This window comes from Psychrobacter sp. L7, assembly GCF_002810365.1.
Classification (GTDB): domain Bacteria; phylum Pseudomonadota; class Gammaproteobacteria; order Pseudomonadales; family Moraxellaceae; genus Psychrobacter; species Psychrobacter celer.
The window spans coordinates 57,672-173,014 of record NZ_NEXR01000006.1; the positions used below are offsets into that span (position 1 = coordinate 57,672).

Below are 115,343 nucleotides of genomic sequence, written 5' to 3' on the forward strand. Positions count from 1 at the left end.
ACACTGGTCTGAAGTAGGGCAAACAGTCCTAGAAACCCTGAGATGCACCACACCACACTCATGACTACCATGATGCCTTTTATGCGGCCATCAATCTTACCGAGCACCCCTGCCAGCGCACCGTTACTATCAATACGTGAGGCGCGGCGGTGCAGTTTTTGGATAGGCGTGCCATCTTCGCTTTGCAGCTTTTCGGTGATAAGTAGCGGGTCGGTTGCAAAGACATGCTGCTGCGTCTCAAGCGTGCGCACCAGCTCAGTCAGTTGGTCTTGGGGTGATAGCATAAGATATCCGTATAAAAGCGTTGGTCAACAATCATCATTTTGATTGTGTGAATGATTATTGTAGCTTATATCGTATGGCGGTGACTTCGGTTATTTTTAGCGTTTTTTCATAGTAAATGTAAAATAAATGCGCCAAAATAAATAATGAAGATAAGCAGCATCCTATAATACAGATAACCATAAGGCCGATATTATGAAACAAAAAAATTATTTGGTCATTGGCGGCACCGGTGGTATCGGTCAGGCGATTGTGAAAGAGCTATTACAACGGACTGCTAATGAACAAAGTGATGGAAATATAGGAAATACAAGGGTATATGCCACTTATCACAAAAGTCAGCCTGACTTTGCCGCAGACCACTTGTCGTGGCTGTCCATGGATGTCAGCGATGAGCTGAGTATTGAGCGCGCCATTGCTGATATTAAGCAACAAGCCACTCATATCGACTGGGTGATTAACTGTGCCGGCTTATTACATACGCCGCACAATCAGCCAGAAAAGGCGCTACGACAACTGGAGACGGACTTTTTTTTGCAGAGCATGCAGATAAATGCCTTAGCCAGTCTACTGATTGCCAAGCATATCAAGCCATTACTCGCAAAATCTAAACGTAGTGCGGATAAGCCTGCTATTTTTGCGACCATATCGGCGCGAGTGGGCAGCATCAGTGATAATAGGCTTGGCGGTTGGTACAGCTACCGTATGAGTAAAGCGGCACTGAATATGGGTATGAAGAATTTGAGCATTGAATGGAGTCGGTCGCTAAAGTATGTCTGCGTGGTCGTCATGCAGCCAGGTACGGTTGATACCCAGTTATCTTCACCGTTTCAAGGTAATGTGGCGGACGAAAAGCTGTTCTCGCCAGCCTATAGCGCCGAGCGTTTACTGGAAGTGCTCGATAGTATGAGCGCTGCCCAATCTGGCAGTTTTGTCGATTGGGCAGGTGAGTCGATACCTTGGTAAAAGATAGGTAAAACGGGTGGTTGATAAAATCGTCAAATCATTAATTGGCGACAAATAAATCCATAAATTCATTGACCGGTGTTTGCTCTAAGCGGCTTTGGTCATCACATAGCGCAAAGATATCGGCACAGCGACTGTCAATAAAACGTGTGGCCAAACTGGCGCGAAACTTGGCTTTTAGTACTGGAATGCCTTCTTTGCGGCGACGTTTATGGCCGATAGGATACTCAACGGCGACTTTTTCAGTGTGACTGCCGTCTTTAAAAAACACCTGAATGGCATTGGCAATCGAGCGCTTACTAGGGTCATGATAGTCCGCTGAATATTGTGCATCTTCTACGACCACCATTTTGCTACGCAGCTCATCGATAGACAGATGCTGCTCGTGATAGTCGTCTTCGTAGTTTTCTGCCATCAAGTCGCCCGTCAATAGAGGCACCGCGACCATGTACTGTAAGCAGTGATCGCGATCGGCGGGATTATCCAGTGCACCTTCTTTAGAGATAATGCGAATGGCTGAATCATGAGTGGTTAGGACGATTTTTTCGATATCATCGATGTTGTCTTTGACATGAGGGTGTAGTATCACGGCCGCCTCGCACGCGGTCTGGGCATGGAACTCGGCAGGGAAGCTTATCTTAAACAAGATGTTTTCCATCACATAGCTGCCAAACTCGCGCTGAAAGGTAAACCGTCGATCGCCTGTAGGCTTGAGTGCCAAGTCTTTATTGGTATGGCTAAACAGCACATCATAAAATCCCCATTGCGGCGCGGTTAGAGCGCTTGGGATACCCATCTCACCGCGGCGAGTGATATCGACCAAGCGTACGGCGCGGCTGGTTGCATCACCTGCCGCCCAAGACTTACGGCTACCAGCATTTGGCGCATGGCGATAGGTACGCAGTGCTTGGCCATCGACAATCGCTTGCGAGATGGCTGCCATAATGCGCTCGCGTGGTAATTTATAGAGTTTGGCAACGACAGCGGTTGAGGCAAGTTTGACTAAGAATACGTGGTCAAGACCCACACGGTTGAATGAGTTGTCTAAGGCGAGCACCCCTTGTATCTCATGCGCCATGATCATCGCCTCTAGCACGTCACGCATGAGCAGCGGGGCTTTGTTTTGGCGGATATTTTGCTGACTGATATAGTCCGCCACCGCCAAGATACCGCCTAAATTGTCGGAAGGATGACCCCATTCGGCCGCAAGCCACGTATCATTATAATCAAGCCAGCGCACCATACAGCCGATATCAAACGCAGCTTTTATAGGATCAAGTCGATGGGAGGTGCCGGGCACACGCGCACCGTGGGGAGTGATTTGCTCGCGGCACTCAGGCCCTAGGTGCTTGGTACATTCAGGAAAACGAAGTGCCAGCAGCCCGCAGCCGAGTGTATCCATCAGACAGTAACGAGCCGTATCCCATGCCTCAGCACTATTTGGCGAGTCATCATCGATCGAGTAGCTCAGCACATAGTCGGCGATTTTTTGGATCTCATCGTCGTATTCTGGACGGATATTACTCTCGACGGTAGCGTTTTGAGTATTAGATATAGTAGACATAACCGTTACCTCTTCCTTGAGTCAGATACTTGTATTCTCACAAAGTAACATACTCAATCTAGCAGCACAGTGACGTCATGTAAAAACACAAGGCCGATACTTCTATTTAAAAGCCTATATCCTTAAGCTTAGATTCAACAAATGGCTATCTTATGTCATCAAATAAATCAGCCCTGCGACAAACATCAGGCTAAAAAGTAAAAGCAGCACACCCAAAACCTTACTGGCCACCCCCGAGCCTGCTGACGGCGGTTTTTTGACTTTGACTTTTTTGAGTAGCGGCAACACCATGGTGGCGTGTTCGATATTGTCTGTCAGATAGCGCTCGCCTTCGGTGACAAACCCCAACGACTCATAAAAGCTGAGCAAGTAGGTCTGCGCGGAGATAATGATGGGCTTTTTGCCGTACTTTTTGCGGCAGTATTTGATAGCATGCGTCATGATTTGCCGCGCCAGCCCTTGATTGCGATACTCACTGAGTACCAGCACTCTGCCGATAGCAGGCATAGAATACGCCGGATTTTCTAGCGATTTTTTGGGATTAAAGTCAGGCGGGATAATACGGCAATAGCCAACCAGCGCGGCGTTTTGATGCGCGATAAGATGTAAGCAATCAAAATCCACCTCATCCATGTCTTGATAAGCGCAGTTTTGCTCGACGACAAACACCTGCGAGCGGGCTTTTAAAATATGATAAATATCAACTGAGGTTAGCTCATCAAAGGTTTTTATAGAAAATTCACACGTCATAATTTACAGGCTTTTGGCAGTAGGCTAAAAAACAAGAGAAACATCATAAAGCAGTGGCATTATAACGATTTAGCCCTTTATCAACCATGGATAGTTTGACAGATTTTATCTGCATTCAAACGATCAAACTATCCGGTATGGCGTTAAATATCTCAAAAACTATCCGCTGGTACAAATACCTCGCCTGTCATAATACGGCGCGCAGAGCGGCTCATCGAGACTTTTTTGGCTTGCCAGCGGCCGTCGACTTGTTCGGTCTTACCACCGACCAGTAGCGTCCCTGATGGATGACCAAAACGCACCTCGGTCAGCTCGCCGCCGCCAGCCGCCTCATTGACCAATGTCCCTTGTGTGGTGGCCGCTGCCGCAATGGCGACCGCTGCGGTGCCCATCATCGCATGATGCAGCTGTCCCATGCTCATAGCGCGTACCACTAAATCGATATCGTTGGCATCAACTTCTTTACCACTCGACGCGGTATAACTTTGTGCAGGAGCGACCCAAGCGATCTTAGGAATATGTTGGCTCGCTTGTGCCTCAGACTCCTCTTTAAATAGTCCCATAGCGACGCCGCCACGAGCGCGAATTTTTTCTAGTTTTACTAACGTTTCGCTATCACTATTAATATCGCCTTGTAATTCTGTACCGCTAAAGCCTAAATCTTCCGCTTTCATGAAGATAGTGGGAATACCCGCGCTAATGAAAGTCGCCTTAACGTTATCTTTATCCAACCCACAATCTGAGACATCAAAGTCATCGACGAGGTTATTGGTCGGGAACATATCACTGGAGGAGTCTACTGGGTCAATGAACTCAATCTTGACCTCAGCAGCGGGGAAGGTCACGCCATCAAGCTCAAAGTCTCCTGTTTCTTGCACTTGCACCTGACCATTCTCATCCTTGTATACAGGCACATGGGCGATAATGGTTTTGCTGATATTCTCCTGCCAGATACGCACTTCGCAAACACCGCTGTCCGCGTCTTTATCAATACTACTAGCAATTTTGTCTGCATCGACCAAGCCCATATTAATCGCACAAGCACCCACGGCGGCGGTTAGGTTACCGCAGTTACCCGCCCAATCAATCATCGGCTTTGCGATATTAACTTGTCCAAATAGATAATTAACATCGTGGTCTGCTTGCCTTGCTTCAGACAATATCACCGTTTTTGACGTACTAGAGCTACCATTACCCAGGCCGTCGATTTGCTTGCCATACGGGTCTGGGCTACCAATGACACGCAGTAAGAAATTATCAAGGGCTTGGCCTGGTTCTTGGCAACGCTCAGGTAGGTCAGATAATTTAAAGAATGTGCCCTTTGAGGTACCGCCACGCATGTAAGTGGCGGGGACAGAGAGTTGCGGGGCGAAAGTAGGTTGGTTTTGGGTCATTGTTGGAGTCCTTTATATATTTATGACTTGTTTATAGTTTTATTGGTAGTATAGAGTGATCAAGACTAATTGAAATAGAGGTTGTTATGCATTTAGGAAAAGAACAAAGTGATAATTCGGCAAAAATTAATCAGATAATGCAAGATAACCCTGATTTGTCTTATGAGTTCATACGTCAATTATTAATCGCTCAAACAGAGATTGAAATAGGTCAGGTTACACCTTTTTAAGTTTGGATAGATTTAAAAAGTTAATAATGATAGCGACAAGAAATAATAGTCAGATAGTTATCATCAACTGCGTATACTAGACGGTTAGAATCATCGATACGCCTAGACCAAAATCCTGATAGATTTTCTTTTAAAGGTTCGGGCTTGCCGATGCCCTCAAATGGATTGCGTTTACACTCTGTGATTAACTTATTGATGCGTTTAAGGGTTTTTTTATCTTGCGTTTGCCAATATAGATAATCTTTCCAAGCGGCATCCGTCCATGCTAGCTGTTCATTCATAGCTTTTACTCGCAGTAGTATTAAGCATCTTCAGCATCGGTTTCATCGCTTGAATAACTATCAGCGTCCTCTACATCTTCATTATCTATTAAATCACGCACTGCCGTCTTGCCAGCTTGATACTGCGCAATTGATTTTGCTAAATGAGCGGCATTAGCAGGAGATTTTAATAAATAGACGGTTTCCATCAGGCTGTTGTAGTAATCAAGGGACATGACCACAGCATCATCTGCATCACGGCGAGTCACAATAGTGGCATTGGCATCGTCATTAACGGTGTCTAAAACCGACTTTAAATGCTTTCTCGCTTCTGAAAAACTAATTACTCTCATAACAGTCTCCAATACTTGTACAGTTAATAGTACATGTTACGCTATTTATAAAAGTATATCAATAATTATAAAAAAGCCGATGCCATATAGACACTCTATACAACATCGGCTTATTTATTACTTATACGCTATGTCTTAACGCTTACGCAATATCTAGCGTGCCTTCGATAAACTCTTTGGCAAAACGCTGGAGCATACCGCCAGAGTTGTACATTTTTACTTCATCCGCCGTGTCTAAGCGGCAGATAACAGGCGCTTTATCAACCGTGCCGTCTGTGCGATGAATGACCAGAGTCATATCACCGCCAGCGGAGACGTCCCCTTCGATATCAAAAATCTCAGACCCGTCAATGTTTAGCGTCTCACGGTTGGTGCCTTCTTTAAACTGCACGGGAAGAGCGCCCATGCCGACGAGGTTTTGGCGGTGGATACGCTCAAAGTCTTCGGCGACAACGACTTCCACGCCAGCCAGACGCACGCCCTTTGCCGCCCAATCACGGCTTGAGCCTTGACCATAACCGTCACCGGCGATGATGATCAGCGGCTGCTCACGATTCATATATGTCTCAATCGCTTCCCACATGCGCATGACCGTACCTTCTGGCTCTACGCGAGCGAGTGAGCCTTGGATAACGTTGCCTTTCTCATCACGTACCATCTCATTAAGCAACTTCGGGTTGGCAAAGGTGGCACGCTGCGCAGTCAAGTGATCGCCGCGGTGGGTGGCGTATGAGTTATAGTCTTCCTCAGGCAAGCCCATGGTATCGAGATACTCGCCAGCGGCGCTATCACCCATGATGGCATTAGACGGCGACATGTGATCGGTTGTGATGTTATCACCAAGCACAGCGAGTGGACGCAGACCTTTTAACTTATTCATTGCCGCCATCTTACCTTCCCAATACGGTGGACGGCGAATATAGGTACTCATTTCGCGCCAGTCGTATTGCGGGTCGATGACCGACGCTTCATTACGGCCTGCCTGCGCTTTGGCTTCATCAAACATCGGGATGTACACTTGGTTAAACTGCTCAGGCTTGACCGCTGATTTGACAATAGCGTCAACCTCCGCATCATCAAACCAGATATCTTTTAGATACACATCGTTGCCGTCTTGGTCTTTACCCAGTGAGTCTTTTTCGATATCGAAGCGGATGTTGCCTGCGATAGCATAAGCGACCACAAGCGGCGGCGAGGCGAGGAACGCTTGCTTGGCATACGGATGGATACGACCATCAAAGTTACGGTTGCCCGATAGCACAGCGGTACTAAATAAGTCGCGATCGATGATTTCTTGCTGGATATCTGGGTCCAGCGCGCCGCTCATACCGTTACAAGTGGTACAGGCAAAGGCCACAACATCAAAGCCTAGCTTTTGTAGCTCAGGTAGCAACCCTGCTTCCTCTAAATACAGCTTAACGGTTTTTGAGCCTGGCGCTAGTGAGGACTTCACCCAAGGCTTACGAATGAGGCCTTTTTCGACGGCGTTACGGGCGACGATACCAGCGGCCACCATGTTGCGCGGGTTTGAGGTGTTGGTACAGCTGGTGATCGCAGCGATAATGACGGCACCATCTGGCATCTGGCCATCTTTTGGCTCAGGCAACTTATTATCAGCGCCGTGAGCGATGCCCTCGGCCACAAGGTCGGTCGTCGATACGCGAGCATGGGGACGTGACGGCCCTGCGATGTTGCGTACGACTTTTGATAAATCAAAGCGTAGTACGCGCTCATACTCAGCCTCTTTTAAGCCATCAGCCCAGAGGCCAACTTGCTTGGCATAAGCTTCTACGGTTTTAATTTGTTGCTCGCTGCGACCGGTGAGGCGCAAGTAATCAATGGTCTGCTCATCGATAGAGAACATCGCAGCAGTAGCACCATATTCAGGGGTCATATTAGAGATGGAGGCGCGGTCACCAACCGTTAGGTTTCGTGCACCTTCACCAAAGAACTCTAAATAAGATGACACCACGCCCTCAGTGCGTAAAAACTCGGTCATCGCCAGTACTAAATCGGTACCAGTGATGCCTTCTTGTAGTTTACCTGTCAGCTCGACACCGATGATATCTGGCAAGCGCATGTATGAGGGATTGCCCAGCATCACGCTTTCGGCCTCTAGCCCGCCGACACCGATAGAGATAACGCCAAGCGCATCGACCATCGGCGTGTGGCTATCGGTGCCGACTAGGGTGTCAGGGAAGGCGATAGCATCGCCGTCTTGGTCGGCGACCACTTGTACGACAGGCGACATTTTTTCTAGGTTGATTTGGTGCATGATGCCATTACCAGGCGGGACGACGTTGACGTTATCAAAGGCGTACTGGCACCAGTTGATAAAGTGAAAACGGTCTTCGTTACGGCGTTCCTCGATGGCACGGTTTTTTTCAAACGCATCTTCTTCAAAACCGGCATGCTCTACGGCTAATGAGTGGTCAACGATCAGCTGCGTCGGTACGATGGGATTTACTTTGGCAGGATCACCACCTTTTTCGGCGATGGCATCACGTAGCCCTGCCAAATCGACAAACGCGGTCTGACCTAAGATATCGTGGCATACCACGCGGGCAGGATACCAAGGAAAGTCGACCTCTTGCTTACGGTAGATATGCTGCGCTAGCGCCTCGGTCAAATCCTCAGGTGGGCAGCGGCGCACGAGGTTTTCGCATAATACCTTTGAGCTAAAAGGTAGCTTGGCATAAGCACCAGGCTCGATCTCATTGACCGCTTGCTCGACATCAAAGTAATGTAACTCGGTGCCGGGCAATGGCTTTTTGTACTTATCGTTCATGGTTTGCGGGTTAACTTGCGTTAACGGCTGTTTGTTGTCTGTCATGACGGATCATCCTTACTAAGAAGGGTTATTAAAAATAGCTGTTATTTAAAAAAATTAACCGCGCGCGCCGATGTCCGGTACTGGGCGCAGCTCTTCACCCGTATATTCCGCGCTTGGGCGAATGATACGGTTGTTGGCGCGCTGCTCAAACACGTGCGCCGCCCAGCCAGTTAAACGTGAACAGACAAAGATGGGCGTAAACAGCTTGGTCGGGATGCCCATAAAGTGATAGGCTGAGGCATGAAAAAAGTCAGCATTACAAAACAGTTTTTTCTCGCGCCACATGACTTCCTCACAGCGTACCGATACTGGGTATAGCACCTCATCACCGACGTCAGCTGCCAGCTTTTCAGACCAGCCTTTGATGACGACGTTACGCGGATCCGACTCGCTATAGATCGCATGACCAAAGCCCATGATTTTATCTTTACGTGCCAGCATGGCCATCATCTCTTTTTCGGCCTCATCCGGTGAGCCAAAGCCTTCGATCATGTCCATCGCAGCCTCATTGGCACCGCCATGCAAATGCCCACGTAGTGAGCCGATCGCACCTGTGACACAAGAATGAATGTCCGATAACGTAGATGCACAGACGCGGGCGGTAAAGGTCGAGGCGTTGAACTCATGCTCAGCGTACAAGATCAATGAGACGTTCATCACGCGCTCGTGTAGCTCGTTTGGCTTCTCACCTTTGAGCAAATGCAAGAAATGCCCACCGATAGTAGCATCGTCCGTTTCGGTCTCGATACGCACGTTGTCATGGCTAAAGCGATACCAGTAGTTGATGATAGATGGGAACACCGCCAACATACGATCGGTTTTATCATTTTGCTGATCAAAGTCGGTTTCCATCTCAAGGTTACCTAGCATCGAGCAGCCCGTACGCAGTACGTCCATAGGATGCGCGTCCGCTGGAATGCGCTCGAGTACGTCTTTTAGCGCTTGCGGTAGGCCTCGCATTTTTTTGAGTTTGGCTTGATACGCATCAAGCTCGCTTTGGGTAGGCAAGTTGCCATACAGTAGCAAATACGCCACTTCTTCAAAAATGCACTTGTCCGCCAGCTCAGAGACATCGTAGCCGCGATAGGTCAGGCCTGAGCCTGACTTGCCAACTGTCGATAGCGAGGTCTTGCCTGCGACTTGACCACGTAGGCCTGCGCCTGATAATTCTTTTTGTGCTGCCATGGTTGAATTCCTTTTTTTAGGTGGCTTGTTTGGGTAATTGACGAAAAGGGTGATGTCATAGTGATAAGCATTTACAATAGATACTTGTTGATTGACACTTATCAATAGATGCTTACTTGTTATCTGCAAACAGTTTGTCTAGCGTTTGCTCAAACTCATGATAGTTTAAGAAATCATATAGCTCCATGCGGGTCTGCATGGTATCGACGACGTTTTCTTGTGTGCCGTCATCTAATAGATGCTGATAGACATTGAGGGCGGCTTTGTTCATCGCGCGAAAAGCAGATAAGGGGTACAGCACCATATCGACACCCACTCCATATAGCTGATCGGTGGTGTATAGATCGGTCTGACCAAACTCTGTCATGTTGGCCAGTACCGGGATATCGAGCACATCGGTAAACTTGCGATACATCTCAATATCGGTTAGCGCTTCTGCAAAGATCATATCGGCACCTGCTTCTTGGAAGGCTACCGCACGCTCAACCGCCGCGTCCAACCCTTCGACCGATAACGCATCTGTACGTGCCATGACCACAAAATCAGGGTCGGTTTTGGCATCTAAGGCCGCTTTTAGGCGATCGACCATCTCTGAGATACTGACGATTTCTTTGTTTGGGCGATGACCACAGCGTTTTTGTGCCACTTGGTCTTCGATATGTACGGCAGCCACGCCCGCTTTTTCCATTTTTTTGATGGTTTGGGCAATATTAAAAGCGCCACCAAAACCAGTATCGATATCGACCAATAGCGGCGTATCCACCGCGTCAGTGATACGGCGCGCATCCTCTAGCACATTATCAAGGCTGGTCATGCCCAGATCAGGTAAGCCAAAAGACGCATTGGCCACGCCGCCGCCTGATAGGTAGATGGCCTGATGACCGACTTGGGTCGCCATCATCGCGGTATAGGCGTTGATAGTACCGACGATCTGTAAGGGTTGGTTTTGGTCGTTTTTTTGAGCCAAAGCTTGGCGAAAACGTGCGCCAGCGGATAAAGAAGTCATGTGGTGGTCCTTGTTATCGTTTTATGCAAAACACTGAGTATAAACAGTGAGGTTGATCGTATTGGTTTTTGATTATACCCAAATATCTACCGATGCGAAGACCCTACCGAGCTGGGTTTGTAAACTTAATATAACTTATCAGTTAATTTTTATTAAAAGTATTTATATTTCAAATAGCACTATCCAAAAAATCATTATTTCTTCGATTTATTATTCATATCCTTTAAGTCATTAAAGTACCGGCGAGGTTTTATTTACATTTATTTACAATTACATCTACGCTGGCAGGTTTTGACAAAGCAAAGGAGCAGGGGCGTTATCTAGTCGCCAAAAAAAAGCCCTAATAGCAATACTAAAAATGCTAAAAGGGCTTTTATCGCTTGAGCCTTATTCGTTTAACAAAGAGGTGCTTTTATGCTCTAGCCAAACATGCCAGTTAGGTTGGCTAAGAACAATAAAGCAAAGCTGGCTAAGAAAATAAGCCCAGCGATCGACCAAGCATTCATGCCAGCTGAGAGCTTTTTATGCTTTTTCACCAGTGAGTAGTTGAGCCAGCCAAAGATGGGTGCCGAGACAAAGGCGGAAATCATAGCAAACTTAAGCATCGCGCCGAGCTGACCTGTAAAGAAGGTAATGATTACCAAACCACCACCGATGGCATAAGTTGTCCAGAACGCGACTTGTTTTTTGTTGATTTCCTTTTCGCCTTTGAGCAAACGCCAGCACTCTGCGTTGGCACGGCCATAACCGTCGGCACAGGTGATGGTGGTGCCAAACATACACATAAAGGCGACGAAGGCGACCAGCAGCCGTGACCATTCACCGATGGTCGCTGTGTACATATTGATCAACTGATTGATATAAGCGCCGCCAACCAGCTCAATCTCTTGTCCTGAGCCGTACTGCACAAACACGCCAAGTGATAAGAAAAACAGTGCTAGTATCGCAGATACTGAGTAGCCGACATTAAAATCTAGCAAGCCCTGACGGTGGGTCGTATGATCGGTTTTAACCTTGGCAGAGGTCCACATAGAGGTAATGGCAGCAAACTCTAATGGCGCGGGCATCCAGCCCATCAGCGCCACAATAAAGCCTAGTGTCGCCAAATTCCATGGCGAGGCGGCAACAAAGTCAGCCGCCATCACGGTCGGCTTGCCAGCAGCGATGATGACCGCCGCAACGGTAGCCGTCGTGAGAGCAATCATGATCCATTTGGTCACGCCATCGAGTAACTTATAGTGACCTGCAATCAAAAAGAACCAAGACACGGCCACAATGATGAGCGATAACGTCATCGTCGATAGACCAATAGAGGCGGGCAGCATAAAGCTTAATATCACCGCAGCAATCAGTGACACAGCGCCGGTACTGATGACGGCAGACAAGACAGATAGGATAAAGTACACCCAAAGATAGACCCTTGAGCGCTTGGCATAGCCAGCAATCAGACTCTCACCTGTGTCATAGACATAATCAGTACCAAAGCGAAAAAACGGATACTTAACGACGTTGGCCAAAATAATCATGATCGCAAGCTGCCAGCCATATATCGCGCCAGCCTGCGTTGATGAGATCAGATGCGAGCCGCCGATAGCGGCCGTCGCCATCAAAATCCCTGGACCAAAGATACGCCAGCTAAAGCCCTTGGGCTGCTGCGCCTCATCGGTTGCGCTGTCGGTTGCGTCGGTGCTTGCAATGCGAGAGTTGTTGAGTGGTTGTGTGGACATGAATACCTCGAGATGTTTGAACGGCAAATCATCACTTACCTGTGTCAGTCTGCCAATGAACGGTCATGAACGTTTTATTACCTTTAAATAAAACGATTCATCTTGTATCGACTTTAGCACACCGAAGCTGTTCAGGAGAATGATTATTCTAATAATTATTACTAATTGTTTGCATGCCCATTCTCGATAGTTAGCATAATTGCATGTAAATATCAAGAGTTTGGACGAATTTTTTTTGGCCGTTCTTTATAACATAATAATCGTTCGATATCTGATAATTTAAGACATCGAGGCAAATTTTTGTGGTCGATAGGTGATACCGCGCTGCTCATATACTTGATAAGTCGCGGTGAGTAAGTCGGGGATACTTGGATGGGCGCAGTCTTTGAGCGTATGTAAATAAATAGGGGAGGTGGCGTTTTCGTGAATGAGGCGCTGATAGCTGATCTGCTCGGTACGGACAGTGCTTAGGCTGGCTGGCACCAGCGTGATCCCTTCGCCTGCCGCCACTAGGCCCAGCGCTACTTGTAAGTCACTCACTGTAGTGGTCATAAATGGTGATACACCGTATTGGGCAAATAAATGCAGCAGCGGCTCGGTGATCGGCTCGCTTTGTACTAGCGGCGCTTGAGCATCCGATGACGTACGCTGCTGGGCTGCAGAATCGGTATCGATTGGTGAAGAGGCCGGCGACTTAGGCTTTGATGACGAAAAAGCTGTCGATACTTTCGATACGGTTGTGGCTATCGGTAGATGCGTTTGATGGTATAAAATCAAACGGTTATTTGCCAAATCTATTAAACGCTGCGCGCGCACCTGTGCGAGCGGATGCGCCTTGGGCAAGGCCACCACGTAGCGCTCATGACGCAGGAGTATCTGCTGAATCCAAGGATCTTGGTGAGCAAAGCGCCCAAAACCGATGTCAATCTCGCCAGATTTTAGCGCATCGATCTGCTGATAAGAGCTGATGTCTTTAAGATTGACATCGATATCAGGGTTTGACTGCTTTAGGGTGGCGATAATGTCGGGTAGTAGCCCATATAGCACCGATGGCACAAAGCCGATATTGAGTGTGCTACTGGGCATAGATAAGCGCTGAGTCATGCTGGTGACTGTCTCTATCTCTGTCAGTACGGCGCTGATTTTTTCATAAAAAAACGCCCCCGCATCTGTCAAATGCAGCGGCCGATGGTAACGATCAATGAGCACCACACCCATCTCTGTCTCAAGCTGTTTGAGCAGGCGACTCAGACTTGGCTGCGACAAACCTGTCTGGGTTGCCGCTGCGCTAAAGCTGCGTAGATCTGCAATCGCAATGAACGCCTTCAGTTGTTTTAAATCCATATCTGAGTGCCTGTTATATCTATTGTTGTCTTTATACTGTACTTTAGCCGTTTGATTTAAAACGTTGGCAACGCGCCTGATATGATGAAAGAACCATCATACGTTTGAGACGTACGTTTGAAAAAATCAAGCGCGCCCTGTAAAGGTAAATAGGTAAAGCCTACAAATTGTGCTTGAAGATAGAGCAGTAGGCAATTATATTGGCCGTAACGGTGCTGTTACATTTGGCAAATAAACTGTATTATCCTTTATCTGATGGTAATAGTATAACTGGCTCGGTATCATTCTATGAACGATATAAATAATGACAGTAGTATTGATCTTGAAGCAAAGCTTGACACAAAGTTGGCAAAAAAGATTGCCAATGCTAAAAATCGTAGAGACAAGCGCAATGGTGATATCTACAAGCGTTTTTTGAAACGTGTGCAGCACCCTGAGTCTCATAAAAAACTAGAGCCGCTAAACAGCGCACGTCATCTGCCTACTTATGAGCCGCTGACCGACGAAGAACTGCAATTTTTTGCCAGTCAAGATAAGCATGATACCCAGCCAACAAAGCTGCCAAAAGAAGCGACAGCTGCGGCACCAGATACTGAGCACGACAACGGCACGCTTGATTTCACGCTGGACTTTTCCGAGCCAGATAGCTCGACCTCTCATAGTGTATCAACGCCTGAGGGCGAGCTAGATACCGATAAAGGAGCGGGCAGTGTCTTTAGCGCAGATATCGTAGAGGTGGATAGCGGCGTAGCGCCAAAGCATCACATCGACGACCATGAACCACAGGATCGTCAAGCGGCTGCCAGCACAGAGATTGAGGCTAGCAGCTCTCAACATACCGACTCTCAAAGTATCGATCCTCAAGCCGAGCAAACGCTGGCAAGTAAACGCAAACCGTCAACACTCATTATCGGTATCGGCTCAGTACTTTTGGCAGCGGCTGTGCTGGGTTATGCCGCCATCACTTATTTCTCTAACGATACAAAAGACAACCCTACACAAAGTACAGAAGCCACAACCCCTGATAATGACAATGCAGCAGCCACGGGCACTGTGGCTGTAGCGACTCAGCAAGAGCAAGATGCGATGACAGACACCAGTGCAACTGCTGATCATACAGCGTCAAACGACTCTGATGCAGCACTTAGCTCGGATGAATCAGACGCAATTGCCACAACCGAGCAGCCAGCGGATGAAAGTCAAGACAATGCTGCCTCAACCAGCGAGGATAAGGATTTGGATACTGAGTTGGATGCTGAGCCTGTGATTACTTACGAAGAATTTAAAGATGAGTCACAAACCACATTGTATCGCGAGACCAATGATTGATGATGTTCTTTGTAGGGTGGACTGACCAAGCAGTGCTTGGCGAATGATGATGTTCTTTGTAGGGTGGACTGACCAAGCAGTGCTTGGCGAAGCAATGTCTAATAAGCGCTAATATAATCACTGATCTAGTATTTTATAGACCTTATTTAACATAATATACATTATGCGAAAACAAACCAATGCTTTTAATAGGTTACCGATAAGCTTTTTATACATACTGATTCGACGATTTTACTTACGTTACTTTCTATTGATGCTCCCAGAAAATCATTAATCCCTCACCATCCAACCCATTACCATACTTTTCTCAAACTAACGGCAAGCTTTTAGCAAATGCTCACGCAGAGATTTTCTTTGATCAGTTAATATCACGTCTGCCACTTGGCAATTTTTATCATCACAAATCAAATCATAATAGACATCGCCGCCTTGTGCCAAGCTGACTTTAACCAGCGCTTTATCAGTGATGGCAAACTGCTTGTCTTGCTGATAATCAGGATCCTGTGAGTTCCATAATACATCGTAACCCACATGACAAGACATTTGCACTGTCTCAAAATATGTTTGTTCTAACTGCATGGCGTTTTGCAGCGCTGTATTGGCGTATTGTTGCAGGACGACTGGATTATCCATCCCTTCATTACGGATGTCTTGCTCATACATCTGGCGAATGGTTTGTAGTTTTTGCGCGTTATATGTCTGCATGCCTGTTGTCGTATTATTTTTTGTAACATTAATTGCTGCATGAGCAAACGTCGCAAATCCTGCCGCGAGCAATATCAGTATGGGTATCAATGGTTTAATGATCTGCATGGGTCAATTTACCCTATTTTTTTACACAAATAGCTATTAACCATTACATCACACTCATATGAGGGCTGTGCTGTCTTATCGTATCATTCAGGTTGAGATGATTAACGATTGTCGCTTTGCATACTCCCAGTAACGGCTATCATAAGGACATAATATGACCCTATTTGCAGCGTTAAAGCCCCCTTATTTTTCGATAATGACAAGTGGTATGTTCGCCTTTGTATTGGCAGCAACAGGCTGTCAATCCTCAGCTGACTCCACTATTATAAATACATCGGCGCAATCCACCAACACCCCCGTCACCACGGACATGAGCCAGCAAACGCTCAAACAGCAAGCGTTACGCATCCAGCGTGCACTTGCCAATAACGACTATGCCAGAATCACCAAAGACATTCATCCTACCCGTGGTGTACGTTTCTCCATGTATGCTTATGTGCGCCCTGAATCCGATAAGGTCTTTAGCCGTGAACAGTATGCTCAGTATTTGCAGCAGTCCAAAATCCGCTTTACTTGGGGTGAACGTGACGGCACTGGTGAGCCATTAATCATACCGCTACCAGAGTACCTAGACACTTGGGTAAAGGCCAAAACCTTTAATGACGCTACCCTTAGCATCAATGAGTTTCAAAAAAGTGGCAATAGCATCAATAACCTAAATAAAATATATCAAAACTCTGATGTCGTTGAGTTTTACTATAAAGGTAGTGATGAATACAGCGGTTTAGACTGGCGGGCATTGCGCTTGGTGTTTGATGACTATCAAGGTAAGCGTTATCTGGTAGCCGTTATCACTGACCAGTGGACGATTTAGTGCATTTATATGCAGATAGTGGCTAAAACAGTAGGATGTTGACGCTCAACCATGATGCCCTGCCCTTTTTTGCTGTCTTTATACTTTATATTTGTATTTATAAATATAAAAGACTGTGTTATTGCTTATTTTTCAAGTATTTCAGTTTGGCGTTAATAATACCTTGTTATCCCGTGCTGGGCGTATCTCGAGGCGGATAACCAAAATACTGTTTATAAATGCGAGAAAAGTAACTTTGGTCGCTATAGCCGACCCTATGAGCGACCTCTTCAGTGGTGACATAGCTCTTTGATTTTAAAATATGATTGGCCTGCTTTAAACGCAGCATCTTGACCCACTCCGAAAAGCTATAAGGTAGCTCAGCAAAAAGCTTGTGCAAGTATCTAACAGAGATATGACAAGCTGCAGCGACGGTTCTTGGGCTCAAATCAGGGTTTGCCAAACTTAAGTTTACATAATTCTCGATACGTTTGAGATGCACAGACTGTATCGCTGACATCTCACTCATCATCACTTCTTTGGGTGCGCTTAATGTCAAGACAATCAGGTTTAGCAGCTGCTGCTCTAGTATCTTTATCTCCAAATCAGCCAGCTTTTGATGATGAATTAGCGTCAAAATTTGCTTCATCTGAAACACCAGTAACCTGCCTGCACCTTCATCGATAGACAAGCTGCGGGCAAACTGCCGCTCTATAGTAGGTAATTGTGCTGACAGTAAGGTTAACGGGACTTTGATCACATACAGCGATGCCTCATGCAGATGATAAAACTCATAAGGTAAGTTGGACAGCTCAATAAAAAACTGGCCAGGTTTGGCGCTCAGTGAGCGATTTTTTTGAATAAAGCGCACATCGCCTGTCAGCGGAAACGTGATTAAAATACTGTCATCGTAATCAGCACTTTGGACACCGCGATCATAGTGTACGGTATTGGCATGATAATGCGAGACACCGATATCGAGCAGCTTGGCATGCTGCAAAAATCCTAAAAACTTATTGGGCTGCCGAAAGCTCACGTTTAGATCAAAATAGGTGTCATTAATGGTGCGCTTCCAGTCAAAGGCATTTAGGCTCGGCGGCGATTGAGAGGCGCTATCTGCTGACGTAGAGAGCATGGGCAACAAAGAAGGTGCTATAGCGGCATCAAGCGCGCCTGCAAGAGGATTCAGACGCGATGAGACTGGGCCGGTATGCTCATGCTGACGTGAAAGGTCGTCTGGTTGACGGTTTGCATTCATCCTTGAACACTCAATATTTAGTATACAACTGTACTGCTATCCTAGCAGCTAATAATGAAGGATCCTATTTTATATTATAAATAAAGCCAAAAAGGCATCAAGTATTGAACCCAGTTCAGTACTTGATGCCTTTACTAATGCTAAAAAATGCTAAAAAAAGTTAGCCTTATGTTTTATGCAGCACGGGTGAGTTTATAGGTACCTGTTTCGTGCAGCTGGGCTTGCCAGCCATCCTTGATGACCACGGTGGTGGTTGGCTCTTGAATAAGCGCAGGACCTGTGACCACAGCGCCAGCACCGAACTGCTCACCATCGTAGATAGGTGTGTCGATCCAATCATAAGACTGGTCAAACAGCATCTCACGACGGCCGATCTGGGCTTGGCTGATATCATCTTGCTGAGGCGCAAGCGTCGGCAGCTTTGGTTTACTGATTTTGCCAATCACCGCCACCTCGATATTGACCAGCTCGATTTTACTATCACGCTCATCATAGGTATACAGCTCTTTGTGACGCTGGTGAAATGACTCTAAGATAGTCTGCACGCTATCAGCATCGAGCTTGCCGTTGGGTATCAGTACATTACACTCATGCACCTGACCGACGTAGCGCATCTCCATGGTACGCTCGATAGAGATGTCTTCATCGGTAAAGCCGTCTTCTAGTAGCTTTTGCACGCCCTCTTCTTCAAGACCTTGTAAAGTAGCATTTAGACCTTGAATATTTGCCTCTGGCGCTAAAATCATCATCTGCGTCGCCAAGTAGTTATACTTGATATCGGAGATAATTTGACCAAAGGCGCACAGGCAAGACGCAATCTTAGGAATTAAGATGGTGCCGATACCCATCTCCTCGGCCAGCGCAATAATATGCATACCACCTGCGCCGCCCGCACAGACAAGGGCAAAGTCACGAGGGTCATAGCCTTTTTCAATGGTAATACGGCGAATGGCATTAGACATGTTTTGATTGACGATGGCGCTGATACCAAAGGCGGCATGCGCCAAATCAATCTTCAGTGGATCAGCGATGTGGGTCTGTACCGCTTGCAGCGCTTTGTCTTTATCCAAGGTCACACTACCGCCCAACACCGCATTGGGCTGCAGATAACCCAATACCAAATTGGCATCGGTCACCGTAGGCAGCTCTCCGCCTTTGCCATAACACGCCGGCCCAGGGGTTGCGCCTGCACTCTGCGGGCCGACCTCAAGCATACCAAAAGTATTAACATGCCCAATGGAGCCGCCACCTGCGCCCAAGGTCTCAACATGAATCATCGGCACGCCAATACGGTTGCGCAAAAAGTCTATATCACGGTTGAGGCTGGTGCGGCCTGACTTTGCCATAGTGATATCAAAAGAGGTCCCGCCCATATCGACGGTGATGATATTATCAATACCAAATGGACTGGCGATATACAGACCTGCCTGCGGCGCTGATGCTGGTCCTGAGTTAATAGCATTGACCGCCCGCTCTCGCATGATACTACCGACTGCTAGCCCGCCGTTTGATTGAAAATAGCGAACGGGCTGCTCTGCCCCGAGCGCCTTAAAATAATCGTCAATCTTATGCACATAAGAGGCCATGACGGGGCTTAGATAAGCATTGACCAGCGTCGTTGAAGTACGGGTGTATTCTTTGATCTGCGGATAGACATCGCTGCCACAGCAGACAAATACCCCAGGCATATGCTGCTCGATCAGCTGCTTTGCGCGCTGCTCATGCTGGGTGTTGCGAATAGACCACACAAAAGAGATGGCCACTGCTTGTACGTTTTTTTTCTTTAAAACTTCGATCGCATCAAGGACGTCTTGCTCATTTAGCGGCTCATGCTCGGTACCATCGGCTAAGATACGGCCGCGTATCGGTAGCCGGCAGTCACGAGTGGCTATCTGCGGTGCTGGCGGATAGCTGGCATCATAGCGATGCCCTTCTTCTTTATGCCCTAAGCGTATCTCGATACTGTCTTCGTGGCCTGCGGTGCATAACAACCCGACTTTTACCCCTTTCATCTGAATCAAGGCGTTGAGTGCCACAGTGGTACCGTTGATACATAGATCGCAGGCTTGGATAATATCCTCAATAGGGCGGCCAAACTGGTCGGCAATTTGCTGTAGTCCATTGGCGATGGCCAAGGTGCCATCTTCTGGCGTGGATGGTGCCTTAAATAGATGTACATCGCCTGTCTTTTCGGCCAGTACAAAGTCAGTAAACGTCCCGCCCGCATCGACGCCAATTCGAAAATCATTTTTCATCAGTTATCCTTAACTTAAAAGCTCAAATTATTTATTATCAGTTCAGTATCGTAATGTCATTTGTCCATTTAGCGCTATGCAGTCAGCTTACGACGTAGCGCATCCGTTTCGGCTTCATTGACTGCCAGCGTTTGTGGGTCGAACACCACCCCGTACTCAGTCTTGGCCGCTGCCACTGATATGACTCTTTCTTCTACATCTTTTAATACTGCAGGTATCGAGCGTGAAAATGAGCTACCGTAGCCGCCACCACCAGGGTTGGTATTTCGGGCACGCTGCCCAGGTGTTATCTCTTTTACGGTGTTTTGTTTATATAAGTCCGTGATACCGTCTTTATGGATGATCTCCAAGCGCCCCACCTTTAGCTCAGGTGAGATTTGCTCAGCGCCAGCCGCACCCATTGTCGGATGCTCGCGGCCTTCACCAAAGGCGACTACCGTCATCTCATGGCCCAATGGCTCAACTTCCCATACCGTGCCACAGCCGCCGCGATACTCGCCTGCGCCGCCACTGTCTTCTGCCAGACCATATTTATGAATCAAGATCGGATACTGATACTCGAGTAGCTCGATATCACCTGAGCTTAACGCACCAAAGCAGCATAAGGGGCCGCAAGCATGCCAGCCGTCCATCTGCTGAGTCGCGCCAGCACCAGAGATAATCGAAGCTAAAATCATAGTGACGTATTGCTCGCCCGTCTTTGGGTCGATGCCTGAGATATTAATCCCAGAGGCGTGACCCCAAGAGGCAATCACCCGATCTGGGGCAGCGTCTTCAAAGGCCATACGCACCGCATCGGTCAAGGTCTCCATCGGTGTGGTGGTACAGTTGACATGAGGGGCGGGCTCTTTGGCATTACACAGCGTGCCATGCTCGCCCAAGTCCACCGTGACACAGCGGTATAACCCTTCGTTGTACGGCGGATCTACTTGCGCAAACATCATCAAGCCAAGCAGCACACCAGACATCGAGTTGCCCGCATAAGAGTTGATAAAGTAAGGCACTTGCGGCGGGCTGGTAATCTTAATATGTACATCGCTGTCTGTAATCTCAATATCGGCGCTGATGGTCAAGTCGCCCAGACCGTGCCCTGAGTCCTCTAGCACCGCCTCGCCATGATACTGACCATCTGGGATAGATGAGATCAATGAGCGCATATGGTTATCCGCCATGTTTTTTAGCTCTTCAATCGCCGCGCGTACGGTCTCGACGCCATACTTGTCTAGCAGCGCAATCATGTTACGCTCACCGACCGCACAAGCGCCAAACTGGGCATTGAGATCGCCTTCTTGGTTGCGGCGAGAGCGCATATTGCTGTGAATTAAATTGATGACATCATGACGTTTGACGCCCTTCTCCCAGATTTTGATGGGCGGGATACGTAAGCCTTCAGCATAGATTTCTTTAGCATCTGGGTTGTAGCCTGCAGGCACTGGGCCGCCAATATCCGTAACGTGACCTTTGCACACCGTCCAAAACACCAGCTCACCCTGATAAAAGACAGGCTTGTACATACAGCAGTCTAAAATATGACTGCCCATCATCACCGGATCGTTGTGATAAATGACATCGCCTTCGTGGATGTCATCACCATAATACTCGGCAACGGCTTTCATGGCTGGCATGAGTGAGCCTAGATGGATAGGAATATCCTGCCCCTGCAAAATCATCTCAGGCAGATGATCAAACAACGCATTGCTGTAATCGTGAGCTAAGTTAAAGACACTAGAGCGGGCGGTTTTTTCTAAGGTGGTTGTCATCTCACGCTGTGCCGTTTCTAGGGCACCACGTACGACGGACAAGGTAATAGGATCAATTGAAGTGTGAGCGTTGCTCATGTGAGACTCCCTGTCTGATAAGTAATAAAAGATATGAACGGCTGTGCACGGCCAATGTGGCCTATAACACTGAAAAACCCTCATTCTTTGTCTGGCTGTCATCTATCCTAATGACTAAGCTTTTTTACTATAGCGGGGTTTTTAGCAAATAGATTGGCTGACAGTGCAGGGTTTTTGACTGTGAGTGCACATTTATTATCAAAAACATCATCCAAGGCATGTTTTATCTTATCGAGTCATTAAAATCTGAGAGATATTTCACGCATAAAAAAGCCATACATCACCTACGATGTATGGCTTTTTTATGCGTGTTTTGCTGTTTATACTAATATTAATATTGATATGATGAGTACATCTATGACTTACGGTTTTGCTATAAAGGCTACAGCGGTGTTTGCTGAAAAAACTTCACCATAATGTCATAAATATCAGGATACGCATCGAATAGCTTTTGCGGGGTCTCAAAAAACACCTCGCTAAGCACCGCAAAAAACTCCGCTGGATTGGTCGCACCATAGCGATCGAGTCCTGACTTGCGATGTTTTTGAAAGTCTTCAAAATCACGGCTCATAATCTCAGTCCAGCGCGTCGGATCCATATCAGGCTGCAGGGGCGGAAAACCATTGGCGCGACCATTTAACATATCGAGCTTGTGCACGAACTCATGAATGACGACGTTGTGACCATCGCGCTCGCCTGAGTGTTTGGCGTCCTTCCATGACAGAATGACAGGGCCACGCAGCCATGCCTCTCCGCTACGATGTTGAGTACCCTCATGGATAATACCAAACTCATCGACGGTTTTGGTGGCGCTTTTGTATGAGCCAGGATAGATGATAATAGACGACCAGCCTTTATACCATTCCAGCCCTAGGTTCAAAATCGGCAGGCAAGCTTGCAAGGCAATAGACAGTCTGACTTTATCGGTAATCTCAAAGCCCTGCGCGCCGGTAATCGACTTGTCATCTAAGAATAACGTCGCCAGCTCAAACAGACGAGTCAAATCCTTCTCGCTAAGTCTGTCGAGTATGACGATACGCTGAGCCGCTTGCCGCCAATCAGCCTCGGTAAATTCACTGTTGTCTAGTATGCGCTGCTCACGCCAGTCTTTTATTATCTCGAACATATTGATTTTCCTTAACGTTAAACGATATGCAATGATGATAATACTGCGCCAATTAACGCTAGATCAATAAAAACGGTGCAGTTTGGCTGGTCTTTGATGTTGCCACATCCTCAGGTATACCTTGAGCAACGACTTGCCCGCCTGCATCCCCTGCCCCTGGGCCAATATCGATAATCCAGTCGCTATTGCTGGCCACTTGCATATCGTGTTCAACCATAATGACGGTATTGCCTACCTCGACGAGCGCGTCCAATTGCGCCATCAGCATCGACACATCGGCAGGATGTAGGCCAGTGGTCGGCTCATCAAGGATATAAAGCGTATCGCCACGCTGGGTACGTTGTAGCTCGGTGGCAAGCTTGATACGCTGCGCCTCGCCGCCCGACAGTTCAGTCGCTGGCTGCCCCAGACGCAAGTAGCCAAGACCAACTTGCAAGAGAGCATCTAAAGCACGTAATATCGAGGCTTCTCCATCAAAAAACGCATAAGCGGCTTCTACCGTGAGATCCAGCACTTCAGCGATGTTTTTATCTCGGTAAGTAATCGCCAGCGTGTCATTATCATAGCGCTGACCGTGACAGACTTGGCAAGGCGCATAGACACTCGGCAAAAATAGCAGCTCGACACTGACAAACCCCAGCCCTTCACAGTTGGGGCAACGACCTTTTGGTGTATTAAATGAAAAACGGCCTGCATCATAGCTGCGCGCTTTGGCCTCTGCTGTTGCCGCAAATAATTTACGGACATCGTCAAACAGCCCCGTATAGGTGGCAAGGTTTGAGCGCGGCGTACGACCAATGGCTTTTTGATTGATATCAATAAGGCGGCTGACTTTGTCCATACCAGCAATAATTTGGCCTTTAGTGACCGTCTCAAACTCCTGCTCTAGTAAATCAGCTTCATCAGCTGGCGTATCTGCACTGGATTTTTTTCCTAACGCCTCATTAACTAATTCAACTAGCGCCTGACTGACCAAGCTAGATTTACCTGATCCCGATACGCCAGTGACACAGGTCATCACCCCTAGCGGAAACGCAATACTTAACCCTTGGATATTATTGCGCTCTATATCAGCAAGCTGTAGCCAAGCGTTAGGTTTTCTAAGCGGCTGTTTGTGCGCCGTCTCTTTATCGGAAAAAAGATATTGTGCGGTTGTTGATGCAGCAACCTGACGCAAACCCTCTACCGGGCCGCTATAGACAATCTCGCCGCCATGCGTGCCCGCCTTAGGCCCGACATCGACCACCCAATCGGCATGACGAATAACGCTCACATCATGCTCGACGACAAACACTGAATTGCCAGCAGCGGTGAGCTCATCCAATGCGCCCAGCAGTGCTTGCGTGTCAGCGGGATGCAGGCCAGCGGAGGGCTCATCAAGCACATAAACCACCCCAAACAGCTGCGAGCGTATTTGCGTGGCTAATCTAAGACGCTGTAGCTCCCCTGGCGACAATGTTGGCGTGGTTCGCTCAAGCGACAAGTAACCCAAGCCCAATCTTGTCAATGCCTCAACACGCGCTAATATATCGCTAGCAATGCGCTGTGCGACGATGGCTTTTTCACGGTTGGGGGTGTCATCTTCGATTTTTGCATGCGCTGTTTTTTCCAGCGTTAACGCCAAATCGGTTAAGGTAAGCTGTGACAGCTCGCCGATATCCAGCCCTGCAAACGTTACTGATAGCGATTCTTTTTTGAGCTTTTTACCGTGGCACTCTGGGCATATAGATATTTGCATAAACTGCGAAACCCGTTTTTTGACCCGTGGGCTTTGCGTGGTGGTAAAGGCATTTAAGATAAAGTTTTTTGCGCTGATATACGTGCCCATATAGTTGGGCTTTTCACCTTTTTCAATCGCAGCACGCGTTTGCTCAAGGTTGTATTCAGGATAGACGGGGACTGTTGGCGTCTCATCGGTAAATAAAATCCAATCGCGAGACTTTTTGGACAATTTGTGCCACGGTGTATCGATATCATAGCCAAGCGTGGTTAATATTCGGCTTAGGTTTTGTCCTTGCCAAGCACCGGGCCACGATACAATCGCCCTCTCACGAATGGACTTGCTACCATCAGGCACCATCAACTCTTCGGTCACATCAAACACTCGGCCAATACCCGAACACATCGGGCACGCCCCCTCTGGGGTATTGGGCGAGAATGCATCGGCGTAGAGCATCTCTTGATCTGCTGGGTACTCGCCAGCTCGTGAGTACAACATCCGCAGGCCGTTCGATATGGTCGTGACACTACCAACGGAGGAGCGTACAGAAAGCGTGCCCCGCTGCTGCTGTAAGGCGACTGCGGGTGGCAGGCCTTCTATGGCATCGACATCTGGCTCGTCCACTTGATCGATCAGACGCCTTGCATACGGCGACACCGAATCCAGATAACGGCGCTGTGATTCGGCGAACAAAGTCCCAAACGCCAGCGATGACTTGCCTGAGCCTGATATACCCGTAAACACCACCAGCGCATCACGTGGCAAATCAACGTCGACGTTTTTTAGATTATGCACACGTGCGCCTCGGACTTGAACGTGGCTGTTTGGTTGCTTGTTTCGCTGATGATTGGGAGGGCTATAAAGGTCGCGCGAGATTGTGTTATTGTACTTGGCCATACCGCAGTCTTTCCTCTTAACTCATTATTATAAGACTTGATTCACAAGAGGTTAACACACCTTGGCTGTAGGCTAGAGCTAGGCTTACGTATTCATAGTATAGAGAGACAAAACGATAACTTGATACTTAAAAGAGTATAAAAATAGCGCACTAAAGACATCTTTAGCGCGCTATTTATTGACTGGTCAATACGTTTATAACTTATGACGCGTAATTATTAATCACTATTAATAATCATGAGTACCACGAATAGGATAATCTTTGTCTCTGATAAACGCCAAACCTTCTGCAAGTGTTTCAAGATCGGGTCTTACAAAAGGATTGTTTGAGATGTCCACGACTTGGATATCCCCTTTGTCATTGACCACGTAGATACCAGGCTCAGCAAACGGATGATCGGTTTCGTTTTCTGAGCGCGGGTCAGAGATATAAAGCCCCAGCGTTTTCATTTGCTCAACACTCAAACCATAAGCGATCGGAAAATCGATATCTATATCGTCAAAATGGCTTTCTAGCTGTTCTTTACTGTCGCCAGATACCGCAATGATATCGACACCTGTCTTATAAAAAGACGCTTTTCTGCTCTCAAGCTCGTTGAGGTATTTGGTACACATCGGACAATGCTGACCGCGATAAATGACGACCAGTTTCCAATCATGGCCATGGGCTGGTTTCCCCAATGACTGCATCTCGCCGTTATACAGCTGTACCTGTATCTCAGGAAACTTGGTGCCAGAAAGTAGTTTTTGATTGTAAGCTGCTTGCATAATTTTATCCTTGTATATTCTCGTTATTGTGACTTTTAAGATTGATTTTGACCAATCGTTCAATATCTTACTAACGAGGGTATAATTAAAAAGCCGACAATTAAGTCGACTTTTTGTTATGAAATGATACCTGTTAGCAACCTAGGGATATTTTTAAACTTAGCCCACCACCAGCCGCATCATCTGCGTGCTGATATAGCCGCCAAAGGTACCGACCGCATAGCCAAGAATACCCAAAAACACCCCAACTGGTGCGAGTGATGGATGAAAGGCGGTAGCGACAATCGGGGCTGAGGACGCGCCGCCCGTATTGGCATTAGAGCCCACGGCCAAAAAGAAAAACGGCGCACGAATGAGCCTTGCGACAGCAAAGATAATAACGACGTGAATACTCATCCATAAGAGACCGATGAGTAATAGCCGCCACTGCGAGACAATACCGGCCAGATTGATTTGCATGCCAATGGCCGCGATAAGTACAAAGATAAATACCGTACCGATTTTGGAAGCGCCCACATGATCAAGCCGGCGAATTTTGGTAAAAGAGAAGATTACCCCTATGATGGTAATGATGACCACCATCCAAAAGAAACTACTGGCAAAGCTGTACTGTACCGCCCAGCTATAAGGCGCAAAAAACCCTGCGATTTGGCCGCCCAGAAAGTGCGCCACGCCCACCATGGCAAAGCATAAACCAAACATCACCATAAGGTCATTTAAAGTCGCAGGCCGCGCATGGTGGCGCTCATAGCTCTCAACTGCGGTGATGACTTTGTCGATACTACTGCTATCAGCTTTTAACAATTTATCAATTTTATCGCTGTGTTTGGCCATGATAAGTATCGCGAGTAACCACAGCGAAGCGTTGGTGGTATCGACCAGAATCATCATGCCAAATAAGTCATCACTGACCCCAAACAGCTCTTTCATCGCCGCTTGGTTGGCCGCACCGCCGATCCAGCTACCCGCCACCGCCGAAAACCCACGCCACAAGGTGTCATCACTAAACATACTGGGCGACACCCATTTGGCGATACCTAAGCTGATCGGACCACTGACGATAATGGCGATACTGGCGGCAAAAAACATGACAATGGCTTTCCAGCCCAACCCCAATATCTTGGGCACATCCATCGATAGGGTCATCAGCAGCAAGCTGGCTGGCAACAGGTAAGTGGCGGTAAAGCCATAAATCTGCGAGCCGACACCGTCTGCAAAGACGCCCAAGCTGTTGAGCGTTGCGGGTATAAAGCAGCACAGGACAATGCCAGGCAGTACGGCATAAAAACGCCGCCAAAACTTACCGGGCAGCCCTTGGGTATAAAACACCAAACCGATAATGGCCATGATAATACCAAAGGCTAATGGCAGGCTATCGATTGCTAAACTTGAGGTGGCGGGCATCAGAGGCCTCCGAGTGTACGATTGATCAAAGCCCGTCAGTATAGACAAGGCAAAAAATAGGTGCAAGCAAGGATCCTGTATTTACCCACGTTTATCCTATTTGTTTGACGATGGGTGGTTATTAAATGGCCAACACCATTTAGTCCTTACCTATAGCCACAAAAAAGCCAGATAACACGTATCTGGCTTTTTTGTTATTGGGCGAGTTTTATACCGCTATATATCACAGTGTCATCAACGCCAGCAATATTATGGCGCTGTATTACGAGTTTTTACCACGGTTGCCGCCGTTTGGACGACCTTGGCCACGGCTATCAGAGCGACCCGCTGGGCGGCCTTGACTACCACTTGGACGACCACGGCCTGTAGCTGCACGGTCACCGCGTGGGGCGCTATTACCATCGCCGCGGCTTGGGCCACTGCGCTTGCCCTGATATGGTTTACCACCAAAACGGTCTTTTGGCTTACCTGATGAATCACGTGACTTGCCAGCACCTTGGCCTTGGTATCCACTATCATTGCTGGCGCGCTGGCCTGTTGCTGCGCGATCGTTTGAGCGACCACGGCCACCGCCAGTAGATTTGCCAGCATAACCACCGCTTGAGCGGCCACGGCCTTGACCACCACCGTTAGAGCGTCCGCGACCACGGCCACGACCGCGTCCTTTGTTTTCGCTTGGTACGTAGGTTTTCTTAGGCTCCATGCCTTCGATGACGCACACTTCCATCTGACGATCTAAGTAGCGGTTGATGGCGTTTAACTGTGGGCGATCATCCATACTGCATAGGCTGATGGCGACACCGGTACGACCTGCACGGCCACAGCGGCCGATACGGTGCACGTAGTCTTCTGTTTGACGCGGTAAGTCGTAGTTGATGACATGTGAGATGGCTGGCACGTCAAGACCACGGGCAGCAACGTCAGTCGCTACTAGGATTTTGCATTTACCATTACGTAAGTCTTGCACGATACGGTTACGCTTGCTTTGCGGCAAGTCTCCATGTAAAAAGCTGGCTTTGTGGCCTTGCTCTTGTAGCGATTTGGCCAGTTTTTCTGTACTGCGTTTGGTCGCCGCAAAGATGATGATTTGATCCATCTCTGGTTGGCAAACCACTTTATCAAGCAATCTATTTTTGTGATCAAAATCATCACAGTAGTACACTTTTTCTTCGATGTGTGCTGACTCTACCTTGATAGACACGCGCTCAGGGTTTTTGGTAAAGCTGGCAGCGATTTTGCCGACAGGGCCATCCCAAGTGGCTGAACACATGATCGTCTGACGATCGGTTGGCGCGGCGCTTAAGATATCACTGATGTCATCAGCGAAACCCATGTCAAGCATACGGTCCGCTTCATCTAATACCAACACTTCAAGGTTTGATAAATCTACGCGGCCTGCTTTGATATGGTCAAGCAAACGACCAGGCGTGGCGACGATGACCTGTACACCCTTACGTAGGGCGGTGATTTGACCGTTGTAAGGCGCGCCGCCGACCAATGGCACGCAGAATAAACCGCGCATGTCTTTTGAGTACGTGCGCACGCTGTCATGCACCTGCTGAGCAAGCTCGCGCGTTGGCGTTAGGATAAGGGCTTTGGTGAGCTTATCAAAACTAGTGGCACGGCTTAGACGATCGAGTACAGGGATAACAAAAGCGGCCGTCTTACCACTACCAGTTTGCGCAGACAACAATAGGTCGCGACCTTGTAGGGCAAAAGGAATGGCTTGTTCTTGGATAGGTGTTGGATTGGTATAACCGATGCGATCAAGCGCGGTCAAAATCGGCTTGGCAATATTAAGATCGCTAAAGGTTGTTTTGTCTTCTGAGGCTACGTCTGTTGCTGCTTGAGCAGTGGCGTCCGTATTAGAGGTGTCAGTGTTTGGCGTATCGGTGCTTTCGATGATGCCGTTTTCAGCGGCGATGGCAGATAAGATATCAGTCATGAGAATCCTTGGGTAAGTATAAGATGCTGTACATTCAGCAAGCTTGATGCATACCACTGATAACCGTTCACCACACCGCCTTTATGAGCTACCATCGAATCATATAACGATATCGATCGCTAGAAGCTAAGCGGTTCAAGCCAAGCTTCTATCATAAATGCATGCGTGCTGTCTGACGTATTTTGGTGGTAGTGCCGAGTGTCTTATCCTTGCTTGCTATCAGCGTATTATCAATGCTTTGTCCAAAACAGATAACCGAAAATAACAACCAATCCAAACCATCATGATGATTCAGTAGATAAGATATGAGTCAAAAACAACGATAAGAACGTTATTTAAGTACACAAAATCATCGGCAACAATTACTCATGGTCAATCCTAGACCCAAAATCGCAGGCGATGTTATCAATCTCATAATTCACAAAAGCCTAAGCTTTCGTGGCGACGTAGTATAGCACAATAAAAAACTATCTGTAGCTATTTTTTGCAATATCCTATTATTTGCCTATTTTTACCTCCGTGACATAGGTTGGCAGCTGCCACGCGCCGCCTGCCTCGATCATACGGCACAGTCCGGTGGTGCTTTCATGGCTTTTTTCAAACGCCCTGCCCGTCCATAGCCAATCAACCTGACTGATACAGTCGCCGATACCGCGGCCTTTTTGTACCGAGCTTAGCTTGCCTTTGTCATAGCTGGTGGCACTGGTGGTCACCAAGGTCGGCTTATAAGGTTTTTTGTCATTAAGGACCCAAACGCCGCTGCCTGCATTATAGGCACTCACCCAGCAATCATGCTGCGCGAGTAATTGAGAGTTGTTTAAGCGGCTGACCCGCCATGGCGACTTATCATCTAAGTGTGGGCAGTCGCGATCAGCATCTTTTAAGGTCTCTTTCATCAACGCGGTAAGCTGGGACGATCTCATGACGAATTTTCGTTGACGGCTGGGCACAGCTTTCGGGTTGGGAGCGACAAACCTTAGCTTTGGTGCAGGCTTGGGCGCCAAGACATTGCTATTGGGTTTGGCGGTGCCTTCAGCCTTAATAAAAGCGCTCGGCGTCCCCACTCGCCCCTGAAAATCATCGGCCTTGAGCATGACAGCGCTGGCCCCTTTATCCGACAACTGCCAGCGGGAGTTGCGCAAAACCAGCTCAATCTTACTCGATTTGGTCAATGCCTCTAATAGCGCATTGACTTGCGTGGCGGTCAGCTCAGCGTTGCCAGCGGCAGCAGAAAAAGGCCGAGTCTCGCCATAATCTCTGCCATTGATCAGCAGTGATATACGGTGACGGCTGCCAAGCTGCATCAACGCCTTTGAGGAGCTTTCTTTGGCGCCGCCCAGCTTGATTTTGCCATCGACATCTGCATTTGCCCCAGCGCGGCGTACCAGTAGCACCGAGACTGGAAACTCACTGTTGTTTTCTGCTTGATAGCCTGCCAGCCGGCAAGTGCGGGTGTTATCACAAGCCACCTGCCAGTCTTGACTGGTAAACTCGATACCGCCGCCTGCCGCCATGCTGGCTGTACTAACGACAGCGGCACCGATAGCAGCGACCAAAGGTATAGGAAGATGAATAAACTGAGAAAATGAGAGGGTGTTTTTTATCATAAATAAAAGTATCTTTGTTATTTTTTTAAAAGGTTTTATTGTTTTAGAAATGAGATAATGTCTGGATATAGGCAACTCACTACCTAACATAAGACCAGTCACGCCAGCCATAGGGCTTGGTCTGCTGTCTTGCTCGCTGCTATGTAACATACGCATATGCAACATACGCCGCTGCTGAGCTTGGCAGGAGTTGCTAAAGCCTCCTAGCCTGGTATCATCCTTCATAGTCGCTATCCATTAATAGACGATGTCTACGCACCTGTTATAAATGTGGCGACATGCTATCTTAACGTATCAATGTTTCTATCTGTTGTACTAATGTACCATTGTGTAATTAGATAAATATACTGCTATTACAATATAAGCATATATGAATATAGAATGACAAGTGCTATCTAAAACAGCGTAGTAAGTATTGAGAAATCGAAAAAAGGCCGATAAGTCATCACTTATCAACCCTATTGTTCTAACTATAATCAATTCGGCATAAAATCGAGATGCTGATATGCTCTATGTTACTGGTATAAATACGTTTATTGATTGATAGGTTTTAAGCTCAAGTCTACAGCGCGCTTGACCGCTGGACGCTCAGCGATATTTTGAGCCCAGCGTTTGACATGCTGATACTCATCGACTTGTAAGAATTCAGCCGCATCATAGAGCTTGCCAAGCACCAATTGTCCATACCATGCCCAAATAATCATATCAGCGATGTTGTAATCGCTGTCATCATTACCGCACATATAGCTGTGGTCTTTTAAATGCTTATCTAGCACATCAAGCTGCCGTTTGGTCTCCATCGTATAGCGGTTGATCGGATACTCTAAAGGCTCAGGTGCATATGCGTAAAAATGCCCAAACCCGCCGCCTAAAAACGGTGCACTGCCCATCTGCCACATGACCCAAGACAGACAATCGGCGCGCGCCCTGCCTAAAGATAGCGGAATAAATTTGCCAAATTTTTCGGCCAGATACATCATGATAGCGCCCGACTCAAAGATAGCGATAGGCTCGTCCGCCTCATCATGCGAGCCATCGACCAAGACGGGAATCTTTGAGTTTGGGTTTATGTCTACAAACCCTGAGCCAAACTGATCGCCCTCAGAGATATCAATTTTATACGCATCATACTCAGCACCTTTGACGCCCAGCTCAGCCAGCTCTTCTAAAAGGATATTTACCTTGACGCCGTTAGGGGTGTTGAGTGAATACAGCTGCAACGGCGCGCCGCCCACCGGCAGCACTTGCTCGTGGCGCGCGCCAGCGGTCGGCCGATTAATACTGGCAAACTTGCCGCCATTGTCTTTGTCTTGCACCCATACTTTGGGCGGGACGTAGGCGGCAGTTGCTGTACTTGTGCTGTTGTTATCAGCATGCGTGCTATGGTGATTGTTTTGTTTCATCATATCTCCTTACTATCGAATATTGATGCCTATTATTTATTGGTACTGAGGTAATTGGTACTGAGGTATTAGTCCCTAGGTGGTTAATGGGTTGTTCAGTTCCTATTATCTATCCATTGGGTGTCGGCTATTTTTATTTAAGATGTATCAGTCATTACTATAACGACACTCTGCCTTGATATTAAAGCCCTCTCTTGTAAATAAGCGCTTTTTGACCATACCAGCGCCTAGGTTCTAAACTTGTGGTTAGCTCTGAATGCAGTTTTTGATGGTTGCTTTTTGTGCGGCGATGTCTGTTTTTTATCGCCTTCTTTTATTGCTACTGTTTATCGTTGCTGTTTATCGTTACTTTGATTCACTGTTATTATATGCCGCTGTTTCTTATACTACCCAGCTTGTGCCACTTATCGGCTGTGGCTGCTTCGCTCGCGAATAAACAGATCATTTGCTGATTAACACCCAATATCCAATGAGAGTCACATGGTAACGCTAACCCCAACGCAAGATAAATACCTACCCTACGTGTTAGCGGTGGCGCTGTTTATGCAGATATTAGATGCGACTATCTTAAATACCTCGCTGCCGCAGATGGCACAAGCTCTCGGCGAGTCGCCACTAAAAATGCAATGGGCGGTGATCAGTTATGCGCTGACGTTGGCGATTTTTATCCCTATCAGTGGCTTTTTGGCGGACAAATACGGTACGCGGCGTATATTTTTGACTGCCATTGTTGTTTTTTCTATTGGCTCGCTACTGTGCGCAGCCTCGCCCACGTTGGATTTTCTGATAGGCTCACGGGTGATACAAGGTATTGGCGGGGCGATGATGACGCCTGTTGCGCGCTTGATATTGGTCAAGTCTTATCCGCGCAACAAGCTACTAACCGTCATGAACTTTGCCGTGATACCGGCCTTGGTCGCGCCGCTCGTGGGGCCGGTGCTGGGCGGCTATATCGTCCAGTATGCCAGTTGGCATTGGATATTTTTGATCAATATTCCGATGGGCATACTGGGCTACTTTATGGGAAAAGCTCTGGTACCTGCGTTGTTTGAAGATACCCAGCGCTTAGACTGGCTAGGCTTTGGACTGTTTGCGGCGGCAGCTTGCGGCTTTACTCTCGCCGTAGAGTTTGGCTCGCAGGTAGGCCGCGGCATATATGGTCTGCTGCTAGCGGTGGCAGCCAGCGTATTGCTAGGCGCTTATGTGGCACATGCCAAACGCCGCCCCGCGCCTTTATTTCCACTGAGCCTATTTGATATTCGTACCTTTCGTATCGGTATCACGGGCAATTTATTTACCCGTTTGGGCATCAGTGCTGTGCCGTTCTTACTGCCATTATTATTACAAGTGGTGTTTGAGTATTCGCCCTCACAGGCAGGCTGGCTGCTTGCGCCTATCGCTATTGGTGCTATTGGTATCAAGCCTTGGGTCAGCAAAATCATCCAGCGTTTTAGCTATCGCAAAGTTTTGGTGTTAAACACCCTACTCATCGGTATACTCATCATCTTATTGGCGCAGTTCAACGACCCTGATAATTGGTTATGGTTTATCCCGCTGCTTATCTTGATGGGCGCGTGTAACTCTATGCAGTTTAGCGCGATGAACACCATTACCATTGGTGATTTGGAAGGCGCGCAGACCAGTAGCGGCAATAGCCTTATGGCAGTCAATCAGCAGCTAGCAATTGGCTTTGGTATTGCCTTTGGGGCAGCGGTGCTCAACCTGCTACGTGAGCGCTTTGGACTAGACACGCTGGCAGCGTTTCAAACGACTTATTGGATACTGGGGATTTTGACCATTTTATCAGGGCTGTATTTTTTACGGCTCAAACCTGAAGATGGTCGCGGTTTATATTAGGGCGTATGTTAGGTACGTCTCACAGGCAACAAGCAATCGATAGTTGTCTTAACGCTTTATCATTATAAACACCTGTCTTATAGACATAAAAATACCAGCTTGCCCTTTGCTATATCTTAAAAGATACTCAAAAAACAAGCTGGCAAGTCTCAGTCAAGAGTGGCTAATTATGGTGCGTCGTCGTCATGCATTTGTGACTGGATATAACGCTCAACCCCGATGCTTTGTATCAAGTCTTCTTGAGTCTCCAGCCAGTCGTCGTATTCCTCATTACCATCTTTTAGCGTGACCAATAGCTGGCGCGATACATAATCGCGCTTTTCTTCACATAGGGTAATTGCCTCAGTGATAATAGTGAATTTTTGCTTTTCTAAACGCAGGTTGCACTCAATCATCTCAGGCACGTCTTCTGCGAGGAACATCTTGCCATAATCTTGCAAGTTTGGCAGACCGCCTAATAATAAGATACGCGCAATCAAATCATCCGACCACTTCATCTCAGCGATAGACTGTTTATAAAGATGCTCGTTTAATGCTTCAAGCCCCCAATGACGAGCGATACGCGCATGCAAAAAATACTGATTGATAGCAATTAATGACTGTCCGAGTACTTTATTTAAGGCGCGAATGACCTCTTTATCCCCTTTCATCTTCTCTCTCCCTACTCTATTCAATCTAATTGATACGTGCTCTAAATATTGCAGCTTAATATAGCTGTGACGATACTAGACAATATCAGGAGACACTTCTGCCATCTGGCTTTGTAGATAGTTTGGCAGACCGATCATATCGATAAGGCGCAGCTGCTGCTCTAACCAATGTGCATGATCTTCTTCGGTATCTTTGAGCTGCTCGACCAACATCTCGCGGGTGACATAATCGTGCTCTTCTTCACACAGCGCAATACCGTCTTTTAGGTGCTGCTGTACTTGATACTCTAAATCAAGGTCAAACTGTAGCATCTCAGGGACGGTGCTACCGATGTTGATCTCATCAACGCTCATCTTTGGCGTGCCGCCAAGCATCAAAACACGGCGAATAATGGCCTGCGCGTGCAAGGTCTCATCTTCCATTTCATGATGGATGCGGTCGTATAGCTTGCCGTAGTGCCATTCAGCATACATTTCTGAATGAATAAAATACTGATCACGCGCAGCAAGCTCGCCGCCCAATAAAAAATTTAAATAATCAATGACTTTCTGGCTACCTATCATCACCCATACTCCTATTGTTGTCTCGCAAGTTACATTCATAATATTGCATATAATAAAAGCGTTATTGGTAAACTGCTTAGTAAAGATTAAAGTCCGTCAGACTTCTTACAATATCAGACAGATATAGTAGCATATAGAGGTGCTAGCGCTTGTAATGTTATGAACTAAGAATAAGATGCTAATTGAGAATCATAATTAACTAGCATGGCTGATGAGCGCGTCATCAACCAGTATATTAGATAGAGGCAGTACGTGAGGTAGAGATTGCGTGAAAGGATGGTGGTGCAAGAGGTATACGCAGGAAAAAAATGGGGTGGTTTCTGGGGCTACCCTACACTGCATAAGCCAGCGCATCGAGCTTGGCATGATGTTCGTCTAGGAAGTCGTTGACCATAGGCTCACAGCAGCCGCAACAAGTCGCCACATCGAGCGTGTCTTTTAGGCCTTCGAGCGTATCGATACCCGAAGCGATCGCTGCTTTGATTTGCTTGTCTTTTACGTCATTACAGATACATACGTACATAGATTGGCTCCTTTGCGTGATGGGTATATAATAACGATAACTATTATCATTTTCAATAGTGTTTGCTGCATTTATTACCCTATCTTTGACTACGCAGTAAATAAATGCAGACAGATATCCTGAAAAATAAATTCATGTAACGAAATATAAATATCGATGTAACCGAATGGTATCAAAGGTAGTAAATTAACGACGAACTGTAATTTGGCTCAATTTTTAATCGATTTTATTGACGACTGCTGTTATATTGACCCCCTATTAACAACGCCCTATTGGAATTATGCTATGTCTGATAATAACTTTATGATACGACCTATTGATTTGTTTAAAGTCTTATCTGATCCGACTCGTCTAAAAATATTTCAAATTCTTTTTAAAAAAGAAGCACGCTGTGTGGGCGAGTTGGTTGAGATATTGGATCAGCCGCAGCCAACCATTTCACGCCATCTAAATCACCTAAAAAAACTGGGCATTCTAAGCTGTGTGCGTGACGGGACTTGGATGTGGTACGAGGTCGCCGATGACTTACCAGAGTGGTGTCAAGAGATCTTAGAGATCACGCATGAGCAGACATCGTTGGATGCAGATATGAAGCTTGCCTAGTAGATAAGATGGGCATGACGCCATAAAAAAAGACCTATAATTGTATAGGTCTTTTTTTATGGCGTTTTATCGCTTATGCACCAACTGGTGTGCAGATACTGGCGTGTTTGCCGTATCCGATCAAGCCAAATCTAAAAAATCGCTGACAAAAGCATTGGCCGGCTGGTGTATCAGCGCCTCTGAGGTGCCTACCTGCTCTACTCGTCCTTGGTTCATCACTACGATCTCATCAGACACCGCTCTTGCCTCTTCTTGGTCATGAGTGACCATGATGCTGGTGATACCCAGCTCATGGTGGATGTTTTTTAGCCACGTGCGCAGCTCTTTACGTACCTTGGCATCGAGTGCGCCAAATGGTTCATCAAGCAATAATAACTTAGGCTTGACTGCCAAAGCTCGTGCCAGTGCAATCCGCTGGCGCTGTCCACCAGAGAGCTGATGTGGATAGGCGTTGGCGACTTGGGGCAATTGCACCAACTCTAATAGCTCATTTACACGCTTATTGATATCGGCATTGCTAGGACGCTTGTTTTTTGGTAACAGCGTCAGGCCAAAAGCGACGTTGTCGGCGATGTTTTTATGGCGAAATAATGCATAGTGCTGAAACATAAAGCCGATATGACGCTTTTGTACTGGGGTGTTGGTCACATCCAAGTCATCAAATAATATCTGCCCTGAATCGGCATACTCAAGACCGGCGATGATACGCAGCAAGGTGGTCTTACCGCAACCTGATGGCCCAAGCAAAGTGGTTAGTTTGCCAGTCGGTACGGTGATATTGATATTGTCTAAGGCGGTAAAACTGCCAAATTTTTTATTAACGTTGCGAATCTCAATACTCATAATCGTGTCTCTTATTCACTTTTGCTTATCGTGGCAGCCTCTATGCTGGCGACAGCGTTGTGGTAATCAATCTTTCGTATAGGCCGTCAGCTGTTTACACGTTTCCCGAGCTCTTAGCTGCCTGCGCCGCCGTCTTATAGGTGTCGGCCGCATTGGTAGCATTGGCGCTCACTGGTAGCTCAGGCGCAGCCGCGAGACGTGCCGATTTGGCAAACTTGCGCGCTTGCATCTTGGTCATGACCTGCTGAATCAGTAGTGTCACCAGCGCCAGTGCCGCAAGCAGGCTTGATAAAGCAAAAGCGGCGGTAAAGTTATAATCGTTATAAGCAATCTCGACCAGCAGCGGCATGGTATTGGTCTCACCGCGAATATGACCGGACACTACGCTGACTGCTCCAAACTCGCCCATCGCTCGAGCATTGGTCAAAATCAAACCATAAAGCAGCGCCCATTTGATATTGGGCAAGGTGACATGCCAAAAAGTCTGCCAACCACTCGCGCCCAATGTCAGCGCCGCTTGCTCCTCACTGTCGCCTTGCGTCTGCATCAGCGGTATCAGCTCACGTGCCACAAATGGGAAGGTGACAAATAATGTCGCCAATACAATGCCCGGTACCGCATATATCACCTGAAAACCCATACTCTCAAGCCAGCCGCCCACAGTAGAGTTAAGACCAAATAACAACACAAACATGAGGCCTGCGACCACTGGCGATACCGAAAATGGCAAATCAAGCAAGGTGGTGACCAGCTGCTTACCTTTAAACTGATAACGTGTCACCAGCCAAGCAATAGCGATGCCCATCACCATATTGATCGGCAACACGATACCGGCAGTGATCAAGGTCAGCTTAATCGCTTGTAAGGCCTCTGGATCGACCAAGGAAGCAACATACAGCTGCCAGCCGTTTTTAAAGGCTTCATAAAACACCGCAAGTAGCGGTACGACCAGCATCACCACCATAAACAGCACAGCAATGGTGATAAAGGTGCGACGTATCCACGGTGTGTCTTTGGTCGCAGGATTGCTTTGGTAATCATAGCTATTGGATATCTGCATATCAGCGAGCTCCTACGCGGCGAGACAGTTTCCACTGTACGATATTGATGGTCAATAAGATGGTAAATGAAATCAGCAACATAAATAGTGCCACGGCTGATGCGCCCCCAACATCGAACTGCTCCAGCTTACTGATGATAATCAGCGGCAAAATTTCAGTTTCCATCGGGATGTTGCCGGCGATAAAAATCACCGAGCCATACTCACCTGTCGCACGGGCAAACATCATCCCAGCCCCCATCAGTAGGGCTGGCATCAGCTCAGGCAAGATCACTTTGCGAAACGTGGTCAAGCGATTGGCGCCCAGTACCGCCGCCGCCTCTTCAAACTCAACCGACAGCTCAGCGAGTACCGGCTGCACCGCCCGCACGATGAACGGAAAGCTGACCACCACCAAAGCCAGCCAAATACCTAAAGGCGTAAAGGCCACTTGAATATCAAACTTGGCAAACCATTGACCGATTAGGCCGTTGGGCGCATACAGAGTGGCAAGCGAGATTCCAGTGACCGCTGTTGGCAGTGCAAACGGCAGATCCACCAAGGCATTGATTAAGGATTTGCCCCAAAACTCATAACGCACCAGCACCCAAGCGACCAAGGTACCAAACACCAGATTGGTCAGCATCGCTGCAAACGCCATCCATAAGCTCAGCTTGATCGCAGACGTCACCTGCGGTTGGCTGATGGCCTGCCAAAATCCCGTCCAGCCCATTTGCGTCGTGGTATAGGCCATCATGGCAAACGGCAGTACCACCAGTAGCGATAAGCTAAAAACCGTGATACCCATGCTCAGCCCAAACCCTGGCAGCACGTTGCGCTGACGCATACGGGTCAGCCAGCCTTTTTTGGCAGGAGCTTTGTGGGCGGATGAAGCGGTTGCACTCATAGTGATGTCCTATTGCCTAACGAATGGTACGTAACAAAATATTGAGCAATCTACTTAATGATGATGATGCTGGGTCAGCTGCGCTTACGGTATAAAGGACATGGTGTAGATGACCATGTCCTTTTTTGTTTACCACGGCTTCTCTTGCGCTAGAGTATCGCTCTAGGTACCGCGCTGCTTATTGTTTAATGCAGTGCTTACTGTTTACTGCGGTGCGTTGATCGCTAATTGATCAAAGACGCCATTGTCACTAAAGTAAGTGCCCATGATCTCGTCCCATGAACCAAAAGCATCATTTGGACGGAAAGTCTCAACCGGTGGCAGTTTGTCACTGTTTTTATCGAGTACGCTTTGTACGCTCGGACGCAGATATAAATCAGCAGCCAATTGCTGGGCCGGCTCGCTCCACAAATAGTCCAAGTAGGCTTTTGCTGCATCAGTGGTGCCTTTTTTGTCCGTGACGGCTTTTACAATGGCCACAGGACTTTCTGACTTGATCGAGTATTTTGGATAGACGATATCCACTTGACCGGCACCAAAATCAGTCGCTGCCAAGTTGGCTTCGTTTTCAAAGGTCACTAATACATCGCCAATACCTCGCTGCACAAAGGTTGTGGTTGCCGCACGGCCACCGTTTTCGTAGACTTTGACATTTTTGAGCATCTCTTTTACGTAGTTTTTGGCTGGCGCCTCTTCGTTATTAAACGCATGCAGACCATAACCGTAAGCGCCTAAGAAGGCATAGCGACCATTGCCCGTGACTTTTGGATTGGCCATAACGATCTCAAGACCATCTTGAGTCAAATCTTCCCAGTCATTGATGCCTTTTGGATTGTCTTTACGCACCAAAAACACGATGGTGCTGGTAAAAGGTACCGCATTATCAGAAAACTTCGATTCCCAGTCTGACTCAACCAAGCCCTCTTTTTCTAGTAGCTCGATATCAGAGCCTTGGTTCATAGTGGCAACGTCGGCTTGTAGGCCATTGGCCACTGACAAGGCCTGCTTACTTGAGCCGCCATGCGACTGTTTGACGGTGATGGTGCTATTTGGGTGCTCGTTTTGGTAGTGCTCTACAAATAGCGGGTTGTAATCTTTATAAAAATTACGGGCAACGTCATAAGAGACGTTGAGCAGCTCGATGTTTTGACCTTCTGCAGCCGCCGTATCATCAGCGTTTGCGGTGGTGTCGACTGCATCATTATTGCTGCAGCCAGCCAGACCTAAGCTCAAGGCTATGCCTGCAATGCTGAGAGCGCTACGAGTTTTACTTTTTTGTTGATATGGGGCGGCGTATGTCATACTTTCCTCAAAGATGCTGTTAGGTAATGCAAGTATGCTAACAGCGCCATCTTATTATGTTTAATGATGAATATGCGTATGTTATTGCCAAAAGGGAATAACAAGTAGACAAAACCAATTATATCAATAAGTTGTCTAAATACCCTGCATGTATAACTGGCTGTTTGCTAGTCGATGAATTCCCTGCTGGCAAGCGCCTGATATGTATTGCACGCGCGTCACTTGCCAGTGAGGACACAAGCCCTGATACAAACCAAAACTCAATGACTAAATAGCCAAATAACTACTTAGTACGTGCCAGCTGATCGAAACGACCACCGTCTACAAAGAAAGTATCCATAATCTCTACCCATGGACCAAAGACGGCGACAGGCTCAAACGTTTCAATATCAGGCAATGTGTCCTTATGAGCGGCAAGGACTTGCTCATCACTTGGGCGCATGTACATCTCTGCCATCAGCTCTTGGGCAGGCTTGTCCCACAAGCCTTTTAGATAGGCATTTGCGGCTTTGGTTTTGCCTGCTGTGTCAGTTACAGCAGTGACGACTGCTACTGGATTAGCAATCTCAATCGAGTAGCTTGGATAGACAATATCGACCTGACCCATGGCAAATTGCTGAGCGACCAAATTGGCCTCATTTTCGGTAGTGATGAGTACATCGCCTAGGCCGCGCTGGGTAAAACTGGTCGTCGCAGCACGTGCGCCATTGTCATAAGTGACCACGTTTGCCAACAGCTTTTTGATAAAGTCATTGGTTTTAACAGGGTTGTCGCTACTGTTTTCTTTAAATTGGTGCAAGCCATAGCCGTAAGCCCCCAAAAAGGCATAACGCGCTGTACCACTGGTCTTGGGATTGGGCGTGACCACATCGATATCGTTACGGGCTAAATCTGACCAATCCTGAATGTTTTTTGGATTACCTGCACGAACCAGTAGCACCATGGTACTGGTGTACGGTACAGCATTATTTGGTAGTGCTTGCTGCCAGTCAGAAGCGACCAGACCTTTTTCCACCAACAGATTCATATCGCTCTCTTGGTTAAAGGTCACCACATCTGCTTGCAAACCATTGGCAACAGAGAGCGCCTGCTTACTAGAGCCGCCATGCGACTGATTGATATTCACCTTGATACTTGGGTGTTTTTGCTGATAATTTGCATTAAACAACGGGTTGTAGTCTTTATAAAAGTCGCGTGAGACATCATAAGACACATTTAATAAATCAATACTTTTTGCCTCGTTTGCGGCGTCATTTTGGTTGGCTTCGGTAGGGTTGCAGCCTGTGGTCAGTACCGCCGCTGCAAGCACACTACCAAGACCAAAACTGCTGGCAAAATTAATAGTAAAACTAAAGCGATTGGTGAGCACTGTGCCGATGCCTTTAGGTTGAATGAGGAAAGTATCACGCGCATTGATGTGCTTGGGAGGTATCTTTTGACCGCTCTTTTTATTTGGCTGCATATTTGCTCTCGATAGGAACGTTGTTCTCTAATAATAGGGATAAAAACCTTGCGTTTCGAAATTCGGTTCTATGGATAATGAGCAATATGCTAACAGCCTGTGAGACAATTGCTTAGTGACAAATACGCTTATCGAGTGATTAACTTGGCATAAGTAATTTTATTAGTTATTCTAAAGTGCTTGTCTTTCCTCGGTATTTTTGTAGTTTTGTGATAAGCAGACACTTTTGAGTAAGTTACGGTATTGCTTAGGCTCTAGACGAGCCTCTATAGAGTCGATATTATCCCTTAGCTTGTTGTATATCAGGCGCTGCACTGATAAAACTTAGCCCATCCGCTTTCACTTATTTCCTGTTTACTAACCCCTTTAATAAAGGTAATGCAATGATCAAGTCTCCACCTCGTCATGCCCGTCAGTCACGCTTTTTTGTAGGTATTTTAACGACCTCTATCGCTTTATTGGCCTTAAGTGGCTGTAATAACGTAACGCCAAGCGTTAATAACCAAACGATTCAGCAACCAAACGCTGCTGTCACACCAGCGGTGCAGACGGTCGTTGGCGATTACGCCTCTGACGGTTATGCCAAGCGTGCCCAAGGCTATGATTGGGTGGGTGTGATGATAAGAGCTGACGGCGCAGACAATGGCGAGCAAATTGATATCAAGGTACGTGCACGTAGCGACATCAAAAAACCAACGTGCCAGTTTGACGGCACCGCCAGCTTAATGGGTCAAGACAAAGCGCACGGTGTGATTTTTCAAACCAAGGTCAATGACAGCACGGCGTTTTTTCAGTTTAAAGATGGGATGTTGACCATTGATAGCCAAGATAAGTACGCGCTGAATTATTTTTGTTCGGGTGGAGCTTCACTCGTTGGCGACTATCAGAAGCTTTCAAGCGATTTGGAACTAACCTAAACGTATTACTTTTGAACTGCCAATCTTTAACAACAAATAAAAAAGGTGCCAGATTTATATTCTGCCACCTTTTTTTATGAGTGATGTTTATCAAAAAATCAATTTTTCTCTATACCGCAGATGCACCAGTTAACTTGACCTCAGCACGTTGGTCTTTTGCGATACCGGCATAGTAATTACGCAAAATCTCTAGCACTTCTGGACGGCTAAAGTTTTCGGGTACCTCCAGATCCTCTGATAGCGCCTTACGCAGTTTAGTGCCTGAGACTTTGACGTGCTCAGAGGCATCATGCGGGCAGGTCTTATCAGACGCCATGGCGCTACAAGCATTACACCAAAACGTCCAGCCAATCTTGAGCGGCTGGGTGATGAGATCGTCTTTGCCAACCTGTTCAAAAATGGTTTGCGCATCAAACGCGCCATAGTAATCGCCCACACCAGCATGATCGCGACCAACGATCAGATGACTACAGCCATAGTTTTGGCGGAATAACGCATGTAATAAGGCTTCACGTGGACCAGCATAGCGCATATCTAATGGATAACCTGCTTGAATCACCGTGTCTTGTTTAAAGTAATTATCAATCAAGGTTTTGATGGCTTCTTGACGCACTTCTGCTGGAATGTCACCTGGTTTTAGTGCGCCGAGCAATGAATGAATCATAACGCCATCGCAGATCTCAATTGCGATTTTGGCCAGATATTCATGTGAGCGGTGCATCGGGTTACGCGTTTGGAAAGCCGCCACAGTCTTCCAGTTTTTCTCTTCAAAGATTTGACGTGTTTGCGCGGGCGTTTTATAGATACCAGGATAACGCGTTGGGAACTCGCCCTCGCTCAGTACTTCTACGCTACCTGCAATATTGACATCATCTTGATCCAATACTTGCTGGACGCCTGGATGCTCTGGATCTGTAGTGGTAAATACTTGCTGACACTCGTGTTCTTTATCAATGGTATAGGTCTCTTCTACTGTTAAGATGCCCATAACTTCGCCATCTTGTGCGACCAATGCGACTTTGTCGCCTTGACTCAAACTATCCGCCGTCGCTTTTGGCGCAGACAAAGTGATCGGAATGGGCCAAAACAAACCTTTATTATCCCCACTTTGCAAGCGCATGTTATCAACCACACCTTGCCAATTGGCTTGATTCATAAAACCATTTAATGGTGTAAAGCCGCCAATACCGAACATGATCAGATCACCACGCTCGCGTGAGCTTAAGGTAATGGTTGGTAAGGTGCTGGCAAGCTCTAGTGCTTGCTCGCGTGCTTCGCCTTCTAACAACAGTGGTTTAAGCTCGGCACTGCCATGTGGCGGTACAAGTTTTGATGTCTGGTTAGGCGTAGTAGTAGATGTCATGTTTTTAACCTTATAGCAGCGAATAAATCGAATAGGCATAGGCTACCGAACTTTGATTATGAAAATTTATGCTGACTTTGGATATGGATATGTCTTAAAGGAATTTATGTTTATAGAGGCAAACTTATATGATGTGACACTCAATGATTCAATGATTGACCTTGAGACACTTTTTAGTTTAGTAAACAAAAAAACAGTACACACGCAAATCATTTTCGTCGCCGCATTTATGTTTAAAACAAAATTGAGATTACGTCATGTATCAATATAATTACGCTGACCAAACCTTGGTAGAAGAACGAGTCGCCCAGTTTCGTGACCAAACCGAGCGATTTTTGGCAGGCGAGCTTGCCGAGGAGCAGTACTTACCGCTGCGTCTACAAAACGGTCTGTATATCCAGCGCTATGCGCCTATGCTGCGTATTGCCATTCCTTATGGGTTACTTGCCAGCTACCAGTTGCGCAAATTGGCTGAGATTACCCGTAAATATGATAAAGGCTACGGCCACTTTACCACTCGTACCAACATACAGCTGAACTGGCCAAAACTAGAAGAAGTGCCAGACATTTTGGCAGAATTGGCAACGGTACAGATGCATGCCATCCAAACCTCAGGCAACTGTATTCGTAATACCACAACCGATCCTTACGCTGGTATCCATAAGGAAGAAATCGCTGACCCACGCCCTTATTGTGAGATTATCCGTCAGTGGTCAACCTTTCATCCTGAGTTTGCCTTTTTACCGCGTAAATTTAAGATTGCCGTCATTGGCACGGAAAATGATCGTGCGGCCACCCGTGTGCATGATATTGGTCTACACCTTAAGAAAAACGAAGACGGCGAGCTTGGCTTTGAAGTCTTGGTCGGCGGCGGTCTTGGTCGTATTCCTGTGCTTGGCAAAGTCATCAATAAATTCTTGCCCCGTCAGCATCTACTTAGCTATCTAGACGCTATTTTGCGGGTTTATAACCTGCATGGTCGCCGTGATAAAGGCAGTAAATACCGCTCACGTATCAAAATTTTGGTCGATACCTTGGGCGGCCCTGCCTTTACCAAATTGGTCGATGCTGAGTGGGAGGCGCATACCAAAGATGGGCCGCTAACGCTGACAGATGCCAACTTTGAACATGCCAGCAGTTTTTTTAGTGAGCCTGATTATAAAGAATTTGATGCACTGCAAGCGCAATCTGATTTGCAGCAGCAATTAAGTGCGGATAAAGACTTTGCCAATTGGTACAACCAAAATACGGTGGCGCATAAAGTTGCAGGCTACCGAGCGATTGTTATCTCCCTAAAGGCAGGTCTCGTCGATGGTAAATACGTGCCATCAGGTGATGTCACCCATACCCAAATGGACGCACTCGCTGACCTTGCGGACCAATACAGCTTTGGCGAGCTGCGTGGCACTTATCAGCAAAACCTGGTCTTCGCTGACGTGCAAACCAATCAGCTGTATGAGCTATGGCAAAAGCTGACCGACTTGCATCTGGCGCGTCCAAATATCAACACCTTAACCGATATGATCGTCTGCCCAGGCTGGGACTATTGCTCGCTGGCCAATGCCACCACCCACAATATCGCTGAGCAGATCGAGAAGCAGTTTAGCGATTTGGACTACCTCTACGATCTTGGTGATATACGTCTGAATATGTCAGGCTGTATCAACGCTTGCGCCCACCACCATACCGGCGATATCGGCATCCTCGGCGTCGATAAAAAAGGTGAAAACTGGTATCAAATCAGCCTTGGCGGCAATTCAAGCAACGATGCCAAGCTGGGTAAAATACTTGGCCGCTCGGTTCCTACTGAAGCGGTCGCTGACACCATTCAACAGATCGTTGACGTCTATGTCGATCTACGTGCCACCACGGACAATGATGTCGAGAGCTTTGGTGAATTGGTTGAGCGCGTCGGTATTGATCCCTTTAAGGAGAAGGTCTATGGCTAATCACCATATTTTGGATAGTAGCGGCGTCGATATTAGCGCTCAAGACAGCTGGCATGCTCTCACCACAGATACGCTGCCAGATGGTATCGCCTCGATAGAGCTTACGCTACTTGAGCTGCTGCAAAAACAAGAAAAACCTGATGTGCTTGTGCCGCTGGCCGATCTATTGGACGGCTCAGGGGCGCTGGCCACAGGCTTGGTGAAAGAAGTGTATGAGCTGATTGTCCAGCATAGTAGCCGTACTGGACTATGGCTGACTGCGGATAGCGACACAGAGGCGCTGGCAGCACTGAGTGAGCTGCTATTAAAGCAGACGCTTATCATCATACATGTGCCCAAATTCGCGGATGGTCGCGGCTTTAGCTTCGCTCAAACGCTGCGCCAAATCGGCTATCAAGGTGAGATTCGGGTCGCAGGCGCATTTGGCCGTGATCAAATTGCTTACTTACTGCGCGTAGGCGTCGACAGCTTTGTGCTCAGTGAACACGACTTACAGTCAGACTTTGATATTTCTCAAGCATTTACTGCGCTTGCTAGCAGTTACGACGGTCGTAACGCTGCCGACTTACCAATGTTTGCCGGTGCTTAGTTTTTGAGTCCTTTATTAAGTTTTCTCTAAATTTTTATTACCTCCATCCCATTTAAGGAACGTATTATGAGCCAGTTACACCCAAACCTAGACATTGACCAAGCCAATCAAGACTTAAAAGGTAAATCACCAGAAGAAATTGTGGCATGGGCACTGACGCAAGCGAAAAACCCAATCATCACCACTAACTTCCGTCCATATGAGTCTGCTATCTTGCATCTGGTCGCCAAACAAAAACCTGATATCACTGTACTGTGGGTAGACTCTGGTTATAACACCGATGCCACTTACCGCTTTGCTAATAAGGTGATCGAAGATTTAGACCTCAATGTCATTACTTATATCCCTAAGCAGACAGCTGCCCACCGTGATGTCACGATGAATGGTATTCCAGGTGTCAATGACGAGCAGCACGACAAGTTCACCGAGCAAGTCAAACTTGAGCCGTTTCGCCGTGCACTCGATGAGCTAAAGCCTGACGTCTGGTTCAATGCCATTCGCAAGGATCAAACCGAATTCCGCCAAGGTCTTGATGTGCTTAGCCTATCAAAAGATGGCGTGCTAAAAGTAGCGCCGTTATTTGAAAAAACCGATAGCGATTTAGACGATTATCTGCTTGAGCATAATTTGCCAAACGAGTTTGATTACTTTGATCCGACTAAAGTAGAAGAGCACCGCGAGTGTGGTTTGCACACGCAGTTATAATCAAGCATTACCGTAACTCATCGTTTAAAAAGCTCTGTTTAAAAGGCTCTTTTACACTTGTAAGAGAGCCTTTTTGTCGTAAGCGCTCTTAACACTATCCCCTCCTCTATGCCACATTCCACCAAAAATCACAATCAACATGACAAAAACGACTATGCTAATGCCAATTCACTAGGTGAGCGTGTGCCTGTGATACCTCATAATGGATGCATATTTTAAGACATTGAATAAATTGCTGGTGATGCTATGAACACCTTTCCATTATTTTTTAAACTAGAAAACCGCAAGGTACTGATCGTGGGCGGCGGCGATGTAGCGCTGCGTAAGGCAGATTTGCTTAGCCGTGCTGGGGCTGCTATTACCATTCTAGCGCCAGATATCAGCACTGAGATACAAGCCTTGCTCTCAGACGATAAGCACGAGCTGATTTATAAAAATTATAATAAATCCTATATGACAGGTGCACGAGTCATCATTGCGGCGACTGATGATGAGACGCTCAATCATCAAGTTCACGCTGACGCTACCGCGCTCAACATCCCCGTCAATGTGGTTGATACCCCGCATTTATGTGACTTTATCTTTCCCGCTATCGTCGATCGTAACCCCATTATCATTGGCATCTCATCGAATGGCAAAGCGCCGGTGCTGGCACGTCTACTGCGTGCACGTCTTGAAACTCTAATTCCGCAAGGCTATGGCAAATTGGCCAAGCTGGCTGGTGAGTTTCGTAGCGAGGTAAAACGTAAAATCCCAACCCTGACAGGCCGTCGGCAGTTTTGGGAGCGTGCCTTTGAAGGTCAGGTCAGTGAGCTGATGTTTGCCGGTAATGAGCGTGAGGCCAATGCGCAGTTACAAAAAGACTTAGACAGCACAGTAGCAGCGCTTAAAAACAGTATTAATCATAGCGTTGACCCTGATGCCCATAACCCTGCTAATAGCCCTGCTACAACGTCTAGCCAGCATTCACAGGGCCACAGCACAGAATCACTATCGGCCTTTGTCCCTGTAGCAACAGATAAGTTAACGACTACTCAACATACTGCTATTGTTGGTGAAGTCTATATCGTCGGTGCAGGGCCTGGTGATCCAGAGCTTTTGACGTTTAAGGCGCTGCGTCTGATGCAGCAAGCAGACATCGTCTACTATGATGCCCTAGTCTCTCCGCAAGTATTGGATCTGTGCCGCCGCGATGCCGATAAAGTGTTTGTCGGCAAAAAGCGTAGCAACCATGCGGTCGCGCAATTAGGCATCAACGAGCTGCTCATCAATAGCGCCAAACAAGGTCGCCGTGTGGTACGTCTAAAAGGTGGCGATCCCTTTATCTTTGGGCGTGGCGGCGAAGAGATTGAAAGCTTGCGGGCGCATGGGGTACCTTATCAAGTGGTACCAGGTATCACCGCTGCCAACGCTGCCGCCAGCTATGCTGGTATTCCCCTTACCCACCGTGATCATTCGCAGTCGGTGCGTTTTGTCACTGGGTTTTTAAAGGCGGGTGCGCCCAATGAGAAGTTTGAAAACTTACTTGATACCAATGAAACCGTGGTGTTCTATATGGGTCTGCATTCGCTGGCACGGTTGACGACAGGTTTGATAAACGCTGGCCGCTCGTCTGAGACACCGATTGCCATCATCTCCAATGCCAGCATGCCCAATCAGCAAGTATTAACTGGTACGCTTGAGAGTATCGTGGAGCTGCAAGAACAAAACCAGCTGCCCACGCCCGCCTTACTTATCATGGGAGATGTGGTGGCGCTGCATGATGATTTGGCGTGGTACAACAAACATAATAAAAATACTGGCGCTACAGAAGATAATTGGTTACGTACAGGAACAGCTATCACGGACCAAGATGCAAAAAAACCGATAGACCAGCAAGCCCATGCGCTATCTATGATCGCTAATTTGGCTGCTCAGCAAGAAGAGGATTTAGAGCAGTTGGTGATTGGATAGTATTTGCTTGATTTCGAACGGACTATAATATAGCCCTGTCAATATGTTATTGGCAGGGCTTTTTATGCGCTTGTAACAAAGCAAACCACAACAATTCTTGCTAGAATGAATGCTTTCTACTCATTGCCTTTAAGCCCAATTATGCCCGCACCTACTGATACCAAATCCATGCCTATAAAACCTCTAAATATCTTACATACCTCAGATTGGCATTTGGGGCGCAGGCTCTATGGACGTATGCGCTATGATGAGTTCGCAGCGTTTTTGGACTGGCTTGCAACCACCATTAGCGAGCAACACGTAGATGTACTGATTGTCGCCGGCGACATCTTTGACACCATGACCCCGAGCAACCGAGCGCAGGCGCTGTATTATGAATTTTTGGGGCGAGTCTCACGCTCCTGCTGTGAGCATATCGTTATCGTCGCCGGCAATCATGACTCCCCAACTTTTTTGGATGCACCAAGTCATGTGCTTAAATTTTTAAACGTTCATGTCATTGGCACCGCTTGTGAAGACTTAAACGATGAGGTCTTGGTATTAGATGACACGGACGGCACGCCGCACTGTATCATCGCCGCTGTACCTTATCTGCGTGATCGTGATGTGCGCAGTAGCAGCGCTGGCGAGTCGATGGATAGCAAAGACGCCAACGTCATCAAAGGCATTCGCGCCCATTATGATGACGTTGCGAGCATTGCTAAAGTAAAACAAGCTGAATTGGCCGAAGTACACCAACGCCATATTCCGATCATTGCCACAGGGCATTTGTTTGCGGCTGGCGGCACAACAACCGAAGACGACGGCGTACGTGAGCTTTATGTCGGCTCACTCGGCAAGATCTCTGCTGATATGTTTGATGAGGGCTTTGATTATGTGGCCCTTGGGCACCTGCACGTCCCGCAGCGAGTCGGCGGCCGTGAGACCATTCGCTATTCAGGTTCGCCGATTGCCATGGGTTTTGGTGAGGCACGCCAGCAAAAACAAGTGTTGCTCATACAGTTTGGCGCAGTAGAAAATGTGTTTAATGATAAAAAACCAACGTCAAACAATACCGCTGCTCATACTGTTGCAATCAATGTGCCTCAGATCCCCAGTACAGTTGCCACAATTGAAAAATCAGTAGAAAAATCCGCTAAAAAAGTAGCCAATCAGGAGAATGGCTTTATGGATGATTTGTTTGGATTTGACGAACCGTCGGCCAATGACAATAAAGATGAGGTGGCAAAAGTTGCTGTCATAGAAAGCGCTTCTGCTAGTCAAGACGAACACAATCAATTACTGCCTATTGATGTCGCTCCTACTAATAAAATGCTGTACCGTAATGATTCTAATCAGATGCAAGTGACCTCCCTATCCATTCCAAAATTTCAAAGATTGGCACAAGTCTCAGGTGATCTACAGTCTATCCAACAGGCGATTAATAGTACTACTCAGTCTTTAGATGACACGGAGTCTGTTTGGCTCGAAGTGATTTACACAGGTGACGAGCTGGTCAGCGAGTTACGTGAGCATATTCAGGCAATGGTAGATGGCTTGCCGTGTGAGGTACTAAAAATAAAAAATACCCGTACCTATAATAAAGTGCTAAATCAGCAGCAAACCTCTGAGACACTACAAGACTTGGATGAGGAAGAGGTGTTTGAGCGCTGTTTGCTTCTTAACGAGGTCGCAGATGAACAAAAAAACGCCCTGCGAGAAGCCTATCAGCAAATCATATATAACCTGCGTCATGAAGACACTCAGGCGGAATAACAGCCGCTCATGTCAACTACTTTGATAACCACTCTATAGACCTATCTAAAAATAAGACCTGCCCATGCGACTGATTGAACTGCGACTAAAAAACCTCAACTCCCTAAAAGGCGAATGGCACATTGATTTTAGTGATCCCGCTTTTCTGAATGAAGGCATCTTTGCCATTACTGGGCAAACGGGCGCTGGCAAGACCACCATCTTAGATGCGATTTGTTTAGCACTCTATAGCCAAACGCCACGATTGGGCGATATTACTGGTTCAACCAACGAGATCATGACCCAAGGTACGGGTGAATGCTCAGCAGAAGTCATCATCGAGATCGACTCTACACGTTATCAATGCTACTGGTATCAGCACCGTGCGCACAAAAAAGCCAAGGGTAACTTATTACCGATTAGACATGAGATCAGCGAGGTCAAAACTGGCAAGATTTTAGAAGAAAAAAAGTCCAAGACATCCGCTTATATCCAAGACCTTATCGGTATGGATTTTAATCAGTTCACCCGCTCCATCATGCTGGCTCAAGGCAGTTTTGCCGCGTTTTTGAAGTCGGATATCGGTGATAGAGCAGCAATATTAGAAAAAATCACCGGCACTGCCATCTATGCCAAAATATCGCTCAATGTCCATGAGAGACACCGTACTGAAAAAGAAGCGCTTGGCAAACTACAGGCAGGCGTGGATAGCCTATCTTTACTGAGTCCTGAAGATGAAAAACGACTGGCAGCAGAGCTTGAGACGCTTAACCAGCAACAAAGTAAGCAGCGCCAACGCTTTAAAACCGTAAGTGAGCAGCTGCAGTGGCTGGAGCAGGTTGAGCAGCTACAGCAGAGCCTTGCGAGTTATCAAGAAGATTTTTCCGCAGCACAGCATGCACAGATAGAATTTACTCCAGAGGCCAAACGCTTGGAGCTGGCCAGTAAAGCTTTAGAGATTGACAGCCAGTTTCATAAGCTTGGCTATAGCCGAGAGACGGTCAATCGGCTTAGCAGTGAACAACATCAATTACTCAGTAATATTCCATCTCAGCAAGCAGTGCTTGTACAAGTTACGACCCATTTAAACGATATCACTACCATTGAAAAACAAGCAACAGATAATCTGCAAACTACTCTGCCTGTTATTGCAAAGACACGCGAATTGGATGCTGAGATAAAACAGCAATTTCACTCTTTGGCAAACGACAAACAACGTAAAGACGACTTAGTCAATAATACGCAACGATTACATCAAGAAATAGCCAGACACAGCCAAACAGAGCAAGAGACGAAGACTCAGCTTGGCAGTCTAGAAAAGTATTTTGATGATTATCAAGAGCTAAACGACCTCGATACAGACATGGCCACCTTTGATAGCAGCTGTGGCCGACTAAAGACGCTGCTAAAAGATAATGTCGGCTTGACTACGGATAAACTTGCGTATGACCATCGAGCCAGCCAGCTACAAGCTGATTTCGATAAGCTGTCTAAGCAACAAGATTCAGATAGTTTATTAATAACCAAGCAACGCGAGCAACTTGCCAGCGTACAACAGCAGCAAGCCGCACTTGTCGAAGCACAATCGCTTGCAAGTATGCGTCATGAGCAAGAGCAAGTCGACCAAATCAACACTCAGATTGCCCAAGCCAGCTTTAAATTACAGCAGCTGTCCGATCTTGTCCGCCAAATCAAAAACACCAAACGTTCACTACCGACGCTCAATAAAGAATTAACGACCTTAGAAGGACTCATTGCTGATCATCGATCAGACATTCAAGACGCCAAACTCAAGCGGCAAGAAAAGCAAGAGCATCTGAGTCTACTACAAAAGGTCGCTAAGCTTGAAGACTACATCGCAGAGCTTGAAAATGGATCGCCCTGCCCGCTTTGCGGCGCCACTGAGCATCCTTATGGTAAGCATCATCCACTATTAGACCGCAGTCACCAGGATACCAGCCAACACCAACTATCTAAAACGCAACACACCCAGCAAAAAATCGCTGAACTAGAGACCGTTATTGACAACCTTGAGCAAGCGTTATCGACATACAATATCGAATATGCCACCAAAAAACAGACGCTGAATAACCAGCAGCAACAACTGGCGCCACTACAGCAACAATCTAAAACCTTACATGAGGATATCCAGTCTGACCTACATTCGCTATTTGAGACTAAGAACGACTACTCTGAAGCAATCGCAGCAATTATCGACCCACTTACGCAGATAAACGATAACATTGATGCGGTTACTGCGAACCTAGAGCCTAGCTTAACCTTATTAGATACCGCCAAACACGATCTAACTGAACATAAACAGTCTCTTAAAACCATAGTAATCGAATATGACAATTTAACTGAAAGTGCGACAAAACTCAGTACGGCTATTGAAGCTGATGAAAAAAAGCAACAAGCGGCCAGTCATGACATTAACAACCTGACAACTGACATTAAGCTTAACTCACAAAAAATTAATGGGATAAAAGATAAGATCACTGCTAATTTCTCAGAATTAACGCCTCTGCTGAGCACCATTTCAGCCCTGGTAAATAAGTATCCCATGGACCAACATAAAGCATACTTAACCACAGCGCTCAATACGGCAGACTTATCTGACGCACTTACGCAGTTGGGTCATAGTTTTGATAAGCAAACCGTAATAGACAGCGCAGCATATGACCGTCATATTGAAAAACTGCGGCAACAGCGCAGCGCTTTAAGTCAGTTAAAACGACAATTCAATGAGCAAAAAAACAGCCAACAGCAGCTGACCAACACCTTGAGCGGCCTGACTGCGCAGATTGAAACCAAGCAAGCACAGCTGCACAGTGATGAAACAGCGCTCAACGAGCTAGAGCGCTTAATTGCTCATAAGACCAAGACTATCGAACAATTAAAACAAGATAGAACAGAGATTTTTGCAGATAAAGATACAGATGATGAAGAAAATAAATTGCGCAATGCTGTCGATGCTGCTAAAGATAAGCAAAGAGTAGCGCAAAGGCAGCTAGATACCGTACAACAGTCATTAGAACAATTAAAGAGTAGAGAGGAGCAACTAGCAACAGAGCTACAGTCGGCGACGACCACGCTGAATACGCAGCAAAGTATCTTTACAGACTTACTCACAGCGTCCGATTTTGTCGATGAAGCCGCTTTTGTCAAAGCCCGCTTGCCCAAAGAGGAGCGTGACGCCCTACATAGACGTAAAGTAGCGATCGATACTGCGCTGCATCAAGCTCAGCTGCAGCTGGACAGTACGCAGCAAGCACTGACGCAAAGTCTTGCTGCGCCTATGACGGATGCAAGCCGAGAGCTCCTTGCTGACCAATATCAGCAGATACAAACAGACATCGACGAGTTAAACCAAAAAATCGGGGCGATTGACCAAAAGCTTAAAGACAACGAGCAGCAAAAAAATACACAAGCGGCGCAGCTGATCGCCATTGATGAGCAAAGACAAAAGCTACAAGTATGGCAGCAGCTGCATATGTTAATTGGCTCGGCTGATGGCAAAAAGTATCGTACCTTTGCCCAAGGCCTAACGTTTGAAGTCATGATTGGCCATGCCAATACGAAATTGCAAAAGATGAGCGACCGTTATTTGCTGATTCACGACGACAGCAACCCGCTTGAGCTGAATGTCATTGACAACTATCAAGGCGGTGAGGTTCGTAGCACCAAAAACCTCTCCGGCGGTGAAGGCTTTATCATCAGCCTAGCACTGGCACTTGGGCTGTCGCAAATGGCCAGTCATAATATCCGTGTCGATTCGTTATTTTTGGATGAAGGTTTTGGTACGCTTGATGAAGACTCACTTGATATCGCACTCGACACTTTAACCAATTTGCAGCAAGAAGGTAAATTGATCGGAATCATCTCCCACGTACAGGCGTTAAAGGATCGTATCTTGACGCAAATCAAGGTCGAAAAACTCTCAGGCGGCTTTAGCCAAATCAGTGGTCAAGGCTGCTATCATCTTGGCCATTAAGTCACACACCAGCAATTTATAGTAGGTTTTAAAATGAGTGCAACACCAACTAAAGCCAACAAGGATGATCGCTTATCCATCAAAAGCATGAGCCTCAAAACAGCGTGTGCTTCTTTTATGATCGCTTTCGGTATGCTCACTTCTGCTCACGCCACCATCAATTGTGCCGGCTATCTGCCCAATAGCTATTTTGAGCGTATCGAAAACAATGTTAAATTCGCTGGCAAACTGACTGAACAAGCCGATGGGTCGCAGCAGCTACAAGACCTAAACGGCAACGTTATCTTAGACAGTCTCACCGATGCGTATATAGTAATGGATACTTATTTACTGGCCAAACAGCAAGGTCAATATGGCGTGGCAAACGCTGCTGGCGAGATTATTGTGCCTTTTGAGTATGATGAGATTCACATCGAGCCAGATATTGCCACCAGCTTTATCGTCAGTGTGGGTACTACAGGCATCGCCGACAATAGCGAAAACACCAGCAAGCAAGGCATTATCAATCGGCATGGTAATTGGATTTATCCATTAGCTGATGCTCGTATTCAGCATGCGCATTACGACCCTGATTATGATCAAGACTTCTTTACAATCACTGATGATAAAGGACTGACAGGGCTGCTGGATGATAGAGGGTATTGGGCAGTGATGCCGCAGTACGATTCGATGCGCTCATTAAATGCTTGTACTGGTAAGCCTCTATACTTGCACGTCAGACTACAAGATAAAACGGCACTTATTGATCAAAATAACGACATCATCATTCCACTGGCAACCAACCAACATATTGAGTTGTTTAACAGCTATGGTGAGGTGCCATTATTTTTGCGCAGTACTTTGGTCGCTGGTAGTACCGCCGAGGGCATAAGCGAGGATATTCAAGACGATATCGAGAGTGCCCAAATTATTGATGCCAATGGCAAACTGATTCTCTCATCAGACGCCCCGATTAAAAAGCTGTTATATCATCAGCTCTATATCTATAAACAGGCTGGCAAGATTGGTCTGATCAATGATAAAGGCAATGTCGTATTAGAGCCACAATTTAACAGTTACCGTGATGACGCAGATGAGGTATGGCTTGAAAAGCAAGGTAAAATGCTGCGTTTAAAACATCTTATTAACCCTGAGTGAACTCAACTAAGTTCAACCAATAAAAAGCCACCGCTAATCATTAGCGGTGGCTTTGGTTTAAAACATAAGACTGTTTTCGGGTTATCTTCTTAGCTCTTCATTGACTTCTTGTTGCACCAACTCTATCTGATTACGCAGCCTATCAGAGATTTTATTGGGCAGATCATTCAGCTTTTTAAGTTTGAATGAAAGATAAACACTAAAAACACCACTGGTAATCAAGGCCAAACCTGTCCAAATAAGCACCGTCATGCCAGAGAGGATAGGATTCCAGATTAATAAAAAAGCGAATATTAGTCCCAGTACCCCGATCAGCATCAACACGCCCCAGTCTGAGATGCCATAGCGCTTCAAGTCAACGGCATAACCGATGGCGCTAATAGAACGAAATAGAATTAAAAACCCGACATAAAACGCCAAAGAGATCATAGAAATGGCGGGGTTGATGAACAGTAACATACCAACGGCTAAGGTCAAAATACCAAAGCCCAGTGTCCAGCCCCAGTTGTCTAACACGTCTTTATTGGCGATAGAAAACACGATCTCGAATATACCTGAAAGCAAAAACGAGAGACTAAATAATAAAGCCAGCGCTAAATAAGACGCTTCTGGCGAAACAAAAGTATAAACCCCCAACCCAATGAGAATCACCCCAACGATAAGCGGTATATACCAGTGTTTGACTGAGTTTCTAATGGTTCTAAAGATATGCGTACTCATGACCTCCCCTTTATCACTCTTTTATGATGTTATAAATAATAAGAGAATGATAAAGGATAGCAGCGACTGCTGTGTCCATCCTTTACCAAATAGCCTATTTTGTCACCAAACTACTCAACTCGCTCATCAGCACGGACAATGTCGATAAACCAATCTCACCATCGATGGCGTCAAGCTTATCCATTTCAGCCTCAGTCGCTGCCAATTGGTCTGTATGACGCGAGCGCCATTCACTAAAGGCTTGCTTGGCATCTGGTTTTGAGAGTATCGCGTCCATCAGCATACGTAGGCTACGTGACAGCTCATTGACTAACGCATGACGCGCGCGGCGATCCCAATAGTCTTGCTGCGGTAAGGTGGCGATATTATCCATCATCCAATCGAGCTGCAAGACATGATACGCCTCGAAGTACAACGTGGCGATTTTATCGACAGGGCGCTCATATTGCTCAGCGAGCAATGCTGCATCTAGCGCATCCACGTGATATGGCAACATCGCAAACATCGTTGCATCATTTTCGGCCAAATCTTCTTGCATCAAGCTTGTGGCATCTTCTTGCAAATACTCGGCAAATTGCTGCTCAATAAACCCACCAGATTTGGTCAATTTTTCCACACTGTCGCTAAAGCGGCCAATCATATCAGCGACTTGTAAGTCTTGACCAAAGGCATTGATAAACCAGACCACGCCATGCTCTAGTGCATCACGCAGACGCAGCTCTAGATTTAATAACAACGTGGCGTCCACTTGATTGTCTAACACTTCAAGCGTTTTCCATGCTTTGGAGATATTAAAGACATCACGGCTGATGGCGTAACCGCGCACGATGGTTGCCAGTGACTGCCCCGTCTCTTCATACAGGCGGAACAGCGCCTCGATACCCAACCGGTTGACCACACTGTTGGTCAGGTAGGTGCTGATGATCTCACGGTGCAAGCGGTGCTGGGTCATCTCATCAAAGAAACGCGTCGCCAGCTCATCAGGGAAGTATTTGCGTAGCTCATTGATAAAATATGGCTCATCTGGCAAATCAGACAATAGCAAGTTGTCATACACCCACATTTTTCCATACGCTAAGACGACTGCCAGCTCAGGATTGGTAAGGCCTACCCCAGCTTTTTGGCGTTTAGCAATCTCTTCATCCGATGGTAAATACTCAATAGCGCGGTCCAGACGACCTTCGCCCTCTAGCATTTGAATAAACCGCTGATGATCGCTTAAGTTGGCGGCTGCACGGATATGACTGAGCTCAATCGCTTGGGGCTGTAGGTAGTTTTGGCGCAGTACCAGCTCGGCCACGGTATCCGTCATGGACTCTAGCAGCTCATTACGCTGCTTTAGGGTCATATCACCTTGCTCAACGACTTTGCCAAGCAATATTTTGATATTGACTTCATGGTCTGAGCAGTTGACCCCGCCTGAGTTGTCGATCGCATCGGTATAGATGCGCCCGCCCGTCTGTGCGTACTCGATACGCCCTTGCTGGGTAAAGCCTAAGTTGCCGCCCTCACCGACGACCGCCGTGCGCAGCTCACCACCATTGACCCGAACAGCATCATTGGCGCGGTCGCCGACATCGGCGTGCGTCTCGTTTTCACTTTTGACATAGGTACCAATACCGCCGTTCCAGATCAGATCGACAGGTGACTTTAGTAATGCGCTGATCAGCTCATTGGGTGCCAAGCTATCTTCGCTGATATCAAACAGCGCTTTCATCTCAGTACTGATAGGGATGCTCTTATCGGTACGTGAAAACACGCCGCCACCTTGGCTAATAAGCGATTTGTCATAATCATCCCACGTCGAGCGCGGCATCTCAAACAAGCGCTCACGCTCTGCAAACGACGTCGCAGTGTCTGGGTTAGGGTCGATAAAGATATGCAAATGGTTGAAGGCGGCGACCAGCTTGGTGTGGGTGGATCTAAGCATGCCATTACCAAAGACATCACCGCTCATATCACCGATACCGACTACAGTAAAGTCATCGCGGTTTTGGATATCCATGCCGCGCATACGGAAGTGACGCTTGACCGACTCCCAGCCGCCTCGGGCAGTGATACCCATGGCTTTGTGATCATACCCAACCGAGCCACCAGAGGCAAAGGCATCATCGAGCCAAAAGTTATACTCGCTTGCTAAGCTATTTGCAATATCAGAAAAACTTGCTGTGCCTTTGTCAGCGGCGACGACCAAGTACGGATCATCTTCGTCATGACGCACGGTGTTGGCTGGCGGGACGATTTTTCCATCGACGATATTGTCGGTGACATCAAGCATACCGCGCAGGAATGTCTGATAGCAGGCAATTCCTTCTGCTTGGAAGGCATCGCGGCCATCAGCCATGGTTTTGGTTTTGACGATAAAACCGCCCTTGGAGCCGACAGGAACGATCACCGCGTTTTTGACCATCTGCGCTTTGACCAAGCCGAGCACTTCGGTACGAAAGTCTTCCATACGATCTGACCAGCGCAGACCGCCGCGTGCCACTTTACCGCCGCGCAGATGCACCGCTTCTACGCGCGGCGAGTAAACAAATATTTCAAACATGGGCTTAGGCTTGGGCAGATTGGGGATATCGGCTGCCAAAAACTTAAACGACAAGCGGTCTTTACGCTGACCCTCGCTATCGGTTTGATAGAAGTTGGTACGAACCATCGCTTTGATGAGATCCAAATACCAACGCAAAATACGGTCTTCATCGAGGCTATCGACATCCGCCAGCGCTGATAAGATCTGCTCTTCGATCTCAGCGGTTTTTTTGACGCGACTCTCATCATCATGCTTGGGGTTCATGCGCGCATCAAACAGGCTACCGAGTGCCACACTGATGTCACTGTTTTTGACCACCGTTTGCTGGATATAGGTACTAGAGAACGGCGCACGAGCTTGTACCATATAGCGTGATAAGGCGCGCAGCACTACCACATCAAAGGTATCTAGCTTGGTCGTGAGCACCAGCTCGTTAAACGAGTCACTCTCGACCCGCCCTGCCCAAATCTGCTTAAGGCTGTCCTCAAACTGACCGCGCACCACTTGCATATTGACCGCATCCACGTGTTCGAGCATAAGCTCATACTCTTGCATCCAGATGGGCTGCTCTGGCAAGTCAAATTCATATGTCTGCGCCGATATCACCGACACCCCAAAATTCTCAAGGATAGGCAGTACTTTTGATAAGATAACTGGCTGCTCGCGGCCGTAGAGCTTTAAGTGTAGCTGATTGCTAGCGTCGCCTGTTGATTGGTATAGGTGCCAAATCATCGGCTGCTCATCCAAGATTGCCAAGCGTTTGATGTCCTCCACACCCGTACGCGCATCAAAGCGCTCTTGATACGCGGCTGGGATATGGCTCATAAAACGGCGGTTTAGGGCATTGGCCTGCTGCTCGCCGACATTATCTAGCAGCATTTTTTGGTAATTGTCGCTCCAAGATTGCATCAGCGCTGAGAGCTTGTCTTCAAGCGCGGCGGTATTGACCTCTTTTACTTGACCTGGCACGGTGCGCACATGGACGTGTACGCGGGCATGGGCCGATTCATTGAACTCCGTGGTAAAGCCAGATGATGTGCCACCATAAGCTTCTTTTAATACGTTTTGCACCTTGATACGCAGCTCAGTGTTGAACTTATCGCGCGGGATATAGACCAAACAGGAGACAAAGCGCTGATAATGATCGACGCGGCTAAATAAGCGTAGGCTTTTTTTGTCTTGTAGCTGACTGATGCCAGAGACGATAGGATAGAGCTCTTCTACGCTGGCTTGAAACAGATCATCGCGAGGCAAGGTGTTGATGACATGCATCATTTTGTGATGGGCGTGACCATCGCGCGGTAGATCCGCCATTGCCATGATTTTATTGGCTTTTTCTCGCAGTAGCGGTATTTGCTGCACAGTGAGCTGATAGGCTTGTGAGGTCAGTAGTCCAATAAAGCGATATTCACCGACCAGCTTGCCGTTGTCATCGAACTTATGAATACCCAAAAAGTCCATATAAACAGGGCGATGTACAGGCGAGACTCGGCTTGATTTGGACAGCATCAAGACGCGCGGCTCGGTCAGCAGCTGCTTTAGGACGGTGGGCAGTTGGCTAAAGCTTTCTGATAGCTTGTCTTCCTTAGCGCCGCGCAGTAGCCCAAGGCCACTATTGCCGATCGCAAACAAGTCTAAGTCCGTAGGCTTATCATGAGAGTTAGCGTTGTCCTTATTATCGACACTATCTACATCTACCTCGATGGCTTGCCCGCCCTCCAGACGATACTCGCGGTAGCCCAAGAAAATAAAATGATCGTCCAATATCCATTCTAAAAACGCCTGAATCTCTTGCTGAGAATAAAACACCTCTGGCAAGGGCTTGCAGGCCAGCTCGTTTTTGACTTCCATCAACTGCGTACGCATTTGTTTCCAGTCGCCAACAACCGCATCGAGTGTGTCGATTTTATTTAATAGCATTTGCTGGAGGGCGGCTAAGTCTTCACTGTCCTGATAGGCGATTTCGCAATGAATCATCGACAGGTGCGAGGTGGCGCTTTCGTGCGCGTTATGAATATGTGTGAGATTGCCCTCATCGTCGCGCTCGACATTGATAATGATGTTGTACGTACGATGAACATCGATACCTTCAGACTCTAGGCTCATCAAAATCGTGTCGACCAAAAACGGGCGATCATAGGCGACGATTTGAATGACGGTATGTGAGCTATGAAAATGCTGCTCTTCGGCCTTCGGGTTGAGCACCGACAATTGCGGCTTGCTGCCATCGTAAGCTTTGAGCAAAGTAAAGTGATGAAGCGCCATGCCAGCTAAGTCAGCATTGCTGATAGCCTTTGCCGTCTCTTGATGGAGCGGCTGATAATAGCTATGAATAAAGCGATCGAATGACGATTTATCCTTTTGTACATAACTGGTGGCGATATCGCTTATCTGGCTGATGCGCTCTTCGGCGATATTCAGAGAGTTTGGCATGTCCTTTGTCCTTTTTTATATATGTAGCATACTGATATTTATTTGAATTTATTAATCTGTGCTATTTCGCTGTCCATAACGCTATCGTTTTTTATGTCTGATTTATGTGGATTTTCTCCTTTTTGACGCGTCTGTTTAAAAACATAGAGCCGGTCAGACTTAACACCGTCAATCTATGGCAGTTTAACGCACCTCAGGCGTCAGCTAAAGTGTACAACATCATTTCATGAATCAGCGCGATGTCGATAACCTTTAATAATGAAACAGTCAGTGGTTTTGGAATCAGATGGTGCAATATAGGCTAGCGGGCGGATACTCATGGCAATCGCTGCGCTTTTTTTGTTAGAATACGGCAGTATATTTAACAGTGCGTCAATGATTCACATTTCTTGCTGAACACGGCGAATACTAAAGGCAATAATACTAAGGGCAAAATGTATGATGAATATTTTGGTGATTGGTTCAGGTGGCCGCGAGCATGCGCTGGCATGGCAATGTGCAAAAGACGACACTGTCAAAAATGTCTACGTCGCACCAGGTAATGCAGGTACTGCTCTAGAGCCTAAGTGCCAAAATGTCGTATTAAATGACACCAATGGCGAGCACAGCGGTGTGATTGAGTTTTGTCAAGCCAATGCCATCGATATGGTCATCGTTGGGCCCGAGGCACCGCTGGTCACAGGCATCGTCGATGCTTGCCGCGATGCTGGTATCAAAGCGTGGGGGCCGACGGCATATTGCGCGCAGCTAGAAGGCTCAAAAACCTTTGCCAAAGAATTTATGGCGCAAAACAACATCCCAACCGCCGCCTATCAAGGCTTTACCGATGCCGCTGCTGCCAAAGCTTATATCGATGAGCAAGGCGCGCCGATTGTCATCAAAGCAGACGGTCTGGCCGCAGGCAAAGGCGTTATCGTAGCAGAGACGATCGAACAAGCCTACGAAGCCATCGATGATATGCTGGCGGACAACAAGTTTGGCGATGCTGGCAGCCGCGTGGTAATTGAGCAGTTTTTGCAGGGCGAAGAAGCCAGCTTTATTTGTATGATTGATGGTGACAACATTTTGCCTATGGCGACCAGCCAAGATCACAAACGCGCTTATGAAGGTGACACAGGCCCTAACACTGGCGGCATGGGTGCATACTCTCCTGCCCCCGTCGTCACCCAAACGGTGCATGATAAAGTAATGGCAAAAGTGATTCAGCCTGTGGTTGATGCCATGAAAGCTGCAGGTCATCCTTATACCGGATTTTTATATGCTGGTCTGATGATTGACAAATCAGGCGACCCTTATGTTATCGAGTTCAACTGCCGTTTTGGTGATCCAGAAACTCAGCCAATCTTGATGCGCCTGCAGTCATCAATGGTCGACTTGGTCGCGCAAGGGCTGGCAGGTCAGCTGCCGAGTGCTGCCAAATGGGACACGCGCCCTGCTCTTGGTATTGTCATTGCCTCTAAAGGCTATCCTGAAAGCTCATCGAAAGGCGATGTCATTGCAGGCTTGCCAGAGCTTGATACCGACAATGCCAGCTCAGTCAAAGTCTTCCATGCTGGCACCGCGTTTTCTGACGCAGAGGCGCAAGATCAAAACGCCAATCATCAAAAAGAAGTCGTGACCAACGGTGGCCGCGTCCTATGCGTGACCGCCTTGGCAGATAACATCTCGGACGCGCAGCAAGCGGCGTTGGCAGTCACTGGTGCGATTAGTTTTGATGGGGCGCAGTATCGCCGTGATATTGGTCATCATGCTATCGCTCGCGAAAACAGCCGCTCATAAAATGGCGATAAATGTGGGCCAACTTTAGCCTACCGCATTTGCTGTTTTAGCTTATTATCGTAACTCTGATCAGATCTAGTGTCATGCTAGATCTGATTTTCTTTATGCTGCATCGCTGCATCTGTGATGACTAGCCGCATGCACTGAGCTTACAAAGTAACTGCTATCAGAGCGCATCGCTTCATCAACCCAAGGCAGTTTCTATGATACAATTTTGTACCGACCATCGCATGTCCCTTGTATTGTAGGTTTTATGCCCGCAAATCAATAGCAACCGGATGAATGATTATATTTATGGCACACGATACGTCTAAACCCTCTAGTACCAAGCACTCTATCGATAACCTAAAAACCTCAGGGTTTGAGCGCCGGATGTCGATTGCCAAAACCTCCTTAAATATTGGGCGTCGTTGGGCGGGCAACAGCGTGTCTGGTATGTTTTTAAATAAAGAAGCACGCACCGCACGCAACCAAGCCTTTATGGAGACACAAGCAAACTATCTTGCTACCGAGCTTGGCAAACTAAAGGGCTCCGTGGTCAAAATCGGCCAGATGCTCGCAATATATGGTGAGCACATACTGCCTCCCGAGATTACGCGTGCGCTGCAAACGCTCAATGACGATACCGCCACGCTATCATGGCCAACGATTGAGCAAACGCTTCATACATTGTTGGGTGATAAAATAAGCGAGCTGACGATTGATCCGACCCCTATCGGTACAGCGTCTTTGGCTCAAGTACACCGTGCCACCGTCATTGCCACAGGTGAGCAAGTCGTGCTAAAAGTACAGTATCCAGGCGTCGCGGATGCCATCAACTCAGACTTGGCTTTGTTTAAACAGTTATTAAAGGTTAGTAACATCGTGCCGCAAACGCGAGCGCTTGATGCTTGGTTTGAGGAGATACGCGACCTACTCCATCATGAGGTAGATTACGAAGCAGAAGCGGCCACGACAGAGCGTTTTTATGAGCGTCTAAAAGATGATCCACGTTATATCGTACCCAAAATCAATCGCACGTATTCTAAAAAACGTCTGCTGTGCATGTCCTATGAGCCAGGAATCACAGTGGTTTCTACATCGCTGCAACAGTTGTCGCATCAGCGCCGTAACGCCATTGGTCAAGCCGCTATCGAAATCATGATGAAAGAGGTTTTTGTTTGGGGTGAGATGCAGACAGATCCTAACTTCGGTAACTATCTGGTACGCGTTAGTGAAAACGAAGACGATATCGACAAATTGGTGTTGTTGGATTTTGGCGCGATACGTCAGTTTGACAATCACCTCTTGAGCATCGCTCATGGTTTACTAAAAGCTGGCTATCACCATGACCATCAGTCCATGATGCGAGCCATGACTGGTTATGACTTCTTTGATAGCATGAGTCAAAAGGTCAAATCTGATATCGCTGCTCTATTCCTATTGGCCACAGAACCCTTTAGCAATCCTGCGACCAACCCTGATATTCCAGCGGAATGTCTAGATGCTGACAGCCGCTATATTTGGGCAAATAGTAAATTGCATTCTCGCCTCTCATCAAAGGCTAGTCGTGCCATGCAGTCTTTTGAATTCAATTTACCACCAAAAGAGTTCATGTTTATCAGTCGTAAGTTTATTGGTGCATATACATTTTTGACAGTACTAGATGCTTATACTGATTCTGATAAATTGGTAAAGCCTTATTTATAATTCTAGCGATTTTTGCTTAAATTTAAGCACCACTTTTTAACCGCTTTCTTTTAGAGGCGGTTTTATTTTATTCAATTTTATCTGCTTAGGCTATTTTATATAGTTTATTTAGCCTTGTAGGTTTATGCAAGCTTTGTTCTCTATTTTTACTTAGGCTATTCTTAACTTTTATGAGTACTTAGATTCGCTCGCCATTGATCAAATCTGGTATTGTAGCCGGCAGGCTTACGCATACAGAGCTCCCAGCATATCTCACCGCGCGCCAGATACTTCACTTCGAAGTGGGTACGCTGGCTATCTTGTGATACCTTGTAGCGCTCATTGGGTAAGCACCATACTTTCGTCGCCTGCTGCTCGGCATTATCCATATATTTCTCAATATTGGTGGCCAATATGATCTCTCCACCTACCTGCAAACGTGATAATAAAAACTCAAAAAACGGCATGTTTAACCACTGCTGATTGGGGTTATGCTGCTCAGGATTGGGGTACAGAATAAAGATCTTGGCGATACTATTCGGCTCTATCGCATGGACAATCCAGGCGATCGCATCAGCATGTATCGCATCTAGGTTCGGCAATGCTTGGCGCTCGGCCAATTTTGCAAAAGCATCGAATTTGTTGCGCGTACGCTCAATGGCAATCAAGTGCTGGTCTGGGTGCTCGGCGGCGAAGCTAAGCGCATGCTTGCCCTTCCCCGCTCCAATCTCTAAGAGTAAGGGCGCAGGGTTTGTCGTTTGTTGTATGATTGGAGGAATACAAAAGCTGCGCGGTGCTGAGAGCTTGTTTGCTTGAAAGGCACGCTGCTGTCGGTGCGTAAGCTCGATATGTTCGGTCATCTACTATCCTTAAAGCATTTGTCTTTTGCCATTATTCGGCCACATGCTATTATATAGTCAATCCGCGACAATAGTAATATAACGCTGGCAAGTCATGCTTCCCACCTCCCTGTTTTGGGAATGTCTTCTTATCAAAAAAGCGATAAAACTGAGATAGATAACCATCAAACAAATAGCACTGATACCTTCATGCTATCTGGTCTGGCAAACCTTTAGACGTTTTTTGCTATTTGTCGTTTACTCGGCAGACTGAGGGCGCATTTTAGCAGCATTAAATTGGCCTCAATCAGCTCATGACTGACCCATACGCTTGCCAAGCTGATAATCATAAATTTAAGGATGCATGTATACCGACTATGACCGAATCAACCTCCAACCCAGCCAATTCAAGTAATCCAAGTACGCGCCCCAAGACTTATCCTTGCCCCCGCTGCGGCACGCAGACCGCTTGGCAAGACAATAAGTACAAGCCATTTTGTAGCAGTCGATGCAAACTGATCGACCTAGGCGCTTGGGCAAACGAAGAATACACCTTACCTGCAGAAACCACGCCTTTTTCTGACGAACTCTAACACTTACTTTTTTACTCACTTATCATCTTAAGGATGTTTACTATGTCTGCAACTTACCTGATGCCCACTTATAACCGTCAACCAATCAGCTTTACTCGTGGTTCAGGCAGTTGGCTGTATACTAAGGACGATACCCCGTATTTAGATGCGCTGACGGGCATTGCCGTTTGTGGCCTAGGGCACTGCCATCCACAAGTGACAGACGCTATTCAGCAGCAAGCCGCGACTTTGGTTCATACCAGCAACTTATTTGGTATCGATTGGCAAGAGCGCGCTGGAGAAGCGCTATGCACCGCCGCGCAGATGGACAGTGTGTTTTTTGCCAATAGCGGTGCTGAAGCAAACGAAGCCGCTTTAAAGCTTGCACGCTTATACGCCAACCAGCAAGGCTTTGCCCGTCCAAAAGTTATCGTCATGGAACAGTCGTTTCATGGCCGCACATTGCTATCGTTGTCAGCCACCGCCAACCCAAAAGCTCGCGAAGGATTTTACACTTTAGATGAGGATTTTATCCGTGTGCCATTTGGCGATATTGAAGCCATCAAACAAGCTGCGCAAAAGCACGATGAGATTTGCGCTATCTTGGTAGAGCCTATTCAAGGAGAAGGTGGTCTAAATACCGCCGCAAATGGCTTTGGTTATTTAGAAGCACTACAGGCTGAATGTGATGCACACAACTGGCTGTTTATGCTCGATGAAGTACAAACAGGTAATGGCCGTACTGGCAAATACTTCGCTTATCAGCACAGCAATGCCCGCCCTGATGTCTTGACGACGGCAAAAGGCTTGGGAAATGGCTTTCCTGTAGGTGCTTGTATGGTACGTGGCCGTGCCAATGGGCTGTTTGGCGCGGGCAGCCATGGCTCAACTTACGGCGGTACACCGCTGGCAAGTCGTGTGGTGCATAGTGTTTATGATGTACTCGCCAATACTGATGTCATGAATAATGCTGTCACCGAAGGGCAGTTCATCCGTGAGACGCTAGTCGATGCACTAGGACAGTATGGCGTCAGTGCGCGCGGCGCAGGTATGATGATCGGTGTCGTGTTACCTGAGGACATGGACTGTACTCAGCTGGTGAATCGTGCACGCGATGAGCAAAAGCTTATCATCAACGTCACGGGTGGCCACGTGATACGCTTATTGCCGCCACTAAATATGAAACGTGATGAGAGTGCACAGGTCGCTGATCGTTTGATTGAGCTATTAAAGTCCTCATGGTAAAGCGATAAAACACGGCCTCAGACCAGCAGTGATCATTGATTACTAAAATAATTGACTGTGATATGTTAAAAAAAGAGCCTATAGATAATCGAAATCTATAGGCTCTTTTTTTGCTAAAGCTATCATCGCATTGATGATGCATCACGCTTTAGTTGGCATGAAAATACTTCTTTAATACTTCAAGGCAACGGGTTATTTTTGCAGGCTGCTGTTCGCGATTTAAAGTAACGGCATATAGCACAAAGCTTGGCAGCTGATAACCGGTCAACACCTCTACCAACTCGCCGCTCTCTAGCTCTTTTTTAACATCCATCTCCAACATTCGCACCAGACCGTGGCCTTCTTTGGCCAATGTCGTCGCCATAAAGACGTTATTGGTATAGATACGAGAGTTCATTTTTATGCGGGTTTTTTTGCCCGTTTCAGTCTGAATCAGATCAATTTGATTGGCGTCTTTCATGATTTCGATACAGATCAGCTGGTGATCATTGAGGTCTTTTGGGCTTTGTATTTTGGCATGCTGACGCAAATACTGTGGTGAGGCAACCAGCATCTGGCGTACATCAGTCAAGGGATGGCTGCTCAGGCTCGAGTCATTGATGGATGGACTCATACGAACCGCAATATCAATACGCTCGTCGATCATATCGATATAATGGTTGTCTGCCAAATAGGTAATGCTCAAGTCATCGTGGGCGGCCATCCATGTCGAGAGCGCAGGCAAAATATGATTGACGCCCAGCTCAGGGGTGGTCGCCACTCGCAAGCTACCAGCAAGCTCATCTCGCAATTGATTGACTTTGATGCGCCCTTGCTCGGCCGCGCTGACCACATCTTTTGCCGCTTCATAAAAACTCTCGCCTGCCTCTGTTAAGCTAAGCTTTCGAGTAGATCGGTGCAATAACACCACACCCAGCTCGTTTTCTAATGAACGGATTTGCTGACTGACTGCACTGGTTGTAATACCAAGCTCACGAGCTGAGCCACTAAAGGAGCCATGTCCAACCACACTGGCGAACACAGCCATACCGCGTAAATTATCCAACATATTCTCACCTAACCTGCATTTGGTTTTTTAATATAACTTAACCATTATAACGAATTTTAATTTGCCTTACAGTGATTAAATACCATCCTTTTTTATCTAAAATGGCGCGTCACCCTTAATAAAAACAAAAATATCAAGGCGATAGCAATCATCACCTTGATATTTTTGGATAGCAATTGTGTCTAGTAGCTATATGGACTGTTAATCGGTTTTAATATAAAAAAATTTGACTGTTTAGTATAGCTGAACCTTACCCATTTTACCTTCGCCGCGCTCAAGTAAGTACTGCATCACAGGGGTGTTAAGCAATTTGGTCTCTGCTAGTGATTTGGCTTGCACCATACGCTTTTGTTGACGGCGCTCTGGGGTTTTGTCTTCAGCCTGCATGACACTGCTGTCGATCTTTAGGTCGATCTCGGCTTGTTCAAACTGCTGTTGCAGTTTTGCCGCTAAGTGTTGAAAGGTGGCTTGTAAATGGCGGCTGTCCACACTGGTCACAAAGGTCGATTTGCCATTACACAGCCCAGTCATCATACCCTGACGCGCCAATGCTAGCTCGTCTTGCGCCAAGCTCTCAGCCTCGCGAGCGGTCTGTAGCCAATAATCCCATTTGTCTGGCGTCCACTCGCCAGTCAGCTCCTGTGGCGGGCAACGCAATAACGTGCGAGGATCATCCGCCGTCATAGTCAATTGAGAATCATTTCCGCCAGGCTCTGCAATTGGTTCAGGCTCTGCAATTGGTTCAGGCTCTGCAATTGGTTCAGGCTCTGCAATTGGTTCAGGCTCTGCAATTGGTTCAGGCTCTGCAATTGGTTCAGGCTCTGCAATTGGTTCAGGCTCTGCAATTGGTTCAGGCTCTGCAATTGGTTCAGGCTCTACGATCGGTTCAGGCTCTACGATCGGTTCAGGCTCTACGATCGGTTCAGGCTCTGCGATCGGTTCAGGATCATAAGCAGCTGACGGCAATTGCTGACTAAGATTATGTTGATAATCTACATCGTCATCTGGTAGCAGTACTGCTGAAACATTATACTCAGCCGTAGAAGCTGTCGGTGAATCTTTCACCTCACTAGGCGGCTGCGGCAGCGTAGGAGGGGTTTCTGTCAGCACCTCATCAGCTGCGAGCGGACGAAACGCCAATAGACGCAGTAGACACATCTCAAGCGCCTGCATGGGCGTACTGGCAAGCTTGACCCCTTCACGCGCTTGCACAACGATTTCATAATACAGCTGCAGCACATCGGGGCTGATATGCTGCGCTAGGGTATGAATATCTTGCGCTTGTACTTCATTAACGTTGAGTGCCACTTGAGGCAACAGCTGCGTCAAAGCCAATTGATGCAACAGCTCAGCGAGCCCATCAAACATGCTGGTTGCATCGACCATCTGCGCGCGCATCTGCTCAATGTGGGCAGCGACAGCAGGCTTATCATGGTTATAGATATCGGTGATAAGACGAACCAAGTCAGCTGAATCAATTAACCCAAGCATGGCATTGACAGTCGCATCATCAAGGCCACCTTGACCAAACGCGATGGCCTGATCGGTCAGTGACAAAGCGTCGCGCACTGAGCCTTTGGCAGCACTGGCCAACTGCCAAAGCGCAGGCTGAGTATAAGCCACATGCTCTTTGGTCAAGATGTTTGCCAAATGCTCACTAAGTAGCGTCTGCGGCAAGGGACGCAGTACAAACTGCAAGCAGCGAGAAATAATAGTAATCGGCAGTTTTTGTGGATCAGTGGTCGCCAGCAAAAACTTGATGTGCTCGGGCGGCTCTTCTAGTGTTTTTAATAAGGCATTAAAACTGTGGGTCGATAGCATGTGCACTTCATCAATCAAGTACACTTTGTAGCGCCCTTGGCTTGGCGCATAAGGGACATTGTCCAATAGCTCACGGGTGTCTTCGACTTTGGTACGAGAGGCCGCATCAATCTCAATCAGGTCAATAAAACGTCCCTGATCGATGGCCACACAGTTATCACACACACCGCAAGGCGTGCTCGTCACACCCGTATCGCAGTTCAGACATTTTGATAAGATACGCGCAATCGTCGTCTTACCCACCCCGCGCGTCCCTGTAAACAGATAGGCGTGATGCAGACGGTTATAATCTATCGCATTAATCAATGCTTGCGAGACGTGCGTTTGTCCAATCAACTCGTGAAAGTTTTTTGGACGATATTTGCGAGCTAAAACTTGATATTGCTGCGTCATAATAAATGCCAATTTGAATAATACAAAGATAAATAGCGCGTCCGCCCAGCGATCAACAGCCCGCCTGATTTATAACTGGGCTTTTAGCTGTGCCAGCTGCTGGTATAAACGCTGAGTGTTTGCATCGATGAGCGCACCACTTTGATAAAACGCATCCAAATGCACCTCAGTGTTTACGCTGTCCTCGCAGGGCCTAAACTCGACACCGATCAAAAACAAATCCTGCATCACAGGCGTTTGCATTTGTGCATTGAGCTCCGCCAGCAGATCTTGATGCGCGCCGCGCACCTGCTCGGCGCTTAGCGAGCTATGAGGATCTTGGGCATAAAACACCATTAGATAATGACGACCAAACACCCTATAAGAGTGCTCATGGCGGACATAGCCATTCCAGCGTGAGTCTTGATCCATGGTTCTATAAGCGAGGATTTTTTCTATCAAACACGCGTAAGTATACATCGATTCATCAACCAATGTATCGACCTGCGCTTTTGGTAGCGGGCGCTGCGCCTCATAAGCGTCTTTGACCAAACTATTAAACAGCTTATACCACATGCCCGTGTTTTTTTGAATCTCTGCCATTAGGGCCGCCGCAAAATCCGTCTGCCCAAGCTCCGTGGCCTTAAGTAAGCGCGGCTCAATCTGGTCAATCAGCTCATACTTGACCAATTGCTCTTGTACAGCGATGGCTCTTTGATGAAAATCTGGCGACTGCAAAAACTGCGCCAGCAGCGTTGACTCATCTTGAAAGGATTCAAAACTCGTCAACTGACGACGATGAAAGTCTAAAAAAGTGGTCAAATCACTTGGCGTCACCAGTTGCCGCAAGATATCGATAAAGTTTTGATAACTAAAAACCTGCAGGACGCTTTGCTCATCATCCAAATCTAGCACGCAGTCTTCAGCAAAAAACTGACTGCCGTACTCATAGCCAATAGCATAAGTCGGCGCCTCTGCACGGCCAGCATGGTGCTGGACTGCAAGCGATGTCAGACCGATGAAGTAAACGGCTTTATCCCTCTGGGCATCGCTATTTGTCAGCGATTTATCATTTTTTTGATAAAGCGCTGCATGACGCTTGATCAGCTGATTGACGACTTCTTTTCGCCACTCGCGAACTTGGCTGCTATCGATGTCATGCTGACTTGCTTGCCTCATGACATCATTGACCAGCAGATAAATACGCGCGTCAGAGAACTCAAAGACAAAATCATACCCCTGAAACTGATCAGAGGTAAGTGTGTCATCGTTTGCAGTTTCATACTTTGCAGCTTCATACAATGACAAAAAGCTTTGCTGAACCATCTGTTGCCAAATTGAAGAGGCAGCTTGCTGAGTATCCATAATATCCCTATAAATGTGCGCTCTAAAATTCTGAGCCTATTCCTTCAAGACAGAAAAACTTACAAAAGCAGAAAAATCTGCTTATGTTTATTTTACCAGCACAGATTGATGGCAAGTAAAGCCCTTTTCGCTTGTTTTTTAACCGCTAAGCGCACGGCATATTTCTAGCTTTCTAGCTTGCGACGCATGTGCGGAAACAAGATCACATCACGAATACTCGCCGAATCTGTAAACAGCATCACCAAACGGTCGATACCGATACCCTCACCGGCAGTCGGTGGCAAGCCATAAGACAAGGCTTCGATGTATTCTTCATCAAAATGCATGGCTTCATCATCGCCTGCGTCTTTTTCGGCGACCTGACCGTGGAAACGTTCTGCTTGGTCTGCTGGGTCGTTAAGCTCACTAAAACCATTGGCCAATTCGCGGCCACCGATGAACAGCTCAAAGCGGTCGGTGATTTCTGGATTGTCATCGCTGCGGCGTGCCAGCGGTGAGGTCTCAGCTGGGTACTCAGTGATGAAAGTTGGCTGACGTAGCTGATGCTCGGCCGTTTCTTCAAAGATAATGGTTTGTAGTTTACCCACACCAAACACGTCTTTTACTGGTTGCTTGAGCGTTGTTGATACATACTCTGCCAGATAGTCACGGTCATTGATGCGTGACATGTCGAAGTCTTCGGCGTATTTGGCAATCGCATCAGACATAGACAGACGCACAAATGGCGCTTTTAGGCTGATGGCTTCTTCTTGATAAGTAAGCTCTGTGGTACCCAAGATATCCATCGCCAATTCGTTAAATAAACGCTCGGTCAAATCCATCAAATCATGATAATCAGCATAGGCTTGATAAAACTCAATCATGGTGAATTCAGGGTTATGACGGGTCGATACCCCTTCATTACGGAAGCTGCGGTTGATCTCAAACACTTTCTCAAAACCACCGACCACTAAGCGCTTTAGATAAAGCTCAGGAGCAATGCGTAAATATAACGGCATATCTAGCGCGTTATGATGCGTTACAAATGGACGCGCCACTGCGCCACCTGGGATGGGATGCATCATCGGCGTTTCTACTTCCATAAAACGCTCACCCAGCATAAACTTGCGAATACCACTGATCACTTGACTGCGAACCATAAAGGTATCACGTGTGGTCTCATTGGTCATCAAGTCAAGGTGGCGATTGCGATAGCGCGCCTCTACATCGGCGAGGCCATGGAATTTGTTTGGCATCGGGCGTAGCGACTTGGTCAATAACGTAAACTCTTCGATATGGACGTATAAGTCGCCTTTACCCGAGCGTCCGATATAGCCTGACACCCCAACGATATCACCCAAATCCAATGATTTGATGGTGGCAAGTGTTTCTGGATCCAGCTCTTTACGAGCGACATATAGCTGAATACGACCCGTCATATCTTGAATGACAATAAACGCGCCGCGGTTCAACATGACGCGGCCTGCCACATTGACCTGAGTTTTTTCGCCTTTTGCAACGTTGTCTTCGATTTCTTGTTTTGAAATACCTTCGAAGGCGGTTTGCAAATCCTTGGCGTAATCTGTGCGTTTAAAGGTGTTTGGATACGCCGGCTTGCCCGACTCTGTGATAGCGTCTAGCTTGGCTTGCAGTTGGGCAATCAGCTCATTGGATTCTTCTAATGTGGGCGCTTGCTCTTGGCTTTGATTATTGTGCTTTGACATAATAATTCTCAAAATGATTAGGTAATGAAATAAAAAACATAAAAATAATAGTAGGGCAGCTAAGAACACTGCCCGTTTAGATGGTACTTATCAATCTTTGCGACGTGCGGCTATTAATCGCCGCCACCGATACTGGCCATCAAGTCTGCTTGGTGCTCACGCAGTAGCGCATCAAGTAGCTCATCTAAATCGCCTTCCATGATGGAATCGAGCTTATAGAGAGTTAGGTTGATGCGGTGGTCGGTCATACGCCCTTGCGGGAAGTTATAGGTGCGGATACGCTCACTACGATCGCCGCTACCGACGAGGTCACGACGCATCTCATCTGCGGTATCGACCTGTGCTTGTACTTTGGCCTGCTGAATACGTGAGATCAGCATTTGCATCGCTTTTGCGCGGTTTTTGTGCTGGCTACGCTCTTGCTGACACTCTGCCACCACACCTGTCGGTATGTGCGTTAAGCGCACCGCTGAGTCGGTGGTGTTGACGTGCTGACCACCTGCGCCACTTGAGCGATACGTGTCCATCTTGATATCAGCAGGATTGATATCTACTGTATCATCAATCTCAACTTCTGGCATGACAGCCACCGTACACGCAGAGGTGTGGACACGGCCTTGGCTTTCTGTTTCTGGTACACGCTGGACACGATGCGCGCCTGACTCAAACTTTAGGCGCCCATAGACGCCGGTGCCTGAAACACGGGTGATGATTTCTTTGTAGCCGCCGTGCTCGCCCTCATTTGCCGATAGCACCTCAACAGTCCAGCCTTGATTTTGGGCATACTTTTGGTACATACGGAACAAGTCACCAGAGAAAATCGCCGCTTCATCGCCGCCCGTCCCAGCGCGAATCTCCAAAAAGGCTGGCACCTTATCATTCGGGTCTTTGGGCAGCATCATGACGTTGAGCGCTTCTTCCATCTCAGCGATGGTTTCACGAGCACTGTCGATCTCATCGATCAGCATCTCTTTCATGTCAGGATCAGTAGCGTCAGCTAGCATCGCTTCAGCATCTGCTTGATCGGTTTCTGCACGCCCATAGTTCTGCCATAACGTGGTGATGTCCATCAAGTCACTATGCTCAACAGACAGCTCACGAAATTTATTATTGTCACTGATGACACTAGGATCGGATAATAAGGCGGTGACCTCTTCATAACGGTCTACCATCTGGTCTAAACGCAGGCGTAAGGATTCTTTCATAAAAGGACTTTTAATCAAATGAGGGGAATAAGAGAGTGATTATAGCAAATTTTTCCGTTTAAATTAAAACCTGTCAGCAACCTGTCTATTATACTCATAAATTATCGCTTGTGCGGCCAAGCAGAAGTGATAGAAATCAACAGCTTGATACCATATCCTACTGACATAAAAAAATAGCCAAGATTGCTCTTAGCTATTTTTTGTTGTTATCGGTAGTGAACAACAGGTAACAGCAACTATCAGCCGCCGTGCTAGCGGTATCGCTGCCGTCTATACCTTGCGCACCAGCACCGATCCGATCGAGTAACCTGCGCCAAATGAGCAAATTACACCCAAATCACCTGATGCCAGCTTGTCTTTGTAGCGATGGAAGACAATCATCGGACTGGCTGAGCTGGTATTGGCAAACTCATCGATGACGCTTGGCACAATGGCTTTGTCCGCGTCACGCCCCACTACCGTGCGCAAGATAAGATCTAGCATATTGGCATTGGCTTGGTGCAGCCACATCATCTTAATGTCGCTTGCTTGTAGCTCGTTGTCATGCAGGTGCTCAGTGATAATCTCTGATACCTTTGGACAGACCTCACGGAACACTTTACGACCGTTTTGTAAAAACAGCTTATCCGTGACAGGCTCTTTGATATCAGGATACATCTCAGTCTGCGCTGCCAAAAACTCGGAGCGATCCATAAAGCCGTACTCGTTTTTGATGTTGGTCGAAAACTGAGTAAACAGTTTTGAGTTGATAATCTCATAACCTTTAGGCGTCTCTAGCTCTTCGACGATAGACGCCGTCGCCACATCACCAAAGATAAAATGACTATCACGGTTGCGCCAGTTTAAATGCGCTGAGGTAATCTCGACGTTTACCACAGCCACACGTTTGGCCAGACCTGAGATGATAGAACCGTGGGCTTGTGATAACCCAAACGTCGCGGCACTACAAGCAACGTTCATATCGTAAGCAAAACCGCCTACCATGCCGATTTCGTTCTGAATCTCGATGGCGACTGCCGGATACGTGCGCTGAAAGTTTGAGCAAGCAAGGATGATACCGTCCAAGTCGTTAGGCTCTAACCCTGCGTCCGCTAAAGCGTCTTTTAGTGCGGCGGCGCCCATCTCAGCCATGACTGATAGCTCTTCGCCAAGCTGACGATAAGGAATCACAGGTGCCATGATTTCAGGATCTAAGATCCCGTCTTTTTCCATGACATAGCGTGATTTGATGCCAGATACTTTTTCGATAAACGCAGCTGAGGAAGGCTGCAGTGCGGTCACAGTCTCTGCTGCGATCTCGTCAGCATGCTCGTTGTTGTAGTTTTCGACATACTGGTTAAATGAAGCCACCAGCTCTTCATTGCTGATGCTATAAGGAGGAACGTATAGGCCGGTGCCCGTGATACAAGTCGTCATAATAAGCTTCCTTGTCTACTGCGGTAGTGCTTGGATAAGCGTAAAAGTGAAAATAAGGATGTTTTGATTTCGGTGAATAACTGTAAACTTAAAATCAGAGCCTTTATTATGCCTGAATATTATTATTTTTCTAATACTTTGTTACAAATAATGCATTTGTGACGAAAAATAAGCAAAGACGGCCTTTATTTGTGGGCATCTACGCTATAATTACGAGGCTCAGGGCGTGATATGCGACTATTGAGCGCTCGCAAACAGTCAAAGCGTTTATATTTAGGAATACTAATGGTAGAGATTTTTAACTGGTTGTTTGGACAATACGCTGACTACTCCGCTCTATTTATCGCTTTAGAGCTGATTGCGGTGGTATTTGGCGTAGCCAGCGTCATGCTCGCCAGCAAAACCAACATCCTTGTTTTCCCCATCGGCCTGATTAGTACCGCCATATTTGTCTACCTCCTATGGAAGTGGCAGCTGTTTGGCGATATGTTTATCAATGCTTATTATACCGTAATGAGCCTATACGGCTGGATTAATTGGTCAAAAAACAAAGCAAACAACACCGTTTCAGACCATATCAACCCTACCAGCCAGCAAGACCGCGCGCTCAAGGAGGCTGAGAGCGCCATTCAAGTTGAGCGGCTAAGCGCAAAAGATTTGCCCATATTAGCGAGTCTGGCCGCTGCCACCATGGCCTTTGTGGCACTGGTGTATTACTTTCGCCCCGTGATAAACAATGGCTTTAGCTTTGAGGGTACTGTGCTGGGACTACAGTTATTTACGTGGGTCGACTACACCGACATGCTGACCACGGCGCTGTTTTTGATGGCGATGTGGCTGATGGCACGGCGCAAAATTGAGCACTGGCTATTGTGGATCGTCGCCGATGCCATCTCCGTACCGCTATACTTTTATAAAGGTCTCACCTTTACTGCACTACAATACGTAGTCTTCACTCTGATCGCAATCTGGGCTTATTATGAATGGCAACAACGCTATCGCAAACAACCTCAAACAGCATACGCCTAAATCCGTCATCAATGTCGCAGTATTGGGTGCTGAAAGCACTGGCAAGACCACGTTGTGCCGAGATCTGGCGGCGCATTTTGCCAGTCCTTGGGTGCCAGAGTATATGCGCACTTACCTACAAGCCAAATGGGATAACGAGCAGCTGACCTGTACGTGGGAGGATTTATTGCCTATCGCGCAAGGTCAGATTGAGTTAGAAAACAAACGCGCAATGCAAGCGGCACAGCTACCTGCCGGCCAGCGTTATGTGTTCTGTGATACCAGCTTGTTTGAGCTGATGGTTTATTCAAACTGGTACTATGGCGACTGCCCTCTTGCCCTAACTCAAGCGGCACTGGCGCATCATTATGACTTGATACTACTGACTGAGGTTGATACGCCGTGGGTCGCCGACGACTTGCGCGATGCGCCGCATGAGCGTGAAGAGATTAGTGCCTACTTTGCGGATCAGCTTAGTATCTATCACAAGTCATTTAGACGTATTGGTGGTGATAGGCAAGCTCGTGTTATGCAGGTAGTAGAGTGGTTAAACAATTTTGATTATGTGTAATTTTTTTGCTTAGGCTATTTTAATAAAAGCAATGACTGGTATTCCTTATCTGACAATCTGGCTATTGAGCGCTTTTGCCCAGTTTTTGCAGTTGTTCTGACAGCGCGAGCATATTTGATCAGGGTTTGTGATATGCTCGATATAACCGCAGTACATGCAAGCATAATGCACGCCTGACTCCACCTGCTCAACTGGCTGATACTGCTTAGGAAAAAGCGGCATACCGTAGCCTGTTTGCTCAGGTGGGTATAATAAGACGCTAAAATTGCCATCGGTTTCTAGCAGGCCGGTACGCACTTGCCCCAGATGCTCCACGCCCTGCTGACGCATCTCAGCAAAAAACTCATCGTGCGACATCTTGCCTTTTTTGATTTTATCGAGCACCAGCATCCCATCTTCTACGATATACAGCGATTTTCCTTCTAGCAAATTTTCAAACGGCTGAAACTTCATCATCGCCCACGTACACAAGCGATACAGCAAGATGACGGTACTCATAATCAGCACCGCTTGGATGATCGGTAAATCCTCAGTAAACATCGGGTCGCCAGCGATAGAGCCTAATGACAAAATGATAGTCAGCTCAAAGATAGACAACTGACGGACGCCGCGCTTACCCGTAAAGCGCAAGAACGTAATAATCAGTACAAACATCACAGTCACACGTACCAATATCTCTAGGACAAATGCCCACGTGGTATCATGAATAAAAATACTCGCCCAATCCATAAATGGTTCCTTGTTGTTATTTTTAATAACGCTCTATTTTATGCAAAACTTGCGTCAATCACTGTAGGAATTATTTTTGAAAGCCACGTTTTATACCATAGTCGCGTTAATTGCGTTTGCCGCAAACTCTTTATTTTGTAGGATGGCGCTGGCGGAGGGCTATATCGATGCTTGGAGTTTCACCACCCTTCGCCTGCTGAGTGCCGCGATGAGCTTGGCGGTGGTGATGTCGGTGCACACCTACTGGCTGCATCAGCAAAAACCATGTCAACAAATGTCACGTCAAAAAAATCTACATCTAAATACCGCGACTGATGACGCTATTTTACAAGATAGAGGTAGCTGGATAAGTAGCATCAGCCTGGTGGTTTATGCGCTGTGTTTTTCGATTGCATATACAGCATTAGATACAGGCACAGGCGCGCTGATTTTGTTTTCGGCAGTACAGCTGACGATGATTGGCTGGGGGATTTATCAAAAAGAGCAGTTAAGCGCTTGGCAGTGGTTGGCGTTTATTGTCGCTGTGGCGGGGTTTGTTTACTTGATGTTGCCATCAGCCACCGTGCCCTCACCCACCGCGGCGATACTCATGGCCATCAGCGGCGGCGCTTGGGGCATATATAGCATACGAGGCAAGTCTTGCGTCTCACCGCTGCGCGCGACAGGGTTTAACTTCATCAGAAGCTTGGTGGCCGTCCCAGTCCTCTTTATCATCTCACTGACAGCCCTTAGCACCTTTGGCATACCAAACATTCGTCTCGATCACATTAGTATCGAAGGCGTCTTATTGGCCTGTGCGTCAGGGGCGCTAGCCTCAGGGCTGGGCTATAGTATCTGGTATATGGCCATGCCACTATTAAAAAACTCCCAAGCCGCAGTCGTACAGCTCTGCACCCCTATCCTAGCGGCGATATTAGGCATGGTGTTTTTATCCGAGCAGCTGACGCTCAACTTTCTGATCGCCAGTATAGTCATCTTAGGGGCAGTACTGGTGTTTATCTTAAATAAAAAAACAGTGTAAACAAAAAACCAAATATCGCTCAATCACTTAACCGATCAGGACTTAGCAAATCACGAAAAAGACAGAAACAATTACCTTAGTAAACTCTAACCACAACACGAAATTACATTTGAGCATGTATCATATTGCTCAGTATAACAACTCACATTCACTTACCAACTTGAGGAATATCGTTTATGAAAAAGTTACTTGCTGTTGCTCCTTTTGCCGTTTTGTTAGCCGCTTGTGCGACCAACGCTCCGACCACTACCGCCCCAACCACTGCTGCCAAGCCAGTCGTTCAGTCATTCACCTGTGAAGATAACGGTATGGTTACTGCTACTTATGCAGCGGACGGTCAAGCGGCCAATCTAAACCTCACCTTGCCAAAAGTAGGTCTACAAGACGCAAAAATCACGCTAGAGCAAGCAGTATCAGGCTCTGGCGCACGTTACGTAAACAATGTAAACCCAAAGACCACCTATGACTGGCAGACCAAAGCAGACTTTGGCATCATGACCATCACCTCAGACAATGGTCAACAATATCAGGTCAACTGCCAACTATAGGTATTGACTAAAAATAGTGTTTGGCTAATACACTTATGAATGATGAGAGTCAGTAGTGAAGCTACTGGCTCTTTTTTGTTGTACCAACCGCAATCAAGACAATCCCAATGTTGGGAGACAATGACTGATACCTGACATCCACGCCCTAAAAAAACGTGGCTTTACGGTGCTTTTTGATAAAAAATGATTGACTTCTCTTATATATTCGATATATAACATATAATATATTCTAATTAATAAATATATTACGACGCGTCTATTACGTATCCATCAGAATATATGGGAGGCTCCTATGACTCATTTAAGCTACACTATCAAATGCTGGGCATTAGGCGTTGCTTTTTTTGTCAGTTTTTACTTTATGGTACTGCTAAGTGATCCCAGTTTTAGTAAATATGTCTATATACTGGCCCTGAGTACCGTACTTTTTCCCATTGCCAAACGGGCCGTCGATGCGATGATGAATTTTTTTGCCCCAAACACTGAGCTGTTTAATGGTTTGTTACCTTCATTGCTGATCAATATTGTGATTTGGATATTTACCCCATTTATCGTAGCACTCGCAGTCATTGCCTTTATTTTGCATAGTATGGGCGTACTGACAGAGAATATCGGTCATTAGCCAAGCGTAGTGATGGGGATGTCCGTTATGTCATGCCGACCTACCCATCACCTTGCATCGTAAAACCCTCGAGTTTACCTCTCAAGATAAATGATAACCAAAAATTTTTGTTCAATTATGCATAATGTAATAAATATTCATTATTAATCCGAGAATAAAACGCCTACTCTGTAATGTTGCCCACGATGATTCTCAAATGTGCTATAAATACAATTTGTTTTTATAAAAATAAGAGATGATTCACATATGAGTCAGGGCTTTTACTGAAGGAGTTTTATTAAATGTCTACCGCCACTCGCCAAGAATACGACCTATTGGGTCAACGTGATGTCCCTGCTGATGCTTACTACGGCATCCAAACCCTACGCGCTTTTGAAAACTTTACCGTCAGTGGTGTGCGCTTGCATCAGTTTTCACCGTTTATCCGTGCTTTTGCGACGGTAAAAAAGGCCGCCGCCATTGCCAATAATAAAGTCGGCGTACTAAACGATACGGTCAAAGACGCAATCGTTGCTGCCTGTGATGACTTAATCGCCGACAAATATCATGACCAGTTTATCGTTGATATGTTTCAAGGGGGCGCTGGCACCTCAACCAACATGAACGTCAATGAGGTGATTGCCAACCGTGCCTTGGAGATTTTGGGTTATGAAAAAGGCCAATATCAGCATGTACACCCAAACAATCACGTCAACCTATCACAATCAACCAACGACGCCTATCCAACCGCACTCAATGTGGCACTAGATGAGTACTGCACAAACCTGCTCGATAAAATGGCGTTGCTCCACCAAAGCTTGATAAACAAAAGCATCGAGCTTGCTGACAAGCTAAAAATGGGGCGTACTCACTTGCAAGATGCAGTGCCGATGACGGCAGGGCAAGAGTTTAATGCCTTTGCCACGATGATCAAAAAAGAGATGCAGCGTATCGAGTCAACGCGCGCTTTGTTTCACGAGATCAACATGGGTGGTACGGCGATTGGTACTGGGCTAAATGCGCCTGCTGGCTACTCAGATCTGTGCGCTGAGACTTTAACAGAGCTCACTGGCAGACCATATTACATCGCAGAGGATTTGATCGAATCCACGCAAGATACCAGCGCTTATGTCGCTTTATCTGGCAACCTGCGTCTGTTTGCTGCCCGTTTATCCAAGATCGCTCATGATTTACGTTTGCAGTCGTCAGGGCCACGTGCGGGGCTGGCGCAATATCGTCTGCCTGAGATGCAACCTGGCAGCTCAATCATGCCAGGCAAAGTCAACCCTGTGATTCCAGAAGTGGTCAACCAAGCGTGTTTTCACGTCATGGGCGTCGATAGCGCGATTGTGATGGCATCAGAGAACGCTCAGCTACAGCTCAACGTCTTTGAGCCAGTGATTGCCTTTAACCTATTTACCGGTATGAGCATGATGACCAATATTTGTGAGATGTTTGCAACCCGCTGTATCGATGGCATCATCATGAATAACGACACCTGTAGCGGACAGGTGTTTAATAACATCGGTCTGGTCACCGCCCTAAACCCGCACTTAGGCTATGAGTCCTCTACGTATGTGGCCAGAAAAGCCCAAGAGACTGGCGGTAGCGTCTATGATATCGTCTTAGAAGAAAAGCTGATGGACAAAGAGACCTTGGATAATTTACTGTCTCCTGCCAACATGGTGTACCCAAAGGCTAAGTTCGCGCCATAATAAGTTTTTATAAAGTAAAAGGCTGGATTAGCGCTTGCTAGTCCAGCCTTTTTTATTGTTTAAAAAACAGATAGGGTTTATTTTTAATGGGTTCTAGTTGAGTATAACTTGAATAACTTGAGAGGCCTGCGCCCTTTAAATTCTTTTGCAAAATACTGCTATATTATAGACAAACAAACTGGCGAGCGCTGCGTCTGGTTTTTAGGTACAACTTTGGATTCATGGACATTGGCCGTGCCTAGATATGTATGGCAGCTACCATGGCACCCAGCTAAGGTAAGTTTTGATTGTCAATTTGATGACGCATCAGAGCTATATACTAAGTATGTCATGAATGCTCAATCAGACTGGGCAGCGGCTTCGGTGTCTCTGCAACAAACAGGAGAGGAGATCTTATCGTTTGCAGGTTTTCCTAATATTGAGTCAGCCCTTATTTATATTACTCACCCACTAGCGGGTTTTTATCATCGTAGAGATGGTAAGCTCGGCACTTATCGTGTCTGGCATAAACGGCTTGAAGTAAAACCTGCCACCTTAATTTCGGCAAATTTTAAACTGTTATCAGATTTTGGTATTGTCCCAACTTCCGAGCAAAACAACCCTTACAGTGTATTGGTTGAGCCCCTAAATGAGTTCACAATATATCTACCCCCAAAGGTCCTAGAATAAGTAATGTGGTGAATAAAATATAGTCATCATCTCTAAAACGAGGACACGCCTTAGTGTAAAGTAGCCGCTCGCATAGGGCGCTCCTCACGCACCCTACTCACTATCCTTTATTTAACAGTTTATTAACCCACCTTATCCCACAGCTTACTCAGGCGTTTCGGTGATACCGCCATACGAGTTTTCATCGGTTGGGCAAAGAGCTGGATGCGATACTCCTCAACCATCCAGCGATATTCACTGATGGCCTTATCGCTAGCGCGATTCCCCAGTCGTTCCATGTGTACATCGAGCGCATAGACACCGTCGAGATCCGCCTCGAGGTTGTGCTCCAGGCGTTCGATACGAATCTCTAGCGCCTCAAGATAGCGCGGATACTGCTGCCACTGACTGTAATCCATCCGATAAACAAAATCAGACAAATGCAAGTCTTCAAGCTGGTCTTCGATATCATCGATAGACTCGCCAAATATCTCCCGATCCAGCATGAGTAAGCTCTGACGAATACGTTGCCAGCGCGTATAGACGTTTTTGAGGGTTTTGATGACACTCTGACCCGTCAATAAAAAATTGCTAACCACGGCATCGAGCGTCTTTGCATACTCATCTGTGGTAAAGGGTAGCTCTTCGCTCAGTTCAACTGCCACATCGTCGGCGCTCTCAGGCAAATCCTCACTATGATCAAATAAGACATAATGCTCCTCAAGCGTGGCATCAAGTGTCGCATCAATCACAATGGTCTTTAGGGCTTCCATATCACCCAGCGGGGCAAAGGCCAATTTAAATATCTTATCGATTTGACTGGTCAGCTGCTTTCTTTTGGCACCCAGCTTGCCTTTGATCAAAGTCAAGACCCCGATACGATGCGCCTGCAGTGCCGCATTGACATCGGTGTATTGATGAATCGATACCGCCTCGCCCGCCTCATCTGCGACCAAGGCAGCAAACTGCTTCATCACTACGCCTGCGCTATGATGGTTTTTACTAAAGGCAAAATGCTCAGGGAAATCCGTGTGTGCGCCTTGCTGCTCATTGACCGCTTGACGGGTCTCTTGAGCATGACGAATCTGTAGCGTCTGCAGGTCGCGGCCTTTTTCGATGATGCGGTTTTTGTCATCGACCACACAGATTTGTGGCTGCAAATAACGATCAATGCTGGCCGGATTAAAGCTCGCTTCGGTCACCGACATAATGCCGCGGCGGTGCAGCGCTTGGCATAGCTGCTTGAGTAGCCCTTGTCCGCCCTCGGGCTGCAGCTCATCAAAGAGACTGTCTGCCGTATCAGGAATCGGTACGATTTGGCGGCGGATGTCTTTTGGCAATGACTTTAGCAGTTGTAACACCAGCTCATAGCGCCAACCGGGCACGCCCCACAGCAGCTCAATGGCATCAAGCTGCGGCAGTGCGACAAGCGGCACGCGAATGGTCACGCCATCATCATCGCTTGATGGATCAAAGACATAACGTAGCGGCAGCTTTAAGTCACCCAGCTTCCACACTTCTGGGAAATCGCCTGTGGTCGGTGCTTGGCTGTTGAGCACGTCATCATCGGTAAAAAACAGATATTTACTATCGTTTTTTTCTACCTCAGCGCGCCAGTCCTCAAAGGATTTGCGGCTGGCGACATGCTCGGGGATTTTTTTGTCATAAAACTGATACAGCGCCTCTTCATCGACGAGTAAATCGCGGCGACGCAATTTGTCTTCGATACGCTCAACATGGGCGATTTTGTCCATATTGTGCTGCAAAAACGGCGCTTGCCGACCCAAATTACCCGTTACTAAACCGTCACGGATAAATATCTCCCGCGACTCTGCTAAGTTGACCTGCTCGTAGTTGGTCAGCTGCTTACTAACAATAATCAGTCCAAACAAACTAATCTGTGCGTACGCTTTGACGCGGCCTGTCTTTTTGGACCAATGCGGCTCAAAATAATGGTACTTCAGTAAGTTGCCCGCCGCGGAGATAATCCACTCAGGTTCAATCTTGGCAACAGTACGCATAAACACTTGCGAAGTCTCAACCATCTCAAAAGCCATGACCCAAGGCGGCACTTGTTTAAACACGGTACTGGCTGGGAATATTTTGGCTTTTTGCTGGCGTGCTGCTAAGTACTCACCGCGATTTTCTGTCTTATGCGCGATGGTCGAGAGCAGCCCCGTCAATAGTGCGCGATGCAAATTGGCATATTTGACCGCTTTGACCTCCTCATCTTCTACACTGGTAGGGTCACTACTACTAGCCCCTTTTTTACCGCCTTTATCATCTGCAAGCTTAAGATCCGTGACCATCTGCAGCAACTGCCGGTGAGTCTGACTCCACTCACGCACGCGCGGAAAGCTCAGATAATGTTTTTTGGCAAACTGTTTGCGCTGATTGCCAGACAATTTACTGCCGTCTTCGCCTTTTTCAAACAGCGCTTTCCATAGACTTAAATAAAACAAAAAGTCGGAGTCATCTTGACGAAACTCAGCATGCTTTTGATCCGCCTGCTGACGCTTATTGGCGGGGCGCTCGCGCGGGTCTTGTACGGCAAGCGCGGCGACAACGATGAGCATCTCACGGATACAATCAAAGTCGCTACCTGCCACCAGCATACGCGCCAGCCTTGGATCGATTGGCATGCGTGCCATTTTTTGCCCAGTCGGCGTTAGACGCAGCTGAGTAAGGCCCTTGGAGCGCTTGGCAGGGCTGGGTGCTTTGTCGCTTTTAGAGGTAATCGCCCCTAGCTCATCGAGCAGTTTATGCCCATCGGTGACCAAACGGCTATCTGGCGGCTCGATAAAAGCAAAATCATCGACACTACCCAGACGCAGGTTGGCCATCTGCAAAATCACGGAAGCAAGGTTGGTGCGCAGTATCTCAGGCTCGGTAAACTCTGGACGGCCGCTAAAGTCCTCCTCAGAATACAGACGAATACAAACGCCTGGCGCGACACGGCCACAGCGGCCTTTACGCTGATTGGCAGCCGCTTGCGAGATGGCTTCGATCGGCAGGCGCTGGACGCGTGAGCGATACGAATAACGCGAAATCCGCGCAAACCCTAAGTCAATCACGTAGCGAATGCCGGGTACGGTCAGTGCAGTCTCAGCGACGTTGGTAGCAATCACAATACGTCTACCGCGACCTGACGGCTGAAAGATACGCTGCTGCTCTTCATAAGTCTGCCGTGCAAACAGTGGCAACACTTCGGTGTGCTTGGGTCCATGACGCTCAAGCACATCTTGCAGCTCACGAATCTCCGCTTCTGTCGCCGCAAATATCAAGATATCTGCTTGGTCGGCATGACCTTTATTTTGCGCATCACTAAAGCATTCTTCGACGGCGGCAACCACCGCACGCGGTAGGTTTTCTTCAAAATCATCGTAGCTGTCGTCATCTGAGCTACCCACTGGCTCATCAGTCAGCGGGCGATAACGCACCTCAACAGGGTAACTGCGGCCTTCGACATTAAAAATCGGCGCAGGGACATTACGCTTGAGCTTACTATCATAACGGCTAAAGTATTCACTAAAACGCTTGGTATCAAGGGTTGCTGAGGTAATAATGACTTTTAAATCAGGGCGTTTGGGTAGCAGTTTTTTTAGATAACCCATGATAAAGTCAATGTTTAGACTACGCTCATGCGCCTCATCGATGATGATAGTATCGTATTTACTCAAAAACCGGTCATGACCGAGTTCGGCCAATAAGATACCATCAGTCATCAGCTTCACGACCGATTGCGCCGTACCCTGCTCATTAAAGCGAATCTTAAAACTGACGGTATGACCGAGCTGCTCGCCAAGCTCCTCAGCAATACGGTTGGCTACGCTACGAGCCGCCAAGCGTCTTGGCTGGGTATGCCCTATTTGCCCTGTGATGCCGCGCCCTGCCAGCATCGCAAGCTTCGGCAATTGCGTCGTTTTACCAGACCCTGTCTCACCTGCGACGATGATGACTTGGTTGTCGATGATGGCTTGCACGATGTCATCAGCGCGCTGACTGACAGGCAAATCTAGGTTTAAGGTGGCTGGCAAGTTGTCTGGGATACTATCGATACGCGCTTGCACCGCTTGCTGTGAGCGGGTTTTTATTTTTTCGTATTGCGCGCGTTTTTTGCTCAGGATGTCTGCCGCTTTAGGCGAGTCTTTTTCTTTACGGGAGTCGCTATTGGCTGCTTTATTTTTGGTCACAGCGGCACGTGCCAGCTCGCGCTCCAAACGCCCAAGATAGTAGCTGTCTTTTGCAAGGACGGGTAAATCAGAAGTATCGACTTGACTAATCGCACCGGTAGCGGCCTGCGCTGCTGTACTTTCGACATCTAATTGAGAAGGGGTGTTTGTTTGCGGTTTAGTATGTTGCGATTTTTCAGTTTGATTCGGCATATTTGCTTAGGCTATTTATTATTTAAAAGTGCTTAGATTATGAGGGTTATGCAGGTACGATTCAAGCGGCTTGTCATACTTGCCTAGCCTTTAGAATAACTTACTCAATCTGCCGCTTGCCGATTATTGATACTATGTTGAGGTAAAAATTGTCTGTTGGCTACTGGCCGCGCCAGCAAAAAAGGTATGTAGCCGCTGTAACGGCACTCTAGGAAAAGGCAGGTGCAACGACAGTATCAAGCGCTCAAACGCTACCATCTCATCGGCCAATGCCTGCGCGGTAGCAGGTTCGATCTGCAGGCTTTCATAAAGATTATCAATCAGCCAAGTCAATTGCGGAAAGCTGGCATTATCATGAATCTGATAGAGTGTCGGCACCAGATCATCAGGGATGTGACAGCGCGTTTTACGAATCATACCGTTTTTATAATACATAGTTAGGGGCATATAATGGTACCTCTTTATTCAGTTAGAATGGCTGCATAACGCCTATATAAAGTTATAAGCGATTAGAATTTGGTACAGGTAGCTTTTGCTTGTCACTACTTGAACCATTATTTGAGCCGTTATTTGAACCACTGTTTGATAAGCTATATTTTGACCAGTTTACTCCAAAAACACCTTGACCACATCAGCCTTGTACAACACCTCTATAGTGAACTGACGATACAATATTCATCGATTAGCACTGTTGCCCAGTCCTGCCACGTAATAAAAACGAAAACCCGATGTCCAATAGTCATGGAAACATCGGGTTTTGTCTGTACTGGTATGTCTTATTCGGACATATTTGAGGCTATATTAAGAAAAAATACGCCCACAATCCAATAACGACGGTGGCAATGATGTTGAGTATTACCCCTGTGCGGACCATCTCAGACTGTTTGATCAACCCAGTACCGAAGACAATAGCGTTTGGCGGTGTCGCAACAGGCAGCATAAAGGCACACGATGCGCCAATACCGATGACCAGCACCAGCACCTCATGCGGCAGACCCATTTGCTCAGCAATCGCTGCAAATACTGGCACCAGCAGCGCAGCTGACGCGGTGTTTGAGGCAAACTCGGTCAAAAAGATAATAAAGGCTGACACTGCAATCATCACCAAGATCAGCGGCGCAGAAGACAGCGCACTTGCCACCGTCTCACCCAGCACCAATGACGCGCCCGATACTTTTAAGATCGTCGATAGCGCAATACCGCCGCCAAACAGCATGAGCACGCCCCAATCGGTATTATCCGAAACTTGCTTCCATGATACCAGACCCAGACTGACCACCGCGGCGGCCGCTGACAAAGCAATGACAGCATCGGTATCAGTGATATCGAGCGCTGCACCAATTTTTTTAGAAAATATCCAGCTGAAAGCAGTGATAATAAAGACGATAATCGTCACAATGCGCGGCTTGTTCCACGCGATTGGTGCTTCATCGAGTACAGTGATTGTGCGGTTGAGGTTGGGTTTTAAAAACACATACATCGCCCCCAAGAGCAGCGGCAATAACACCACCATCATGGGTACACCAAACTTCATCCAATCTACAAAGGCGATGTTAAGCGCTTTTGCCGCAATAGCATTAGGCGGCGAGCCCACGATGGTACCCAAGCCCCCAAGACTGGCTGAGTATGCGATACCCAGCAGCACAAAAACAAAAGTGCCGCGGTCTTTTTCACGATCCACTTGCGTGAGAATACCCAGCGCCAGTGGCAGCATCATCGCCGCTGTAGCGGTATTAGATATCCACATCGACAAAAACGCGGTCACGGCAAATATCAAAAACACCGCCGTACTTAGCTTACCACCTGACATCGATAAAATCTTTAGGGCGATTTTTTTGTCTAACTGCTGTACATGTAAGGCGGCCGCCAGTGCAAAACCACCAAAAAACAAATAAATAGTCGGACTGGCAAAGCTTTGTAGGCCAATCTTGGCATCAAACTCAGGTATGCCAACCAGCGCCCCGACCACTACGACCAGCAAGGCGGTGATAGTCACGTGTACCGCCTCTGTCAACCACAGCACACCGATAAAAAATAGCACCGCAAGGCCTTTATTGGCATTGACTTCAAAGGGTAACACGTTATAGATAATCATAGCGATAATGGCGGCGATGGCGACCACTATCAGCCCTTTACCCGTCCCCTTTGGAAAGGTATCGGTAAATAAATACTCGTTGCCATCATCAGGAAGATGGCCGTCTAGTTTTTGCTTTGACATAAAATGTCCTTATTGATCCAAAGACAGTGTAAAAAAAGACCCTAAAGATAAACCAAAGAGAGAGTATGAATTGTGATAACTGGCGCGTTATCAGAAAAAATAGGCTGTTATCATAGCAGATATATCGCAAAAAACGCGCCTGACAAAGCACTTGATTGACCTGTATCCATGCTCATTTATAAGAACGCTTTAAACTCAATTACTTATCAAAGCAACATTTTTTGCCATCGGTGGCGCTGCTAGCAAATACCGTTCTGCCAAGTAGCAAGGATCATGCGCCTTAGTTATAAGTCTTCATTTACAAATATTCAGTTACACATCGTCACTAAACACGCGTACACACCATATGTACAACACCACCATGCTCTTTCATACTAGGCCATGTCCTTAATCAAATTGACAGTAACTATTAGGAGCATTTCATGACAGATGACAATAAAACGGACTCGACCACAAAAATGGCTCGTAAAGATATCAATCAAGATGGCCTTGACCAAAAAGACCAGCAGCGTACCGACGACTCTGTCCTAGACATGATGCAAGGCATGCATGAGCACGAAGATCATAACGAAGAAAGCGATAAGTAATTCGCTGGTTTTTCAAATGTTTTTATAGTTTCAAGATAAGCGCATTGCCACTGACAACGCGCCATTAATGTATTGTTTGCTATAAGCGCTCATTATTATAATGAGCGCTTTTTTCGCTTATCTTTATTCTAAGTTATCTTTTCTCCGGCAAACGGTCTGAGACATAGTTATAAATAAATGCCGCACTGAGCACGATGCTAATGGGCACAAACAGCGTATCATAACCGACCTTTGCAAATAAAAACGCCCCAAGCGCACTACCACCACAAAAGCAGTACCAGATAACCGCTTGAAACCCTAAGGTAGGCTTGCTGATGGCACGACCTGCCAGCCAGTTTCCGATGGCCGCACCCATATCTGAGGTAAGACCTGTCAAATGAGTCGTGCGAATGACTGCCCCACTATAAGTCGCTACCATGGCGTTTTGTAAACCGCAGGCCATCGCCGCCGCCAGCTGCCCTAAATAGTCATGCTGCTGGTATAGCCAATAACTGAGCAGTAGTAGTGCCGCCTCAATATATAACGCGCGGCCATAACGTCGCCCAAGCTTTAGGGACGTCTGCCCGATCACATAACCGCTTAATATCGCACCTGCCAAAAACGACAGTAACAGCGCCCCGATATACAAGATACTACGGGCATCCATGTAAGCGATTGCAGCGGCAAACAGGCTCACATTACCCGTGACGTGCGAGACAGAAAGACGTGCAAAGCCCATCAGCGCCGCTGTATTGACGCAACCGGCACTAAACGCTAAAATCGCGCCGCCCCACAATATCCACTTTGGTAGTTTGGTGATCATATTTATCGTTTCATGGCTTAGGGCCAAAAAGCCTTTATTATAACCAAAAAAGACAGCCCATAGGCTGCCTTCTGTCTTTGCTAAATAATATCACTGAATATGTCAGTTCATGCACTTATCTTGAGCGGCTACTTTGACTCATCAGCCATCATTAGCTGCTCGCTGATGGCCACGGTATTGAACCCAGCATCCACGAACATAATCTCACCGGTGATACCTGAAGCCCATGGTGATAGCAAGAACAACGCTGCGTTACCGACTTCTGTTTGGGTGATATTGCGTTGTAGCGGCGCTATCTTTTCGCTGATATCAAGCATTTTTCTAAAAGATTTGATACCACTGGCGGCCAGCGTACGGATAGGCCCTGCTGATATAGCGTTGACACGGATGCCTTCACCGCCCATCGATGTCGCTAGATAACGCACACTGGCCTCCAAGCTTGCCTTGGCCATCCCCATAACATTATAGTTTGGCAATACTGAGATACTACCTTCATAAGTCAGTGTCAGCATCGAGCCATGACGCATGGCCAGTAGCGACCGCGCCTCTTTGGCCAGTGCTACAAAACTGTAGCTTGAGATATCGTGCGCGATTTGACTGCCCTCACGAGTGGTGGCGCTAACAAAATCGCCGTCGAGCTGATCCATTGGCGCAAAGCCAATAGCATGTACGACGCCATCGATACCATCGCCCCAATGTGCGGTGATTTGCTCAAAGCAAGCGGCGATAGAGTCATCTGAGGCGACATCACACTCTAACACCAAGTCTGCCTCAAATGCTTCGGCAGCCATATCTACCCGTTTTTTGATTTTCTCATTTGGATAAGTCAAAATCAATGAAGCGCCTTCACGGTGCAACGCTTCTGCGATCGCCCATGCGATAGAGAGTTTACTTGCGATGCCAGTTACGACAAATCGTTGTCCTTGCAGTAGCATAATATTTCCTTTTGAATCGTTCGAGAGTATAAATGCTCATTATAAGTATGATAAAAAGATGACTCATTATACACGAATTGATTTAAGTAAACAGTCGTAAACTGTACTTACTGATACAGATGCTGGTATCCTCTATGTTATGGTGATGCCTGATATCGATAAAACGCGCAACTCTGGCCACAGCAGTATGAAGTTAAGCCTTTTTCAAGTATAATCACAGCCCTTCCCAGCTTGCACAATTTTTATAAAAATCCCTTACAACCCTTGCTCATAATCGAGTGTTTGTAACTGAGGATTTAGCGTTAAGCTACACCCACATTTTGGATGGCTGCCAAACTTATGAGTAATACCCCCATCATCACTCCAGATTATAAAGAAAATATCGACTCTTATCGTCAATTGATTGACTCAACTGGCGAAGATTTAAATCGCCCAGGCTTACTAGACACGCCTGCGCGAGCAGCAAAGGCGTTTTCTTATTTGACGCAAGGCTATCATCAAAGCTTAGAAGAAGTCGTCAATGACGCGGTATTTCCATCGACCAATCGCGAGCTTGTATTGGTGCAAAACATTGAGTTTTACTCGCTGTGTGAGCATCATATGCTACCGTTTCATGGCGTGGCGCATATCGGTTATTTACCAAATGGTCATGTGCTGGGTCTGTCAAAGTTTGCGCGCATCGTCGATATGTTTGCTCGCCGCTTGCAAATCCAAGAAAACCTAAGCGAGCAAGTCGCCCAAACCATCATGGATGTGACAGGGTGTCGCGGGGTAGCTGTGGTAATGGATGCCTCGCATATGTGTATGATGATGCGCGGTGTCAACAAGCAGCAGTCAACCACCCGTAGTACCGCCATGCTGGGTGAGTACCTTCACGACAATCAAGCACGTAATGAGTTTTTGGACGCGGTGCCCAAGCGTCGGCCTGCGTTTTAATGTCGCAAGCAATTAAGCCTAACATCTAAACCCAGATAAACGCCCAAACAAAACCCAAAAAGGATACTGCGCTCAGTATCCTTTTTTGTCAGTTTTCGTCAGCCTTAGACGTTCGGCTTTACCTGAGCGATCCAGTCGCCATAGCCTTCTTTTTTCATCTGCGCCAGCGGTATAAAACGCAGTGCCGCAGAGTTCATACAATAACGCTTACCTGTCGGCGCTGGACCATCATCAAAGACATGACCCACGTGCGAATCAGCATAACGGCTACGAATCTCGGTACGGGTACCAAATATGCCTCGGTCGGCTTTTTCTACGACAAGATCTGCCGCAAGTGGGCGAGTAAAACTGGGCCAGCCTGTGCCAGATTGGTACTTATCACGTGAAGAGTACAACGGCTCGCCCGAGACCACATCGACATAAAGCCCAGGCGATTTATTATCCCAGTACTCATTGTCAAAGGCGCGCTCGGTATCGTCTTTTTGGGTGACTTTATACTGCATGGCTGTGAGCGACTGTTTTAGCTGCTCTGTTGAGGGTTTTATAAAGGCTTTTGGATCAAAACCAGTAGCGGTGGTTTGTACTGATGCCGTAGCCTCAGCCGCAGCAGCGCCACTGGTGTTTATACGTATGTCTGTCGCCTTTGTTTCTGTAGCGCTAGGCTTAAACTGATCAAAATCTAGCTCGTAGTCATCGCCATAGACGCTTTTGATAAACTGGTAGCGGCCAGAGTTGAAGGTATAAGCCTTGTAGCGGATTGGATTTTTTTTATAGTAGTCTTGATGGTAAGCTTCTGCAGGATAAAAATCGCTGGCTGCAACGATTTCAATCACGACAGGTTTGTCATAGACGCCAGAGGCTTGTAGCGACTGCTTAGCTGCTTTCGCTATCTGCTTTTCTTGCTCATTATGATAAAAAATTGCTGGACGATACTGCGTACCGCGATCGACGAATTGGCCTTTATCATCGGTAGGATCAGCGATACGCCATAAGGCTTGCACGATACCATTATAAGTGATTTTGGTAGGGTCATAATATACTTGTGCCGCTTCGGTATGGCCTGTGCCACCGGCTGATACCGTACTATAAGTGGGATTGGTCGATTGACCTCCTGTATATCCTGAGACCACCTCGATGACACCAGGTATTTTTTCGTAACCGGCTTCGACACACCAAAAGCACCCACCTGCAACCGTGGCCACTGCCAAGTTTGGATCAGTTGGGGCATAAGGATTATCAATAGAGCTGGCATTTGGCGGGCTGGTATTTTCAGTCGCAGCGCACCCGACATAAAACGCACTGCTGGCGACGATGACCAGCCCTAACCATCTGATTGACGGCCTATTACTCACCAGTGATTGATCTGTCATAAAGTGCTCCTGAGCGTTATATCATGTCATGATTGTAACGCATTGGTCTCACACAAATATGCCCACACTGTTATTTATATTCGTAACATCAAATGCATTTTACCAAAAAAACCTACTACTGCTTGGTAATAGGCGTTATGTCATCCAGCAGCGCCAATATACTGTTCACTGGCGTGTTTGATCTTTGTCAGGATGTCTTTGATTTCGGCAGGTGACAGATAGGTCGGCACCGCATAAGTATCACTGACCTCTTTTGCCGCCGCTTTTGCGATGTCATCAAAATCACTGGTGTGCATGCCTTTTACCGTTGGGTCGATGTGTAAACTAGCAATCAAGTCGCGCACTTGCGCGATAAGATGATCGGCGATCTCAGCATCACTATTACCAGCGTTGCCTTGCCTGATCATTCCTGTCTGCTTGGCCAGCTTGGCCAGTCTTTTTTTGCTTGCTTGACGATTGACGTCTAGCACATAAGGCAAGACGATGGCATTGGCACGACCATGAGGAATACCATAATACGCCCCTAGCTGGTGCGCGATGGCATGGACATAGCCAAGACCTGCTTTGTTAAAGGCGATGCCACCATAGTGCGCCGCTACTCCCATCTCTTTACGTGCTTTTAAATTACCACCATCTTGATACGCCAGTGGCAGATACTGCATGACAGATTTGACCGCAGACGCGGCATAATAATCGGTCTCAACACTGGCATTGGCACTCATCCATGCCTCTAAGGCATGCGTCAATACATCGATACCGGTATCGGCGGTGATATGGGATGGCATGCCTTGCATGATGGCCGGGTCGATAGCGGCTGCTAGGGGTACCATTCTGGGGTCAATCGACAGCGCTTTTTGGTGAGTTTTGTCATCAGACACCACCGCGCCTAGGGTCGCCTCTGAACCAGTACCAGCAGTGGTAGGAATACAATAAAGCGGTACAGAGGGCTTTTTAGCTTTTAAAAGTCCGATCAATTGCTCAGGCTGGCATTTATTGCCTTGGGCCATGGCGATCATTTTGGCCGCATCGATGACCGAACCGCCGCCGATGGCAATGATCGAATCGCACTTGGCGGCGACAGATTGGCGCAATCCTTCTTTAACCACAGCAAACGTCGGGTCTGGCGTGATACCATCATAGATATGGTAGCGGATATTTTTTTCATCCAGATAGTCGGTGACTTTGGCAGGGATGCCCAGCTTATTAAGCACAGCATCTGTGACGATAAAGACATGAGCATTGCCTTCATTTATCAGCATATCGCACAGCTCCTCGCATGAGGTCTCACCGACAAACAACATCGGTCTTCTAATCGGCACAACATAAGAAAACGCTTTTAGCACTTTGGCGCGAGTCTTGGCGACCGCCAGATAGCCTGCATGCTGTAAACCATTGGTATTGATCAATTGAGAGAGACGATTTGGGTGTTTCATGGGTACAAAAATCCTTTTTTATGGTGTCTTTAAACCATGCCAGATACCCTATCACTGCTGTATCAAGCAAACGACTGTTTAAATTTATTGTACCACTGCCGTTTTTGTGATGTCGCACTTACTGTGAACTGCCTTGTTCTACTTTTCACTTTGTTCTACTTTTCACTTTGTTCTACTTTTCACTTTGTTCTACTTTTCACTTTGTTCTACTTTTCACTTTGTTCTACTTTTCACTTTGTTCTACTGTCACACCACCTCGGCCAAACCTGTCGCAAACACGCTTAGCCGCTATCCTTAGCCAGCCAGTGCTCGTTGTCTCGTCCAAAAAACCAAATCATCACTATAGGTGCCAAAATAATTAGCCAAATACCGTAAGTAATCGGCAAACCTAGAGCTACAGCAGTATAGCTTAGCCCAATGACCACAAAGGCCATTAGTATCGCCATCATATTACGACTCGACTTACGGCACATCAGCTCCCGCAGTATGGTGAGGGTCAATAAAAATACGCTGAGCATTCCACTTAGCATCCCCATCGCATACGTTTGAGATATCACATTGCCATTATCACCAGCGACAGATTCTGTAACCAAATTGAGCATACTGCCGAGACCTGCAATCGAGGCAAAAATAAAAAAGTGACCATAGCCAAATAAAAACAAATCATGACGGCGACGTTCTTTGTTTAAAATCCTATCAAAGGGTACGATAAAATATAGCCACCATAACGAAAACACCAAGGCCACCAAACTTGAGCCTAAAAATATGATGGAGCTGGCGGCTGATGCTGAATGGGTCAAAAAGTATTGAATGGTATTGCTAACCCCGACCACGCCCTCGCCCAATACGATGATGGTAAGCAAGCCATAACGCTCGGCAATGTGCCCAGGATGCCAGTTATCAAACTGCTCTGAACGCGCCCAGACTGGCATCAGTAGCTCTGCTAGGATGAATAAAAACAAAGCAGGCGTCTGTAGAGCCGCGGGCAAAAACAGCCAACTTATCCATAAGGCTTGTAAGCCTAGCAAGCCCACCATACTACGCCAAGCGACTTTTTGATGACCTGGTACTTGCCGATAAACGCGCCACCACTGACTACAGCTCGCCAGCCGCATAATGGCATACCCTGTCACCCCAATCCATGTCAGCCCTTGCTCATAAAATTGATGAATATTGGCTGCTATCATCAACGAGCCAAACATCTGAAACATCACGGATATGCGATAAAACCAGTCGTCAGGGTCGTATCCCGAGGCAAACCAAGTAAAGCTGGTCCATGCATTCCAAAGGATAAAAAACGCCACAATAAAGGTCAAAAATCCCGATAAGTCATGCTCACTTAAACGGCTATAAAAACCATGAGCCGCCGCCGCTACGGCAATGACATAGACCAAGTCAAACAATAGTTCAAGCGTGGTCGAAGGCCTATGCGACTCACTGGTATCACGCGCTCGAATGGGTTTTATTTTGAGCCTACTTATCATCTATGGTGTTCCAGATTTTATAAATTCGTATAGTTATTTTATTCTGACGGCTTAGGGCGTGTTGAACATTCAAATGTGGCACTGGCGGCGGCTATTTTTCAGACAATACGCAGTGAAATTTTCGAAGCCTAGTCATTCTAGGATAGACAATTTCGCCATGTATTGGCAAAAAGTAGCCCCGCCCCGAAGGGCTGATGCTAAAATCACCCCAAACGGTGTTGTAAACCTAGCTAAGGCCTCAACATTATCGTCGGTTTACGCCTAGTTTGGTGCGATTTTATCTATCAGCAGTCCTAATATTTGAATGTTCAATACGCCCTAAACTAAAGCATACTCGCTTGCAATAATTGCTTGGCATACGGATGCTTTGGATTGTCAAAAACAGCTTCGGTCGCTCCAGACTCGATGCACGTGCCTTCTTTTAGTACCATAATATGCTGACACAGGGCACGCACCACTTTTAGATCATGACTGATAAACACATAACTGAGCTGTAGTTTTGCTTGAATCTCTCGTAGCAAACTGACCACCGTAACCTGTGTGCTACTATCAAGTGCAGACGTTGGCTCATCAAGTATCAATAGGCTTGGCTGCATGATTAGCGCACGGGCAAGCGCCACCCGCTGACGCTGACCGCCTGATAGCTCATGCGGATAGCGCTGCGCAAACTCACTCGGCAGATGCACGGTTGCCAGATTATCCATCACCGCCTGCTGACGGGCGACCTTAGACACGCCTTGTACCAACAGCCCTTCTTCAACTATCTGCATCACCGTCATACGCGGATTGATACTGGCAAAGGGGTCTTGAAATACCATCTGAATCTGCGAGCGGAATTTTCGCAGCTCACTCCTAGACAACGCCGCGATATCTTGGCCGTTCACCACAATCTGACCACTGACACGCGCTTGATGACTCAGTAATTGACTCAGCGCCAGGGCAATGGTGGTTTTGCCAGAGCCAGACTCACCAACGATACCGAGCGCCTGCCCTTTTTGCAGCGTCATATCGACGTTTTTTACCGCATTAAACCAGCGCTTGACGCCGCCAAACAGACTTTTTTCAATCGGAAACTGTACTTGTAAATGACTGACTTGCAATACGGTTGGCCGCTGGCTTTCATTCTCAAATAAATTCAGCGCTTGTCCAAAGTCTTGAGCTATGAGCGAGCGGGTATAGTCGGCTGCTGGCTGATTAAACACCTCTGCAGTTGGCCCCTGCTCAATCGTTTGTCCTTGGCGCATGACGATGACTTCATCACTGTAGCGCCTAACCAAATTAAGATCATGGCTGATGAGTATCATCGCCATCTGATGCTGCCGCTTGAGCTTATCTAGCAGCTCAAGAACCTCATGCTGAAGAGTGACATCCAGCGCAGTGGTCGGCTCATCAGCGATTAAGATATCAGGCTGCTGCGCCAATGCCATGGCGATCATTACCCTCTGGCGTTGGCCACCAGACAGCTCATGTGGATAGCGATGCAGCTTGTCAGCAGGGTCAGTAATATTGACATCGTCCAGCAAGGTGATACTCCTGTCTCGCCAGTGCTTTTTGGGTACGCCGCTTAGACGCAACGACTCGGCGATTTGCTTAGCAACGGTATGTAATGGGTTCAGCGCTGTCATCGGCTCTTGAAACACCATAGCAATGCGCTGACCACGGATAGCGCGCAGCGATGCATCACGTGTTTTATGGTTGCTTATCGGCAATGTTGTCATTTTTGCCGCGTCTGCCAACTGCACTTCACCTGTGACGCTCAAACTTTCGGGTAACAGTCCCAACAGTGCAAGACTGGCGATCGACTTGCCAGAGCCTGACTCGCCGACGATAGCCAGCGTCTCCCCTTGTCGCAGCTCGTACGTTAGCTTATCGACTAAAACGATATCTGCGTCAGTGGCGATACTAAGTTTATCTACTACCAGCATCAGCTTGTTTTGTACATTGCTATGATTGTCACCTAAAAGGCTGCTTTGTTCAGTAGTAGTTATCATATTGGCGTTTATCATCTTATCAGTTGTCATTTCAGGAGCGCCTCGGATCAAAGGCGTCACGCAGCGCTTCGCCAACGAAGATGAGCAAGGATAAGATAAAAGTCAGACTAAAAAACCCTGATAAGGCCAGCCAAGGGGCATCAAGGTTGTTTTTGCCTTGTACCATCAGCTCACCAAGTGACGGCGAGCCAGGCGGTAAGCCATACCCTAAAAAATCTAGCGCGGTTAAGGCAATGATATTGGCCGTTAGGATAAACGGCAACTGCGATAAGCTAGAGGCCAAGGCATTGGGCAAGATATGCCTCATCATAATACGGCTGTCCGACACCCCAAGGTTGCGAGCTGCGCGGACATAATCAAAGTTACGCGCCCGCAAAAACTCGGCGCGTACCAAACCGACCAACCCCATCCAGCCAAATAGCAGCATCATGGCAAACAGCATAAAGATGCTCGGACTAAATAGGCTTACCAAAATAATAATCATAAACAGCTGCGGCATCCCGCCCCACACTTCCATAAAGCGCTGGCCTGCTAAATCTACCCATCCGCCATAATAGCCTTGTATCGCCCCTACAATAATACCGATCATCGCCCCTGCCAGCGTCAAAGCGATACCAAATAACAACGACACCCGCATGCCATAAAGTATGCGCGCCAGCACATCACGGCCCAAATCATCCGTACCCAGCCAGTTTTGGCTATTGGGCGGCGCAGGATAAGGCAGACCCAGCGCAACATTTGGCGTCTGATCGGCAAAGGGAATGGGCGGCATCACATAAAAGCCTTGCTCATTAATCAGCGTTTGCACCGCAGGGTCTTTATAATTGGTTTCGGTCTCAAACACCCCGCCAAACGTCGTCTCAGGATAGGCCTTTAGCACGGGAAAATAGTAATCGCCTTGATACTGCACCAGTAGCGGCTTGTCATTGGCAATCACATTGGCTGCCATACAAAGGACAAATATCAGGGCAAAAATAGCGAGCGATACGACCCCAAGACGATTACGGCGAAAGCGGTTTAGGCGTGCTTGCCAGATAGGGCTTAAGCGGCGTTTTTTTGTCATCGTCATAGACGGACTTGCAGGCGCTGAAGGTAATGGTTGACTTGACATTAGCGCCCCTCAAAATCAATACGCGGATCAATGAGGTGATAACTTAAATCACTGATGAGCTGTAATAGTAGACCAACTAAGGTAAAGATAAACAGCGTGCCAAATATCACTGGATAATCACGCTGCTGAATGGCCTCAAAGCCAAGCAGTCCTAAACCATCGAGTTTAAAGATGATTTCAATAAGAAAATTACCGGCAAAGAAAATCCCAACGATGGCCGCGGGGATACCGGCGATGATAATCAGCATCGCGTTACGAAAAACATGACCGTACAGCACTTGACGTGCGCCTAAGCCTTTGGCGCGTGCGGTGAGGACGTATTGCTTACCCAGCTCCTCTAAAAAGCTAAACTTGGTCAAATAAGTCAAACCCGCAAAACCGCCAACCGTACTTGCTAATAGCGGCAGTGCCAAATGCCAAAAGTAATCCTTCACTTTACCCAAGGTACTTAACTGATCAAAATTCTCGGAGGTCAGTCCCTGCAGCGGAAAGATATTCCAGTAGCTGCCGCCCGCAAAAAACACCAACAGTATGACGGCAAACACAAACACAGGTATCGCATGGCCAATGGCGAGCAGCATAGCGGTGGCTTTATCAATCCCTGAGCCGTGATGCATGGCTTTGTAGATACCAAGTGGGATGGCAATCATATATATCAGCAGCGTACTCCATAGCCCAAGCGAGATAGAGACTGGCAGCTTTTCTATAATCAGATCGGTCACCGTCTGACCCTTAAAAAACGACTCACCAAAATCTAAATGGGCGTAGCTCTTTAGCATCAGCCAAAAGCGCTCAGGCGCTGACTTATCAAAGCCATATTGCGCATTGATCGCAGCCACCATCTCCTCAGATAGGCCGCGCGTGCCTTGGTAGGTACTATCATTGCCGCCTGCACTGCCCGCACCGATACTGCCGCCGAGCGCATTGTCTTTTGCGCCCTGCTCAATCAATGCCAGCTGCTGCTCCACAGGACCGCCTGGCGCCGCTTGTACAATCACAAAGTTCGCCAACAATATCAAAAATAGCGTCGGTAATATCAGCAGCAATCTTTTTAAGATATAACGACCCATATGGCAGCTTCCTAAAATAATTAGAAGTTGTTTTTCAGCTCACGTAGCGCAGCAAATACCGTCAGTGATTTATCATCATCGATCGCCATCTTGGCCTTGACACCTGCGATCACACTCGGCTCTTGTGTGCGCAAAAACACATTGACAGCACGCTCATGCGCTAAGGTCACCGGCAGTGTCGGGGTGCCTTGGGCGGTTTTTTCTTCTGCTTGCGCCAATGCTTGCTGCATCGCCTCATTGGCAGGCTCGATAGAGAGACCAAAGCGTAGATTGCTAGCGGTATACTCGTGTGCCGGATACAGTAATGTCTCGGCAGGCAGTCCGTTTAAACGCTTAAAGCTCTCATGCAGCTGCTCTATCGTTCCTGTAAACACGCGGCCGCAGCCAGCACTAAACAAGGTGTCTCCGCAAAAGCAATGCTTTTGACCATCGATATCTAAGACATAAGCCACGTGACTTGCCGTATGACCCGACACGTCCCATACTTGCGCCGCGCAGCCCCAGGCGCTGACCGTGCTGCCGTCTTTGATGGTCTGGTCCTCATCGACCGTATGCTCGCCATGAGCCACCAGATGCGTCATCGGATAAGACTCTTGTAGCTCTGCCACACCGCCGATATGATCATGATGATGGTGGGTGGTCCAGATAGACGTCAGCTCCAGCTCATTGTCTTCTAGATAAGCAGCGACAGGCTCAGCTTGACCCGGATCAATGACAATGGCTTGCTTGTTATTTTCATTAATGAGCGCCCAGATATAGTTGTCATTAAACGCTTTAATCGGGTGAATACGAATACTCATATCAAATCCTTACCAGTAGTTATAGGTGTTGCTTATCTTTTTATTTAAGTGTTGAGAATGGCTATTTTTGATAAACGATACGTTAGATCTTGGGTGCCCAAGCCATCGTTTATTTTTTCAAGTAGTTATTAACGCGCGCTTCGGCTGCTTTATCCACCCACCAGTAGTCGATTCCGACTGCATTGGTCGGCAGTGTGCCATTATGGCGATACTGATTCCAGTAGGCAACATTGGTACTAGATTTGCCATATAGCGGGACCATATAGTGACCTGCGCGTAGCAGACGATCAAGAACGTGCGTATATAAGACGATCTCGTCACGACTTTCGGCGTCGCCTAATTGTTCTATCACCTCATCTATCGCCGCGTTTTTGATACCTGCCGTGTTTCGGTTGCCCGTCTCATCGGCAGCGCTACTACCCCAAAACCCTACTTGCTCAGCACCAGGCGATAAGCTTTGGGCAAATTTATTGACCACCATATCATAATCAAAGCGGCGCATTCGCTCGTAATATTGTGGGCCATCGACTTGCCGCAAGGTCGCATCAAACCCTAGACGCTTGAGATTACGAATATAAGGCAGCAATACACGCCCCATGGCCTCGCCCGTCATCAGCATCTCAATCCGAGCACGCTTACCATTAGGCTGATATAGCTGCATATCGTCATAATAAAAACCTGCATCTAGCAAAAGCGCACGCGCCTTTAATAACCCTTCACGATTAAAGCCACTACCATCACTGGTGGGCAGTTGCCACTCCGTTAATACTGCACGGCGCTGTATCGGTTCAAGCTTAGATAGCAATGGACTCAATACCTGCATCTCGGTAGGCGATGGCGTACCAGTAGCCGCAAGCTCCGAGCCATGAAAAAAGCTTTGCAGGCGCTCATACTGCCTATGAAATAGTGTCTTATTCATCCATTCAAAGTCATAAGCGGCGCTCAGTGCTTGGCGCACGCGAATGTCTTGAAACAATGGCCGGCGCAAATTCATCACCAGCGCCTGCATAGGTACTGGGTTTTGACTGCTGATGGTTTCTTTTTTAATGAGCCCTGCTTTTACCGCTGGGAAGCGATAACCAGTTGCCCAATTAGAGGCTTTATTTTCTGGGCGAAAGCGATATTGTCCAGACTTAAACCCTTCAAAAGCAATCTCATCACTTTGGTAATAGACAAACTTAATCCTATCAAAGTTATAGCGACCGCGATTGACCATCAAATCTCGCCCCCAGTAATTGGGATCACGAACATAGCTGACTGAACGCCCCGCATCGACGCGGCCAAGCTTATAAGGCCCACTGCCCATGAGCGGCGTTAGGCTGATTTTTTCAAAGTCGGTATCAATAGAGGACTTGGCAAACACTGGAAACTGCCCGACTGTTAATAGAATCTCTTTATTATCATCGGAGGTAAAGACAAACTTGACTCGCCGCTTATCGACAATTTGGATGTCTTTGATATCTCCCAAATAGCTACGAATATACATCGGGCCTTTGTTTAATATGGCGTCATAAGTGGCTTTGACATCATGACTGGTGACCTCTGTGCCATCCCAAAAACGCGACGCAGGATTGATATGATAGATAATCCAGCTGGTGTCCTCCGGGTCGTAGGTGACTTTGCTGGCCAACTGCGGATACATGGTAAAGGCTTCATCTAATGATCCAGTCATCAACGTGTCGTACAGATAGTCGGTACCGACCATCGCCACCCCCGTGGTCATCCATTTATTGGCCGCATTAAAGGTGCCGCGCGCATCGAGTGACAGTGTGCCGCCTTTGGGCGCATTTGGATTGGCATAGGGCATATATGGGGCGTCGGCATATTCAGTGGTGCTATTATGACCAAGCGCTGTCGTGGTGACAGGCGCTGCCATAGCTATCGGCAGCCAGCTGATGACCAGAGCAAACAAAACGGTTTTTGGCAGGGCTTTTTTGGGCGTCATGGGGTATCAATAGACCTCTTTACTTACCGTACCTATCATCGCGAAAACGTGAGCATTATAGCCATAACACGTAAAAAACAATGCCAAGCTGCGCTCTCGGAAAATTTTATCATAACAAACTTAGGTTTTTTCACCTAATGATTTGCTGGATCGATGTCGTCATGATCGAGGCTTTTTTTGATAATAAAGTGCAGCGATGAGGTGGATTTACATCAGTGGAGGCACGGTTTTAGGTATACAGCAGGTTTGCCCAGCAGTTTTTTTGACTGACAATAAAAGCGCCTACTCATAAAAAAGACGCCACTTATAAAAGTGGCGTCCTTTTTGTCTTTTAGTATTTGTGTGATAGCGTTTGAATTATAGCGACCGCTTGATTAAGCATGTCTTTTTTCAAAGGCAATCATGAAATCCACCAGCTGCTGTACCCACTCAAGCGGTACGGCATTATAAATACTGGCACGCATACCGCCGACATCGCGGTGACCTTTTAGGTTCAATAGTCCTGCGGCCTCTGACTCTTCTAAAAACACCTTATCCAGACTGCTGTCTGCCAAGGTAAAAGGCACGTTCATGATAGAGCGATGCTCAGGGGCAACGGGGTTGTTATAAAAACTGCTGTCGTCAATAGTTTTGTAGAGCAAGTCGGCTTTTTGCTGGTTAATCTTGCCGATCGCAGCCACGCCGCCCTGCGCCTCTAACCAATCAAACACCAATCCTGCCAAGTACCATGAGTACGTCGCTGGGGTGTTTGACATCGACGCTTTTTCGACTTGGTGCTCATAGTTCATAAGCATAGGGCACCACTCACTGGCACGGCCAAGCAAGTCTTCACGGATGATGACAATGATAAGACCTGCCGGACCGATGTTTTTTTGGGCGCCGGCGTAAATCATGCCAAACTTTGACACATCTATCGGCTGCGACAAAATGCAAGAAGACATATCGGCAATAATAGGCGCGTCGACTTGTGGTGGCTCAAATATCTGTAGACCGTGAATGGTTTCGTTGGCACAGTAGTGAAAATACGCCGCATCGTCGCTTAAGTTCCACTCGCTTTGGGCTGGCACGTCAGTAAAATTACTGTCTTTTCCAGTAGCGACCTCATTGACTGCGCCCAACCCCAATGCTTCATAGCGTTTGGCTTCTTTGACCGCTTTACCTGACCAAGCGCCCGTCGTTAGATAGTCACCGTGCCCGCCATTTAATAAATTCAGAGGAATCGCCGAAAACTGTAAGCTGGCACCGCCTTGCAAAAACAGCACTTTATAGTTATCTGGGATCTCCATCAATGCCCGTAACTTGCTCTCAGCCTTTTCTGTGATAGCGACATAGTCTTTACTACGATGGCTCATCTCCATCACCGAAAGGCCGCGCCCTTGCCAGTCAAGCAGCTCGCTTTGTGCATGCTCTAAGACGGTGGTGGGCATGGTCGCAGGACCCGCACAGAAGTTTGGCAGACGATGCGCGGCAGCGTTTGGATTGGTAGAAGCGTTGGATGTGTGGATGGATTCTGGGGTTGTAGACATGGTTATTATCCTAAATTGATGAGGTCATCATTGTTGGTTAACAGCTAAGCTGATTAACGATTAAAGCGCCTAGGGAAAATTTTTAAAGGCATTGTCAGTCTGGCAGTTTTCTTATTATCTCAAATGCTCAGTTATGTTTATTTACGAGACAGATTTTGCTATCTGTTGCCAAAACTGCCGCTTCAGACGGCTATCGGCGAGCATCTCATCCAAAGTTGGGAGCGTAGTTAGGGCAGGATGCGTCAGCCCGTCAGGCAAGGCCGTCAAAGCCGCCACTTGCACCTCTTCACTACGCCCAATCTTAAAAACATAGCCTGCTAAGCTGGCATTGGCAAGCTCGGCGGTATCCATGCCCGCACAGATCGGAAACGCCGTGGTCTCACAAGTCATCGATAACGCTTGGGTGATGTTTTGCCACAGCTTTTGGCTGTCCCCGCTGAGGGTTTGCATGTCCACCAGTATGACCCAGTTGCCGTAGCGGCCACCTTGTAAACTAAACGGCAACACCTTTTTGTTGCTCTCATCAGCATATTTATCTGCTGATGCATGTATCGCTGATGGCGCAGCAGTGGTTGTTTTTACGGCGTCAACGAGTGGTGCCACCACCTGCGCGACGGTTGGTAGATCAGGCTCACCATCCAAATAGGCATCATCGTGATAAGAAGACGTATCGCTCGTGTCTACATGATTTGACGAGCCATCATCGATGCGGTGGAGATGGTGGTCATTGACGGGGCTTTGGGTATTCCACGCTGCTTCACTGTCGCTAACATCGCTGACAGGACTGCGCTGCGAAGAGGTAAGAGAGATGCTAGGGCTTGAGATGTTTGACTGACTTTCGCTAATGGCGGGGATATTAGCCATGCTTAGCGTCGCAGCATCTGGGCGCACCCACTGATCGATACCCATCATCGCTAGGATTTGGCGCTGCTGCACACGGCGCTGTAGTACAATTTGCGGATCTTGGATATCACTCATGCGGTTCTGCTGTCTTATTTTTTAATTGAGAGCGGGCGATGTTAAAAAAGCTGGCGAACGCCTAACCAATGCTCTGCCAGCATCATCAGGCAGTCGTATTCATCTTGACTGATTATCGTATCGTGTAACATGACAGTATGCAATGTGCTTAGCCATCGTCGATACTCATTATAATCTATTTGGCCGCTATCCTGTTGTCTCTTGCCACAATTATTATCTTCCGCCTTATGAGTGCTCGCTGTATCAGCATGGTCCGCGTGATACGCTGGCACCATACAGACCACCGCTAACAGCTGGCTACTATTTAAGTGGGATGCGGTCATTAATAGCCACTGTAGATTTGCATCGCTAACGGCATTTAAGTCAATATCAATCAAACGGGCATACCGCCTCACATCCACAATGTAGTGTGCAGCACTCTCCCATGCTGGCAGCCTATGGCGATGGGCGTTTTTGGACAGCCGATACGCCAGTAGTACCAGCACCGACCTCCTCACGGCACCCAGACCAGAAAACACCTGACCTGATGGGTCAAGCTGCGCGCCTATATCCTCCATACCCGCCTGCAATAGCGTCTGCCAGCCAGACGGCTTATCGGTATTTTTGTCATTTAACACCGCAAAAAGCGTTGGCAATAACCGCTGTAAATGTAGTGCTTGCCATAATGACACGATAGACACTTCTTGTGGCTTGGTGCATGCCACTTGATCAGATACTGATAATGGTGTATCTGTGCCAGACACAAGGTCTGCTGAGATATCCTGAGCAAAGTCAAAGGTCAAATCCGCCGCCAGCTGGCGAGTAAACAGCTGTAGTAAGCCGCACTGATAGCGATCGAGCATGGTACGGCTGCTTTGTTTCTCCTGATAATGCTGATGGGCGTCGTGGTCATGGCTGCGCTCGTTTTGCAGGCGCTGTGCGTTAATTGTCTGTGCCGATAAGTCTTGCTGATGCAGCTTCTTTATCGCAAAAACCAGCACCGCACTGTCTAAGCGCCGATCCAAATTGGCCACCGTTGTCAGCAATTTAGCATCTATCGTATGCGGTAAGATGGGCGGGTTGTTATGACCGTCATGATTGCTATCTACAGTGGACGCTGCGCGTTCCTTACCTTGATATTGTTGCGTATTACTTTGCGATACTTCATCACCGATAACCCCCTCCCAAACGTCGTGTAAATCATATTTCATCGTCGTCGTCAGCAAGCGCCGTTGATGACATAACATGATGGCTTCGATCAAAGCTTGCGCGCCCAATGGATGATGACTGTGATCCAACACATACTGCGGCAGGCAAACCTGATGCAAATCGTCGCTATCGATCCATGGTTTTTTTGATAAATCGCTATTGGGTTTTGCCATCCATGGTTTTAGTAGCTGACAGGCACCTATATCCTCTGCTGATACTTGCAAGCGGCCGTCAACCACGACATCTTCTTTTGTGGTAAAGGGCAGCGCCGACTCTGCCTCTAAGGCATTATTAGGCTCATTGATTAAAACATCGACGTTTTCTTTGATGTTTTCTTCAGCATTTTTGTCTTTTTTGGTGGCAGTAGCAGGGAGGTTACTAAAAATTGGTTTTTTATCTTTACTTAGGCTATTTGCTTGGACTTCGCCCCAATCACCTAGGCGACGCTGCTCATATATCTCTTTTATTTTTTTTTGGTTTAAGCGTTTTTCATGGGCAACTTGCACAGCAAAGTCATGATAGGCTTTGGCATTGATGGCACTCATGCGCTCAGCCAAACTTGGATGCGTGGCAAACCAAGAGACATCACCCAAATCAGCACCACTACTGGCAAAGAAAAAATGACTTAATCCATTGATATCAGCGATGTTGGTTAAGCGCGAGCCTACTGTGTCTTGATGAATCGCTTTTAGAGTCTCTATAATCGCCGGCGAGCGGGTCAACTGTACGCTGGTGGCGTCGGCGAGCAACTCACGCTCACGGTTGAAGCTGTGTTTGATCAACTGAGCGCTGGCCATACTCGAAAAGCTCAGTCCATGTAACAACAGTGTCCACACGCTGCGCGGCGCCTGCCGATCAATGATAGGATTATTAAGCCGGTGCGACTGAAACTGCGCCGATGATAGCGGTTTGTGCGACTGGGCTTGCCAGTACGACACCCATTCGCGATGCGTGGTAAAGCTTGCCGTCTGCGCCGCGGTGCGACGTGCATGACTGTCGATGCTACGCTGCGACATCAAAGCGCTTTGACTAACGCTGCTATCAATAGAGCCAACATAGCGATTGCTGTTATGACTGATAGGATCGCTCCAATCATACAGTATCTGTAGTCCTGCTAACACCACCATTAGCTGTAAATTAAACGTCGCATCACCATGCAAGATATGACCATACTCATGCCCTATCAGCCCGTATAGCGCCTCATCAGATAGCTTATCTAGCGCGCCCTGCGTCACGACCAATACCATGTCTTGACTGTGACGACCAGCGACAAAACCATTGATACCTTGCTCATCAGGCAGCACGTACAATATCGGCATATCCAGCCCCGATGCAATAGCCAGCTGCTGCGCGATTTCGTAGTATCGGCGATAGACAGGCGGAAAATCTCGCTCATCACGCACTGCGATCTGACGGTCACTAAAGCGAACTTTTTTGGCCGCAGTATGCTGCTGAGCCACCCCTTGACTGTGCTCCCACGCATCCTGACTGCTATCAACAAACAGACGAACCGCCCCTACGCGTTGAGCAATCGCGCGGCCACCCGCTCTGAGGCGGCGATACTCTACAAGACTACCACCAACAAAACTCGCTATGATCCAAACGATGACCAAAACCAACGCCCAGTAGTAGATGCCCCCTGTAAATATCGTCAACAATAACCACACAACTCCGAGAGCCACTGCTATATGAGCCAAGACGATCAAAAAAAACAGCCCATAAAGTAACAGACTGCGGCGCGTGCGTATCCGCTGCTGAGCAAAAAAATCCATCCGCTTATCTCAAATTGGCGACACTTTTTGTGCTTTTACTTTGCATCTTAAGTCATATCTACAACAGGGGCTTTGGCAATGGCTTCTCTGTCTGCAAAGACCAGTGGGCTGAGCGGACGAAAGCCAAAAGTGCTACTGACAAGATTGTTTGGAAACACCTCACGGTCGTTATTATAAAACATCACGCTATCGTTATAGTGCTGACGGGCAAAGCCTATACGGTTTTCGGTATTGGTCAGCTCATCCATCAGCTCTTTGATCATGCTATCCGCTTTTAGCTCAGGATACGCCTCCACCACCGCTGAGAGTTGCCCCAAAGCTTTAGATAGCATGCCTTCTGCTTGGGCAAACAACGCCATATGCGCGGGCGACTCTGGCTGATGATGCGTAGAGTCTTGCAGGCTTTGGGCATGATTACGGGCGCTAATCACACGGCTTAAGGTCTCTTCTTCATGCGTCAGATAACGCTTGGCGGCCTCAACTAAGTTTGGAATCAAGTCATGACGACGCTTGAGCTGGACATCTATCTGCGCAAAACCATTTTTTGCTTGATTGCGCGCGCGTACCAATTTATTAAATATCGACACCCCAAACACGACCAGTAGTACCATGAATATAATCAGTAGCCAAACAAACATCTTCATAAGCAAATCCCAATGTGTCTAGAGTATTAATGATACGTTAATACCTTGTATTTTAGCTTAAATTTATCTATGAAGCGCTAGCATCGGGCAATTTTTAGATAAAAAAAAGCCCTTTATGATAAAGGACTGAATATCGAAAACTGCTTTTGATGTTTTATAATTTTGATGTACTAGAGAGGCATGGAGATAGGTATTAAGCAAAACAGGCTGTGACTGGACAATGATAAAGACCAATATCAAATTTTAGGCAAAAAAAAGCGACTCCGCCAGCACATCCTCGGCACACATTGTATCTACTACCGTTGCTACCTTCCGGTCCTGGCGGGATTCATAGTACAATGTTGCGAGGCTACCAACGGAGCCACCAGAGCAGATTATACAAGATTTTTTTAGTATTACAACCCCTATCGTAAAACTGTATGCTTTTTGACAAAAAAAACGGTCAAACTTGGTGACAAAATCCTTACAAGCACAGGCAAAAAACTTTGCTATTTTAGCAAATAGCTATCAGGGCATATCCTTGACTATAAATAGCTTGACAAAGCAGCCCAACAAAATAGCCATCAACAAAAAACAACGCAATAAAAGATAAGTTGACCAAGACAGCATTCAGTATCACTTTGAGCCAGCACCGTACGTTTGGTAACGCCCACTACGGCTCTAGAACACTATGATTTATTAGGAGAAAATAATGAAAAACACTTTAGTACACAAAGCCACCCTCGCAACAGGAACAGCCACGTTACTGCTGGCCATGATGGGCAGCGCACATGCTGAGCCGACAGGCTATGATCAGCTGAGCTTTCAAACCGAAGTCAAAGAAGAGGTGCAAAATGACGAAGTACGCGCCAGCATGTACAAAAAAGCCCAAGCCAGTACCTCAAAAGCCTTGGCCACCACGCTCAACACTTCTATTAATAATGCCATGACAATCGCCAAGCGCTACCCGAGCGTGACGGTCAGCACCGGACAGCAGCGCACCTATCCGCGATATGATAAAAACGACAAAATCATTGGCTGGACGGGGCAAGCCAGTATCGATCTAAAAAGTACCGACTTTGCGGCGACCAGCCAGCTAATTGCTGATTTGCAAGAAACGCTAGTGATGGATAACCTAAACTTTGGCGTCTCTGACAGCAAAAAAGACACACTAGAGCAAAAGCTGATGACCGAAGCGTCTCGCGCTTTTCAGCAGCAGGCCAAAAACCTAACGCGCGCTTGGAATGCACGCGGCTACCGTGTGGTCAATGTCAATCTAAACACAGGAAACAACTACCCTCGTCCGATGTATGGCAGCATGAATATGAAAGCAGAAGCCGCCGATGCCTCAGTACCTAGTCAGAGTTTTGAATCGGGCAATAGCACCATCTCCGTCACCGCCAACGGCACCATCGAGCTGACCAAATAGCTTTTGTGCCATAAAGACAGCTGTTAGCAAAAAAACTTTATAAGTACCTAACTAACCATCAAAGAATATCAAGGGCAGCCACTTATCGTAGTGACTGCCCTTTTTTGTATGCTATAGGGCATGGCGCTTACTTGGTGAAAGCATCATTAGTTTTAGGCTGTGCACTTTGAACCGTTTGTAGACTTCCATCCTTTTGCCGCAGTTTTAGCAGCAGTTTTTGATGCCAAGGTAGATTTTGGTAGGCTAAGCGCTGCTGCGCGATTTTTTTATTGTTTTGGAGGGTTTGGGTGTTTTGAAGCACATATACCGTACGGGCCGCTTCTTTGAGCAGCTGTCCTTTTTTATTTTGTATGACCGCCTTTATATTATGCGCGCCGGGCATAAGGTCGACAGTGGCGATAGAAGCACTTAACCCTTGTGCAACCTCACTACCATCCAGATAAATACGGACTCCATCACCCGCCTGCAAGGCAGGCGTCACCTGTACGCGCACCTCGATGCTTTGAGCAGGACGGCGATATGCGCGAGTCTCGCTAGGCTCGGCGATCATAAGCTGATAACTCACTGCCTTGCGCGCCATGTCTGTGCTATTGGCCGTGCTATTGGCCGTGCTCACAGGCGCAGATGACGAGGTCGCCTCGCCAGTCACCTGACCAATCGTGTCTCTACCAGTAGAAACAGCCGTCTGACTGACAGTTTTGTCCGTCTGCTGTTTATAGTTTTGTGGCCGATCGGTAAAGGTGACTTGCCCCGTCTTTTCATCGACTACTTTATAGATGGGTGCTGCATGACTGGTAGGCACTACTATAGGTACTGTGATACTCACTGAAAGTACGGTCAGCGCTGTCAGCAAACCAAAACATTTGGCTTTTATACCTCTGGTCTTTAGAGTACTGGACTTTAGAGCGATGGTTGTTACATCAGCGTCTTTTATATGAGTGTTTTTTATATGAGTAAGGATAAATGTCGTCATGGTCAAGCCACCTAATCAATCTGATACTTCCTATTATGCGGCATTTGCGTGATGAAATCAGTAGCGATGTTTTATTCATTTATTGGATGGTGTACTTTTTATTTTCGCGCATAAAAAAACCAGCTAAGGCAAACTTAGCTGGTGATTTGATGTTATTTTACATTTAGCTTAAATTCAGCGTTTTGAGTACGCAGCTGATTAGCAGCTGTAGTACAAGTCAAATTCAACTGGATGTACAGTGACGTTGACACGTTGCACTTCTTCTTCTTTTAGGGCGATAAAGGCATCTAGCATGTCTTGAGTAAACACATCACCTTTTAACAAAAACTCGTGGTCGTCTTTTAGCGCTTGTAGGGCGACATCCAAGCTCTCTGCTACCGTTGGGATTAGCGCCTCTTCTTCTGGTGGCAAGTCATACAAGTTTTTGTCAGCAGCTTCGCCTGGATGCATCTTGTTTTGGATACCGTCCAGACCTGCCATCAATAGCGCTGCAAAAGACAAGTATGGGTTGGCCGTTGGATCAGGGAAACGTGCTTCGACGCGTACCGCTTTTGGACTGCTCACGTGCGGAATACGGATAGACGCTGAACGGTTTGATGCAGAATACGCAAGCTTGATAGGTGCTTCGTAATGCGGTACTAGACGCTTGTAACTGTTGGTCGATGGGTTGGTAATCGCATTGAGTGCGCGCGCATGCTTGATGATACCACCGATAAAGTATAGGGCAGTTTCTGATAGACCTGCGTACTCATCGCCCGCAAAGGTATTGACGCCATCTTTTGAGATCGACATGTGTACGTGCATACCTGAGCCATTGTCACCAACGATAGGCTTTGGCATAAAGGTAGCCGTCTTACCAAACTGATGAGCGACATTATGCACGACGTATTTTAATTGCTGCACTTCATCAGCCTTACGCACCATGGTGTTAAATGCCACACCAATCTCGGACTGGCAAGAGGCTACTTCGTGGTGATGCACCTCAACGCTGCCCTCACCGATGATCTCTTCGATACGCTCACACATCACAGAACGCATGTCTTGTGAGCTGTCGATCGGCGGTACTGGGAAATAGCCGCCCTTGACGCG

General features: G+C 47.2%; 87 protein-coding genes, 1 other RNA gene and 1 pseudogene (2 of these 89 cut by a window edge). 28 read left to right on the forward strand and 61 right to left on the reverse strand.

The window, feature by feature from the left end; all coding sequences use genetic code 11:
• Window positions 1–284, reverse strand: the beginning of a protein-coding gene (locus tag CAP50_RS07670) for a DUF2868 domain-containing protein (RefSeq protein ID WP_100749608.1). The gene continues 1,084 nt to the left of window position 1, outside the view; only the first 284 of its 1,368 coding nucleotides appear in the window; its start codon is at window positions 282–284; its stop codon lies off the left edge, out of view.
• Window positions 285–477: 193 nt separating this feature from the next.
• On the opposite strand from CAP50_RS07670, the gene CAP50_RS07675 reads away from it, so the two are divergent.
• Complete coding sequence (locus CAP50_RS07675; protein ID WP_075100830.1) at window positions 478–1,248, forward strand: SDR family oxidoreductase; 771 nt, start codon at window positions 478–480, stop codon at window positions 1,246–1,248.
• Window positions 1,249–1,288: 40 nt separating this feature from the next.
• Here CAP50_RS07675 and CAP50_RS07680 read toward each other — a convergent pair whose 3' ends face one another.
• The 3 genes from CAP50_RS07680 to prpF all read right to left on the reverse strand — a co-directional run bounded on the left by CAP50_RS07680 (window position 1,289) and on the right by prpF (window position 4,956).
• Complete coding sequence (locus tag CAP50_RS07680; RefSeq protein ID WP_075100831.1) at window positions 1,289–2,812, reverse strand: bifunctional 2-methylcitrate dehydratase/aconitate hydratase; 1,524 nt, start codon at window positions 2,810–2,812, stop codon at window positions 1,289–1,291.
• A gap of 150 nt (window positions 2,813–2,962) precedes the next feature.
• A complete protein-coding gene (locus tag CAP50_RS07685) occupies window positions 2,963–3,562 on the reverse strand; it encodes a GNAT family N-acetyltransferase (RefSeq protein WP_075100832.1) in 600 nt (199 codons plus the stop codon).
• 152 nt (window positions 3,563–3,714) lie between these two features.
• Window positions 3,715–4,956: a 2-methylaconitate cis-trans isomerase PrpF gene (gene prpF / locus CAP50_RS07690; protein WP_100749609.1), complete on the reverse strand. Its 1,242-nt coding sequence runs from the start codon at window positions 4,954–4,956 to the stop codon at window positions 3,715–3,717.
• Window positions 4,957–5,042: 86 nt separating this feature from the next.
• Here prpF and CAP50_RS12715 point away from each other — a divergent pair, with 86 nt between their 5' ends.
• Window positions 5,043–5,186, forward strand: coding sequence for a hypothetical protein (locus CAP50_RS12715; RefSeq protein ID WP_172953093.1), 144 nt, complete (start codon window positions 5,043–5,045; stop codon window positions 5,184–5,186).
• Between the two features lie 20 nt (window positions 5,187–5,206).
• On the opposite strand, the gene CAP50_RS07695 is transcribed toward CAP50_RS12715, so the two are convergent.
• The 7 genes from CAP50_RS07695 to CAP50_RS07725 all read right to left on the reverse strand — a co-directional run bounded on the left by CAP50_RS07695 (window position 5,207) and on the right by CAP50_RS07725 (window position 13,894).
• Window positions 5,207–5,467, reverse strand: coding sequence for a Txe/YoeB family addiction module toxin (locus tag CAP50_RS07695; RefSeq protein ID WP_025646994.1), 261 nt, complete (start codon window positions 5,465–5,467; stop codon window positions 5,207–5,209).
• Window positions 5,468–5,487: 20 nt separating this feature from the next.
• A complete protein-coding gene (locus CAP50_RS07700) occupies window positions 5,488–5,799 on the reverse strand; it encodes a type II toxin-antitoxin system Phd/YefM family antitoxin (protein ID WP_025646995.1) in 312 nt (103 codons plus the stop codon).
• A 142-nt stretch (window positions 5,800–5,941) separates the two neighbouring features.
• Window positions 5,942–8,587 carry a Fe/S-dependent 2-methylisocitrate dehydratase AcnD gene (gene acnD, locus CAP50_RS07705; RefSeq protein WP_100749747.1) on the reverse strand — a complete coding sequence of 882 codons (2,646 nt, stop codon included), beginning with the start codon at window positions 8,585–8,587 and terminating at the stop codon, window positions 5,942–5,944.
• 99 nt (window positions 8,588–8,686) lie between these two features.
• Window positions 8,687–9,817: a bifunctional 2-methylcitrate synthase/citrate synthase gene (gene prpC, locus CAP50_RS07710; RefSeq protein ID WP_100749610.1), complete on the reverse strand. Its 1,131-nt coding sequence runs from the start codon at window positions 9,815–9,817 to the stop codon at window positions 8,687–8,689.
• A gap of 112 nt (window positions 9,818–9,929) precedes the next feature.
• Entirely contained in the window at window positions 9,930–10,823 is an 894-nt protein-coding gene (gene prpB / locus CAP50_RS07715; protein WP_100749611.1) for a methylisocitrate lyase, read from the reverse strand.
• A 419-nt stretch (window positions 10,824–11,242) separates the two neighbouring features.
• The gene (locus CAP50_RS07720) at window positions 11,243–12,550 is read right to left on the reverse strand and encodes an NRAMP family divalent metal transporter (protein ID WP_100749612.1); all 1,308 of its coding nucleotides are present in this window, start codon (window positions 12,548–12,550) and stop codon (window positions 11,243–11,245) included.
• Between the two features lie 279 nt (window positions 12,551–12,829).
• Complete coding sequence (locus tag CAP50_RS07725) at window positions 12,830–13,894, reverse strand: LysR family transcriptional regulator (RefSeq protein WP_100749613.1); 1,065 nt, start codon at window positions 13,892–13,894, stop codon at window positions 12,830–12,832.
• A 288-nt stretch (window positions 13,895–14,182) separates the two neighbouring features.
• Between CAP50_RS07725 and CAP50_RS07730 the strand changes: the two genes are divergently transcribed.
• Window positions 14,183–15,223 (forward strand): hypothetical protein, encoded by a 1,041-nt coding sequence (locus CAP50_RS07730; RefSeq protein ID WP_100749614.1) that lies wholly within the window; start codon window positions 14,183–14,185, stop codon window positions 15,221–15,223.
• A gap of 312 nt (window positions 15,224–15,535) precedes the next feature.
• On the opposite strand, the gene CAP50_RS07735 is transcribed toward CAP50_RS07730, so the two are convergent.
• A complete protein-coding gene (locus tag CAP50_RS07735) occupies window positions 15,536–16,036 on the reverse strand; it encodes a hypothetical protein (protein WP_241900704.1) in 501 nt (166 codons plus the stop codon).
• A 154-nt stretch (window positions 16,037–16,190) separates the two neighbouring features.
• On the opposite strand from CAP50_RS07735, the gene CAP50_RS07740 reads away from it, so the two are divergent.
• Entirely contained in the window at window positions 16,191–16,850 is a 660-nt protein-coding gene (locus CAP50_RS07740) for a hypothetical protein (RefSeq protein WP_075100839.1), read from the forward strand.
• Between the two features lie 166 nt (window positions 16,851–17,016).
• On the opposite strand, the gene CAP50_RS07745 is transcribed toward CAP50_RS07740, so the two are convergent.
• The 10 genes from CAP50_RS07745 to yghU all read right to left on the reverse strand — a co-directional run bounded on the left by CAP50_RS07745 (window position 17,017) and on the right by yghU (window position 33,050).
• Window positions 17,017–18,087, reverse strand: coding sequence for an AraC family transcriptional regulator (locus CAP50_RS07745; protein ID WP_100749615.1), 1,071 nt, complete (start codon window positions 18,085–18,087; stop codon window positions 17,017–17,019).
• A gap of 173 nt (window positions 18,088–18,260) precedes the next feature.
• Window positions 18,261–20,342, reverse strand: a complete 2,082-nt coding sequence (gene capA, locus CAP50_RS07750; protein WP_100749616.1) for a caprolactamase subunit alpha — start codon at window positions 20,340–20,342, stop codon at window positions 18,261–18,263.
• Between the two features lie 74 nt (window positions 20,343–20,416).
• On the reverse strand, window positions 20,417–22,180 hold the full coding sequence (capB, locus tag CAP50_RS07755; protein WP_100749617.1) for a caprolactamase subunit beta: 1,764 nt from the start codon (window positions 22,178–22,180) through the stop codon (window positions 20,417–20,419).
• A 382-nt stretch (window positions 22,181–22,562) separates the two neighbouring features.
• On the reverse strand, window positions 22,563–23,306 hold the full coding sequence (locus tag CAP50_RS07760; protein ID WP_100749618.1) for a M90 family metallopeptidase: 744 nt from the start codon (window positions 23,304–23,306) through the stop codon (window positions 22,563–22,565).
• Window positions 23,307–23,364: 58 nt separating this feature from the next.
• Window positions 23,365–25,923 (reverse strand): excinuclease ABC subunit UvrA, encoded by a 2,559-nt coding sequence (uvrA, locus tag CAP50_RS07765; protein ID WP_100749619.1) that lies wholly within the window; start codon window positions 25,921–25,923, stop codon window positions 23,365–23,367.
• Window positions 25,924–26,151: 228 nt separating this feature from the next.
• A complete protein-coding gene (locus CAP50_RS07770; protein WP_100749620.1) occupies window positions 26,152–26,691 on the reverse strand; it encodes a redoxin domain-containing protein in 540 nt (179 codons plus the stop codon).
• A 159-nt stretch (window positions 26,692–26,850) separates the two neighbouring features.
• Window positions 26,851–28,095 carry a DUF819 family protein gene (locus CAP50_RS07775; RefSeq protein WP_100749621.1) on the reverse strand — a complete coding sequence of 415 codons (1,245 nt, stop codon included), beginning with the start codon at window positions 28,093–28,095 and terminating at the stop codon, window positions 26,851–26,853.
• A gap of 262 nt (window positions 28,096–28,357) precedes the next feature.
• The gene (locus tag CAP50_RS07780; RefSeq protein WP_100749622.1) at window positions 28,358–30,040 is read right to left on the reverse strand and encodes a DEAD/DEAH box helicase; all 1,683 of its coding nucleotides are present in this window, start codon (window positions 30,038–30,040) and stop codon (window positions 28,358–28,360) included.
• 497 nt (window positions 30,041–30,537) lie between these two features.
• Entirely contained in the window at window positions 30,538–31,647 is a 1,110-nt protein-coding gene (locus CAP50_RS07785; RefSeq protein ID WP_241900705.1) for a DUF1176 domain-containing protein, read from the reverse strand.
• A 533-nt stretch (window positions 31,648–32,180) separates the two neighbouring features.
• Window positions 32,181–33,050 carry a glutathione-dependent disulfide-bond oxidoreductase gene (gene yghU, locus CAP50_RS07790; RefSeq protein WP_100749623.1) on the reverse strand — a complete coding sequence of 290 codons (870 nt, stop codon included), beginning with the start codon at window positions 33,048–33,050 and terminating at the stop codon, window positions 32,181–32,183.
• Between the two features lie 480 nt (window positions 33,051–33,530).
• Between yghU and CAP50_RS07800 the strand changes: the two genes are divergently transcribed.
• Window positions 33,531–34,907 carry a DHA2 family efflux MFS transporter permease subunit gene (locus CAP50_RS07800; RefSeq protein WP_100749625.1) on the forward strand — a complete coding sequence of 459 codons (1,377 nt, stop codon included), beginning with the start codon at window positions 33,531–33,533 and terminating at the stop codon, window positions 34,905–34,907.
• A gap of 167 nt (window positions 34,908–35,074) precedes the next feature.
• Here CAP50_RS07800 and bfr (CAP50_RS07805) read toward each other — a convergent pair whose 3' ends face one another.
• The 3 genes from bfr (CAP50_RS07805) to CAP50_RS07815 form a co-directional block, all read right to left on the reverse strand.
• Entirely contained in the window at window positions 35,075–35,557 is a 483-nt protein-coding gene (gene bfr / locus CAP50_RS07805) for a bacterioferritin (RefSeq protein ID WP_100749626.1), read from the reverse strand.
• Between the two features lie 75 nt (window positions 35,558–35,632).
• Window positions 35,633–36,121 carry a bacterioferritin gene (gene bfr, locus CAP50_RS07810; protein WP_100749627.1) on the reverse strand — a complete coding sequence of 163 codons (489 nt, stop codon included), beginning with the start codon at window positions 36,119–36,121 and terminating at the stop codon, window positions 35,633–35,635.
• 331 nt (window positions 36,122–36,452) lie between these two features.
• A complete protein-coding gene (locus tag CAP50_RS07815) occupies window positions 36,453–36,644 on the reverse strand; it encodes a (2Fe-2S)-binding protein (RefSeq protein WP_068405488.1) in 192 nt (63 codons plus the stop codon).
• A gap of 285 nt (window positions 36,645–36,929) precedes the next feature.
• Here CAP50_RS07815 and CAP50_RS07820 point away from each other — a divergent pair, with 285 nt between their 5' ends.
• Window positions 36,930–37,247 carry an ArsR/SmtB family transcription factor gene (locus CAP50_RS07820; protein WP_100749628.1) on the forward strand — a complete coding sequence of 106 codons (318 nt, stop codon included), beginning with the start codon at window positions 36,930–36,932 and terminating at the stop codon, window positions 37,245–37,247.
• A 123-nt stretch (window positions 37,248–37,370) separates the two neighbouring features.
• Here the strand turns inward: CAP50_RS07820 and CAP50_RS07825 are convergent.
• The 5 genes and pseudogenes from CAP50_RS07825 to CAP50_RS07845 form a co-directional block, all read right to left on the reverse strand.
• A pseudogene (locus CAP50_RS07825) lies at window positions 37,371–38,090 on the reverse strand (sulfate/molybdate ABC transporter ATP-binding protein); the annotation flags it as partial.
• Window positions 38,091–38,184: 94 nt separating this feature from the next.
• Window positions 38,185–39,150, reverse strand: a complete 966-nt coding sequence (gene cysW, locus CAP50_RS07830) for a sulfate ABC transporter permease subunit CysW (protein WP_075100854.1) — start codon at window positions 39,148–39,150, stop codon at window positions 38,185–38,187.
• 1 nt (window position 39,151) lies between these two features.
• Complete coding sequence (cysT, locus tag CAP50_RS07835; RefSeq protein ID WP_198411600.1) at window positions 39,152–40,036, reverse strand: sulfate ABC transporter permease subunit CysT; 885 nt, start codon at window positions 40,034–40,036, stop codon at window positions 39,152–39,154.
• A gap of 204 nt (window positions 40,037–40,240) precedes the next feature.
• The gene (locus CAP50_RS07840; RefSeq protein WP_100749630.1) at window positions 40,241–41,338 is read right to left on the reverse strand and encodes a sulfate ABC transporter substrate-binding protein; all 1,098 of its coding nucleotides are present in this window, start codon (window positions 41,336–41,338) and stop codon (window positions 40,241–40,243) included.
• A gap of 283 nt (window positions 41,339–41,621) precedes the next feature.
• Window positions 41,622–42,800 carry a sulfate ABC transporter substrate-binding protein gene (locus CAP50_RS07845; RefSeq protein WP_100749631.1) on the reverse strand — a complete coding sequence of 393 codons (1,179 nt, stop codon included), beginning with the start codon at window positions 42,798–42,800 and terminating at the stop codon, window positions 41,622–41,624.
• Between the two features lie 383 nt (window positions 42,801–43,183).
• On the opposite strand from CAP50_RS07845, the gene CAP50_RS07850 reads away from it, so the two are divergent.
• On the forward strand, window positions 43,184–43,717 hold the full coding sequence (locus CAP50_RS07850) for a hypothetical protein (RefSeq protein WP_100749632.1): 534 nt from the start codon (window positions 43,184–43,186) through the stop codon (window positions 43,715–43,717).
• Window positions 43,718–43,826: 109 nt separating this feature from the next.
• Here CAP50_RS07850 and sat read toward each other — a convergent pair whose 3' ends face one another.
• Complete coding sequence (gene sat, locus CAP50_RS07855) at window positions 43,827–45,080, reverse strand: sulfate adenylyltransferase (RefSeq protein WP_100749633.1); 1,254 nt, start codon at window positions 45,078–45,080, stop codon at window positions 43,827–43,829.
• 257 nt (window positions 45,081–45,337) lie between these two features.
• On the opposite strand from sat, the gene CAP50_RS07865 reads away from it, so the two are divergent.
• The 7 genes from CAP50_RS07865 (at window position 45,338) to CAP50_RS07895 (ending at window position 57,141) form a co-directional block, all read left to right on the forward strand.
• Window positions 45,338–47,029: a nitrite/sulfite reductase gene (locus tag CAP50_RS07865; RefSeq protein WP_100749635.1), complete on the forward strand. Its 1,692-nt coding sequence runs from the start codon at window positions 45,338–45,340 to the stop codon at window positions 47,027–47,029.
• A complete protein-coding gene (locus CAP50_RS07870; RefSeq protein WP_100749636.1) occupies window positions 47,022–47,618 on the forward strand; it encodes a DUF934 domain-containing protein in 597 nt (198 codons plus the stop codon). The genes CAP50_RS07865 and CAP50_RS07870 overlap by 8 nt, the downstream gene beginning before the upstream one ends.
• Before the next feature lie 66 nt (window positions 47,619–47,684).
• Entirely contained in the window at window positions 47,685–48,323 is a 639-nt protein-coding gene (locus CAP50_RS07875) for a phosphoadenosine phosphosulfate reductase domain-containing protein (RefSeq protein WP_100749637.1), read from the forward strand.
• Window positions 48,324–48,569: 246 nt separating this feature from the next.
• Complete coding sequence (gene cobA / locus CAP50_RS07880; protein WP_100749638.1) at window positions 48,570–50,276, forward strand: uroporphyrinogen-III C-methyltransferase; 1,707 nt, start codon at window positions 48,570–48,572, stop codon at window positions 50,274–50,276.
• A gap of 141 nt (window positions 50,277–50,417) precedes the next feature.
• On the forward strand, window positions 50,418–52,031 hold the full coding sequence (locus tag CAP50_RS07885) for an exonuclease SbcCD subunit D C-terminal domain-containing protein (RefSeq protein ID WP_241900706.1): 1,614 nt from the start codon (window positions 50,418–50,420) through the stop codon (window positions 52,029–52,031).
• A 64-nt stretch (window positions 52,032–52,095) separates the two neighbouring features.
• Entirely contained in the window at window positions 52,096–56,004 is a 3,909-nt protein-coding gene (locus tag CAP50_RS07890; protein WP_100749639.1) for an AAA family ATPase, read from the forward strand.
• 33 nt (window positions 56,005–56,037) lie between these two features.
• Window positions 56,038–57,141 (forward strand): WG repeat-containing protein, encoded by a 1,104-nt coding sequence (locus tag CAP50_RS07895; protein WP_100749640.1) that lies wholly within the window; start codon window positions 56,038–56,040, stop codon window positions 57,139–57,141.
• An 81-nt stretch (window positions 57,142–57,222) separates the two neighbouring features.
• Here the strand turns inward: CAP50_RS07895 and CAP50_RS07900 are convergent, their stop codons facing one another.
• Both CAP50_RS07900 and CAP50_RS07905 read right to left on the reverse strand, forming a co-directional pair.
• Window positions 57,223–57,861 (reverse strand): HdeD family acid-resistance protein, encoded by a 639-nt coding sequence (locus CAP50_RS07900; protein ID WP_100749641.1) that lies wholly within the window; start codon window positions 57,859–57,861, stop codon window positions 57,223–57,225.
• A 94-nt stretch (window positions 57,862–57,955) separates the two neighbouring features.
• Entirely contained in the window at window positions 57,956–62,824 is a 4,869-nt protein-coding gene (locus CAP50_RS07905) for an NAD-glutamate dehydrogenase (RefSeq protein ID WP_100749642.1), read from the reverse strand.
• 441 nt (window positions 62,825–63,265) lie between these two features.
• On the opposite strand from CAP50_RS07905, the gene purD reads away from it, so the two are divergent.
• Both purD and CAP50_RS07915 read left to right on the forward strand, forming a co-directional pair.
• A complete protein-coding gene (gene purD, locus CAP50_RS07910) occupies window positions 63,266–64,603 on the forward strand; it encodes a phosphoribosylamine--glycine ligase (RefSeq protein WP_100749752.1) in 1,338 nt (445 codons plus the stop codon).
• 294 nt (window positions 64,604–64,897) lie between these two features.
• Complete coding sequence (locus CAP50_RS07915) at window positions 64,898–66,292, forward strand: ABC1 kinase family protein (protein WP_100749643.1); 1,395 nt, start codon at window positions 64,898–64,900, stop codon at window positions 66,290–66,292.
• A gap of 161 nt (window positions 66,293–66,453) precedes the next feature.
• Here CAP50_RS07915 and CAP50_RS07920 read toward each other — a convergent pair whose 3' ends face one another.
• Entirely contained in the window at window positions 66,454–67,131 is a 678-nt protein-coding gene (locus CAP50_RS07920; protein WP_100749644.1) for a DUF938 domain-containing protein, read from the reverse strand.
• 356 nt (window positions 67,132–67,487) lie between these two features.
• On the opposite strand from CAP50_RS07920, the gene CAP50_RS07925 reads away from it, so the two are divergent.
• Window positions 67,488–67,703: a DNA gyrase inhibitor YacG gene (locus CAP50_RS07925; protein WP_075100869.1), complete on the forward strand. Its 216-nt coding sequence runs from the start codon at window positions 67,488–67,490 to the stop codon at window positions 67,701–67,703.
• A 42-nt stretch (window positions 67,704–67,745) separates the two neighbouring features.
• Window positions 67,746–68,927, forward strand: coding sequence for an aspartate aminotransferase family protein (locus CAP50_RS07930; protein WP_075100870.1), 1,182 nt, complete (start codon window positions 67,746–67,748; stop codon window positions 68,925–68,927).
• Window positions 68,928–69,075: 148 nt separating this feature from the next.
• On the opposite strand, the gene CAP50_RS07935 is transcribed toward CAP50_RS07930, so the two are convergent.
• The 6 genes from CAP50_RS07935 to CAP50_RS07960 all read right to left on the reverse strand — a co-directional run bounded on the left by CAP50_RS07935 (window position 69,076) and on the right by CAP50_RS07960 (window position 77,857).
• The gene (locus tag CAP50_RS07935) at window positions 69,076–69,975 is read right to left on the reverse strand and encodes a LysR family transcriptional regulator (protein WP_100749645.1); all 900 of its coding nucleotides are present in this window, start codon (window positions 69,973–69,975) and stop codon (window positions 69,076–69,078) included.
• A 234-nt stretch (window positions 69,976–70,209) separates the two neighbouring features.
• Window positions 70,210–72,189, reverse strand: coding sequence for a DNA polymerase III subunit gamma/tau (gene dnaX / locus CAP50_RS07940; protein ID WP_100749646.1), 1,980 nt, complete (start codon window positions 72,187–72,189; stop codon window positions 70,210–70,212).
• Window positions 72,190–72,258: 69 nt separating this feature from the next.
• A complete protein-coding gene (locus CAP50_RS07945; protein WP_100749647.1) occupies window positions 72,259–73,533 on the reverse strand; it encodes a hypothetical protein in 1,275 nt (424 codons plus the stop codon).
• Between the two features lie 164 nt (window positions 73,534–73,697).
• Window positions 73,698–75,236, reverse strand: coding sequence for a lysine--tRNA ligase (gene lysS, locus CAP50_RS07950; RefSeq protein ID WP_100749648.1), 1,539 nt, complete (start codon window positions 75,234–75,236; stop codon window positions 73,698–73,700).
• Window positions 75,237–75,349: 113 nt separating this feature from the next.
• Window positions 75,350–76,441, reverse strand: a complete 1,092-nt coding sequence (gene prfA / locus CAP50_RS07955) for a peptide chain release factor 1 (protein ID WP_075100875.1) — start codon at window positions 76,439–76,441, stop codon at window positions 75,350–75,352.
• Window positions 76,442–76,711: 270 nt separating this feature from the next.
• Entirely contained in the window at window positions 76,712–77,857 is a 1,146-nt protein-coding gene (locus CAP50_RS07960) for a beta-ketoacyl-ACP synthase III (RefSeq protein WP_075100876.1), read from the reverse strand.
• A gap of 285 nt (window positions 77,858–78,142) precedes the next feature.
• Here CAP50_RS07960 and pnuC point away from each other — a divergent pair, with 285 nt between their 5' ends.
• Both pnuC and CAP50_RS07970 read left to right on the forward strand, forming a co-directional pair.
• The gene (gene pnuC / locus CAP50_RS07965) at window positions 78,143–78,886 is read left to right on the forward strand and encodes a nicotinamide riboside transporter PnuC (protein ID WP_100749649.1); all 744 of its coding nucleotides are present in this window, start codon (window positions 78,143–78,145) and stop codon (window positions 78,884–78,886) included.
• Window positions 78,837–79,436: an AAA family ATPase gene (locus tag CAP50_RS07970; RefSeq protein ID WP_100749650.1), complete on the forward strand. Its 600-nt coding sequence runs from the start codon at window positions 78,837–78,839 to the stop codon at window positions 79,434–79,436. Before pnuC ends, CAP50_RS07970 begins: the two co-directional genes overlap by 50 nt.
• Before the next feature lie 45 nt (window positions 79,437–79,481).
• On the opposite strand, the gene CAP50_RS07975 is transcribed toward CAP50_RS07970, so the two are convergent.
• Window positions 79,482–80,165 (reverse strand): DUF421 domain-containing protein, encoded by a 684-nt coding sequence (locus CAP50_RS07975; protein ID WP_075100879.1) that lies wholly within the window; start codon window positions 80,163–80,165, stop codon window positions 79,482–79,484.
• Window positions 80,166–80,241: 76 nt separating this feature from the next.
• Between CAP50_RS07975 and CAP50_RS07980 the strand changes: the two genes are divergently transcribed.
• From CAP50_RS07980 to CAP50_RS08000, 5 genes are all read left to right on the forward strand, one after another.
• Complete coding sequence (locus CAP50_RS07980) at window positions 80,242–81,186, forward strand: DMT family transporter (protein WP_100749651.1); 945 nt, start codon at window positions 80,242–80,244, stop codon at window positions 81,184–81,186.
• Between the two features lie 176 nt (window positions 81,187–81,362).
• Window positions 81,363–81,734, forward strand: a complete 372-nt coding sequence (locus tag CAP50_RS07985) for an MliC family protein (RefSeq protein WP_075100881.1) — start codon at window positions 81,363–81,365, stop codon at window positions 81,732–81,734.
• Between the two features lie 292 nt (window positions 81,735–82,026).
• The gene (locus tag CAP50_RS07990; RefSeq protein ID WP_075100882.1) at window positions 82,027–82,356 is read left to right on the forward strand and encodes a hypothetical protein; all 330 of its coding nucleotides are present in this window, start codon (window positions 82,027–82,029) and stop codon (window positions 82,354–82,356) included.
• A 281-nt stretch (window positions 82,357–82,637) separates the two neighbouring features.
• Window positions 82,638–84,050, forward strand: coding sequence for an aspartate ammonia-lyase (locus CAP50_RS07995; protein ID WP_075100883.1), 1,413 nt, complete (start codon window positions 82,638–82,640; stop codon window positions 84,048–84,050).
• Between the two features lie 108 nt (window positions 84,051–84,158).
• Window positions 84,159–84,719 carry a DUF2071 domain-containing protein gene (locus CAP50_RS08000; protein ID WP_100749652.1) on the forward strand — a complete coding sequence of 187 codons (561 nt, stop codon included), beginning with the start codon at window positions 84,159–84,161 and terminating at the stop codon, window positions 84,717–84,719.
• Between the two features lie 122 nt (window positions 84,720–84,841).
• Here the strand turns inward: CAP50_RS08000 and hrpA are convergent, their stop codons facing one another.
• From hrpA to CAP50_RS08015, 3 genes are all read right to left on the reverse strand, one after another.
• Window positions 84,842–89,083, reverse strand: coding sequence for an ATP-dependent RNA helicase HrpA (gene hrpA, locus CAP50_RS08005; protein WP_241900707.1), 4,242 nt, complete (start codon window positions 89,081–89,083; stop codon window positions 84,842–84,844).
• A 132-nt stretch (window positions 89,084–89,215) separates the two neighbouring features.
• Complete coding sequence (locus CAP50_RS08010) at window positions 89,216–89,530, reverse strand: hypothetical protein (protein ID WP_153045436.1); 315 nt, start codon at window positions 89,528–89,530, stop codon at window positions 89,216–89,218.
• Between the two features lie 349 nt (window positions 89,531–89,879).
• Window positions 89,880–91,301, reverse strand: coding sequence for an SLC13 family permease (locus tag CAP50_RS08015; RefSeq protein ID WP_100749654.1), 1,422 nt, complete (start codon window positions 91,299–91,301; stop codon window positions 89,880–89,882).
• Window positions 91,302–91,723: 422 nt separating this feature from the next.
• Between CAP50_RS08015 and CAP50_RS12720 the strand changes: the two genes are divergently transcribed.
• Complete coding sequence (locus CAP50_RS12720; RefSeq protein ID WP_172953094.1) at window positions 91,724–91,888, forward strand: hypothetical protein; 165 nt, start codon at window positions 91,724–91,726, stop codon at window positions 91,886–91,888.
• A 133-nt stretch (window positions 91,889–92,021) separates the two neighbouring features.
• Here CAP50_RS12720 and CAP50_RS08020 read toward each other — a convergent pair whose 3' ends face one another.
• Both CAP50_RS08020 and CAP50_RS08025 read right to left on the reverse strand, forming a co-directional pair.
• Window positions 92,022–92,690 carry a YoaK family protein gene (locus CAP50_RS08020; RefSeq protein ID WP_100749655.1) on the reverse strand — a complete coding sequence of 223 codons (669 nt, stop codon included), beginning with the start codon at window positions 92,688–92,690 and terminating at the stop codon, window positions 92,022–92,024.
• Window positions 92,691–92,818: 128 nt separating this feature from the next.
• Window positions 92,819–93,625 (reverse strand): enoyl-ACP reductase FabI, encoded by an 807-nt coding sequence (locus CAP50_RS08025; protein WP_075100887.1) that lies wholly within the window; start codon window positions 93,623–93,625, stop codon window positions 92,819–92,821.
• 339 nt (window positions 93,626–93,964) lie between these two features.
• Between CAP50_RS08025 and folE the strand changes: the two genes are divergently transcribed.
• Complete coding sequence (gene folE, locus CAP50_RS08030) at window positions 93,965–94,561, forward strand: GTP cyclohydrolase I FolE (protein WP_172953095.1); 597 nt, start codon at window positions 93,965–93,967, stop codon at window positions 94,559–94,561.
• 104 nt (window positions 94,562–94,665) lie between these two features.
• Here the strand turns inward: folE and msrB are convergent, their stop codons facing one another.
• The 13 genes from msrB to ffs form a co-directional block, all read right to left on the reverse strand.
• Window positions 94,666–95,931 carry a peptide-methionine (R)-S-oxide reductase MsrB gene (msrB, locus tag CAP50_RS08035; RefSeq protein WP_100749656.1) on the reverse strand — a complete coding sequence of 422 codons (1,266 nt, stop codon included), beginning with the start codon at window positions 95,929–95,931 and terminating at the stop codon, window positions 94,666–94,668.
• 140 nt (window positions 95,932–96,071) lie between these two features.
• Window positions 96,072–97,364 (reverse strand): iron-containing alcohol dehydrogenase, encoded by a 1,293-nt coding sequence (locus CAP50_RS08040; protein WP_100749657.1) that lies wholly within the window; start codon window positions 97,362–97,364, stop codon window positions 96,072–96,074.
• 281 nt (window positions 97,365–97,645) lie between these two features.
• Window positions 97,646–98,848, reverse strand: coding sequence for a low temperature requirement protein A (locus CAP50_RS08045; protein ID WP_241900708.1), 1,203 nt, complete (start codon window positions 98,846–98,848; stop codon window positions 97,646–97,648).
• Window positions 98,849–99,171: 323 nt separating this feature from the next.
• On the reverse strand, window positions 99,172–100,839 hold the full coding sequence (locus CAP50_RS08050) for an ABC transporter ATP-binding protein (RefSeq protein WP_446737508.1): 1,668 nt from the start codon (window positions 100,837–100,839) through the stop codon (window positions 99,172–99,174).
• Window positions 100,840–100,870: 31 nt separating this feature from the next.
• Complete coding sequence (locus CAP50_RS08055; protein ID WP_424108345.1) at window positions 100,871–101,902, reverse strand: ABC transporter permease; 1,032 nt, start codon at window positions 101,900–101,902, stop codon at window positions 100,871–100,873.
• Window positions 101,903–101,949: 47 nt separating this feature from the next.
• Window positions 101,950–103,020 carry a microcin C ABC transporter permease YejB gene (yejB, locus tag CAP50_RS08060; protein WP_100749659.1) on the reverse strand — a complete coding sequence of 357 codons (1,071 nt, stop codon included), beginning with the start codon at window positions 103,018–103,020 and terminating at the stop codon, window positions 101,950–101,952.
• Between the two features lie 20 nt (window positions 103,021–103,040).
• Complete coding sequence (gene gloB, locus CAP50_RS08065; RefSeq protein ID WP_100749660.1) at window positions 103,041–103,820, reverse strand: hydroxyacylglutathione hydrolase; 780 nt, start codon at window positions 103,818–103,820, stop codon at window positions 103,041–103,043.
• Window positions 103,821–103,929: 109 nt separating this feature from the next.
• Window positions 103,930–105,765, reverse strand: coding sequence for an extracellular solute-binding protein (locus CAP50_RS08070; protein ID WP_100749661.1), 1,836 nt, complete (start codon window positions 105,763–105,765; stop codon window positions 103,930–103,932).
• Between the two features lie 374 nt (window positions 105,766–106,139).
• Window positions 106,140–107,291: a 3-phosphoserine/phosphohydroxythreonine transaminase gene (gene serC / locus CAP50_RS08075; RefSeq protein ID WP_100749662.1), complete on the reverse strand. Its 1,152-nt coding sequence runs from the start codon at window positions 107,289–107,291 to the stop codon at window positions 106,140–106,142.
• Between the two features lie 141 nt (window positions 107,292–107,432).
• Window positions 107,433–108,269: a hypothetical protein gene (locus CAP50_RS08080; RefSeq protein ID WP_100749663.1), complete on the reverse strand. Its 837-nt coding sequence runs from the start codon at window positions 108,267–108,269 to the stop codon at window positions 107,433–107,435.
• A gap of 41 nt (window positions 108,270–108,310) precedes the next feature.
• A complete protein-coding gene (locus tag CAP50_RS08085; protein WP_100749664.1) occupies window positions 108,311–111,229 on the reverse strand; it encodes a M48 family metalloprotease in 2,919 nt (972 codons plus the stop codon).
• 47 nt (window positions 111,230–111,276) lie between these two features.
• Window positions 111,277–111,873 (reverse strand): LemA family protein, encoded by a 597-nt coding sequence (locus tag CAP50_RS08090; RefSeq protein ID WP_100749665.1) that lies wholly within the window; start codon window positions 111,871–111,873, stop codon window positions 111,277–111,279.
• Between the two features lie 261 nt (window positions 111,874–112,134).
• An RNA gene (gene ffs / locus CAP50_RS08095) (signal recognition particle sRNA small type) lies at window positions 112,135–112,231 on the reverse strand.
• A 333-nt stretch (window positions 112,232–112,564) separates the two neighbouring features.
• On the opposite strand from ffs, the gene CAP50_RS08100 reads away from it, so the two are divergent.
• Complete coding sequence (locus CAP50_RS08100; RefSeq protein WP_100749666.1) at window positions 112,565–113,281, forward strand: SIMPL domain-containing protein; 717 nt, start codon at window positions 112,565–112,567, stop codon at window positions 113,279–113,281.
• 127 nt (window positions 113,282–113,408) lie between these two features.
• Here the strand turns inward: CAP50_RS08100 and CAP50_RS08105 are convergent, their stop codons facing one another.
• Both CAP50_RS08105 and glnA read right to left on the reverse strand, forming a co-directional pair.
• Window positions 113,409–114,254 carry a DUF4124 domain-containing protein gene (locus tag CAP50_RS08105; protein WP_100749667.1) on the reverse strand — a complete coding sequence of 282 codons (846 nt, stop codon included), beginning with the start codon at window positions 114,252–114,254 and terminating at the stop codon, window positions 113,409–113,411.
• Between the two features lie 198 nt (window positions 114,255–114,452).
• Window positions 114,453–115,343 carry the 3' portion of a type I glutamate--ammonia ligase gene (gene glnA, locus CAP50_RS08110; RefSeq protein WP_075100899.1) on the reverse strand. 519 nt of this gene lie beyond the right edge of the window, so 891 of the gene's 1,410 nt are visible here — the last part of the coding sequence; its start codon lies beyond the right edge, outside the window; the stop codon is at window positions 114,453–114,455.

Coding starts and splice junctions, on each gene's coding strand:
- CAP50_RS08090 (WP_100749665.1), bottom strand. CDS start 111,873: ATGAAGATGTTTGTTTGGCTACTGATTATATTCATGGTACTACTGGTC.
- CAP50_RS07865 (WP_100749635.1), top strand. CDS start 45,338: ATGTATCAATATAATTACGCTGACCAAACCTTGGTAGAAGAACGAGTC.
- CAP50_RS08045 (WP_241900708.1), bottom strand. CDS start 98,848: ATGATAAGTAGGCTCAAAATAAAACCCATTCGAGCGCGTGATACCAGT.
- dnaX (WP_100749646.1), bottom strand. CDS start 72,189: ATGACGCAGCAATATCAAGTTTTAGCTCGCAAATATCGTCCAAAAAAC.
- CAP50_RS07935 (WP_100749645.1), bottom strand. CDS start 69,975: ATGTTGGATAATTTACGCGGTATGGCTGTGTTCGCCAGTGTGGTTGGA.
- CAP50_RS08085 (WP_100749664.1), bottom strand. CDS start 111,229: ATGGATTTTTTTGCTCAGCAGCGGATACGCACGCGCCGCAGTCTGTTA.
- CAP50_RS07995 (WP_075100883.1), top strand. CDS start 82,638: ATGTCTACCGCCACTCGCCAAGAATACGACCTATTGGGTCAACGTGAT.
- CAP50_RS07920 (WP_100749644.1), bottom strand. CDS start 67,131: ATGACCGAACATATCGAGCTTACGCACCGACAGCAGCGTGCCTTTCAA.
- CAP50_RS07700 (WP_025646995.1), bottom strand. CDS start 5,799: ATGAGAGTAATTAGTTTTTCAGAAGCGAGAAAGCATTTAAAGTCGGTT.
- lysS (WP_100749648.1), bottom strand. CDS start 75,236: ATGTCAAAGCACAATAATCAAAGCCAAGAGCAAGCGCCCACATTAGAA.
- CAP50_RS07720 (WP_100749612.1), bottom strand. CDS start 12,550: ATGTCCACACAACCACTCAACAACTCTCGCATTGCAAGCACCGACGCA.
- CAP50_RS07970 (WP_100749650.1), top strand. CDS start 78,837: ATGAATGGCAACAACGCTATCGCAAACAACCTCAAACAGCATACGCCT.
- hrpA (WP_241900707.1), bottom strand. CDS start 89,083: ATGCCGAATCAAACTGAAAAATCGCAACATACTAAACCGCAAACAAAC.
- CAP50_RS07895 (WP_100749640.1), top strand. CDS start 56,038: ATGAGTGCAACACCAACTAAAGCCAACAAGGATGATCGCTTATCCATC.
- CAP50_RS07985 (WP_075100881.1), top strand. CDS start 81,363: ATGAAAAAGTTACTTGCTGTTGCTCCTTTTGCCGTTTTGTTAGCCGCT.
- CAP50_RS08050 (WP_446737508.1), bottom strand. CDS start 100,839: ATGATAACTACTACTGAACAAAGCAGCCTTTTAGGTGACAATCATAGC.
- bfr (WP_100749627.1), bottom strand. CDS start 36,121: ATGATAGGTAGCCAGAAAGTCATTGATTATTTAAATTTTTTATTGGGC.
- CAP50_RS08055 (WP_424108345.1), bottom strand. CDS start 101,902: ATGACAAAAAAACGCCGCTTAAGCCCTATCTGGCAAGCACGCCTAAAC.
- pnuC (WP_100749649.1), top strand. CDS start 78,143: ATGGTAGAGATTTTTAACTGGTTGTTTGGACAATACGCTGACTACTCC.
- CAP50_RS07785 (WP_241900705.1), bottom strand. CDS start 31,647: ATGATAAAAAACACCCTCTCATTTTCTCAGTTTATTCATCTTCCTATA.
- CAP50_RS08070 (WP_100749661.1), bottom strand. CDS start 105,765: ATGACGCCCAAAAAAGCCCTGCCAAAAACCGTTTTGTTTGCTCTGGTC.
- CAP50_RS07695 (WP_025646994.1), bottom strand. CDS start 5,467: ATGAATGAACAGCTAGCATGGACGGATGCCGCTTGGAAAGATTATCTA.
- prpF (WP_100749609.1), bottom strand. CDS start 4,956: ATGACCCAAAACCAACCTACTTTCGCCCCGCAACTCTCTGTCCCCGCC.
- cysW (WP_075100854.1), bottom strand. CDS start 39,150: ATGCAGATATCCAATAGCTATGATTACCAAAGCAATCCTGCGACCAAA.
- CAP50_RS08040 (WP_100749657.1), bottom strand. CDS start 97,364: ATGAAACACCCAAATCGTCTCTCTCAATTGATCAATACCAATGGTTTA.
- msrB (WP_100749656.1), bottom strand. CDS start 95,931: ATGACAGATCAATCACTGGTGAGTAATAGGCCGTCAATCAGATGGTTA.
- CAP50_RS07760 (WP_100749618.1), bottom strand. CDS start 23,306: ATGTTCGAGATAATAAAAGACTGGCGTGAGCAGCGCATACTAGACAAC.
- CAP50_RS08020 (WP_100749655.1), bottom strand. CDS start 92,690: ATGATCACCAAACTACCAAAGTGGATATTGTGGGGCGGCGCGATTTTA.
- CAP50_RS07845 (WP_100749631.1), bottom strand. CDS start 42,800: ATGCAGCCAAATAAAAAGAGCGGTCAAAAGATACCTCCCAAGCACATC.
- yghU (WP_100749623.1), bottom strand. CDS start 33,050: ATGAAACAAAACAATCACCATAGCACGCATGCTGATAACAACAGCACA.
- CAP50_RS07875 (WP_100749637.1), top strand. CDS start 47,685: ATGAGCCAGTTACACCCAAACCTAGACATTGACCAAGCCAATCAAGAC.
- CAP50_RS07770 (WP_100749620.1), bottom strand. CDS start 26,691: ATGCAAGCAGCTTACAATCAAAAACTACTTTCTGGCACCAAGTTTCCT.
- CAP50_RS07685 (WP_075100832.1), bottom strand. CDS start 3,562: ATGACGTGTGAATTTTCTATAAAAACCTTTGATGAGCTAACCTCAGTT.
- uvrA (WP_100749619.1), bottom strand. CDS start 25,923: ATGGCCAAGTACAATAACACAATCTCGCGCGACCTTTATAGCCCTCCC.
- bfr (WP_100749626.1), bottom strand. CDS start 35,557: ATGAAAGGGGATAAAGAGGTCATTCGCGCCTTAAATAAAGTACTCGGA.
- CAP50_RS07975 (WP_075100879.1), bottom strand. CDS start 80,165: ATGGATTGGGCGAGTATTTTTATTCATGATACCACGTGGGCATTTGTC.
- capA (WP_100749616.1), bottom strand. CDS start 20,342: ATGAAAAATGATTTTCGAATTGGCGTCGATGCGGGCGGGACGTTTACT.
- CAP50_RS08080 (WP_100749663.1), bottom strand. CDS start 108,269: ATGAGTGATATCCAAGATCCGCAAATTGTACTACAGCGCCGTGTGCAG.
- CAP50_RS07680 (WP_075100831.1), bottom strand. CDS start 2,812: ATGTCTACTATATCTAATACTCAAAACGCTACCGTCGAGAGTAATATC.
- CAP50_RS07815 (WP_068405488.1), bottom strand. CDS start 36,644: ATGTACGTATGTATCTGTAATGACGTAAAAGACAAGCAAATCAAAGCA.
- serC (WP_100749662.1), bottom strand. CDS start 107,291: ATGTCTACAACCCCAGAATCCATCCACACATCCAACGCTTCTACCAAT.
- CAP50_RS07730 (WP_100749614.1), top strand. CDS start 14,183: ATGAACGATATAAATAATGACAGTAGTATTGATCTTGAAGCAAAGCTT.
- CAP50_RS07925 (WP_075100869.1), top strand. CDS start 67,488: ATGACCGAATCAACCTCCAACCCAGCCAATTCAAGTAATCCAAGTACG.
- CAP50_RS07740 (WP_075100839.1), top strand. CDS start 16,191: ATGACCCTATTTGCAGCGTTAAAGCCCCCTTATTTTTCGATAATGACA.
- CAP50_RS07820 (WP_100749628.1), top strand. CDS start 36,930: ATGTCTGATAATAACTTTATGATACGACCTATTGATTTGTTTAAAGTC.
- CAP50_RS07850 (WP_100749632.1), top strand. CDS start 43,184: ATGATCAAGTCTCCACCTCGTCATGCCCGTCAGTCACGCTTTTTTGTA.
- CAP50_RS07915 (WP_100749643.1), top strand. CDS start 64,898: ATGGCACACGATACGTCTAAACCCTCTAGTACCAAGCACTCTATCGAT.
- purD (WP_100749752.1), top strand. CDS start 63,266: ATGAATATTTTGGTGATTGGTTCAGGTGGCCGCGAGCATGCGCTGGCA.
- capB (WP_100749617.1), bottom strand. CDS start 22,180: ATGAGCAACGCTCACACTTCAATTGATCCTATTACCTTGTCCGTCGTA.
- CAP50_RS08015 (WP_100749654.1), bottom strand. CDS start 91,301: ATGTCAAAGCAAAAACTAGACGGCCATCTTCCTGATGATGGCAACGAG.
- CAP50_RS07745 (WP_100749615.1), bottom strand. CDS start 18,087: ATGAATGCAAACCGTCAACCAGACGACCTTTCACGTCAGCATGAGCAT.
- prfA (WP_075100875.1), bottom strand. CDS start 76,441: ATGAAAGAATCCTTACGCCTGCGTTTAGACCAGATGGTAGACCGTTAT.
- gloB (WP_100749660.1), bottom strand. CDS start 103,820: ATGAGTATTCGTATTCACCCGATTAAAGCGTTTAATGACAACTATATC.
- CAP50_RS07945 (WP_100749647.1), bottom strand. CDS start 73,533: ATGGATACTCAGCAAGCTGCCTCTTCAATTTGGCAACAGATGGTTCAG.
- CAP50_RS08025 (WP_075100887.1), bottom strand. CDS start 93,625: ATGCTACTGCAAGGACAACGATTTGTCGTAACTGGCATCGCAAGTAAA.
- CAP50_RS07900 (WP_100749641.1), bottom strand. CDS start 57,861: ATGAGTACGCATATCTTTAGAACCATTAGAAACTCAGTCAAACACTGG.
- yejB (WP_100749659.1), bottom strand. CDS start 103,020: ATGGGTCGTTATATCTTAAAAAGATTGCTGCTGATATTACCGACGCTA.
- CAP50_RS07775 (WP_100749621.1), bottom strand. CDS start 28,095: ATGCCCGCCACCTCAAGTTTAGCAATCGATAGCCTGCCATTAGCCTTT.
- CAP50_RS07930 (WP_075100870.1), top strand. CDS start 67,746: ATGTCTGCAACTTACCTGATGCCCACTTATAACCGTCAACCAATCAGC.
- cysT (WP_198411600.1), bottom strand. CDS start 40,036: ATGAGTGCAACCGCTTCATCCGCCCACAAAGCTCCTGCCAAAAAAGGC.
- CAP50_RS07905 (WP_100749642.1), bottom strand. CDS start 62,824: ATGCCAAACTCTCTGAATATCGCCGAAGAGCGCATCAGCCAGATAAGC.
- CAP50_RS12715 (WP_172953093.1), top strand. CDS start 5,043: ATGCATTTAGGAAAAGAACAAAGTGATAATTCGGCAAAAATTAATCAG.
- CAP50_RS07890 (WP_100749639.1), top strand. CDS start 52,096: ATGCGACTGATTGAACTGCGACTAAAAAACCTCAACTCCCTAAAAGGC.
- CAP50_RS07780 (WP_100749622.1), bottom strand. CDS start 30,040: ATGACTGATATCTTATCTGCCATCGCCGCTGAAAACGGCATCATCGAA.
- folE (WP_172953095.1), top strand. CDS start 93,965: ATGAGTAATACCCCCATCATCACTCCAGATTATAAAGAAAATATCGAC.
- CAP50_RS07725 (WP_100749613.1), bottom strand. CDS start 13,894: ATGGATTTAAAACAACTGAAGGCGTTCATTGCGATTGCAGATCTACGC.
- prpC (WP_100749610.1), bottom strand. CDS start 9,817: ATGGCAGCACAAAAAGAATTATCAGGCGCAGGCCTACGTGGTCAAGTC.
- CAP50_RS08105 (WP_100749667.1), bottom strand. CDS start 114,254: ATGACGACATTTATCCTTACTCATATAAAAAACACTCATATAAAAGAC.
- CAP50_RS07735 (WP_241900704.1), bottom strand. CDS start 16,036: ATGCAGATCATTAAACCATTGATACCCATACTGATATTGCTCGCGGCA.
- CAP50_RS12720 (WP_172953094.1), top strand. CDS start 91,724: ATGACAGATGACAATAAAACGGACTCGACCACAAAAATGGCTCGTAAA.
- CAP50_RS07800 (WP_100749625.1), top strand. CDS start 33,531: ATGGTAACGCTAACCCCAACGCAAGATAAATACCTACCCTACGTGTTA.
- cobA (WP_100749638.1), top strand. CDS start 48,570: ATGAACACCTTTCCATTATTTTTTAAACTAGAAAACCGCAAGGTACTG.
- CAP50_RS08010 (WP_153045436.1), bottom strand. CDS start 89,530: ATGCCCCTAACTATGTATTATAAAAACGGTATGATTCGTAAAACGCGC.
- prpB (WP_100749611.1), bottom strand. CDS start 10,823: ATGACTTCTTTATCCGCTGGCGCACGTTTTCGCCAAGCTTTGGCTCAA.
- CAP50_RS07960 (WP_075100876.1), bottom strand. CDS start 77,857: ATGACGACTTGTATCACGGGCACCGGCCTATACGTTCCTCCTTATAGC.
- CAP50_RS07990 (WP_075100882.1), top strand. CDS start 82,027: ATGACTCATTTAAGCTACACTATCAAATGCTGGGCATTAGGCGTTGCT.
- CAP50_RS07840 (WP_100749630.1), bottom strand. CDS start 41,338: ATGACATACGCCGCCCCATATCAACAAAAAAGTAAAACTCGTAGCGCT.
- sat (WP_100749633.1), bottom strand. CDS start 45,080: ATGACATCTACTACTACGCCTAACCAGACATCAAAACTTGTACCGCCA.
- acnD (WP_100749747.1), bottom strand. CDS start 8,587: ATGAACGATAAGTACAAAAAGCCATTGCCCGGCACCGAGTTACATTAC.
- CAP50_RS07885 (WP_241900706.1), top strand. CDS start 50,418: ATGCCCGCACCTACTGATACCAAATCCATGCCTATAAAACCTCTAAAT.
- CAP50_RS07675 (WP_075100830.1), top strand. CDS start 478: ATGAAACAAAAAAATTATTTGGTCATTGGCGGCACCGGTGGTATCGGT.
- CAP50_RS07870 (WP_100749636.1), top strand. CDS start 47,022: ATGGCTAATCACCATATTTTGGATAGTAGCGGCGTCGATATTAGCGCT.
- CAP50_RS08100 (WP_100749666.1), top strand. CDS start 112,565: ATGAAAAACACTTTAGTACACAAAGCCACCCTCGCAACAGGAACAGCC.